Source organism: Variovorax sp. LjRoot84, assembly GCF_964254305.1.
Taxonomy (GTDB): Bacteria; Pseudomonadota; Gammaproteobacteria; order Burkholderiales; family Burkholderiaceae_C; genus Variovorax.
Window position 1 is genome coordinate 4,729,798 of sequence record NZ_CAXUTE020000001.1, and the last position, 110,509, is coordinate 4,840,306.

At 67.8% G+C, this 110,509-nt stretch carries 105 protein-coding genes (2 of these 105 running past the window's edge); 36 read left to right on the top strand and 69 right to left on the bottom strand.

Going from position 1 to position 110,509, the window contains the following annotated elements; translation table 11 throughout:
- The 14 genes from ACSQ9I_RS23545 to ACSQ9I_RS23610 form a co-directional block, all read right to left on the bottom strand.
- On the bottom strand, positions 1-43 hold the 5' end (the start) of the coding sequence (locus tag ACSQ9I_RS23545; protein ID WP_436314646.1) for a glutamate synthase subunit beta. It extends 1,436 nt beyond the left edge of the window; only the first 43 of its 1,479 coding nucleotides appear in the window; it begins with the start codon at positions 41-43; the stop codon falls past the left edge of the window.
- Positions 44-209: 166 nt separating this feature from the next.
- On the bottom strand, positions 210-4,952 hold the full coding sequence (locus ACSQ9I_RS23550; protein ID WP_436314647.1) for a glutamate synthase-related protein: 4,743 nt from the start codon (positions 4,950-4,952) through the stop codon (positions 210-212).
- Positions 4,953-5,137: 185 nt separating this feature from the next.
- Positions 5,138-5,830: a transposase gene (locus ACSQ9I_RS23555; RefSeq protein ID WP_436296450.1), complete on the bottom strand. Its 693-nt coding sequence runs from the start codon at positions 5,828-5,830 to the stop codon at positions 5,138-5,140.
- Positions 5,831-5,851: 21 nt separating this feature from the next.
- A complete protein-coding gene (locus tag ACSQ9I_RS23560) occupies positions 5,852-6,718 on the bottom strand; it encodes a class I SAM-dependent methyltransferase (protein ID WP_436293286.1) in 867 nt (288 codons plus the stop codon).
- Positions 6,715-7,290, bottom strand: a complete 576-nt coding sequence (locus ACSQ9I_RS23565; protein ID WP_436314648.1) for a DUF1415 domain-containing protein — start codon at positions 7,288-7,290, stop codon at positions 6,715-6,717. Before ACSQ9I_RS23565 ends, ACSQ9I_RS23560 begins: the two co-directional genes overlap by 4 nt.
- Positions 7,287-8,549 (bottom strand): MFS transporter, encoded by a 1,263-nt coding sequence (locus ACSQ9I_RS23570; protein ID WP_436314649.1) that lies wholly within the window; start codon positions 8,547-8,549, stop codon positions 7,287-7,289. The genes ACSQ9I_RS23565 and ACSQ9I_RS23570 overlap by 4 nt, the downstream gene beginning before the upstream one ends.
- Positions 8,546-9,679: a deoxyguanosinetriphosphate triphosphohydrolase gene (locus tag ACSQ9I_RS23575; protein WP_436314650.1), complete on the bottom strand. Its 1,134-nt coding sequence runs from the start codon at positions 9,677-9,679 to the stop codon at positions 8,546-8,548. Before ACSQ9I_RS23575 ends, ACSQ9I_RS23570 begins: the two co-directional genes overlap by 4 nt.
- A 16-nt stretch (positions 9,680-9,695) precedes the next feature.
- Complete coding sequence (gene aroB, locus ACSQ9I_RS23580; protein WP_436305196.1) at positions 9,696-10,796, bottom strand: 3-dehydroquinate synthase; 1,101 nt, start codon at positions 10,794-10,796, stop codon at positions 9,696-9,698.
- A gap of 36 nt (positions 10,797-10,832) precedes the next feature.
- On the bottom strand, positions 10,833-11,378 hold the full coding sequence (locus tag ACSQ9I_RS23585; RefSeq protein WP_436293281.1) for a shikimate kinase: 546 nt from the start codon (positions 11,376-11,378) through the stop codon (positions 10,833-10,835).
- Between the two features lie 24 nt (positions 11,379-11,402).
- The gene (gene pilQ, locus ACSQ9I_RS23590) at positions 11,403-13,553 is read right to left on the bottom strand and encodes a type IV pilus secretin family protein (RefSeq protein WP_093105589.1); all 2,151 of its coding nucleotides are present in this window, start codon (positions 13,551-13,553) and stop codon (positions 11,403-11,405) included.
- The gene (locus ACSQ9I_RS23595) at positions 13,550-14,089 is read right to left on the bottom strand and encodes a pilus assembly protein PilP (protein ID WP_436314651.1); all 540 of its coding nucleotides are present in this window, start codon (positions 14,087-14,089) and stop codon (positions 13,550-13,552) included. The genes pilQ and ACSQ9I_RS23595 overlap by 4 nt, the downstream gene beginning before the upstream one ends.
- Positions 14,086-14,760, bottom strand: a complete 675-nt coding sequence (locus tag ACSQ9I_RS23600; RefSeq protein WP_436314652.1) for a type 4a pilus biogenesis protein PilO — start codon at positions 14,758-14,760, stop codon at positions 14,086-14,088. Before ACSQ9I_RS23600 ends, ACSQ9I_RS23595 begins: the two co-directional genes overlap by 4 nt.
- An 8-nt stretch (positions 14,761-14,768) precedes the next feature.
- Positions 14,769-15,389 carry a PilN domain-containing protein gene (locus ACSQ9I_RS23605; RefSeq protein WP_093105581.1) on the bottom strand — a complete coding sequence of 207 codons (621 nt, stop codon included), beginning with the start codon at positions 15,387-15,389 and terminating at the stop codon, positions 14,769-14,771.
- A complete protein-coding gene (locus ACSQ9I_RS23610; RefSeq protein ID WP_093106143.1) occupies positions 15,386-16,465 on the bottom strand; it encodes a pilus assembly protein PilM in 1,080 nt (359 codons plus the stop codon). Before ACSQ9I_RS23610 ends, ACSQ9I_RS23605 begins: the two co-directional genes overlap by 4 nt.
- Before the next feature lie 240 nt (positions 16,466-16,705).
- On the opposite strand from ACSQ9I_RS23610, the gene ACSQ9I_RS23615 reads away from it, so the two are divergent.
- Entirely contained in the window at positions 16,706-19,114 is a 2,409-nt protein-coding gene (locus ACSQ9I_RS23615; RefSeq protein ID WP_436314653.1) for a penicillin-binding protein 1A, read from the top strand.
- A gap of 3 nt (positions 19,115-19,117) precedes the next feature.
- Here ACSQ9I_RS23615 and cyaY read toward each other — a convergent pair whose 3' ends face one another.
- The 3 genes from cyaY to ACSQ9I_RS23630 form a co-directional block, all read right to left on the bottom strand.
- Positions 19,118-19,450, bottom strand: coding sequence for an iron donor protein CyaY (gene cyaY, locus ACSQ9I_RS23620; protein ID WP_436314654.1), 333 nt, complete (start codon positions 19,448-19,450; stop codon positions 19,118-19,120).
- 175 nt (positions 19,451-19,625) lie between these two features.
- Positions 19,626-19,907 (bottom strand): BrnA antitoxin family protein, encoded by a 282-nt coding sequence (locus ACSQ9I_RS23625; protein WP_436293277.1) that lies wholly within the window; start codon positions 19,905-19,907, stop codon positions 19,626-19,628.
- A complete protein-coding gene (locus ACSQ9I_RS23630) occupies positions 19,900-20,211 on the bottom strand; it encodes a transcriptional regulator (protein WP_436314655.1) in 312 nt (103 codons plus the stop codon). The genes ACSQ9I_RS23625 and ACSQ9I_RS23630 overlap by 8 nt, the downstream gene beginning before the upstream one ends.
- A 130-nt stretch (positions 20,212-20,341) precedes the next feature.
- Here ACSQ9I_RS23630 and lptM point away from each other — a divergent pair, with 130 nt between their 5' ends.
- Positions 20,342-20,584 (top strand): LPS translocon maturation chaperone LptM, encoded by a 243-nt coding sequence (lptM, locus tag ACSQ9I_RS23635; protein WP_436314656.1) that lies wholly within the window; start codon positions 20,342-20,344, stop codon positions 20,582-20,584.
- Positions 20,581-21,861: a diaminopimelate decarboxylase gene (gene lysA, locus ACSQ9I_RS23640; RefSeq protein WP_436314657.1), complete on the top strand. Its 1,281-nt coding sequence runs from the start codon at positions 20,581-20,583 to the stop codon at positions 21,859-21,861. Before lptM ends, lysA begins: the two co-directional genes overlap by 4 nt.
- Here lysA and ACSQ9I_RS23645 read toward each other — a convergent pair.
- The 5 genes from ACSQ9I_RS23645 to ACSQ9I_RS23665 all read right to left on the bottom strand — a co-directional run bounded on the left by ACSQ9I_RS23645 (position 21,851) and on the right by ACSQ9I_RS23665 (position 27,922).
- Positions 21,851-22,489, bottom strand: coding sequence for a sulfite oxidase heme-binding subunit YedZ (locus tag ACSQ9I_RS23645; protein ID WP_093106138.1), 639 nt, complete (start codon positions 22,487-22,489; stop codon positions 21,851-21,853). The genes lysA and ACSQ9I_RS23645 overlap by 11 nt on opposite strands.
- A gap of 88 nt (positions 22,490-22,577) precedes the next feature.
- Positions 22,578-23,576, bottom strand: coding sequence for a protein-methionine-sulfoxide reductase catalytic subunit MsrP (msrP, locus tag ACSQ9I_RS23650; protein ID WP_436314658.1), 999 nt, complete (start codon positions 23,574-23,576; stop codon positions 22,578-22,580).
- 115 nt (positions 23,577-23,691) lie between these two features.
- Complete coding sequence (ccsB, locus tag ACSQ9I_RS23655) at positions 23,692-25,008, bottom strand: c-type cytochrome biogenesis protein CcsB (protein ID WP_436314659.1); 1,317 nt, start codon at positions 25,006-25,008, stop codon at positions 23,692-23,694.
- Positions 25,005-27,143: a cytochrome c biogenesis protein ResB gene (locus tag ACSQ9I_RS23660; RefSeq protein ID WP_436314660.1), complete on the bottom strand. Its 2,139-nt coding sequence runs from the start codon at positions 27,141-27,143 to the stop codon at positions 25,005-25,007. The genes ccsB and ACSQ9I_RS23660 overlap by 4 nt, the downstream gene beginning before the upstream one ends.
- Before the next feature lie 104 nt (positions 27,144-27,247).
- A complete protein-coding gene (locus ACSQ9I_RS23665) occupies positions 27,248-27,922 on the bottom strand; it encodes a c-type cytochrome (RefSeq protein ID WP_436293271.1) in 675 nt (224 codons plus the stop codon).
- 70 nt (positions 27,923-27,992) lie between these two features.
- Here ACSQ9I_RS23665 and yihA point away from each other — a divergent pair, with 70 nt between their 5' ends.
- Positions 27,993-28,733 carry a ribosome biogenesis GTP-binding protein YihA/YsxC gene (gene yihA / locus ACSQ9I_RS23670; protein WP_436314661.1) on the top strand — a complete coding sequence of 247 codons (741 nt, stop codon included), beginning with the start codon at positions 27,993-27,995 and terminating at the stop codon, positions 28,731-28,733.
- Entirely contained in the window at positions 28,730-29,641 is a 912-nt protein-coding gene (locus ACSQ9I_RS23675; RefSeq protein ID WP_093105559.1) for an alpha/beta fold hydrolase, read from the top strand. Before yihA ends, ACSQ9I_RS23675 begins: the two co-directional genes overlap by 4 nt.
- Before the next feature lie 161 nt (positions 29,642-29,802).
- On the opposite strand, the gene ACSQ9I_RS23680 is transcribed toward ACSQ9I_RS23675, so the two are convergent.
- Both ACSQ9I_RS23680 and ACSQ9I_RS23685 read right to left on the bottom strand, forming a co-directional pair.
- Positions 29,803-30,687, bottom strand: coding sequence for a lysophospholipid acyltransferase family protein (locus ACSQ9I_RS23680; RefSeq protein ID WP_436293270.1), 885 nt, complete (start codon positions 30,685-30,687; stop codon positions 29,803-29,805).
- Positions 30,684-31,574, bottom strand: a complete 891-nt coding sequence (locus tag ACSQ9I_RS23685) for a lysophospholipid acyltransferase family protein (protein ID WP_436314662.1) — start codon at positions 31,572-31,574, stop codon at positions 30,684-30,686. The genes ACSQ9I_RS23680 and ACSQ9I_RS23685 overlap by 4 nt, the downstream gene beginning before the upstream one ends.
- Before the next feature lie 184 nt (positions 31,575-31,758).
- Here ACSQ9I_RS23685 and metK point away from each other — a divergent pair, with 184 nt between their 5' ends.
- Positions 31,759-32,940, top strand: coding sequence for a methionine adenosyltransferase (gene metK / locus ACSQ9I_RS23690; RefSeq protein ID WP_093105552.1), 1,182 nt, complete (start codon positions 31,759-31,761; stop codon positions 32,938-32,940).
- A gap of 3 nt (positions 32,941-32,943) precedes the next feature.
- Here the strand turns inward: metK and ACSQ9I_RS23695 are convergent, their stop codons facing one another.
- The 5 genes from ACSQ9I_RS23695 to ACSQ9I_RS23715 form a co-directional block, all read right to left on the bottom strand.
- Positions 32,944-33,576, bottom strand: coding sequence for a phosphoribosyltransferase (locus ACSQ9I_RS23695; RefSeq protein WP_436314663.1), 633 nt, complete (start codon positions 33,574-33,576; stop codon positions 32,944-32,946).
- Positions 33,577-35,694: a TonB-dependent receptor family protein gene (locus ACSQ9I_RS23700; RefSeq protein ID WP_436314664.1), complete on the bottom strand. Its 2,118-nt coding sequence runs from the start codon at positions 35,692-35,694 to the stop codon at positions 33,577-33,579. It lies immediately after the preceding gene.
- Positions 35,695-35,768: 74 nt separating this feature from the next.
- Entirely contained in the window at positions 35,769-35,969 is a 201-nt protein-coding gene (locus tag ACSQ9I_RS23705) for a hypothetical protein (protein WP_436314665.1), read from the bottom strand.
- Positions 35,966-37,156: a PepSY-associated TM helix domain-containing protein gene (locus ACSQ9I_RS23710; protein WP_436314666.1), complete on the bottom strand. Its 1,191-nt coding sequence runs from the start codon at positions 37,154-37,156 to the stop codon at positions 35,966-35,968. Before ACSQ9I_RS23710 ends, ACSQ9I_RS23705 begins: the two co-directional genes overlap by 4 nt.
- A gap of 20 nt (positions 37,157-37,176) precedes the next feature.
- Positions 37,177-39,219 (bottom strand): TonB-dependent siderophore receptor, encoded by a 2,043-nt coding sequence (locus ACSQ9I_RS23715; RefSeq protein ID WP_436314667.1) that lies wholly within the window; start codon positions 39,217-39,219, stop codon positions 37,177-37,179.
- Between the two features lie 188 nt (positions 39,220-39,407).
- On the opposite strand from ACSQ9I_RS23715, the gene ACSQ9I_RS23720 reads away from it, so the two are divergent.
- Together ACSQ9I_RS23720 and ACSQ9I_RS23725 are read left to right on the top strand one after the other, a co-directional pair.
- Complete coding sequence (locus tag ACSQ9I_RS23720; RefSeq protein WP_436314668.1) at positions 39,408-40,991, top strand: phospholipase D family protein; 1,584 nt, start codon at positions 39,408-39,410, stop codon at positions 40,989-40,991.
- A 62-nt stretch (positions 40,992-41,053) separates the two neighbouring features.
- Positions 41,054-42,517, top strand: coding sequence for a methyl-accepting chemotaxis protein (locus ACSQ9I_RS23725; RefSeq protein WP_436314669.1), 1,464 nt, complete (start codon positions 41,054-41,056; stop codon positions 42,515-42,517).
- Here ACSQ9I_RS23725 and ACSQ9I_RS23730 read toward each other — a convergent pair.
- Entirely contained in the window at positions 42,477-42,986 is a 510-nt protein-coding gene (locus ACSQ9I_RS23730) for an Lrp/AsnC family transcriptional regulator (RefSeq protein ID WP_436314670.1), read from the bottom strand. The genes ACSQ9I_RS23725 and ACSQ9I_RS23730 overlap by 41 nt on opposite strands.
- 128 nt (positions 42,987-43,114) lie before the next feature.
- Between ACSQ9I_RS23730 and ACSQ9I_RS23735 the strand changes: the two genes are divergently transcribed.
- Positions 43,115-44,131 (top strand): 1-aminocyclopropane-1-carboxylate deaminase, encoded by a 1,017-nt coding sequence (locus ACSQ9I_RS23735; protein WP_093105533.1) that lies wholly within the window; start codon positions 43,115-43,117, stop codon positions 44,129-44,131.
- A gap of 4 nt (positions 44,132-44,135) precedes the next feature.
- Here the strand turns inward: ACSQ9I_RS23735 and ACSQ9I_RS23740 are convergent, their stop codons facing one another.
- On the bottom strand, positions 44,136-45,113 hold the full coding sequence (locus tag ACSQ9I_RS23740) for a Bug family tripartite tricarboxylate transporter substrate binding protein (RefSeq protein WP_436314671.1): 978 nt from the start codon (positions 45,111-45,113) through the stop codon (positions 44,136-44,138).
- Positions 45,114-45,128: 15 nt separating this feature from the next.
- A complete protein-coding gene (locus tag ACSQ9I_RS23745) occupies positions 45,129-45,734 on the bottom strand; it encodes a nuclear transport factor 2 family protein (RefSeq protein WP_436314672.1) in 606 nt (201 codons plus the stop codon).
- Between the two features lie 209 nt (positions 45,735-45,943).
- On the opposite strand from ACSQ9I_RS23745, the gene ACSQ9I_RS23750 reads away from it, so the two are divergent.
- Positions 45,944-46,267, top strand: a complete 324-nt coding sequence (locus tag ACSQ9I_RS23750) for a hypothetical protein (protein WP_436314673.1) — start codon at positions 45,944-45,946, stop codon at positions 46,265-46,267.
- 42 nt (positions 46,268-46,309) lie between these two features.
- Here the strand turns inward: ACSQ9I_RS23750 and ACSQ9I_RS23755 are convergent, their stop codons facing one another.
- Positions 46,310-47,263, bottom strand: a complete 954-nt coding sequence (locus tag ACSQ9I_RS23755; protein WP_436293262.1) for a LysR substrate-binding domain-containing protein — start codon at positions 47,261-47,263, stop codon at positions 46,310-46,312.
- A gap of 106 nt (positions 47,264-47,369) precedes the next feature.
- Here ACSQ9I_RS23755 and ACSQ9I_RS23760 point away from each other — a divergent pair, with 106 nt between their 5' ends.
- From ACSQ9I_RS23760 to ACSQ9I_RS23805, 10 genes are all read left to right on the top strand, one after another.
- Complete coding sequence (locus ACSQ9I_RS23760; RefSeq protein ID WP_436314674.1) at positions 47,370-48,353, top strand: Bug family tripartite tricarboxylate transporter substrate binding protein; 984 nt, start codon at positions 47,370-47,372, stop codon at positions 48,351-48,353.
- 23 nt (positions 48,354-48,376) lie between these two features.
- The gene (locus ACSQ9I_RS23765) at positions 48,377-49,927 is read left to right on the top strand and encodes a UxaA family hydrolase (RefSeq protein ID WP_436314675.1); all 1,551 of its coding nucleotides are present in this window, start codon (positions 48,377-48,379) and stop codon (positions 49,925-49,927) included.
- 39 nt (positions 49,928-49,966) lie between these two features.
- Positions 49,967-51,436, top strand: a complete 1,470-nt coding sequence (locus ACSQ9I_RS23770; RefSeq protein ID WP_436314676.1) for an NAD-dependent succinate-semialdehyde dehydrogenase — start codon at positions 49,967-49,969, stop codon at positions 51,434-51,436.
- 15 nt (positions 51,437-51,451) lie between these two features.
- Positions 51,452-52,252 carry a 4-hydroxy-2-oxoheptanedioate aldolase gene (hpaI, locus tag ACSQ9I_RS23775; RefSeq protein WP_436314677.1) on the top strand — a complete coding sequence of 267 codons (801 nt, stop codon included), beginning with the start codon at positions 51,452-51,454 and terminating at the stop codon, positions 52,250-52,252.
- Positions 52,253-52,275: 23 nt separating this feature from the next.
- Positions 52,276-53,340: a tartrate dehydrogenase gene (locus ACSQ9I_RS23780; protein WP_093105508.1), complete on the top strand. Its 1,065-nt coding sequence runs from the start codon at positions 52,276-52,278 to the stop codon at positions 53,338-53,340.
- A 177-nt stretch (positions 53,341-53,517) separates the two neighbouring features.
- Complete coding sequence (locus ACSQ9I_RS23785) at positions 53,518-54,216, top strand: HAD-IA family hydrolase (RefSeq protein ID WP_436293259.1); 699 nt, start codon at positions 53,518-53,520, stop codon at positions 54,214-54,216.
- Positions 54,213-55,439, top strand: a complete 1,227-nt coding sequence (locus ACSQ9I_RS23790; protein ID WP_436314678.1) for a M20 aminoacylase family protein — start codon at positions 54,213-54,215, stop codon at positions 55,437-55,439. Before ACSQ9I_RS23785 ends, ACSQ9I_RS23790 begins: the two co-directional genes overlap by 4 nt.
- A complete protein-coding gene (locus tag ACSQ9I_RS23795; RefSeq protein WP_436314679.1) occupies positions 55,436-55,789 on the top strand; it encodes a cupin domain-containing protein in 354 nt (117 codons plus the stop codon). Before ACSQ9I_RS23790 ends, ACSQ9I_RS23795 begins: the two co-directional genes overlap by 4 nt.
- Positions 55,790-56,119: 330 nt before the next feature.
- A complete protein-coding gene (locus ACSQ9I_RS23800; RefSeq protein ID WP_436315815.1) occupies positions 56,120-57,901 on the top strand; it encodes an IS1634 family transposase in 1,782 nt (593 codons plus the stop codon).
- Positions 57,902-58,254: 353 nt separating this feature from the next.
- Positions 58,255-59,598, top strand: coding sequence for an IS110 family transposase (locus ACSQ9I_RS23805; RefSeq protein ID WP_436312701.1), 1,344 nt, complete (start codon positions 58,255-58,257; stop codon positions 59,596-59,598).
- Positions 59,599-59,790: 192 nt separating this feature from the next.
- Here ACSQ9I_RS23805 and ACSQ9I_RS23810 read toward each other — a convergent pair whose 3' ends face one another.
- From ACSQ9I_RS23810 to ACSQ9I_RS23840, 7 genes are all read right to left on the bottom strand, one after another.
- On the bottom strand, positions 59,791-60,948 hold the full coding sequence (locus ACSQ9I_RS23810; protein ID WP_436314680.1) for an NAD(P)/FAD-dependent oxidoreductase: 1,158 nt from the start codon (positions 60,946-60,948) through the stop codon (positions 59,791-59,793).
- Entirely contained in the window at positions 60,945-62,351 is a 1,407-nt protein-coding gene (locus tag ACSQ9I_RS23815; RefSeq protein ID WP_436314681.1) for an FAD-dependent oxidoreductase, read from the bottom strand. Before ACSQ9I_RS23815 ends, ACSQ9I_RS23810 begins: the two co-directional genes overlap by 4 nt.
- Positions 62,348-62,728, bottom strand: coding sequence for a (2Fe-2S)-binding protein (locus ACSQ9I_RS23820; protein WP_436296462.1), 381 nt, complete (start codon positions 62,726-62,728; stop codon positions 62,348-62,350). The genes ACSQ9I_RS23815 and ACSQ9I_RS23820 overlap by 4 nt, the downstream gene beginning before the upstream one ends.
- Positions 62,729-62,748: 20 nt before the next feature.
- Positions 62,749-63,243: an Lrp/AsnC family transcriptional regulator gene (locus ACSQ9I_RS23825; RefSeq protein WP_436314682.1), complete on the bottom strand. Its 495-nt coding sequence runs from the start codon at positions 63,241-63,243 to the stop codon at positions 62,749-62,751.
- 76 nt (positions 63,244-63,319) lie between these two features.
- Positions 63,320-64,723, bottom strand: coding sequence for an aspartate aminotransferase family protein (locus tag ACSQ9I_RS23830; protein ID WP_436314683.1), 1,404 nt, complete (start codon positions 64,721-64,723; stop codon positions 63,320-63,322).
- Between the two features lie 268 nt (positions 64,724-64,991).
- On the bottom strand, positions 64,992-65,927 hold the full coding sequence (locus tag ACSQ9I_RS23835) for a 2-hydroxyacid dehydrogenase (protein WP_436314684.1): 936 nt from the start codon (positions 65,925-65,927) through the stop codon (positions 64,992-64,994).
- A gap of 5 nt (positions 65,928-65,932) precedes the next feature.
- Positions 65,933-66,811, bottom strand: a complete 879-nt coding sequence (locus tag ACSQ9I_RS23840) for a GNAT family N-acetyltransferase (protein WP_436314685.1) — start codon at positions 66,809-66,811, stop codon at positions 65,933-65,935.
- Positions 66,812-67,049: 238 nt separating this feature from the next.
- Here ACSQ9I_RS23840 and ACSQ9I_RS23845 point away from each other — a divergent pair, with 238 nt between their 5' ends.
- The 10 genes from ACSQ9I_RS23845 to ACSQ9I_RS23890 all read left to right on the top strand — a co-directional run bounded on the left by ACSQ9I_RS23845 (position 67,050) and on the right by ACSQ9I_RS23890 (position 79,581).
- Positions 67,050-68,531, top strand: coding sequence for an aldehyde dehydrogenase family protein (locus tag ACSQ9I_RS23845; protein ID WP_436314686.1), 1,482 nt, complete (start codon positions 67,050-67,052; stop codon positions 68,529-68,531).
- A 178-nt stretch (positions 68,532-68,709) separates the two neighbouring features.
- Positions 68,710-69,375: a haloacid dehalogenase type II gene (locus tag ACSQ9I_RS23850; RefSeq protein ID WP_436314687.1), complete on the top strand. Its 666-nt coding sequence runs from the start codon at positions 68,710-68,712 to the stop codon at positions 69,373-69,375.
- A 22-nt stretch (positions 69,376-69,397) separates the two neighbouring features.
- On the top strand, positions 69,398-70,690 hold the full coding sequence (locus ACSQ9I_RS23855) for an NAD(P)/FAD-dependent oxidoreductase (protein WP_436314688.1): 1,293 nt from the start codon (positions 69,398-69,400) through the stop codon (positions 70,688-70,690).
- A 39-nt stretch (positions 70,691-70,729) separates the two neighbouring features.
- Positions 70,730-72,355, top strand: a complete 1,626-nt coding sequence (locus ACSQ9I_RS23860) for an ABC transporter substrate-binding protein (RefSeq protein WP_436314689.1) — start codon at positions 70,730-70,732, stop codon at positions 72,353-72,355.
- A gap of 40 nt (positions 72,356-72,395) precedes the next feature.
- Positions 72,396-73,352 carry an ABC transporter permease gene (locus tag ACSQ9I_RS23865; protein ID WP_436295090.1) on the top strand — a complete coding sequence of 319 codons (957 nt, stop codon included), beginning with the start codon at positions 72,396-72,398 and terminating at the stop codon, positions 73,350-73,352.
- A gap of 52 nt (positions 73,353-73,404) precedes the next feature.
- Entirely contained in the window at positions 73,405-74,274 is an 870-nt protein-coding gene (locus ACSQ9I_RS23870; RefSeq protein WP_436306342.1) for an ABC transporter permease, read from the top strand.
- Positions 74,274-75,902, top strand: coding sequence for an ABC transporter ATP-binding protein (locus tag ACSQ9I_RS23875; RefSeq protein WP_436314690.1), 1,629 nt, complete (start codon positions 74,274-74,276; stop codon positions 75,900-75,902). The genes ACSQ9I_RS23870 and ACSQ9I_RS23875 overlap by 1 nt, the downstream gene beginning before the upstream one ends.
- An 11-nt stretch (positions 75,903-75,913) precedes the next feature.
- The gene (locus ACSQ9I_RS23880; protein WP_436314691.1) at positions 75,914-77,002 is read left to right on the top strand and encodes a tartrate dehydrogenase; all 1,089 of its coding nucleotides are present in this window, start codon (positions 75,914-75,916) and stop codon (positions 77,000-77,002) included.
- 19 nt (positions 77,003-77,021) lie between these two features.
- A complete protein-coding gene (locus ACSQ9I_RS23885; RefSeq protein WP_436314692.1) occupies positions 77,022-78,500 on the top strand; it encodes an NAD-dependent succinate-semialdehyde dehydrogenase in 1,479 nt (492 codons plus the stop codon).
- A 79-nt stretch (positions 78,501-78,579) separates the two neighbouring features.
- On the top strand, positions 78,580-79,581 hold the full coding sequence (locus ACSQ9I_RS23890) for a cysteine synthase A (RefSeq protein WP_436314693.1): 1,002 nt from the start codon (positions 78,580-78,582) through the stop codon (positions 79,579-79,581).
- Between the two features lie 8 nt (positions 79,582-79,589).
- Here the strand turns inward: ACSQ9I_RS23890 and ACSQ9I_RS23895 are convergent, their stop codons facing one another.
- The 8 genes from ACSQ9I_RS23895 to ACSQ9I_RS23930 form a co-directional block, all read right to left on the bottom strand.
- The gene (locus ACSQ9I_RS23895) at positions 79,590-80,585 is read right to left on the bottom strand and encodes a zinc-dependent alcohol dehydrogenase family protein (protein ID WP_436314694.1); all 996 of its coding nucleotides are present in this window, start codon (positions 80,583-80,585) and stop codon (positions 79,590-79,592) included.
- 13 nt (positions 80,586-80,598) lie between these two features.
- The gene (locus ACSQ9I_RS23900; RefSeq protein ID WP_436314695.1) at positions 80,599-81,177 is read right to left on the bottom strand and encodes an amino acid synthesis family protein; all 579 of its coding nucleotides are present in this window, start codon (positions 81,175-81,177) and stop codon (positions 80,599-80,601) included.
- Between the two features lie 7 nt (positions 81,178-81,184).
- Positions 81,185-82,153 carry a tripartite tricarboxylate transporter substrate binding protein gene (locus tag ACSQ9I_RS23905; RefSeq protein WP_436314696.1) on the bottom strand — a complete coding sequence of 323 codons (969 nt, stop codon included), beginning with the start codon at positions 82,151-82,153 and terminating at the stop codon, positions 81,185-81,187.
- Between the two features lie 68 nt (positions 82,154-82,221).
- On the bottom strand, positions 82,222-83,085 hold the full coding sequence (locus ACSQ9I_RS23910) for a fumarylacetoacetate hydrolase family protein (RefSeq protein ID WP_093111922.1): 864 nt from the start codon (positions 83,083-83,085) through the stop codon (positions 82,222-82,224).
- A 48-nt stretch (positions 83,086-83,133) separates the two neighbouring features.
- The gene (locus ACSQ9I_RS23915; RefSeq protein WP_436314697.1) at positions 83,134-83,685 is read right to left on the bottom strand and encodes a VOC family protein; all 552 of its coding nucleotides are present in this window, start codon (positions 83,683-83,685) and stop codon (positions 83,134-83,136) included.
- A gap of 1 nt (position 83,686) precedes the next feature.
- Complete coding sequence (locus ACSQ9I_RS23920) at positions 83,687-84,400, bottom strand: GntR family transcriptional regulator (protein ID WP_436314698.1); 714 nt, start codon at positions 84,398-84,400, stop codon at positions 83,687-83,689.
- 3 nt (positions 84,401-84,403) lie between these two features.
- On the bottom strand, positions 84,404-84,946 hold the full coding sequence (locus ACSQ9I_RS23925) for a cupin domain-containing protein (protein ID WP_093111928.1): 543 nt from the start codon (positions 84,944-84,946) through the stop codon (positions 84,404-84,406).
- 13 nt (positions 84,947-84,959) lie between these two features.
- Complete coding sequence (locus ACSQ9I_RS23930) at positions 84,960-86,069, bottom strand: alcohol dehydrogenase catalytic domain-containing protein (RefSeq protein WP_436314699.1); 1,110 nt, start codon at positions 86,067-86,069, stop codon at positions 84,960-84,962.
- A gap of 140 nt (positions 86,070-86,209) precedes the next feature.
- Here ACSQ9I_RS23930 and ACSQ9I_RS23935 point away from each other — a divergent pair, with 140 nt between their 5' ends.
- Both ACSQ9I_RS23935 and ACSQ9I_RS23940 read left to right on the top strand, forming a co-directional pair.
- Entirely contained in the window at positions 86,210-87,820 is a 1,611-nt protein-coding gene (locus ACSQ9I_RS23935) for a bifunctional 3-(3-hydroxy-phenyl)propionate/3-hydroxycinnamic acid hydroxylase (protein ID WP_436314700.1), read from the top strand.
- 2 nt (positions 87,821-87,822) lie between these two features.
- On the top strand, positions 87,823-88,239 hold the full coding sequence (locus ACSQ9I_RS23940; RefSeq protein WP_436314701.1) for a nuclear transport factor 2 family protein: 417 nt from the start codon (positions 87,823-87,825) through the stop codon (positions 88,237-88,239).
- Between the two features lie 15 nt (positions 88,240-88,254).
- Here ACSQ9I_RS23940 and ACSQ9I_RS23945 read toward each other — a convergent pair whose 3' ends face one another.
- The 18 genes from ACSQ9I_RS23945 to ACSQ9I_RS24030 form a co-directional block, all read right to left on the bottom strand.
- The gene (locus ACSQ9I_RS23945; protein WP_436315816.1) at positions 88,255-89,010 is read right to left on the bottom strand and encodes an SDR family oxidoreductase; all 756 of its coding nucleotides are present in this window, start codon (positions 89,008-89,010) and stop codon (positions 88,255-88,257) included.
- Positions 89,011-89,175: 165 nt separating this feature from the next.
- Complete coding sequence (locus ACSQ9I_RS23950; protein WP_436314702.1) at positions 89,176-90,150, bottom strand: Bug family tripartite tricarboxylate transporter substrate binding protein; 975 nt, start codon at positions 90,148-90,150, stop codon at positions 89,176-89,178.
- Between the two features lie 33 nt (positions 90,151-90,183).
- Positions 90,184-91,338, bottom strand: a complete 1,155-nt coding sequence (locus ACSQ9I_RS23955) for an acyl-CoA dehydrogenase family protein (RefSeq protein ID WP_436305255.1) — start codon at positions 91,336-91,338, stop codon at positions 90,184-90,186.
- 10 nt (positions 91,339-91,348) lie between these two features.
- Positions 91,349-92,527 carry a thiolase gene (locus ACSQ9I_RS23960; RefSeq protein WP_436314703.1) on the bottom strand — a complete coding sequence of 393 codons (1,179 nt, stop codon included), beginning with the start codon at positions 92,525-92,527 and terminating at the stop codon, positions 91,349-91,351.
- Entirely contained in the window at positions 92,524-92,928 is a 405-nt protein-coding gene (locus tag ACSQ9I_RS23965; RefSeq protein WP_436314704.1) for a Zn-ribbon domain-containing OB-fold protein, read from the bottom strand. The genes ACSQ9I_RS23960 and ACSQ9I_RS23965 overlap by 4 nt, the downstream gene beginning before the upstream one ends.
- 8 nt (positions 92,929-92,936) lie before the next feature.
- On the bottom strand, positions 92,937-93,842 hold the full coding sequence (locus tag ACSQ9I_RS23970; RefSeq protein WP_436315817.1) for an SDR family NAD(P)-dependent oxidoreductase: 906 nt from the start codon (positions 93,840-93,842) through the stop codon (positions 92,937-92,939).
- 14 nt (positions 93,843-93,856) lie between these two features.
- Entirely contained in the window at positions 93,857-94,657 is an 801-nt protein-coding gene (locus tag ACSQ9I_RS23975) for an enoyl-CoA hydratase/isomerase family protein (protein WP_436314706.1), read from the bottom strand.
- On the bottom strand, positions 94,654-96,327 hold the full coding sequence (locus tag ACSQ9I_RS23980; RefSeq protein WP_436314707.1) for a long-chain-fatty-acid--CoA ligase: 1,674 nt from the start codon (positions 96,325-96,327) through the stop codon (positions 94,654-94,656). Before ACSQ9I_RS23980 ends, ACSQ9I_RS23975 begins: the two co-directional genes overlap by 4 nt.
- On the bottom strand, positions 96,324-97,478 hold the full coding sequence (locus ACSQ9I_RS23985) for an acyl-CoA dehydrogenase family protein (protein WP_436315818.1): 1,155 nt from the start codon (positions 97,476-97,478) through the stop codon (positions 96,324-96,326). Before ACSQ9I_RS23985 ends, ACSQ9I_RS23980 begins: the two co-directional genes overlap by 4 nt.
- On the bottom strand, positions 97,478-98,305 hold the full coding sequence (locus ACSQ9I_RS23990; protein WP_093111950.1) for an SDR family NAD(P)-dependent oxidoreductase: 828 nt from the start codon (positions 98,303-98,305) through the stop codon (positions 97,478-97,480). The genes ACSQ9I_RS23985 and ACSQ9I_RS23990 overlap by 1 nt, the downstream gene beginning before the upstream one ends.
- Before the next feature lie 22 nt (positions 98,306-98,327).
- Positions 98,328-98,756, bottom strand: coding sequence for a MaoC family dehydratase (locus tag ACSQ9I_RS23995; protein ID WP_436314708.1), 429 nt, complete (start codon positions 98,754-98,756; stop codon positions 98,328-98,330).
- A 208-nt stretch (positions 98,757-98,964) separates the two neighbouring features.
- Entirely contained in the window at positions 98,965-99,408 is a 444-nt protein-coding gene (locus ACSQ9I_RS24000) for a MaoC family dehydratase N-terminal domain-containing protein (protein WP_436314709.1), read from the bottom strand.
- Positions 99,408-100,592: a lipid-transfer protein gene (locus ACSQ9I_RS24005; RefSeq protein ID WP_436296626.1), complete on the bottom strand. Its 1,185-nt coding sequence runs from the start codon at positions 100,590-100,592 to the stop codon at positions 99,408-99,410. The genes ACSQ9I_RS24000 and ACSQ9I_RS24005 overlap by 1 nt, the downstream gene beginning before the upstream one ends.
- A gap of 97 nt (positions 100,593-100,689) precedes the next feature.
- Complete coding sequence (locus tag ACSQ9I_RS24010; RefSeq protein WP_436296493.1) at positions 100,690-101,124, bottom strand: PaaI family thioesterase; 435 nt, start codon at positions 101,122-101,124, stop codon at positions 100,690-100,692.
- The gene (locus tag ACSQ9I_RS24015; RefSeq protein ID WP_436314710.1) at positions 101,121-101,936 is read right to left on the bottom strand and encodes an SDR family oxidoreductase; all 816 of its coding nucleotides are present in this window, start codon (positions 101,934-101,936) and stop codon (positions 101,121-101,123) included. The genes ACSQ9I_RS24010 and ACSQ9I_RS24015 overlap by 4 nt, the downstream gene beginning before the upstream one ends.
- A 5-nt stretch (positions 101,937-101,941) precedes the next feature.
- Positions 101,942-102,928, bottom strand: a complete 987-nt coding sequence (locus ACSQ9I_RS24020; RefSeq protein WP_436314711.1) for a tripartite tricarboxylate transporter substrate binding protein — start codon at positions 102,926-102,928, stop codon at positions 101,942-101,944.
- Positions 102,929-102,956: 28 nt separating this feature from the next.
- Positions 102,957-103,376, bottom strand: a complete 420-nt coding sequence (locus tag ACSQ9I_RS24025; RefSeq protein WP_436296496.1) for a PaaI family thioesterase — start codon at positions 103,374-103,376, stop codon at positions 102,957-102,959.
- Positions 103,373-104,875 (bottom strand): class I adenylate-forming enzyme family protein, encoded by a 1,503-nt coding sequence (locus ACSQ9I_RS24030; protein ID WP_436314712.1) that lies wholly within the window; start codon positions 104,873-104,875, stop codon positions 103,373-103,375. Before ACSQ9I_RS24030 ends, ACSQ9I_RS24025 begins: the two co-directional genes overlap by 4 nt.
- A gap of 216 nt (positions 104,876-105,091) precedes the next feature.
- Between ACSQ9I_RS24030 and ACSQ9I_RS24035 the strand changes: the two genes are divergently transcribed.
- Complete coding sequence (locus tag ACSQ9I_RS24035; RefSeq protein ID WP_436314713.1) at positions 105,092-105,511, top strand: DUF1801 domain-containing protein; 420 nt, start codon at positions 105,092-105,094, stop codon at positions 105,509-105,511.
- A gap of 18 nt (positions 105,512-105,529) precedes the next feature.
- On the opposite strand, the gene ACSQ9I_RS24040 is transcribed toward ACSQ9I_RS24035, so the two are convergent.
- The gene (locus ACSQ9I_RS24040; RefSeq protein WP_436314714.1) at positions 105,530-105,934 is read right to left on the bottom strand and encodes a RidA family protein; all 405 of its coding nucleotides are present in this window, start codon (positions 105,932-105,934) and stop codon (positions 105,530-105,532) included.
- A gap of 143 nt (positions 105,935-106,077) precedes the next feature.
- On the opposite strand from ACSQ9I_RS24040, the gene ACSQ9I_RS24045 reads away from it, so the two are divergent.
- From ACSQ9I_RS24045 to ACSQ9I_RS24055, 3 genes are all read left to right on the top strand, one after another.
- Positions 106,078-107,004 (top strand): LysR family transcriptional regulator, encoded by a 927-nt coding sequence (locus ACSQ9I_RS24045; RefSeq protein WP_436314715.1) that lies wholly within the window; start codon positions 106,078-106,080, stop codon positions 107,002-107,004.
- A gap of 145 nt (positions 107,005-107,149) precedes the next feature.
- On the top strand, positions 107,150-108,142 hold the full coding sequence (locus ACSQ9I_RS24050) for a hypothetical protein (protein ID WP_436314717.1): 993 nt from the start codon (positions 107,150-107,152) through the stop codon (positions 108,140-108,142).
- Positions 108,143-108,174: 32 nt separating this feature from the next.
- Entirely contained in the window at positions 108,175-108,777 is a 603-nt protein-coding gene (locus ACSQ9I_RS24055; protein ID WP_436314718.1) for a YbhB/YbcL family Raf kinase inhibitor-like protein, read from the top strand.
- Between the two features lie 25 nt (positions 108,778-108,802).
- Here the strand turns inward: ACSQ9I_RS24055 and ACSQ9I_RS24060 are convergent, their stop codons facing one another.
- Together ACSQ9I_RS24060 and ACSQ9I_RS24065 are read right to left on the bottom strand one after the other, a co-directional pair.
- A complete protein-coding gene (locus ACSQ9I_RS24060) occupies positions 108,803-109,816 on the bottom strand; it encodes an AraC family transcriptional regulator (RefSeq protein ID WP_436314719.1) in 1,014 nt (337 codons plus the stop codon).
- 47 nt (positions 109,817-109,863) lie between these two features.
- Positions 109,864-110,509: the 3' portion of a CaiB/BaiF CoA transferase family protein gene (locus tag ACSQ9I_RS24065; protein ID WP_436305271.1), read on the bottom strand. 536 nt of this gene lie beyond the right edge of the window; the window shows 646 of its 1,182 coding nt (coding positions 537-1,182); its start codon lies off the right edge, out of view; it ends in the stop codon at positions 109,864-109,866.

Consider the following 110,509-nt stretch of genomic DNA (forward strand, 5'->3'; position numbering starts at 1 on the left):
CCTCGATGCGCTCATGCTCCATGAAGCCGGTGATTTTTCCCATCGTGATTCCTTTGCTCACCCCCGTTGCTTGCTCACTTCGTGTAGCCTCCTGCCCCCTTCAGGGGGCAGCACCAGCGGCCCGGCAAAGCCGGATCCGCGGTGCTCCCCGAAGGGTTGAGATGGCACACCTAAAGAAGCTGCACGGCGTATGAAGAGTTGTTGCTTGATCAGGCCGTGACCGGCTTGTTGACGACCGCGTGCGGCTCCATGCCCACGTGGGCGTTGTTGCCGCTGCTCGTGAGCTCGACCTGGCGGTCGTGGATCTCGGCCAGCGCGCGCTTGTATTCGTTCGGGAAGACCTTGACGAACTTGGTGCGCGAGACCGCCCAGGTGTCGAGCAGTTCGCGTGCGCGCTTGCTGCCGGTCCAGCGATGGTGGTCTTCCAGGAGCTTCCTGAGCTGCGCCTCGTCGGTCTCGCCGTCGTGCCAGATCTTGCGGTGCACGCTCGCGATCTGCTCGGCGGAGGTCAGCACCTTGTCGAGCGAGACCATCGAGAGGTTGCAGCGCGACGCGAACTGGCCGTCCTCGTCATAGACGAAGGCGACACCGCCGCTCATGCCGGCCGCGAAGTTGCGCCCGGTCTTGCCGAGCACCGCGACCGTGCCGCCGGTCATGTATTCGCAGCCGTGATCGCCGGTGCCTTCGACCACCGCGGTGGCGCCCGACAGGCGCACCGCGAAGCGCTCGCCGGCCACGCCGCACAAGTAGGCCTCGCCGGTGGTCGCGCCGTAGAGCGCGGTGTTGCCGACGATGGTGTTGCGTATCGCTTCACCGCGGAAGTCGAGGCTGGGACGCACCACCACGCGGCCGCCCGAGAGGCCCTTGCCGGTGTAGTCGTTGGCATCGCCGATCAGGTAGAGCGTGATGCCGCGCGCCAGGAAGGCGCCGAAGGACTGGCCGCCCGTGCCTTCGAGCTGGATGCGGATCGAATCGTCAGGCAGGCCTTGCGGATGCACCTTGGTCAGCGCGCCCGAGAGCATGGCGCCGACCGATCGGTTGACGTTGCGCGCCACCTCGATGAACTGCACCTTCTCGCCCTTCTCGATCGCCGGGCGCGATTTCTCGATCAGCTTGTTGTCGAGGCTCTTCGCGAGGCCGTGGTCCTGCGCCTCGACGTGGTAGCGCGGCACGTCGGCCGGCACGTTCGGCTGCGCGAACAGGCGGCTGAAGTCCAGGCCGCGGGCCTTCCAGTGCTCGATGCCCTTCTTGGTGTCGAGCAGGTCGGCGCGGCCGATCAGCTCGTCGAAGTTGCGGATGCCCAGCTGCGCCATGATCTGGCGCACTTCCTCGGCAACGAAGAAGAAGTAGTTCACCACGTGCTCGGGCTTGCCGGTGAACTTCTTGCGCAGCACCGGGTCCTGCGTGGCCACGCCGACCGGACAGGTGTTGAGGTGGCACTTGCGCATCATGATGCAGCCCTCGACCACCAGCGGCGCGGTCGCGAAGCCGAACTCATCGGCGCCAAGCAGTGCGCCGATGGCGACGTCGCGGCCGGTCTTCATCTGGCCGTCGGCCTGCACGCGGATGCGCCCGCGCAGGCGGTTGAGCACCAGGGTCTGCTGGGTCTCGGCCAGGCCGATCTCCCACGGGCTGCCCGCGTGCTTGATCGACGACCACGGCGACGCGCCGGTGCCGCCGTCATGGCCCGCGATCACGACGTGGTCGCTCTTGCACTTGGCGACGCCGGCCGCGATCGTGCCGACGCCGACTTCGCTCACCAGCTTGACGCTCACGCTCGCGTGCGGCGCGACGTTCTTCAGGTCGTGGATCAGCTGCGCCAGATCCTCGATCGAATAGATGTCGTGGTGCGGGGGGGGAGAAATGAGGCCCACGCCCGGCACCGAGTAGCGCAGCGCGCCGATGTAGTTGGACACCTTGCCGCCCGGCAGCTGGCCGCCTTCGCCAGGCTTCGCGCCCTGCGCCATCTTGATCTGCAGCTGGTCGGCCGACGAGAGGTACTCGGCGGTGACGCCGAAGCGGCCCGAGGCGACCTGCTTGATCTTCGAACGCAGCGAGTCGCCGTCCTGCAGAGGCAGGTCGACCTCGACGTTGGCTTCGCCGATCACGCTCTTGAGCGTGTCGCCCACCTTGATCGGGATGCCCTTGAGCTCGTTGCGATAGCGCGCCGGGTCTTCGCCGCCCTCGCCGGTATTGCTCTTGCCGCCGATGCGGTTCATCGCGACGGCGAGCGTCGAATGCGCTTCGGTGCTGATCGAGCCCAGCGACATGGCGCCGGTCGCGAAGCGCTTGACGATCTCGCTCGCCGGCTCGACCTCGTCCACGGAAATCGCCTTGGCCGGATCGATCCTGAACTCGAACAGCCCGCGCAGCGTGAGATGGCGGCGGTTCTGGTCGTTGATGAGCTGCGCGTATTCCTTGTAGGTGTTGAAGTTGTTGGCGCGCGTGCTGTGCTGCAGCTTGGCGATCGCGTCGGGCGTCCACATGTGCTCCTCGCCGCGCGTGCGCCAGGCGTATTCGCCGCCGGCGTCGAGCATGTGGGCGAGCACCGGGTCGTCGCTGAAGGCCGCCTTGTGCATGCGGATGGCTTCCTGCGCGATCTCGAACACGCCGATGCCCTCGACGCGGCTGGCGGTGCCGGTGAAGTACTTGACGATCGTTTCGCTGTTGAGCCCGATGGCTTCGAAGAGCTGCGCGCCGCAGTAGCTCATGTAGGTGCTGACGCCCATCTTCGACATGATCTTGGACAGACCCTTGCCGATCGCCTTGACGTAGTTGTAGATCGCCTTCTCGGCGCTCAGGTCGCCGGACAGGTCTTCATGCATCGCGGCCAGGGTTTCCATCGCGAGGTACGGGTGCACGGCCTCGGCACCATAGCCCGCCAGCACGCCGAAGTGATGCACCTCGCGCGCCGAGCCGGTCTCGACCACCAGGCCGGCGGTGGTCCGCAGGCCTTCGCGCACCAGGTACTGGTGGATGGCCGACAGCGCCAGCAGCGCGGGGATCGCGATCTGGGTCGGGCTCACCGCGCGGTCGCTCACGATCAGGATGTTGTGGCCGCCCTTGATCGCATCGACCGCTTCGGCGCACAGCGAGGCCAGCTTGGCCTCGACGCCCTCCTCGCCCCAAGCGAGCGGATAGGTGATGTCGAGCGTGTAGCTCTTGAACTTGCCCTGCGTGTATTTGCCGATGTCGCGCAGCTTCGCCATGTCGCCGAAGTCGAGGATCGGCTGGCTCACCTCGAGCCGCATCGGCGGGTTGACCTGGTTGATGTCGAGCAGGTTCGGCTTCGGACCGATGAAGGACACCAGCGACATCACGATCGCCTCGCGGATCGGATCGATCGGCGGGTTCGTGACCTGCGCGAACAGCTGCTTGAAGTAGTTGTAGAGCGGCTTGTTCTTGTTGGACAGCACGGCCAGCGGGCTGTCGTTGCCCATGGAGCCGATGCCCTCCTCGCCGGCCGCAGCCATCGGGCTCATCAGGAACTTGATGTCTTCCTGCGTGTAGCCGAAGGCCTGCTGGCGATCGAGCAGCGCGACCTGGCTCACCGGCGCCTGCACGGCCTCGGCCTCGACGCTGTCGAGCTTGATGCGCAGGTTCTCGATCCACTGCTTGTAGGGCTTGCTGTTCGCGAGGGTGGCCTTGACCTCCTCGTCGTCGATCATGCGGCCTTGTTCCAGGTCGATCAAGAACATCTTGCCGGGCTGCAGGCGCCACTTGCGCACGATCTTCTGCTCGGGCACGGGGAGCACGCCGGATTCGGAGGCCATGATCACCAGGTCGTCGTCGGTCACGCAGTAACGCGAGGGCCGCAGGCCGTTGCGGTCGAGCGTGGCGCCGATCTGGCGGCCGTCGGTGAAGACGATCGAGGCCGGGCCGTCCCAGGGCTCCAGCATCGCGGCGTGGTACTCGTAGAAGGCGCGGCGGCGCGTGTCCATGGTCGCGTGCTGCTCCCAGGGCTCGGGAATCATCATCATCACGGCCTGGCTGATCGGGTAGCCGGCCATCGTGAGCAGTTCGAGGCAGTTGTCGAAAGTAGCGGTGTCGGACTGATCGGCGAAGCTGATCGGATAGAGCTTCTGCAGATCTGCACCCAGCACCGGCGAGGACATCACGCCTTCGCGCGCCTTCATCCAGTTGTAGTTGCCCTTGACCGTGTTGATCTCGCCGTTGTGCGCGACATAGCGGTACGGGTGGGCCAGCGGCCACTCGGGGAAGGTGTTGGTCGAGAAGCGCTGGTGCACCAGGCCCAGGGCCGAGATGCAGCGCTTGTCCTGCAGGTCGAGGTAGTAGGTGCCGACCTGATCGGCCAAGAGCAGACCCTTGTAGACCACCGTGCGGCTCGACATGCTCGGAACGTAGTACTCCTTGCTGTGCTTGAGCTTCAGGCGCTGGATGCTGGCACTGGCGGTCTTGCGGATCACGTAGAGCTTGCGCTCCAGCGCGTCCTGCACGATCACGTCGTTGCCGCGACCGATGAAGACCTGGCGCAGGAGCGGTTCCTTCTTGCGCACGGTCGGCGACATCGGCATCTCGCGATTCACCGGCACGTCGCGCCAGCCCAGGAGCACCTGGCCTTCGGCCTTGATGGCGCGTTCCATCTCCTGCTCGCAGGCCTCGCGGGAAGCATGCTCCTTGGGCAGGAAGATCATGCCGACGCCGTACTCGCCGGGCGGCGGCAGCGTGACGCCCTGCTTGGCCATCTCTTCGCGGTACAACAGATCGGGCAGCTGGATCAGGATGCCGGCGCCGTCGCCCATCAGCTTGTCAGCGCCCACTGCGCCGCGATGGTCCAGATTCTCGAGAATCTTCAAGCCCTGCAGCACGATGGCATGGCTCTTTTCGCCCTTGATGTGGGCCACGAAGCCGACACCGCAGGCGTCGTGCTCGTCGGCACCGGAGTAAAGGCCGTGTTGTTGGAGATGCTCGATCTCGGCAGCCGTTGTCATGGGCGTGCTCCTTCAATTTTTCGCAGGGAAAAGGAGCATATTGCGTTGCACAAATAATGCCAAACACTTTATTTGGGGTCAGATTCCAATTTCATTCCATACCCATAGGAACAACTTAATTAAGGGACACATCAAAATTGATAGCAAATGGACTGTATCCTGCGCGGGCACCGGCATTTTTTCGATCAGCTCTGGGCGGCCGGCGGGCGGCCAGGGCGGGCCTTGAGCACACGCCGCGGCGTGGCTTTTTGTAACGACTCCAGAAAGTCGCGATCCCCCACAGCCCAGCCATGCAGCGTGGCCTCGGTCAACTCCGCTTGATCGGTGGCCGGAACGCCCGCGCGCACCAAATCGGCATACGCGGCTTCGCGGGCGAACGGCGTGTTGCCCAGCGCCCAGTACAAAGGATGCGGCGTCAGCAGCTTGTCGTGTCGCAGCCCGGCATAGTGCGCATGGCTCGACCACGGGTAGTCGCGCGCCTCCGCGGCGATGCCGGCCCGCACCGGGTTCAGGTCGATGTAGGCCATGCAGGCCAGCAAGTAGCGATCGGTCTGGATCAGCGTCGACTTGTAGCGCCCTTCCCACAAGGTACCGCTGCGTCCATGCCGGTCGTTGAAGTAGCGCACGTAGCGCCGCCCGATCGCCTGCATCCACTGCGGCAGTCCGTCGGCGCTCGAAGGCGTGGCGAGCAGGTGGAAATGGTTGTCCATCAGCACATAGGCGTGCAAGGCGATGCCGAAGCGCGCGGCGTTCTCGCCCAGCAGGCCCAGCAGCATCTCGCGGTCGGCGCGGTCGATGAAGACGGCTTGGCGGTTGTTCCCGCGCTGGATCACGTGGTGCGGCTGGTCGGCCAGCGTGAGGCGGGGCAGGCGTGCCATGGCGCGGATTCAGCGCATCGATCAGGGCAGGCGAAAGCGCGTCGCCAGCAAGGACTCGAGCCCGAACTGCTCCAGCAGCTCGCGCAGCCGCGCCGCGGCGCTGGCTTTGCGCTGGCCGGTATGGCGCGCGATGATCAGCTCGTTCTTCATGCTGTGCTCCCAGCCCACCAGCTCGGTCACCGTGACCTGGTAGCCGTTCGCCTCCAGGTAGAGGCAGCGCAGCACGTTGGTGAGCTGGCTGCCGATTTCGCGCGTGTGCAGCGGGTGGCGCCAGAGCTCGGCCAGCGGTGTGCGCGACAGCGCCAGCGCCTTGGTCTGCCGCAGGCAGGCGGCAATCTCGGCCTGGCAGCAGGGAACCAGCACCATGAAACGCGCTTCTTTCGCGAGGCCGAAAGCGATCGCATCGTCGGTGGCGGTATCGCAGGCATGCAGCGCGGTCACGATGTCGATCCGCGCCGGCAGTTCGCTGGCGCCGGCAGATTCGGCCACGGTGAGATTGAGGAAGGACATGCGCTCGAAACCGAGCCGTGCAGCAAGCGCGCGCGACCGGTCGACCAGTTCGGCCCGGGTTTCGATGCCGTATACGTGCCCACCGCCGCGCTGGTTGAAGAACAGGTCGTAGATGATGAAACCGAGGTAGGACTTGCCCGCGCCATGGTCGGCCAGCGTGGCCTGGGCGCCCTCGTTCGGCAATTCGTGCAGCAGCTTCTCGATGAACTGGAACAGGTGATAGACCTGCTTGAGCTTGCGGCGCGAATCCTGGTTGAGCCGGCCCTCGCGCGTGAGGATGTGCAGTTCCTTGAGCAACTCGATCGATTGACCGGGCCGCAACTCGCTTTGCAGGTCGGCTTCGGCTTTCGACGCGCGGGCGACGGTCTTGCTGCTCATCGCGCCGCTCCGCCCGGACCGACGTCCAGCGCCGCCCATCCTTGCGCACCAAGCGCTTCGAGCGTCTGGATGTTGCGCCCGAAAATGGCCTCGGCATCCGGGAAGGCTTCGACGGCGCGGCTCACGCTGTCTTCGCGCAGCAGGTGCAGCGTGGGGTACGGCGCACGATTGGTCGCGTTGGTGATGTCCTCGGCCTCCGTGCCGGCGAACTGGTAGTGCGGATGGAAGCTCGCCAGTTGGAACTGGCCGTCGAAACCCGCGCGCATCAGCCGACGCTCAGCGCGCGCCGTGAAATCGTTGAAGTCCAGAAAGTCGGCCAAGGTGTTCGGTGCGATCAAGAGTGTGGTGTCGCGTTCGGAAGGGTCCCGGGCCGCGAGCTCGTGCGCTTCAAGAAGCAGCGCATCGATCAGGTCGGCCTCTTCGCCCGGCAGATAGACGGCATAGTGAATCTGTCCTCGCACATGCACCGCCTTCGCAAAGGGGCATAGGTTGAGACCGATGACCGCGCGCTCGAGCCAGCGTTGCGTGTCGGCCTGCGCCTGTGCTGCCGAAATTGTGGCACCTGTGTTCATGCCGTGCCCGTGCGGGGACTTGAAGGCGACACGCGGGATACGAGGGCCATCCCCGCCAGCGAGCAGGCCAAGGTCACGACCCAGGTCCATTGCCAGCCCCCGGCGCGGTGGGCGATCCAGGCGACGACCGGCGGCGCGATGAACTGCCCCAGCGACGAGGCCTGCTGCATCATCCCCACCGTCGTTGACACGGTGGAAGGCCCGGGCGCCAGCCGGACCGCGAGCATGAAGAGCGTGGCCGGCACCACCCCGCCGCCGAGCGAGAACATGCAGATCGCGAGATAGCGCAGCGCGGGCGGCAGGCTGGCGGCATCGGCGGCCTGGCCGATCTGCGCAAAGGCCGCGACGCCGCCGAGCGCCATCACGACGAAGCCCACGCGCAGCAGGCGCTCGGGCGCGATGCCGTGCTGCAGGAAGCGGCCGCCGGCGACGTTGCCGACGATGTTCATCGCCGCCGCGAGCGCCGTCAGCGCTGCGTTCCAGGCATCCGGCACGCCAGCGTCGGTGTAGATGGCGGGCAGGAAGCCGATCACCGCCATCCATTGCGCCGAGTACACCGCGAACGCCAGCGCGAGCGTCCAGGGTCCGCCTGCGCGCACGGTATCGAGCAGGCGTCCCGACCAGTTCTCCGGCGAGATGGCGGCAGGCGATGCCATGCGCTTGTTGTCCGCGGGCACGCCGAGCGCGACCCACGCCGCGGCGGCCGCCGACACCAGCGACAGCACCCACCACCAGCCCGGCCAGCCGGCCCACGCGATGAACGCGGGCCCGAGCAGAAGCGCCAAGGCGACGCCGAGCGGCATGTAGGCGCCCCAAAGACCCATCGCCGCCTTCTCCGTGCTCGGCTGCGACATGGAACGGATCAACCCGGGCCCCGGCATCACCACCAGGAGAAAGCCGACGCCTTCGAGTGCACGCAGCACCAGCAGCAGGTGAATGGCCTTCGCCCCGCCCTCGCCGGAGCTCCCGACCAGCCCGCCGAGCACGCTCGCGCCTGTGATCACGGCCAGGCCCGCGAGCATGCTGCGGCGCAGTCCGATCGTGTCCGCCGCCAGGCCGACCACGAGGCCGAGGGTCATGCCGGCGACCTGCACCAACGACAGCAGAAAGCCTGCTTCGACCAAGCCGATGCCCAGAGAGGCCTGCAAGGCCGGGACGGCCGGCGCCAGCTTGCCGAGATGCAAGGCGGCCGCGACGCCCGCCACGACCACGGCGAGCGCAGCGGCGGGTATGCGTGCATGCGCTTGGCTGCGGCTCATTCTTCGGTCCACCGCCGTCCAGTGAGGCGCTCGTGTTCCCGCATCGCGAAGCGATCGGTCATGCCGGCGATGTAGTCGGCCACCGCGCGATGCCGGTCCGCACGCTGCGCATAGGAGTCGGGCATCTCTTCGGCGCGGGCCAGATAGGCGGCGAACAGCTCGCGCACGACCTGCTGCGCCCGGTCGGTGGTCTGCGTGACGCGCGGATGCCGGTAGAGATTGCGAAAAAGGAACTGCTTGAGCTCGATGGATTGCGCGCGCATGGCCTCGCTGAAGAGCACCAGCGGCCCGGCCCTGCGCGCGGCGTCGGCATCGGCCGGCGCGGCCGCCTCGAGCGCGGCGCGGGTGGCATCGATCACGTCGTAGACCTGCGCGCTCAGCATCCGGCGGATCGCCTCGTAGAGCACGCGCCGCCCCTGCAGTTGCGGATACTCGGCCAGCGCTTCGCGGCGATAGCGGTCGAACAGGCCGACCTCGCTCACGCGCTCGATGCTGATCAGCCCCGACCTCACGCCGTCGTCGATGTCGTGGGCGTTGTAGGCGATCTCGTCCGCGAGGTTGCAGAGCTGCGCTTCGAGCGAAGGCTGCGTGCCGTCGCAGAAACGCCGCGCCACGCCGCCCGGCTCGCTCGCCTCGATGCGCTCCGCATTCGTTCGGGAGCAGTGCTTGAGGATGCCTTCACGGGTCTCGAAGCTCAGGTTGAGGCCGTCGTACTGCGGATAGCGGTGTTCGAGTTCGTCCACGACACGCAGGCTCTGCAGGTTGTGCTCGAAGCCCCCGTGCTCCGTCATGCAGGCATTGAGCGCGTCCTGGCCCGCATGGCCGAAAGGCGTGTGACCGAGGTCGTGCGCCAGCGCGACGGCTTCCACCAGGTCTTCGTTGAGCCGCAGCGCGCGGGCGATCGAACGGCCGAGCTGCGCGACCTCGAGCGAATGGGTCAGGCGGGTGCGAAACAGGTCGCCCTCGTGGTTCAGGAACACCTGGGTCTTGTAGACCAGGCGCCGGAACGCGGTCGAATGCACGATGCGGTCGCGGTCGCGCTGAAAGGCATCGCGCGTGGGCGCAGGCGGCTCGGGATGCCGCCGCCCGCGCGAGCGCGCCGGATCGCTGGCATGGCGCGCCAGGCTCATCGCGAAGCCTTCCGATTCAGGCCGCGCAGCATTGCGCCAGCACCTCGCGCACCATCGCCTCGGGTGCGCTGCGCATGACGGCCGAGCCGGGCTTGTCGATCACGACGAAGCGGATCTCGCCCGCCTCCGACTTCTTGTCGATACGCATCAGTTCGAGATAGCGCTCCGCGCCGAGCGCAGGCGCGACCACGGGCAGGCCCGCGCGCTCGATCAAGGCCGTGAGACGCTGCACGAAGGCAGCGTCGACGCCACCCAGCCGCTGCGACAGATGCGCGGCCAGGACCATGCCGCAGCCGACTGCCTCGCCATGCAGCCACTTGCCGTAGCCCAGGCCCGACTCGATCGCGTGCCCGAAGGTGTGGCCGAAATTGAGGATCGCCCGCAGGCCGGTTTCGCGCTCGTCCTGCCCCACCACCGCGGCCTTGATCTCGCAGCTGCGCTTGACGGCGTATGCCAGCGCACCCGGTTCTCTGGCCACCAGCGCGTCGATGTTCGACTCGATCCAGTCGAGGAAGCGCATGTCGTAGATGGGGCCGTACTTGATGACCTCGGCCAGGCCGGCGCTGAGTTCGCGCGGCGCCAGCGTACCGAGCGTGGCGAGGTCGCACAGCACCAGTTGCGGCTGATAGAAGGCGCCGATCATGTTCTTGCCGAGCGGGTGATTGATCGCGGTCTTGCCGCCCACCGACGAGTCGACCTGGGCCAGCAAGGTGGTCGGCACCTGCACGAAGGGCACGCCGCGCATGTAGCTCGCTGCGGCGAAGCCGGTCATGTCGCCCACCACCCCGCCGCCGAGCGCGAACAGCACCGTCTTGCGGTCGCAGCCGTGGCCGAGCAGGGCATCGAAGATCAGGTTCAGCGTCTGCCAGTCCTTGTGCGCTTCGCCGTCGGGCAGTTCGAGCACGTGCACGGCATGGAAGCGCCCGGCCAGCGTCCGGCGCAATGCAGCCGCATAGAGCGGCGCCACGGTGGTGTTGGTGACGATCAGGGCCGTGGCGGCTGCGGGTACCGCTGCAAAATTCTTCGGTTCGCCGAGCAGGTCGCTGCCGATCAGGATCGGATAGCTGCGTTCGCCGAGCTGGATCTCGACGGATTCGGGGGAGGCAGGCAATCGCATGGCCCCGAGTTTAGGCGCATGCCGCAAGGGCTTGCCTCAGTCCGGTGGGTGGCTCCGGGTTTCGGCGGAGACCGCGCCGGCAAGTTCTAGCTGCATCACGATGATGTTCACCAGCATCGCGACCGAGGGCCGGCCGGTCTCGACCACGTCGTGGGCCGTCTCGCGATAGAACGGGTCGCGCGCACTGTAAAGCTCATGCAGGCGACCCAGGGGATCGGCCACCTGCAGCAGGGGGCGCTTGACGTCGTGGCGCAGCCGCCGGAACAGATCCTCGGGCGAGGATCGCAGGTAGATCACGTGGAAGTGCGTGCGCAGCTGGATCCGGTTGGCCTCCCGCAGTACGGCGCCGCCGCCGGTCGCCACGACGCCATGGGCCGTCGCCGCGAGATCGGCGATCACGGCTTCTTCGACATTGCGGAAGCTTTCTTCGCCTTCGCGTTCGAAGTAGTCGCGGATGGAGCAGCCGATCCGGCGCTCGACCACCTCGTCGCTGTCGATGAAGGGAAGCTGCAGGCGCTGGCCAAGGCGCCGGCCCACTGCTGATTTTCCGGCGCCGGGCAAGCCGACGAGCGCGACCGCCACGCGGTGCTACGAACGCCCGCGCGTTCAGCGCGCGGCGTTGCGGTCGGTAATCATCTTCGGGGTGATAAAGACGAGCATTTCGGTCTTGTTGGCAACGCGATTGCGCGTACGGAACAGCGCCCCGACATAGGGCACTTCACCGAGCACCGGCACGCGCGATTCATCGTTGGTTTCGGTGAGCTCGAAGATACCACCGATGACCACCGTGCCGCCGTTTTCGACCAGCACCTCGGTTTGCACGTGCTTGGTGTTGATCGCGAAACCGGCCGTGGTGGCCTGGCCGACCGTGTCCTTGTTGACGTCGAGCGTCAGGATGATGTTGCCCTCGGGCGTGATCTGCGGCGTGACCTCGAGCTTGAGGTTGGCCTTGCGGAACGCGATCGAGGTGGCGCCGCTGGAGGTGGCGACCTGGTAGGGCAGTTCAGTGCCCTGCTCGATCAATGCCTTGGTCTGGTCTGCAGTCACCACGCGCGGGCTCGACACCACCTTGCCCTTGCCGTCGGCTTCGAGCGCGGAGATTTCCAGGTTCAGCATGCGCGAGAAGCTGGAGTTGAAGAGCGAGATCGCGAAAGTGCCCGGCGCATTGCCGTTGCCGGAAACGCCGGTCGACGGCAGGTTCACGAAGTTCGAATTGGTGAAAGTCGTCAACGCGCTGCCCGTCGTGGTTGCCGTTGCCGGCGTGACGACCGGCATGACGCCGACGTTGCCGAAAATCGGGCGGCCGCTGTTCGAGCCCACCGTGCCGCCGGCGACGCCGCCGCCGAGCCGCACGCCCAGGGATTTGCCGAAGGTGTCCGAAGCCTCGACGATGCGCGCTTCGATCAGCACCTGGCGAACCGGCACGTCGAGCTTCTGGATCAGCTCGGCGACCTGCTGGAGACGCGAAGGAATGTCCGAAACGAAGAGCTGGTTGGTGCGCGATTCGGCGATCACGCTGCCGCGCGGGCTCAGGATACGCGTCGTCGTCCCGGAACCACCGCCACCGCCGCTCGATGCGCCCGTGCCGGTCAGGCCCTGTGCGATCGCGATGGCCTTGGTGTAGTTCAGCTGGAACGATTGGGTCCGCAGAGGCTCCAGGTTCTGGATGGCGGCCTGGGCTTCGAATTCGAGCTTTTCCTTGGCGTTGATTTCGTCCTTGGGCGCGATCCACAGAACGCTGCCGTTCTTGCGCATGCCCAGGTTCTTCGCCTGCATGATGATGTCCAGTGCCTGGTCCCAGGGCACATCCTTCAGGCGCAGGGTCAGCGCGCCGGTCACCGAGTCCGAGGTCACGATGTTGAAATTCGTGAAGTCGGCGATCACCTGCAGCAGCGAGCGGATTTCGATGTTCTGGAAGTTCAGCGAGAGCTTCTCGCCGCTGTAGCCGGCGCCCTGCGTGAGCTTGGTCGGGTCGACCTTGCGTGGGCGCACCTCGACGACGAACTGGTTCTCGCTCTGGTAGGCGCTGTGCTCCCAGTCGCCCTTGGGCTCGATGGTCATGCGCACGCGGTCGCCCGACTGCTGCGTCGTCACCAACTGGACGGGCGTGCCGAAGTCCGAAACGTCCAGACGGCGGCGCAGGCCCTCGGGCAGGGTCGACTTGGTGAATTCGACCACCAGGTTCTTGCCTTGCTGGCGAATGTCGACGCCCACCTGGTTGTTGGCCAGGTCGACGATCACGCGGCCGGTGTTGTCCGAGCCCAGGCGGAAATCGACGTCGCGCAAGGGCAAGGTGTCCCGGTTGCGGTTCTCGGCAAATGCGGAAGGCGTGGAAGCAACCAATGCGGCGCCCGGAACGGGCTCCAGCGAAATCAACAAGGACTTGCCCTGGATCTCAGCCTTGTACGCGGTCGCCTGCTTCAGGTTCAGGACCAGGCGCGTGCGTTCACCGGCCTGCACCACGTTGACCGAGCGCAGATTGCCCTGGTTGACATCGATCGCCGAACGGCCGATGGCATTCGTCACACCCGGGAAATCGAGCGCGATGCGCGCCGGTGTCTGAATCGCGAAGCCGGTTGGCACGGCAGACAGCGGTTGCGTCAGGTCGACCCGAATGACTTCGGCGCCGGATTGCATCGAACTCGTCACCGATTCGATGGCGTTCTGCGCCTGCGCGACGGCGATCGTGCCGAATGCAAGCAGGCTCACGCCAACAGCGCGCAGCCACTGCGCGAACATTGATTTCTTGGAATTCATTTCGACCTCTCTTGCAACTGCAGCGTCGCCACGCGTTCGATCCATTCACCGGCGGCGTCCTGCACGATTTCACGCAAGCCGAGTTCGGTTTCACTGATACGGGTGATGCGCCCGTAGTTGAGTCCCAGATAGTTGCCGACGCGCACTTGGTACAGCAGCTTGTCGACCGTGACCAGGGCCACCGGCTCGCCCTTGCGGTTCATGCTGCCGACCATGGCCATCGAATCGAGCGGGAAAGCCTCGAGGGCCTCCTTGCGGCGAGCCAATTCGGGCGCGATGAGCCCCGACGTGCTCGGCTGGTTCGAGTCGCGCCGCAGAGCCTGCGTCAGCTTCTGCATGTTGAAGGGCTCGAAGGCACTGACCTCGGTGTAGGCCTGGGGCGTGAACTTCTTCGGCTCCGTGATGGGCGGAACGTTGGGCCGCACTTGCGCCCTCTGCTCCGCCATCCAGCGCTGAAGGTCCTCCTGCTCCGACCCCATGCAACCGCTGAGGCCGACGGCAGCAATGCCGAGCCACAGAAAACCGAGCGTTCTCATTTCTTCTTCGCCCCCACCGCGGCGCGTTTCTGCGCCGCCTGCTCTTCATCGTCCAGATAGCGGAAGGTCCGCGCCGTGGCATCCAAGGTCAGAGCGCCATCCTTTTGCGGCGTCACCGACAAGTTGTTCAAGGTCACGATGCGGGAAAGGTTGGCGACGTCCGCGGCGAAGGCGCCCATGTCGTGGTAGCGACCCGTCACACGCACGGCGATCGGCAGCTCGGCGTAATAGTCCTTCACCGAAACCTGCCCCGGACGGAACAATTCGAACTGGAGACTACGGCCCAGCCCGGCCTGGTTGATGTCGGAGAGCAATGCGTCCATTTCCGCTTTGCTCGGCAGCTGCTTTTCGAGCAGGGTCACATACTGCTGCACCTGCTCGCGCTGCTTCTTCAGCAAGTCGAGGTTGGCGGCCTGCGCAACCTTCTTCTGATAGTCCGCTTTGAGCGTGACTTCCTTCGCGCGCTCGGCTTCGAGTTCGTCGTTCGAATTGGTGAGCCACACGAACCACAGTGCCACCAGCACCAGGGCCGTGACGGCGACGCACAAGGCGTAGCGCGGCACCGGCGGCCAGACGGATGGGTCGTTCGGATTGAGACCCCGGAACTGATCCCCGAAGCGCTGCGCGGCGGCAGCGATGTCGATCTTTTGGGAAGCGCGCGTTGTTGCCATGATGACGCCTATCCCTTGACTGCAGCCGATGCCGCCGTGGCCGCACCGGCCGCGGCCTTCTGAGCATCCGTGGGCCGCTTGAGGCCGATGCGCATGGTGAAGTTCGCAACCCGGCGCTGGTCACGCGGACTCAGATTGATATTCGCGGACGTGATTTCGACCAGTTCCGGCTTGACCAGCCACGGGCTGTTGTTGCCAAGATTGCGCAGCAGTTCCGACACGCGTTCGTTGGACTGCGCCATGCCTTGAAGCGTGACCGTCTGGTTGTCCTGTTTCATGCTCGTCAGATAGACACCGTCCGGCAGCTGGCGAACGAGCTCGTTGAGCAGATGCACCGGCAGATTCCGATCGCCCTGCAGGTCTTCGACCGCCTGTTGCCGTGCACGCAAGGCCGCAATTTCGGCCTGCAAGGTCGAGATCTCCTTGATCTCCGCTTCGAGCTTGGTGATCTCGGACTGCAGAAAGCTGTTCTTCGCTTGCTGGCTGGAAATCTGGGCCTGGTACCAGAGGAATGCCGCACCTGCGATCAGGCAGCCGAGGACCGCCGAGGCGCCCAAAGTCGCATAGAAGGCCTCTCGCCTGCGCTTGCGCGAAGCCTCCCTGTGCGGGAGCAGATTGATCAGAATCACTGCAGAAACCTCCGCATCGCCAAGCCGCACGATGTCAGATAGGACGGGGCCTCACGGCGCACCTTCTTCTCCCGGATTCCACTGCCGATCTCCATCCCGTCGAAGGGATTGACGAGCGAACAGGCAAATGAAGTCTGCCGCGTCACGGCGCTGGTCAGCCCCGGGAGCGATGCCGAGCCGCCCGCCAGCAACACGTAGTCGACGCGGTTGTGCGGCGTGCTGGTAAAGAAGAACTGCAGCGCCCTGGCGATCTCCTGGGCGATGCTTGCCACGAAGGGCTTCAGCACACCCGAACCGTAGTCGTCGGGCAAATCGCCGCTGCGCTTCTTGGCTTCCGCCTCTTCCGCGGAAAAGCCGTACTGCCGAACGATCAGCTGGGTGAGCTGGGCGCCGCCAAAAGCCTGGTCGCGGTCGTAAAGCACTTCCTGGTTGCGCAAGACCTGCATGCTCGTGGTGAACGCTCCCACCTCGAACAGCGCGACCACGGCATCGCGGCCTTGGCCGGGGAGTTGCTCGATGAGCCGCGCCGTGGCCAAGCGCGAAGCATAGGACTCGACATCGAGAATCATGGCCTTCAGCCCTGCCGCCTCGGCCAGACCTTGGCGGTCCTGCACCTTTTCCTTGCGCGACGCGGCGATCAGAACCTCGACATCGCCTGCCGAATTGGCGCTCTGCCCGATGACGCAAAAGTCCAGGCTCACTTCGTCCAGCGAAAAGGGAATGTATTGATTGGCCTCGGACTCGACCTGGATCTCGAGCTCCTGCTCGCTCATGCCGCCCGGCAGAACGATCTTCTTGGTGATGACGGCCGAAGGCGGCAACGCCAAGGCGGCGTTTTTGGTGCGGGTGCCGCTCTTGCGGACAACGCGCCGCACCGCTTCGGCGACCTCGTCGAATTTCTCGACGTTGCCGTCGGTGATCCATCCCCGTTCCAGAGGCTCGATCGCACAACGCTCCAATACCAGCTTGCCGCTGGCATCGCGGCCGAGCTCGACCAGCTTCACACTGGACGAACTGACGTCCAACCCGAGCAGTGGCGCGGGCTGACGGCGAAACAACGATCCCAAAGCAGTCAAGTTCGATCCCATCCGTTTGTAACGATTGGAAATATTTGCGAGTGGTTGCATGCTAGCAGGAGGTGCACGGGCAACCAAGCGGCGAATCCTCACTCCAGCGACAAGCGTTGTCAAAAGGGGACGTAACAGTACGGTTCTGCAACTTTGGTCACAAATGCGAGTACTTGGGTTTTATGCGCGCCCCGAGAGCCGTCCGAAGGGGTCGCCTTTTTATAATGAGCGCTGACTTCTCCACCTTTCATGCCCGAAAAAACTCGCCCCAACGGGCCCGCCAGAACCCCTCCTCCCACGCGCCCGGCCTGGCTTTCATGGCTCATGCGCATCGTGCTGTGGGGCTTGGGTATCGCTGCGGCCGGGGCGGTATCCCTGGTCTGTGTGATTGCCGTCGCGCTGGCCGTCGCCTATCCGAACCTGCCGGATATCTCCGAGCTCGCCGACTATCGCCCCAAGCTGCCACTGCGGGTTTTTTCCTCGGAAGGCACTCTGATCGGCGAATTCGGCGAAGAGCGCCGCAACCTCACCCCGATCGCGACCATCCCGAAGGTGATGAAGGACGCCGTGCTGGCGGCGGAGGATGCGCGCTTCTACGACCACGGCGGGGTTGATTACAAGGGCCTGGTCCGCGCCGGCCTGGCCAATATGAATCGCGCCAAGAGCCAGGGCGCCTCCACCATCACCATGCAGGTGGCGCGCAATGTCTACCTGAGCTCGGAAAAAACGCTGACCCGCAAGATCTACGAGGTGCTGCTGACCTTCAAGCTCGAGCACCTGCTCTCCAAGGACCAGATCTTCGAGATCTATCTGAACCAGATCTATCTCGGCAACCGGGCCTACGGTTTCGCGGCGGCATCCGAAGCCTATTTCGGCAAGCCCCTCAAGGACATCACGATCGCCCAGGCGGCGATGCTGGCCGGGCTGCCGAAGGCGCCCGGCGCCAACAACCCGGTCAACAACCCTGCTCGTGCACGAGGGCGCCAGCTCTATGTGATCGACCGCATGCAGGAAGCCGGCTTCATCACGGCCGAACAGGCAGCAGAAGCCAAGAAGGAAGAGCTGCACCTGCGCGACGCCGCGGATCCGACGCGGCTGCATGCCGAATACGTGGCCGAAACCGTGCGCCAGCTGATGTACGCACAGTACGGCGACAGCACCTACACGCGCGGCCTCAAGGTCTACACCACGCTGGTGGCCGCCGACCAGGCCGCCGCGTATCGCGCTTTGCGCAAAGGCATCATGGACTACGAGCGCCGCCAGATCTATCGCGGCCCCGAGAAGTTCGTCGACCTGCCCGCCGACCCCAAGGAGCTCGACGAGGCAGTCGACGACGCCCTGGCCGATCATCCGGACAATGGCGATGTGATGTCAGCCGTGGTGCTCAGGGCCAGCGCCAAGGAAATCAACGCCGTGCGCGGCAACGGCGACACGCTGCAGATCGTCGGCGACGGCCTGCGGCCCGCGCAGTCCGGGCTCTCGGACAAGGCGCCGCCCAACATCAGGATCCGTCGCGGCGCGGTGATCCGTGTCGTGAAGACCCCGAAAAATACCTGGGAGATCACCCAGCTGCCCGAGGTCGAGGGTGCTTTCATCGCGCTCGACCCGCGCGACGGCGCGGTCAAGGCCATGGTCGGCGGCTTCGACTTCGACAAGAACAAGTTCAACCACGTCACGCAGGCCTGGCGCCAGCCGGGTTCGAGCTTCAAGCCCTTCATCTACTCGGCCGCGCTCGAGAAGGGCTTCACGCCCGGCACGGTCGTCAACGATGCGCCGCTCTTCTTCGACGCCGGCACCACCGGCGGACAACCGTGGGAGCCCAAGAACTACGACGGCACTTTCGAAGGACCGATGTCGCTGCGCCGCGCGCTCGCCCGATCCAAGAACATGGTGTCAATCCGCGTTCTGCAGTCGATCGGCACACGCTACGCGCAGGATTGGGTCAGCAACTTCGGCTTCGAACGCGAGAAGCACCCCGCCTACCTGCCGATGGCGCTGGGCGCCGGATCGGTCACGCCGATGCAGATGGCGACCGCCTACTCGGTGTTCGCCAATGGCGGCTACCGCGTCAATCCCTACCTCGTGACGCGCATCACCGATCACAAGGACAAGGTCCTGGTGGAGACGCAGCCTCCGCTGCTCAACGAAACCATGCGCGCAATCCCCCAGCGCAATGCCTTCATCATGGACAGCCTGCTGCAAGAGGTGGCGCGCAGCGGCACGGCCGCCAAGGCGCAAGCCACGCTGAAGCGCCCCGACCTCTACGGCAAGACCGGCACCACCAACGACTCGCTGGACGCATGGTTCGCCGGCTTCCAGCCCACGATGGCCGCGGTGGCGTGGATGGGTTACGACACGCCGCGCAAGCTCGGCGATCGCGAAACCGGCGGCGGCCTGAGCCTGCCGATCTGGATCAGCTACATGGAGACCGCCATCAAGGGCGTGCCGGTCACCGAGCTGACGGCCACGGCGCCGTCCGGCGTGGTCAACGTCGGCGGCGAGTGGTACTACGACGACTATGCACCGGGCCGAGGCGTCGCGAGTCTGGGTGTCGAGGGCGGGCCGACGCCGCCGGCCGAAGCGATCTCGGGCGTGCCCGTCAGTCCGGCACCGCCGCCGGAAGAGCGCAACCGCATCCTCGATCTCTTCCGCAACTGATCGTCAGCCGGCCACGAACTGCAAGGGCTGCCCGGCTTGCGCAGTCGCTTCGCGCGACAGGTTGCCGAAGAGCTCCTCCCCGGTCTTGGTGTCGACCCACGCACGGCCGTCGTGCCGATAGTGATAACCGCCGGACTTGGCCGCCAGCCAGATTTCACGCAACGGCGGCTGCAGGTTGACGATCAACTGGCTACGGTTGCGAAAGGTGATCGTGATCATGCCGCCCACGCGCTGGTTGTCGATATCGGCGTCGGTCGCGTCGTTGATGCGGTCGCAGCTGCGCTCGATAGCGGCCAGCGCCGCTTCCGCGCGGTCCATGTACTCGGGGTCGGTCATTACAGTTCTTGTACCTTCGCGCTCAGGCGCTTCATGAGGGGGTCTCGTAGCGGGCTTTCCGGCACCGCTTCCAAGCACGATATTGCCGTGAATCCGAATCCGTCGTGCAGCAGTGGGCTTGGCAATCGCAATTCGACGATGACCAAGCCATGCCACCGGGCCTGACGAGCGGGCGTTACAGCCGGCCCGCCTGGATGTCTGCTCGTAGTGCGTCGTTCGCTCGCGTCTGCCAGCCCGGGCCGGAGGCCTTGAGCGCCTCCAGCACGTCCGCATCGAAGCGGATGGTGGTGGACACCTTGACATCCGCTTTCACGCTGCCTGCCGGTCGGCCACGCTTGCGCGCAGCGATCTGTGCCGGCGTATGCACAGCGGCATGTTCGCCGCGCTTCATTTCGTCGATGGACTTGAGCAGATCTTGCTCGAACTGCATCACGTCGGGGTCTTTGATCTTAGGCATTGATCGCCTCCTTCAGTTTCACCAGAAAGGCCGGTGCAATGTTGTCGAGCTTGGCCTTCGTATAGACCAGCAACAACGCCAGATCACCCTGGTCGTTGCGGTTGAAATAGATCACGCGGGCGCCGCCGCGCTTCCCCATGCCGGGACGGGTCCAACGGACCTTGCGCAGACCGCCAGTGCCCTTGATGACGTCGCCGGACTCTGCGTTCGCAGCGATCCATCCCACGAAATCCAGCCGCTCTTCCTCAGACCAAACTTCGGCAGCGAGGCGCTGGAACGTAGGCGTTTCGATCACCGTGAACATTGAATTTATTGTAGTAACAAATAAAACCCGACGCAAGGATTATTTGTTACTACAACAAATATGCTCAACCGCCACTTGACCCGGTGCACTGGTTGGAACCCCGAAGGTCAGGAGGTCCGCCAAGCGACCAATGGTCGAAAAGTACAATTTCACCATGTTGAATGTTCATCAAATTCTAGTGAGCGCGATTGGCCTCGCAATCGTTGGGGTCGCGCTGACCGGCTGCGGCCAGAAGGGCCCGCTCTATCTTCCGACCGATCCGGCCGCAAAGAATCGCGCCACGCTGCCGGGTTTGCTGATTCCCGAATCGTCGCGCAACGAACCCGCCAATTCGCCCGCACAGGCGCCGGCAACGACCGAAGGAACGAAGTGAGCAGCGACCCGCGCCTTCCGGGACATCCCCACATCGCACGCAAGAACGGCACCTTGCACGTCGAAGGCGTGCCGCTTTCGACCCTGGCGCGCGAGCATGGCACGCCGCTGTTCGTCTATTCGAAGCAATGGATGCTCGATGCGCTCGGCGCCTACCAGCGCGGCTTCGAAGGCCGCGACGCGCTGGTCTGCTATGCCATCAAGGCCAACTCCTCGCTGGGCGTGCTGCGCGTCTTTGCCGAAGCGGGCTGCGGCTTCGACATCGTCTCCGGCGGCGAGCTCGCGCGCGTGCTCGCCGCGGGCGCCGACCCTGCCAAGGTGATCTTCTCCGGCGTCGGCAAGACGAAGAGCGAAATGCGCCAGGCGCTCGCGGCCGGCATCGGCTGCTTCAATGTGGAAAGCGAGGCCGAGATCGATGTGCTCAACGCCGTCGCGCTCGAAGAAGGCCGGCGCGCATCGATCAGCGTGCGCATCAATCCCAACGTCGACCCGAAGACGCATCCCTACATCTCGACCGGCCTCAAGGGCAACAAGTTCGGCGTGGCGCACGACCGCGCGGTCGCGATCTACCAGCACGCCGCGTCGTTGAAGGGGCTGCAGATCGTCGGCATCGACTGCCACATCGGTTCGCAGATCACCGACGCCTCGCCCTACCTCGAAGCGCTGGAGCGCGTGCTCGACCTGGTCGAGGCGATCGAGAAGGCCGGCATTGCGCTGCATCACCTCGACTTCGGAGGCGGGCTGGGCATCGACTACAACGGCGACACGCCGCCGGCGGCCGATGCGCTGTGGCAGCAGCTGCTCGCGCGCCTCGATGCGCGAGGCTTCGGACGGCGCCGGCTCATCGTCGAGCCCGGACGTTCGCTGGTCGGCAACGCCGGGGTTTGCGTGACGGAAGTGCTCTACACCAAGCCAGGCGAGGACAAGAACTTCTGCATCGTCGATGCGGCGATGAACGATCTGCCGCGGCCCGCGATGTACCAGGCTTTTCACCGAATCGTTCCGGTGGCTGAGCGCCAGGGCGAGACCGTCAGCTACGACGTCGTGGGCCCGGTCTGCGAGAGCGGCGACTGGATCGGCCGCGACCGCGCGCTCGCGGTGGAAGCAGGCGACCTGCTGGCCGTGCTTTCGGCCGGCGCCTACTCCATGGCCATGGCGAGCAACTACAACACGCGCGGGCGTGCCGCCGAAGTGCTGGTCAGCGGTGAGCGTGCCACCTTGATCCGCCGGCGCGAAAGCATCGAGGACCAGCTGCGCAGCGAACAGCTCAGCGACTGACCGGGCGCAGCGCAGGGCGCTGCACCCTCTTCTTGCCGCTCGCGAAGTTCCAGACGCGCCAGCCCAGCAGCAGCGCGATGATCGCGGCATAGACGAACACTTCCGCGAAATCGTTCTTGCCCGCGCGCATCCAGAAGAAGTGCAGCAGGCCCAGCCCGGCGATCACATAGACCAGCTTGTGCAGCGTCTGCCAGCGCTTCGCGCCCAGCGCCTTGATGGCCCGGTTGAACGAGGTCGCGGCCAGCGGCGTGAGCAGCACGAAGGCCGAGAAGCCCACCAGGATGAACGGGCGCTTCGCGATGTCCTTGGCGATCTCCGGAACGTCGAAGCCCATGTCGAACCAGCTGTAGCTCAGCAGATGGACCACGACATAGAAATAGGCGAACAAGCCCAGCATGCGGCGAAAGCGCGCCAGCGCATTGGTCTTGGTGATCACCCGCAGCGGCGTCACGGCGAGCACGATGCAGATGAAGCGCAGCGTCCAGTCGCCGGTCGAGCGGATCAGGTACTCGGCGGGATTGGCGCCCAGGCCATCGGTGAACGCACCGTAGACCAGCCATGCGAAGGGCAGCAATGAGAGCACGAACACCAGCGGCTTGGCCGCCGGGTGCATCAGAAGCTTGTTCACGAAGCCGCCGCCGGGCCGCCCCAAGGCGGCTTGCGCCCCCTTCGGGGGCAGCGAGGACACGTCAGTGCCGAGCATGGGAGCAGCCATTTCAATAGAACTTCTTGAGGTCCATGCCAGCATAGAGCTGGCCGACCTGGGGCTCGTAGCCGTTGAAGATCTGCGTCTTGTGGCGCTTGGCGAACAAGCCCCCGCCGTCGCCGATGCGCCGCTCGGTCGCCTGGCTCCAGCGCGGATGATCGACGTTCGGGTTCACGTTCGAATAGAAGCCGTATTCCTGCGCCGCGGCCTTGTTCCAGGCCGTGCCGGGCTCCTTCTCGACAAAGCGGATCTTGACGATCGACTTGCCGCTCTTGAAGCCGTATTTCCAGGGCACGACGATGCGAACCGGCGCGCCGTTCTGGTTGGGCAGCACTTCGCCGTACATGCCGAAAGTCAGCAGCGTGAGCGGGTGCATTGCTTCGTCCATGCGCAAGCCCTCGACGTAGGGCCAGTCGAGCACGCGCGAGCCGACGAAGGGCATGGTCTTGGGATCGGCCAGCGTGACGAATTCCACGTACCTGGCGTTGCCCTGCGGCTCGACCTTCTTGATGAGTTCGGCCAGCGAGTAACCGACCCACGGAATCACCATCGACCAGCCTTCGACGCAGCGCAAGCGGTAGATGCGTTCTTCCTGCGCGCTGAGCTTGATCAGGTCCTCGATGTCGTACTTGCCCGGCTTCTTGACCAGGCCTTCGACCTCGACGGTCCAGGGCCGGGTCTTCAGGGTGCCGGCGTTCTTGGCCGGATCTGCCTTGTCGGTGCCGAACTCGTAGTAGTTGTTGTAGCTCGTGGCGTCCTTGTAGTCGGTGAGCTTTTCCATGGTCTGCGCACCCGGCACCGCCGACTTCGCGCCCTTCAGCGCCGCCAGCTTGCCCGGCGCGGTGGCCTGCGCCAGGGCGTCGCGCGCGGCCCACGAGGCCAGGGCCGCTCCGGCGACGCCGCTCGCCAGCAGCTTGAGCATGTCGCGCCGCCCTTCGTAGACGCTGCGCGGCGTGATCTCGCTGGAATGCGGGTGAATGAAGCCCTTGTCGCGGGAGTGAATCAACATGGATCGCCTTTCGCCTGGATGGTTGTGCTTGAGGGAGTTCGTTCCCAATGCTGATTCGGTTACGCGCCAGGCGTTCATCCGGTTTCACTTCACCGCGAAAACCCGCCGGCCGCTCCTACAAGGTGCCGTAGCTGTGCAATCCGCTCAAGAACATGTTGACCCCCAGGAAGGCGAAGGTCGTCACCGCCAGCCCGCCCAGCGCCCACCAGGCTGCCACCGTGCCTCGCAGGCCCTTGACCAGCCGCATATGCAGCCAGGCCGCGTAGTTGAGCCAGACGATCAGCGCCCAGGTTTCCTTCGGGTCCCAGCTCCAGTAGCCGCCCCAGGCGTCGGCCGCCCACAGGGCGCCGAGCACGGTGGCGATGGTGAAGAAGGCAAAGCCGACCGTGATGGACTTGTACATCACGTCGTCCAACACCTCGTTGGCCGGCAGCCGCGCGGCGATGCGCTTGCGGCCCAGCAGGATGCCGGCGGCGATCAATGCCGAGATGGCCGCATAGGCGAACCAGTAGCTGCCGCCGGCTTCCTGCACGCGCTGGCGGAACGCCACGGGCACGAAGCACAGCGCCACGCCAAGCAGCCACATCGGCGTGAGCTTGTACCAGCGGGTCTCCTGCGCCTGCTCCTTGATGAGGTAGGCGAAGGCCACCATCGCCGCCAGCGCAAAGGTACCGTAGCCGATGAAATTGGCCGGCACATGCAGCTTCATCCACCAGCTCTGCAAAGCCGGCACCAGCGGCTGGATTTCGTGGGCTTCACGCACCAGCGTGTACCAGAGCAGGAAGCCGACCGCGGCGCTGACCACCAGCATCACGAAGGCACCCAAGGCCCGCGTGCCGTAGCGCGATTCGAAGTAGAGATAGAAGGTCGCCGTCAGCCAGCAGAACAGCACGAACACCTCGTAGAGATTGCTGACCGGGATATGGCCGATGTCCGGCCCGAGCTGGTGGCTTTCGTACCAGCGCACCATGGAGCCAATCAGCGCCATCGTGACGGCCGCCCATGCGAGGCGCGAGCCGATGAGGTCCATGGTGTCGGCCTGCTTGGCCGCAAAGAAGCCGATCCAGTAGAACAACGTGCTCATGAAGAAGAGCACGCTCATCCACAGGATGGCCGACTGGCTGGACAGGAAGTACTTGAGCCAGAACACCGTGTCGGCACGCGCCAGGTCGCCCTGGTAGGAGGCGATGCCCAGCAGCGCGGCTGCCGCCACCACGATCGCCAGCATGCGCAGCGGCCGCCAGAACCAGCCGAGCCAGATGGCGGCGGGCATCGCCGCCAGCAGGATGATCTTCTCGTAGATGTCCATCGCGCCGGCATAGCGCGAGAACGCGAACAGTCCGCCGGCCAGCACCAGCGCGGCAAACACCCAGTCGAAGGCGTTGCGGCGCGAAAGCCAGCCGTCGTTCAGTGTGAGGGTGGTGGTGCTCATGGGGCGGTGTCTTTCCTGCTGGCGAGCAGCTTGTCTTTGAGACGCTCGAATTCGCGATCGCTGTCGATGGTCTTGCGGTTGACCGAAAAAGCCATGGTGGCCGCCGTGCCACTGGCGCTCGCGTCCTTGGCGAGCCACACCCACAGCCTGCGCTCGCGCACGTACAGCATCGCAAAAATGCCCACGATCAGCAACAGGCAACCCAGATAGACCACGTTCTTGCCCGGCGCGCGAGCGACCTGGAACACGCTGGCCTGCACCTGCTTGAAGTCGGTCATCATCATCGCCACCGGCGCGGGGTAGAAATACGCGTCGCTGATGGCGAGCACCGCCTGGGTCAGGAAGGCTTGCGACTTCTCGTCGGCCGGCAAGGCCGCCAACCCCGCCTTCTCGCGGCTCAGATTAAGCACCTCGAACAGCACGTCGTTGAGGATGCGCACCAGCACCGCGCCGGCGCGCTCCCGGTCGGCCTCGGGCACGTTCGCCTCCATGAATTCGGCGATCGCCTGCCAGCCTCCGGCGCTCACCGCGTCGGCCTTGGCCCGCTCGGTGCCCGCGAACAGCGCCAGCGCGCGGCCGGCCGAGATGCGCAGCTGCTCGGCCAGCTCGGGCCGCTTGGAATCGGCCGCGCGCGCGATGTAGCGCTCGATGGCGCGCGTGCGCGTGTCGGCATCGGCCAACGCGGCGCGCATGCGCACGAAGCCGTCCATCGAGCCCTGGTCGTCGGCCGGTACGCGCAAATAGCGGAAGGGCTCCTCCGGCCGCTCGCGCATGCCGAGCAAAAAGACCGGCTGGCCGTCGCCGGTATCGACCGGCACCATGTAGTTCTGGTACTCGCGCGCCTGCCCCGCGGCGTCGCGCAGCTTGTAGCCGATGCTCGGGCCGATGTTGCGCAGCACCTTGGGCTTGTTGGTCTTGTTGGCCGCGCCCAGGCGCGATTCGATGCCGCTCGTCAGGTCGACCTTGCGCACGTCGGCGCCGCTGGTCATCGCACCGCCGGCGCTCTCGCCGAAGTTCTCGACGTTGATCACGCGCAGCGCCGTGTACTCGAGCGTCAGCCGGTCGGTGCCGTTGGTGATCTCCGAGCTGTTGCCGATGATGCCCTCCACTTCGAAAGGCTTGGCCGCAGCCGCCATCGGCACCGCCTTGAGCTTCACGCTGGAGCCGCCGTCGTCGAAACTCGACTGGTAGATCTCGATGCCCTTGTAGCTGGCCGGGTGGTTCACCTCGATGCGCGCCGGCACCTGCGCGCCGGTCTCGCGATCGTGCAGCACCACTTCGCTCGCGAACAGCTTGGGCATGCCGGTCGAGTAATAGTCGACGATGAATTTCTTGAGCTCGATCGAGAACGGAAGGTCCTGCAGCAGCACACCGTCGGCCTGGTTCAGGATCGCGACGCTGCCCTGCCCGCCTTCGGGCACCAGGATGTTGCCGCGGAAGGTCGGGTTGCTGGGCGACAGGCGGTGCCGTGGCGCAACGTCCGCGATCAGGCCGCCGCCGGTGTAGACGCTCTTGCCGTTGAACCAGGTCTGGGCGCGCACGATCAGGTCGCCGTCGAGCAGGCCGCCGAGGCATACCAGCACGATCGCACTGTGCGCCGCGATGTAGCCGAGCTTGTGGGCGCCGCCCGCGCGCGCGGCCACCATCCAGCCGTCGCCGTCGCGGTGCTGCAGCTTGACCTTCCAGCCGCCGCCCGCCAGCAGCTGGCCGATGCGGTTGGCCGCGGCGTCCGGGCTTTCGTCGAGAACCGTTTCGGCCCGCTGGCCGAAAGCCTTGAGGCTTTGCGCGCGGATGCCTTCCTTGAGAGTCCTCAGGTCCTTGAAGATGTGCGGCGTATTGCGCGCGATGCACAGCGAGGTGCTGATCACCAGGAAAGCCAGGATCAGCAGGAACCACCAGGCGCTGTAGATCGAATCGAGCCTGGCCGCGCGGAACACCTCGGCCCAGAAAGGCCCGAACTGGTTGACGTAGTTGTTGATCGGCTCGTGCTGCTTGAGCACGGTGCCGATGATCGATGCAATGCAGATGACCGTGAGCAGCGCGATCGCGAAGCGCATCGACGACATGAGCTCCACCGCCGCGCGGACCACGTGGGGGCCGCGCCGGACTCGAAGGCCGTGGGTGGAAACCGACATGAAGGGGAATCGTGGAAAGCAAAAAGGCGGGCCATCCTCGCTGGATCGGCCCGCCTTGTTTGGGGTTTGTTATCGGCGGTTAGTTCACGCTTGCGCGCCGGAAATCAACGCAGCCCGGCAATGTAGTCGGCCACGGCCTTGATCTCGCGGTCGTTGAGCTTGGCGGCCACACCGGTCATCTGCGCAGCATTCAGGCGCCCGCCGTCGCGGAACAGGGTGAGCTGCTGCACGATGTAGTCGGCATGCTGGCCACCCAGGCGCGGGTACTGGGCCGGGATGCCGGCACCGTTGGGGCTGTGGCAGCCGGCGCAGGCCGGGATCTGGCGATCGCCCAGGCCGCCGCGGTAGATCTTCTCGCCGAGCGACACCAGGTCCTTCTCCTTCGAGAAACCGGTCTTGACCTTCTTGGAACCGACGAACCAGGCGATGTTGCGCATGTCTTCGTCGGACAGCGCCGAAGCCAGCGGCTTCATGATGGCGCTCTTGCGCTTGCCGGACTTGAAGTCCTGCAACTGCTTGAGGATGTATTCGGGGTGCTGCTGCGCCAGCTTGGGATTGGCCGGGATGGCCGAGTTGCCGTCCGCGTTGTGGCACGAGGCGCAGCTTTGGCTGTTGGCCGGCGCGGCATTGAAGATGGTGTCGCCCTTGGCGGGATCGGGCTTGGGCGCCTTGGCAGGCGCCTCGGCAGCCGGCTTGGCCCCGGGCTCATCGGCCGCGAAGCTGGTACTGGCGGCGGCGCCCATGAGGGCTGCGAGCAGAAAATGAGCGAACAACTTCATAGCGGGGGCTTGGATTTATGGCGCAAAACCGCGCGATTCTACAATGGCGCCCCGTTCCGAAAGCTCACCGATGACCACCCCGCGGCGCCTGCCGGCCACTCCCCCTTCCCGCAAGGCCCCTGTCGTCGATGCCGCGGCCGCCGAACGCATCCGCATCGCACGCGGTTGGCTGCACACTGCGCACTTCCTCACGAGTGCGCCCCAGCTGGAACACCTGCCGGCCTTCGACCTGCCGGAGATTGCCTTCGTCGGGCGCTCGAACGCCGGCAAGTCGACCGCCATCAACACGCTCACCCAGCAGACGCGCCTGGCCTTCGCCTCCAAGACGCCAGGCCGCACCCAGCACATCAACCTGTTCGGCGTCGGCAAGCAGAAGGTCGACGACGCCGTGCTGGCCGACCTGCCCGGCTACGGCTACGCAGCCGTGCCGCGCGAGGCCAAGCTGCGCTGGCAGCGCGTCATGGGCAACTACCTGATGACGCGCGAGAACCTGCGCGGCGTGGTGCTGATGTGCGACCCGCGCCACGGCCTCACCGAGCTCGACGACATCCTGCTGGAAGTCATCCGCCCCCGGGTCGAGCAAGGCCTCAAGTTCCTGGTGCTCCTGACCAAGGCCGACAAGCTCACGCGCTCCGAAGGCGCCAAGGCGCTGTCGATTGCGCGACTGCAGGCCGGCGGCGGCGAGGTCAAACTGTTCTCGGCCTTGAAGCAACAGGGAGTCGACGAGGCGGCCGAACTGCTGTGGCGCTGGGCCCATCCGCAGAACGAGCAGCCCGCAGAACCGACAGAAGAAGGAGACAACGAGCCATGATCGAAACCTTTGCGCGCGCGCTGCCCAACGGCACCACGCTCAGCTGCCGCGCCGCGGGCGCACCCGGCCGCCCCCTGATGGTGTTCCTGCACGGCTTTCCCGAGGCCGCCTTCATCTGGGACGAGCTGCTCGAATACTTCGCGAGCCCCGAGCACGGCGGCTACCGCTGCGTGGCGCCGAACCTGCGCGGCTTCGAGAAATCGAGCTCGCCCACCGAGGTATCGGCCTACCGCGCGCACCTGCTGGTGCAGGACATCGAGCAGCTCGCCCAAAGCGAAAACGCGGACGGCCGCATCGAGGCCCTGGTGGCGCACGACTGGGGCGGCGCCTTCGGCTGGGGCTATGCCAACCAGCACCCGGACAAGCTCGGCCGCCTGGTCATCATCAATTCGCCGCATCCGGGCACCTTCACGCGCGAGCTGCTGAACAATCCCGCGCAGCAGGCCGCGAGCGCCTACATGAACTTCCTCGCGCGGCCCGATGCCGAAGCGCTGCTTTCTGCCGACGACTACAAGCGCATGTGGCTCTCCTTCACGCAGATGAAGGCCGGTGCCGACGGTTTCGGCTGGCTGACCGAAGAAGTCAAGAACAAGTACCGCGAGGTGTGGGACGCGGGCCTCACCGGCGCCTGCAACCTCTATCGCGTCACGCCGATGAAGCCGGCCTTGCCCGGCAAGCCGTCCGAGATTCCGACGCTGCCACGTGAGCGCCTCGTTGTGGAGGTGCCCACTTTCGTCTTCTGGGCACTCGATGACGCCGCGCTATTGCCGGGACTGCTCGAAGGACTCGAAGAGTACGTGCCGAAGCTCGAGATCAAGAAGGTGCCCGGCGCCACGCACTGGATCGTGCACGAGCAGCCGCAGTACGTCGCGAGCGAGATCGAGGCCTTCCTGCAGCGCAATCAATAGACTGCGGCCGCCGCCGGGCCGCCCCAAGGCGGGCCGCGCCCCGAGTCGCCGCCAGAGGCAGCACCCCTTCAGCCCGTCCAAGCCTGCGCAGGCAGGCTTGGAGCCGCGGGCTTCAGCCCCTCGGGGGGTGGCGAAGCACACGAAGTGGCAAGCCGGGGGGTTCAGTACACCGGCGCCGCACCATCCGGCCGCGTCTTGAAGCGGCGGTGCACCCAGTAGTACTGCGAGGGCATCGTGTCGATGTAGCCTTGCAGGCGCTCGTTCATCAAGGCGGTGTCGGCCACCACGTCCTCGCTCGGGAAGTCCTGCCAGGCCGGCAGCACCTCGATCTCGTAGCCGTCCCTGGTGAGCTTCGAGACCACCGGCACGACCTTGGCCCGGCCCAGGCGGGCGAAGCGCGACAGCGAGGGCACAGTGGAGGCCGGCACGCCGTAGAAGGGCACGAAGACCGTCTGGTCGCGGCCGAAGTCCATGTCGGGCAGCAGGTACAGCAAGCCGCCCTTGCGCAGCCCGGCCACGATCGGCTTGATGCCGTCGACCCGGTTCAGCGCGACCACGTTGCCGAAGCGTTTGCGCCCCTCGCGAATCCACTCGTCCACCATCGGATCGCGCTGCGTGGTGTAGATGGTGGTCGAGGGCCGGGCCGTGTGCATGGTCAACGCCGTGGCCGCCGCATCGAGGCCGTAGAAGTGCGGCGCGAACAGGATCATCGGCTCGCTCCCGTTGGCGATCTCGTCGATCTCCCGGGCCGATCCCTTCACCGTGAGCCGGGCGGCCACCGTTGCTTCCGGCGCATGCCAGAGCCAGCTGCGGTCGAGCCAGGACTGCGCCACATAGACGAAGGTTTCGCGTGCGATGCGGCGTCGCTCCTCGGGCGACTTGTCCGGGAAGCACAGCGCGAGGTTGGTATCGACCACGCGCCGGCGCCGCGCTGCGACGGTATGCAGCACCCGGCCCAGAAAAGCGCCGAAGCCCCGCGCCAGAGGCAGCGGCACATGGGCCAGCGTGCGCATGAAGCCGATGCCGAGCTGGGACGACAGGCTCATGGTGCCGCCTCCACTGCCGCCCCCGGTGCCGCCTCGCCGCGCGGCTGCTTGTAGCGCGCATAGTCCCAGACGTACTGGCCCGGCAGCCGGCGGATGAGCCGTTCGATGCCTTCGTTCATGGCGGTGGCGGCGGCTTCGGGCGTGGCCTTCGGATCGTTCAGCGCGGTGCCATCGAAGGCTTCGATGCGGATCGCATAGCCCGCGCCCCGCGGCAGCCGCTCGCAGACGGCAAGGAACACGCGCGAACCGGTCTGCTGCGCGAGACGCGGCAGCAAGGTCATCGTGTAGGCGGGCCGGCCGAAGAAAGGCGCCCACACGCCCTGCCCCAGCGGCGGCACCTGGTCCGGCAGGATGCCGGTGTAGCCGCCGGCGCGCAGCGTGCGCATCAACCCGCGCACCCCGCCAACGCTGGTCGGCAGCGTCTGCAGACCGCGCCGGTCGCGCGAACCGGCGATCAGTTCGGCCATCCATTTCTTGCGGGCCGGCCTGAACAAGGCCGTGATCGGCCCGTAGGCATCGACGAAGCGTTCGCCGACCGCCTGCCCCAGGGTCTCCCAGCTGCCGATGTGCGGCGAGACCAGGATCACGCCCTTGCGCGCGGCCAATGCGGCCTCCAATTCGGCGACGCCATCCCACCGGACGATGCGCGGCAGCACGCTCTCGCCCTGCGGCCGCGCCCACAGCCACGGCAACTCGGCCGCCATGGCGCCTGCCGCGGCAATGGCAGGCCGGTATTGCGCAGGGCTGAAGCCGGCGCTCTCGGCGTTTTCCTTGAAGCGCTTTCGGTAGGTCGGCGCCAGCCACCAGACCAGCCAGCCCAGCCAGCCGCCGACCGCATGCATCAAGGGCAGCGGCACACGGGCGAGCAATCGAAACAAAGCAATCATCGACACGGAGGGGGGGTGAAAACCAGGACGCGCGCGCAGGGTAACGCGGCTCGAATAGAATGCAAATTGTCGCTGAGTTATGGAACTACTTGCAGGGCGACGTTAAACATCACTGCTAAAGCGTTCGCCAAAGCTCCTGATGGGTTGGCAACGCGCCAATTCACTTGCATGGAGTTTTACCGAAATGGCGAACGACTTTCTCTTCACTTCCGAATCGGTTTCCGAAGGCCACCCCGACAAGGTGGCGGACCAGATTTCGGACGCAATTCTGGACGCGATCTTCGCGCAGGACCCGCGCAGCCGCGTGGCCGCCGAGACGCTGACCAACACCGGCCTCGTGGTGCTTGCCGGCGAGATCACGACCAATGCGCACGTCGACTACATCCAGGTGGCGCGCGACACCATCAAGCGCATCGGCTACGACAACACCGACTACGGCATCGACTACAAGGGTTGCGCCGTGATGGTCTGCTATGACAAGCAGTCCAACGACATCGCGCAGGGCGTGGACCATGCGAGCGACGACCACCTCAACACCGGTGCCGGCGACCAGGGCCTGATGTTCGGCTATGCCTGCGACGAAACGCCCGAGCTGATGCCCGCGCCGATCTACTACGCCCACCGCCTGGTGGAGCGCCAGGCCCAGTTGCGCAAGGACGGCCGCCTGCCCTTCCTGCGCCCGGACGCCAAGAGCCAGGTCACGATGCGCTACGTGGACGGCAAGCCGCACAGCATCGACACCGTCGTGCTCTCCACGCAGCACCACCCCGACCAGAGCGAAACGCCGACCAAGATGAAGGGCAGCTTCATCGAGGCCGTGATCGAGGAGATCATCAAGCCGGTGCTCCCCAAGGAGTGGTTGAAGGAAACCAAGTACCTGATCAACCCGACCGGCCGCTTCGTCATCGGCGGCCCGCAGGGCGACTGCGGCCTCACGGGCCGCAAGATCATCGTCGACACCTACGGCGGCGCCTGCCCGCACGGCGGCGGCGCGTTCTCGGGCAAGGACCCGAGCAAGGTGGACCGCTCGGCCGCCTACGCGGCGCGCTACGTGGCCAAGAACATCGTCGCCGCCGGCCTCGCGCGCCAGTGCCAGATCCAGGTCGCCTATGCGATCGGCGTGGCCAAGCCGATGAACGTGACGGTCTACACCGAAGGCACGGGCGTGATCTCCGACGAGAAGATCGCCGCGCTGGTGCAGGAGCACTTCGACCTGCGCCCCAAGGGCATCATCCAGATGCTCGACCTGCTGCGCCCGATCTACGGCAAGACCGCTGCCTACGGCCACTTCGGCCGCGAAGAGCCCGAGTTCACCTGGGAGAACACGAGCCAGGCAGCGGCGCTGCGCGCGGCCGCCGGACTCTGAGCGTCAGCGCCGCTGGCGCAGCAGTTCTCGAACCTCTTCGTCGCTGGTCTGCGCGAAGTCCGCATACCAGAGGCCGACCGCCCGGAAATGCTCGGGCGTGAACACGCTCAGCACCTCGTCGGCCACGGTGCTCAGCAACTGGACCGCCTCGCGCGAGGCCACCGGCACCGCCACGATGATGCGCTGCGGCGCTGCGGCACGGGCCGCCAGCACGGCTGCATGCATGGTGGCGCCGGTGGCGAGGCCGTCGTCGACCAGGATGACGACATGCCCCGCGAGTGCGAGCGGCGCGCGCTGGCCGCGGTAGAGCTGCTCGCGCCGTGCCAGCTCTTCCGTTTCGCGCGCGACCACAGCTTCCATGGCCCGCTCCGACACCGGCCAGAAGCCGGGCAGCTCCGACATCACGCGCACGCCGCCCGATGCGATGGCGCCCATCGCGAATTCTTCCTGGCCCGGAAAGCCGAGCTTGCGCACCACCAGCACATCGAGCGGCGCGTGCAGGAAATGCGCAACCTCCCAGGCCACCGGCACGCCGCCGCGCGGCAGCGCGAGCACGACGACATCGGGGCGCCCGCGCCACGCGTCCAGTGCCTTGGCGAGCTTGCGGCCCGCATCGCGTCGGTCCCTGAAATCCATTCAGAAACGATACGCCGCTCCCATGCCGATCGTCCAGTTGCGGCCCGGGGAGGGTTCGAAATAGCGCATGTTCGACTCGTTGACGATCACCGAGCCGATGTAGCGCCGGTCGAAGACGTTGTTCACGCGCGCGAAGGCGTTGAACTCCCAACGCTCCCAGCGCTTGAGGTAGCCCGCATAGAGCGCCACCACCGCGTAGCCGGGTGCTGCAGCGTCGTTGCGGTCGTTGGCCTGGATGCGCCCAAGTGCGCGCAGCTCGGTACCGGCGCGCCAGCCTTCGGGCGGCACCCAGCCGAAGGACGCGAAAAGCGCATGCGCCGCGATCCCAGGGATGCGGTTGCCCGCCGGCACCGTGCTGATCGCGCTGCAAGGCGTCGGCGAGCAGAAGCCGTCGCGGTAGCGCGCATCGAGCCAGGTGTAGGCGAGCTGCGTGCGCCAATGGTTCGCCGTCTCGTGCTGCCAGGAGAGCTCGAAGCCGTCGCGCTGGGTGCGGCCGGCGTTCTGAAAGGTGGCGCGGCCGCCGAAGTTGGTGTTGGTCACGATCTCATCGCGCGTCCGTGTCTGGAACAGCGCCGCTGTGAGCAGGCCGCCACCCAGGCGCGCCTTGGCGCCGACCTCGACGCTGGTGTTCACCGAAGGCTGCAGAGCGAAGTTGAGCCCGCCGATGCCGTCCGCGCGGTAGGAGAGCTCGTTGAGCGTCGGCGTCTCGAAGCCGCGGCCGACGGAGGCGTAGAGCGCCAGATCGGGCGTGGCCTCGTAGCGCAGCGAAGCCACCGGCAGGGTCTTGCGGTAGCGCGCGCTGCCGCTGTCGTCGCGGTTCGGGCCGACGATGTAGAGATCGTGCGAGGAGAAGCGCACGTTGCTGCGTCGCACGCCGGCTTCGAGCGTCCATCGATCGGCGACGCGCCAGCTGCCCTGCACGTAGGGATCGAGGTTGCGCACCTCGTTGCGCTCGTTGCGGCGCAAGCGGCCCAGCACGCCCAGGGCCAGTGGTGCACTGGACCGGCCGACGAAGTTCTCCCAGCCGCGGCGGCGCTCGCGCAGGCCGTCGTAGGCCAGGCCGGCGACCAGGTCGAAGGGCCTATCGGCCAGCTGCAGCCTGGCGCTCCAGCGCAGGTCCACGCCGCCGTAGTCGCGCGCCAGGTCGATCACGCCGCCGGCATGCAGCGGGTTCTGCTGCACGAAGGTCGGGATCGCCTGGAACTGGACGGTGCTGCGCTGGCCGCCGTAGACCATCAGGCGCAGCGTGTTCGCGGCATCGATGCGGCGCTCGTAGCTCAGGCCGAGCTGCTGCTGGTCCACGGTCTTGCGCGTATCGAACTGCGTGGCGACCGGATCGACGCCGCGCGGGTTCAGCGCGTACTGGCTGGCCGACAGCCCCAGGGGGTCCTGCGCATAAAGATGCACGCTGTTGAAGACCAGCGTGAGCTTGCTGCCGTCGTCGAGCCGGAAGCCCAGCTTGCCGTTCTGGATCTCGCGATCCGCCGCGCTGTGCTCGCGCCAGCCGTCGGTGTGGAAGCGGCTGGCGCTCAGCAGGTAGTCGATAGCGCCCGAGGAACCGCTGAGCTTGCTGCCGACGCGCGCAGTGCCGAAGCTGCCACCGGCCAGTGAGAAGCCGAGCAGCGGCGGCCCCTGCCCGTCCTCGGTGAAGACCTGCACCACGCCGCCGGAGGAATTGCCGTAGAGCGCCGAGAAAGGCCCGCGCAGGATCTCGACACGGTCGGCCGAGCCGATGTCGATGTTGGAGGTCTGGCCCTGGCCGTCGGGCAGCGTGGCCGGGATGCCGTCGACATAGAGCCGCACGCCGCGCACGCCGAAGGTGGAGCGCGCGCCGAAGCCGCGTATCGACAGCTGCAGATCCTGCGCGTAGTTCTGGCGGTTCTGGATCTGCAGCCCGGGCACGCTACCCAGGCCTTCGGACAGGTTCACCTGCAGGCGTGCGTCGCGCATCTCGCTGCCTTCCACGCGGTCGACCGAACCGGGCACATCGAAGGGCCGTGCCGCGCCGCGCGGCGTGGAGACCGTGATCTCGCGCAGCGTGGGTGCGGACTCGGCATCCTGCGCCGAGGCGGAAGACGCGGCAAGCAGCAGGCAGGCCGTGGCGACGGAGGATTTCATCGCGGCGATTCTGCGGCCAGCCGCCGCGCCGCCACGACGGGCAAGACCCTATGGCGCCGGATCGAGGCCGGGTTCTACGAACGCCGCGGCGGCCGGCGCCAGCCGTACCAGGCGCCCACCGCGCACGGAATGCCGAGCGCCACCCACGCCAGCGCATCGCCGGCACCGCCGTCGCTGAAGAGCGCGGACACCAGCCCGATGCAGGTGAGCACGCCCAGCACGATCGGCCAGCCCCACATGGGCCAGAAGCGAGGGCGCTGATGGTGCTTCGTCATGAGCCCGCCTTCGCCGTCGCCGTCGCCGTGGGCTGCGCCAGCGGAACGGCCGCCTGATGTGCCGCTTCGTCGGCACGCGCTGTGGCCGGCACGGCGTTGCCGCGCTTGAGCCACAGATAGAGCCCGCTGCCCAGCACGATGATGGTCGCGATGTCGAGCAGCGCCCAGAGGATCTGCATCGGCATGCCGCCGTAGTCGCCGAAGTGAAGCGGCTGCGAGACCAGGAGTCCTGTCAGGTACCAGGGCAGCTCGGGGCTGGCCGTGATCGCATTGGTCTTGGCGTCGACCAGCACCGGCTGCAGCAGGCGCGAAGTGAAGGGTTCGCTGCCGCGCAGGAACACGGTGTTGTGATGCGGGCTCGAGAAGGCCGTGCCCGGGAAGGCGATGAAGGAAACCTTGTTGCCCGGCGCACGCTCGAGCGCCACGTCCAGCGAGCGCTGCACCGAGCCGCGCTCGGCCTTCGGCACTTCGGGCTGCCCCTGGTAGGGCGCGAGCAGCGTGCTCAGCTGATCGTACTGCCAGTACTTGATGATCAGGTCGGCCCAGGTGTTGATCATGCCGGTGGCGCCGACCGTGAAGGCCCACACCAGCGTCACGATGCCCAGCAGGTTGTGCAGGTCCAGCCACTTGAGACGCGGCCGGCGCTCGCGCCGCACGGTGCCGAAGTCCAGCTTGCGCATGAAGGGTGAATAGAGCACCACGCCGGAGACGATCGCCACCAGCAGCAGCAAGCCCATGAAGCCGAGGAACAGCTTGCCGGGCAGGCCGGCGAACAGGTCGACGTGCAGCTTGAACATCACGTACATGAAGCCCTCGTCGAACTTGGGCTGCGCCAGCACCTTGGCCGTGCGCGCATCGACCGCAACCGACTTGAAGTCCTCGGTCGGCGCCGGCGTGGGCGTGAGCGTGACGAACCACAGGCCGTCGTCGTCCTCCGGCTGCGAGACGAACTGCACCACGCGCTCCGGATGCAGCGCATGCGCGACCTCGATCACACGGTCCAGGCTTGCGCGCGGCGTGCCGGCGGGCATCTTCGGCGCATCGACCTCGGTGCCCAGCAAGTGGCCGATCTCGTGATGGAAGATCAGCGGCAGCCCCGTGATGCACAAGAGCAGCATGAACACGGTGCAGACCAGGCTGCTCCACTTGTGCACCCAGGCCCAGGTCTTGATTCGTCGGCTGTTCATCGCGGTTTTTTCTCAGGGGTTCAGAAGCGGTAGGTGGCGCTGGCCACCACGTTGCGGCGCGTACCCCACCAGCAGTCGCCGCGCGCGAGGCAGGTGCTGAAGTACTCCTTGTCCGTCGCGTTGTTGATGTTCAGCGCATAGCGCCACTTCGCGGTCTCGTAGGCGAACACGAGGTCCAGCAGCGCGACGCTGGGGATGCGCGGGCCGTAGCCGCCGAAGGAGACATCGCGGAAGGCGCCCATGTAGCGCACGCCCGCGCCGGCCGAGAAGCCCGGCGTGCCAGCGATGGCGAAGCGGTACTTGGCCCAGAGCGCCGCCTGGTGGCGTGGCAGGCCTTCGAGCTGCGGGTCGAGGTCGGTGTAGTTGTAGTGCGCCGTGACATCCAGGTTCGGCGTGATCGAGCCCTTGGCCTCGAGCTCGACGCCGCGCGTCTTGGTCTGGCCGATCTGCGCGTAGACGTTGGGCAGCGGTTGGGCGATCTGGTTCTTCTCGCGCAGGTCGTAGACCGCGGCATTGAAGGCGAGGCTGCGGCCCGCGGGCTCGTACTTGACGCCGACTTCCCACTGCTCGCCGCGCAGCGGCTTGAACACCCGGCCGTCACGCGGCGACTGCGGCGTGAAGGACTCGGCATAGCTCACGTACGGCGACCAGCCCGACGGGAAGGCATACAGCACGCCGAAGCGCTTGCTGGTGGCGCTGTCCCTCGAATCCTCGCTGCCCTCGGCGCCGGCGACGACGCGGTCGTGCCGCAGGCCGGCGATGAAGTTCCAGTTTCCCAGCTTGATCTGGTCCTGCAGGTAGACGCCGGTGGCGCGCTGCGTGGTACGCGGCCGCGCCGTGCGTTCCGGTTCCAGCCGATTGCCGTAGACCGGGGCATAGGCGTCGATCTCGCTGGTGGAGATCCCGCCCCACACGTTCTCGCGATGGCGCTGGTAGTCGGCGCCGACCAGCAGCGTGTGCTTGAGCGCGCCAGTGTCGAAGTGGCTCTCGAGATGGTTGTCCAGCGTGTCGATGCGATTGCGCGTGAGCGAGCTGTCGAGCGAGCGCGACAGGCGCCTCTTGCCGACCGGATCGGCGCCCCAGCCGCCGGTGATGGTGAAGAAGTCGCCCCAGTGGTAGCTGTTGTCGTTCTCGTTTTGCGCGTGGCGGAAGTTCTGGCGGAAAGTGAAGTTCTCGTTGAACTGGTGCTCGAACAGCCAGCCGAAGGTCTTGCGCTCGCTGTCGTAGTAGTCGCCCGGCTCGCCGATGAAGCGGCTGGTCGGCAGGCGCCCGTTCGGGTTCGGGAGGATCGTGCCTTCCCACGGGAAGAATTGCGAGCTCGAGCCGCTCTTGTCCTTCTGGTAGAGGCCCTGCAGCGTGAGCGAGGTCGCCGCGCTCGGGCGCCAGGTCAGCGAGGGCGCGATCAGGCTGCGGTCGTCGGGCACGAAATCGACCTGCGTGTCGGCCTTGCGCTGCACCGCGATCAGCCGGTAGGACCACTGGCCGTCCTCGGTCAGCGGCCCGGTCAGGTCGGCCTGGATCTGCTTTCGGTTCCAGCTGCCGTACTGGATGCCCACTTCGCGCTGGGTTTCGAGCAAGGGTCGCTTGCTCACCATGTTGACGATGCCGGCCGCGGTGCCCGATCCGAACAGCATGCCCGAGGGCCCGCGCAGCACCTCGAGGCGCTCGAGCGTGTAGGGCTCGGTGCGCGTGGTGCTGGTGTAGTAGCCGTAGGCCTGGCGCAGGCCGTCGAGGTAGACGTCGGGATACGCGCCGCGAACGCGAAAAGAATCGGTGCGCGCGTCGAGGCCGTAGGCGTCGGAACGCACGCCGGCCGCGTAGCCCAGCGCATCCTGCAGGTTGGTCGCGCCCTGGTCCACGATCTGGTCGCGCGTGATCACTGTCACCGCCTGCGGCGTTTCGGAAAGCGGCGTGTCGGTCTTGGTCGCCGTGGCGGCGTTCTTCGCGCGATAGCCGATCACCGGGCTGGTGGCGGATTCGGTCTCGGCGCTGGCGTCGACCCGCACCTCCGGCAGAACGGCGCCGCTGCCCGCTTGGGCAAAAACCTGCGATTGCGCAGACACGGCCAGGCATCCGGCCAGGAGCGATGCAGCCTTGCGCCGCGCGGAAAAACTGGAGTTCAAACCCTCATCCCGAAATCTTGTTAAGAGTGATTCGCATTCTATTGGTGAATTAAATAAAAACTCAACAATCCCGTAGACAGGCCGCTCCTTCGAGGCAGGGGTCGCGCGGCTACCATCCGTCCCGCGCCATGCCAGACCTTTTCGCCCGTCTTCTTCCGCTGCTGCGGCGTGCCGCCATGGGCCTGGCATGTCTTGCGGCGGGCTGTGCCGGCCTGCCGCCGCGGGAGTCCCAGCCGCCCGAGCTGGCGATACCCGTCTCCGCGCAGACCGAGCTGGGCCGCATCGTCGCCCCCTTCAACACCCAGCCCGATGAGCTGTCGGCCGTGCGGCCCCTGCCGCAGGCCAGCTTCGCGCTGGACGCCAGGCTCGAACTGATCCGCCGCGCGCAGGCTTCGCTGGACGTGCAGTCCTACCAGCTCGGCAAGGACAAGACCGGCCTCCTGATCCTGCGCGAGCTGCGCGATGCCGCGCGGCGCGGCGTGCGGGTGCGCCTCTTGCTCGACGACTTCTATACGGGCGGGCTCGACCGCCTGCTGCTGGCGCTGGCCGCCGAGCCGAAGGCCGAGGTGCGCCTGTTCAACCCTTTCGTGAACGGGCGCGAGCACACGGCCACGCGCTGGCTGGATTTCTTCACCGACTTCAAGCGGCTCAACCACCGCATGCACAACAAGCTCTTCATCGCGGACGGCGCCATCGCGATCGCGGGCGGGCGCAACCTCGCAGACGAGTACTTCCTGCGCAGCGAAGGCGCGAACTTCATCGACTTCGAGCTGCTGATGGCCGGCCCGGTGGTGCCGCAGTCCGCGCGCATCTTCGACGACTACTGGAACAGCGACGTGGTCTACCCCTTGCAGCGCATGGTGCGCGCGGCCGACCCGACCGAACAACTGGTGGCCGAGTTCGACCTCGCCACCTCGGAGGCCCATGCGCCCTGGCCCGATGCGCCGCCGGAGAGCGACATCCTCAGCGAGCCGCGCCTCGCCGAGCAGCTCGCGCGCGGCGAGCTGCTCTGGATGCGCGCCGAGGCCCAAGCCCTGGCCGACAGCCCGAACAAGGCGCTCGGCACCCGGCCGCCCGGCATGGAGACGCTGGCGCGCCGCTGGTACGCCACGATGGCGACTGCCAAGTCGCAAGTGCTGGTGATCTCGCCCTACTTCATCCCCGGCGACGAGGGCATGGAGCGGATCCGCGCCGCCCGCGCGCGCGGCCTGCGCATCACCATCATCACCAACTCGCTGGCCGACAGCGACGAACCGCTGGTCAACGTCAACTACAACCGCTTTCGCGTCGCGCTGCTTCAGACCGGCGTGGAACTGCTCGAGGTGAGCACGCAGCAGTTGAAGCGCAACACGCAGATCCGCCGCCTGCTGCGCCAGGCCCGCGGCCGCCTGCATGCCAAGCTGGCCCTGATCGACCGCGAGTGGGTGCTGCTCGGCTCGATGAACCTCGATCCGCGCTCCGAGCGGCTCAACACCGAGTTCGGCGTGCGCGTGCACAGCTTCGAGCTCACGCAGGCGCTGCTCTATGCCTACCTGCTGGACGACGTGGAGGGCGTCTACCGCGTGGTCCTCAAGCCCGACGGCCAGAGCGTGCAATGGGTGGGGACCGGCGACGAGACCAACGAGGTGCTCGACGACGAGCCCGATTCGAGCATGCTGACGCGGCTGCAGTTGCTGCTGTTCTCGTGGTTTGTACCGACCGACCAGCTCTAAACAAAGCCCCTTCTCCTGCCGATATTCATCCGTACTCCCTTCACCAACTGCGGAGATCGAAGATGAATACATCGCTCGCCGGGGCCTCGGCCTCGCTGGACCTGGCCAGCCTGAGACGACAGGCCGACTCGTGGATGATGGGCGCGCTGACCCTGGGGTGCCTGATGGCCGCAGGCCTCGGTTTCGTCCAGGGGAGCTTCGGACCGGCGCTGGGCGCCGCTGGCCTGCTCATGGCGGTCGGCCTCGCGCTCCATGCGCTCGCGCGCGGCACCCTGTTGGCGCGCTGCACGTTCCCGGTGCTGCTGATGGCCACCGTGGCGCTGCAGATCCAGCTCGGCATGGGGCGCGTCGAATACCACTTCGGCGTCTTCGTCACGCTGGCCTTTCTCCTCCTTTACCGCGACTGGAAGCCGCTGGTCATCGGCGCCGGCGCGATCGCCGTGCACCACGTGGCCTTCGACCGCCTGCAGGCGCTGGGCTTTCCGGTCTACTGCACGACCGAGCCGGACTTCGCGATCGTGCTGCTGCACGCCGGCTACGTGGTGGTGCAGACCGGCTTCGAGATCCTGATCGGCGAGCGCATGCGCCGCGATGCGGTCCAGGGGCACGAGCTGCACCAGCTGGTCAGTCGGCTGGAACAGGGCGAACGCCTCGCGCTCGACGGCGTGAACATCGAAGCGCGTTCGCCGGCCGCGCGCCTGCTGCAATCGGCGCTGCAACGCATCGCCGGCGCGATCGGGCATGTGGACCAGGCGTCGAGCACCATCGGCACGGCCGCGCTCGAGATCGCAAGCGGGCAGCAGGATTTGTCGAAGCGCACCGAGTCCACCGCCTCCAGCCTGCAGCAGACCTCGGCCTCGATGCACCAGCTCACCGAGACCGTGCAGCAGAACGCCGATGCCGTGCGCCAAGCCCACGCGCTCGTGGGCTCCGCCGCGCAGGCCGCCACGCGCGGCGGCGCGGTGGTGGGCCAGGTGGTCGCCAACATGGACGAGATCACGGCCGCGTCGAAGAAGATCGGCGACATCATCGGCGTGATTGACGGCATCGCCTTCCAGACCAACATCCTCGCGCTCAATGCCGCGGTCGAGGCGGCGCGCGCGGGCGAACAGGGCCGCGGCTTCGCGGTGGTGGCGGCGGAGGTGCGCAACCTCGCGCAGCGCAGCGCGCAGGCCGCGCGCGAGATCAAGGGCCTGATCGGCGACTCGGTGCTGCGCGTGGCCTCGGGCGCTCAGCTGGTCGAGGATGCGGGACGCACGATGGCCGAGATCGTCGCCGCCGTGGAACGCGTGACGGGCCTGATGGCCGAGCTCAATGCCTCCACGGCCGAGCAAAGCGACAGCATCGGCCAGGTGACCCAGGCCATCTCCCAGCTCGACCAGATGACGCAGCAAAACGCCAGCCTGGTCGAGCAATCGGCCGCGGCCTCGCGGTCGCTGCGCGAGCAGGCGACGGGGCTGGCCGAAGTGGTGAAGGTGTTCATGCTCAGGCCAGCGGGATCTGCGTCGTCGACAGCACCTGCTTGATCACAATGAAGGACCGGATCTGCCGCACGCCCGGCAGGTAGAGCAGCTGCTCGGCGTGCAGCCGGTTGAAGCTCTCGCTGTCGGCGGTGCGCACCAGCATGAAGTAGTCGAACTCGCCGGTCACGACGTGGCACTCCATGCAGCCGGAGATCTTCACCGCGGCCTTCTCGAAGTCGCTGAAGGATTCGGGCGTCGAGCGGTCGAGCACCACGCCGATCATCACCAGCATGCCGGCGCCGAGCGCCTGCGGATTCAGGAGCGCGACCGTGGCGCCGATCATTCCCGAGCGCTTCAGACGCTCGACGCGGCGCAGGCAGGCCGGCGGGCTCAGATGGACCTTGGCGGCCAGCGCCACGTTGGAGATCGAGGCATCGCGCTGCAGTGCCCGAAGAATCGATTTGTCGGTGCGATCGAGCAGAGACGCCGCTTCCGGCGTGCTACGAACTTTTGTTGCTTGATTTTTGGCCATCGTGAAATGAAACGCTGACGAACTGATCAGCAGGATGCTCATGGTGCGTTGAAAGCCCAGTTTTCACAACCCTGTGAACCGCACTTCTTCCTACGATGGCCCCATCGCCGCACCCAAGGAGCATCGCCATGAACCTGAGCCGCTACCCCCGTTATCCGCTGACCTTCGGCCCCACGCCGATCCACCCGCTCAAGCGCCTGAGTGCACACCTGGGCGGCAAGGTCGATCTCTATGCCAAGCGCGAGGACTGCAACAGCGGCCTGGCCTTCGGCGGCAACAAGACGCGCAAGCTCGAGTACCTGATTCCCGAGGCGCTGGCCCAGGGCTGCGACACGCTGGTGTCCATCGGCGGCATCCAGTCGAACCAGACGCGCCAGGTCGCCGCCGTGGCCGCGCACCTGGGGCTCAAGTGCGTGCTGGTGCAGGAGAACTGGGTCAACTATTCGGATGCCGTCTACGACCGCGTGGGCAACATCGAGATGTCGCGCATCCTCGGTGCCGATGTGCGCCTGGACGCGGCCGGCTTCGACATCGGCATCCGCCCGAGCTGGGAGCAGGCCATGGACGATGTGCGCAAGGCCGGCGGCAAGCCCTTCCCGATTCCGGCCGGCTGCTCCGAGCATCCTTTCGGCGGGCTGGGCTTCGTCGGCTTCGCCGAAGAGGTGCGCGCACAGGAGGCCGAACTGGGCTTCAAGTTCGACTACATCGTGGTCTGCTCGGTCACCGGCAGCACGCAGGCCGGCATGGTGGTCGGCTTCGCGGCCGACGGCCGCGCAGACCGCGTCATCGGCATCGACGCATCGGCCAAGCCCGAGCAGACGCGGGCGCAGATCCTGCGCATCGCGCGCAGCACCGCCGAGCTCGTCGGGCTGGGCCGCGACATCGCCGAAGAGGACGTGATTCTCGACACGCGCTACGGCGGCCCCGAATACGGGCTTCCCAACGAAGGCACGCTGGAAGCCATCCGTCTCTGCGCGCGGCAGGAAGGCATGCTGACCGACCCGGTGTACGAGGGCAAGTCGATGCACGGAATGATCGACAGGGTGCGCCGTGGAGAGTTCGCACCGGGCTCGAAGGTGCTCTATGCCCACCTGGGCGGCGTGCCGGCGCTCAATGCCTACAGCTTCCTGTTCCGCAACGGCTGAGCGCTCACTCGGGCCGGATGTCGAGCTCGCGCACGGTCCGGCTCCAGCGCTCCACGTCCTTCTGCACCAGCGCACGCGTGTCGGCGACCGAAAGCGCGAGCGGCTTGCCGCCGGCCTTGCGGAAGGTCTCGGTCACTTCCGGCATCGCGATCACGCGTGCGAGTTCGGTTCGCAAGCGCTCCAGAATGGCGGGCGGCGTCTTCGCCGGCGCGAAGACGCCGAACCACGATTCCAGTTCCAGCGGCGCCGCGCCGGTCTGCGCGATGGTCGGGATGTCCGGCTGCGTCGGGATGCGCGCCGCACCGGAAACCGCGAGCGCGCGCACCGTGCCGGCATCGATCTGGGTGCGCGCGGTCGACGAGAGATCGAAGAACAGATCGACGCGGCCGCCGATCAGGTCCTGGTAGGCCGCCTGTGCGCCGCGGTAGGGCACGTGGGTCAGCTCCACGCCCGCCGCATGCCACAGCGCCGCGGCAATCACGTGCTGGCCCGAGCCATTGCCGGCCGATGCGTAGTTGAGCTTCTTCGGGTTGGCCTTGGCGTAGCCGATCACTTCCTTCAGCGTGGCTTGCGGCAGCTCCTTGCGCGCCATCAGCGTGTAGCTGTAGGCCACGGCCAGGCCCAGCGGCTCGAAGTCGCGCAGGCTGTCGTAGGGCAGGTTGCGATACATGCCCATGTTCAAGGCCAGGTTCGATACCGAGCCCAGCAGCAGCGTGTAGCCGTCGGCCGGCGCCTTGGCGACCAGGTCGGTGCCGACGACCGTGCCCGAGCCCGGCCGGTTCTCGACCACCACCGGCTGGCCCAGCTGCTTGCCGAGGCGGTCGGCCAGCGTGCGGGCGACGAAGTCGAAGCCGCCGCCTGCCGGCTGGGGCACGACGATGCGCAGCGGATGGTCGGGGTAGCCGCCCTGCGCGATGGCAGCGCATGCGGTGAAGGCCAGCGCGGCGCCGAGCGCCGCGCGGCGGGTGAGGCAATGGTCCATGGCGCGCTGCCGGGCTCAGCGCTCGAGCGCACCGCCGGCCAGCCACGCGGTGCCGCGGCGGTAGAGCGCCTCGACCGCCTCGCCCTTCAGCATCGGCATGTCGAGCTTGACCGTGTAGCCGATGCGGGACTGGATGTAGGCGAGATGGCGATAGCCCTCGGGAAACTTCGCCAGCGCTTCGGCATCGAGCTCGACGGTTGCGGCCGAGTCGACGGGATCGATGCGGTCCTTCTCGTAGATCGGCTGCCGATGCAGCAGCTTCCATTCGCCTTCGTGCCTGACGATGAAGTCGTAGAAGCGGCCGGTGCACACCACGTCGCAGAGCACGCCCTCGACCATGCCGCGCTGCGAGATGGTCATCTTGGTCTGCGCGATGGCGCGCTCGCCCGCCACCTCGACGGCCGAGCCGCCCAGGAAGTGCAGGATGCTCACGCCCTTGGCCCAACCCTCCTGCGTGACGCGGATGAAGTCGCGGAACGGGCCCTGGAACCAGGTGGCCATCATCACGCCCTCGGGATGCCACACGGTGGCGAAGCGCTCCCAGTCGCCGGCGTCGCGCCAGACCGCCCAGCGCTCGACCAGCCGGCGGATCAGGAGTTCCTGCTGCAGTGTCTCGTCCATGTCGTCTCCTTGGTGGCGCCGGAGTTTGCGCAAGGCGGCCGGCCGGCGCAAGGACGCGAGCGGAAATCAGTTTTCCTGGCCTGCACAGCCGTGGCGCGTGCAAGGCCGACGCCGGATAACGGAAGCCGCCTACAGCCAATTTCGCTGGCGCTGGCAGCATCCCCCGGCCAACTTTGGAGGTCTGCGTGCATCTGGATGAATGTTTTGCAATGATCGCCCGGCTGAGTCCCAACGCCGCGAAGCTCGCGGCGCGCATGCTGCGCAAGGATCCAGCGGCGCCGGCGGAATGGGCCTTCGCGCTCGAGGTCGGCCTGGCGGACCGCGCCCAAGACTCGGATCCATTGACGACGGACGATCTGCTGCTGATCGCCATGGACAAGGATCCGAAGCATTTCCCGGCCGGCCCCGCGGCCGAGTACAGCGCGCAGCAGGTGCAGGCCATGGAGTTCGTCCGGGCAGTGCGGCGCAAGGGCCCTTATCCCGTTTCGGCCGCCTCCGCCCTGGGGGGCGATCTGCTCGCCGCTCCTCGATGAAGTCGATGCAGGCGCTCGACGGGAAGAAGCGCTGACAGGCCGCTACAGGGCAGCTTCGGTCGACATGCGCTCGGCCGCGGCGGCCCGCAGGCATCGCATCAGTTGCTCGGTAGCCGGCGTCGGGTTGCGCCCGTGCATCGTGATCATGCCAACCGGCGGCAGCTCGATCGGGACCGGCAGCCTGAGCGCCTTGACGAGGCCCTCGCCTTCGAAATGCCGCGCCACGCCGAGCGCAAGAAAGCCGGCGGCGGATCGCTCCCGGATGCAGCTGAGCGTCACGAGAAAGGATGCCGTCTCGACGATGTCCACAGGCGGCACCAGGCGATGCTTGTAGAACATCTGCTCGAGCTTCATGCGCGACGACGCCCAGGGCGGAGGCACCACCCACGGCAGTTGAACAAGCTGGCGCCAGGTCGGCCTGGCGGCGGACGCCAGTTCATGGTCGGGCCGCACCACGACGCACATGGGCTCCGCGTACAAGGCTTCGGTTTTCAGGTCCGGCGCCGCATACCCCGGCTCGAGCCGCCCGACGAAGAGATCCAGCTCGCCGACGCGCAAGCGCGGCAGCAGGCGGGTGAGATCTCCCTCCTCGATCATGACGGTGGTCTGTGTCGAACGCTCCTTCAGCAACGCGACGGCACGCATCAGCAGGGAGGGCGTGGCGACCACCATGGCGCCGACGCTGGTCCGGCCTGCCGCGCCGCTCGCCACGGCAGCGATCTCGTCGCGCGTGCGGCCGTAGTCGGCCAGCACCGATCGCGCGAATCGCACCACGGCCGATCCGTAGGCGGTCGGTTCCGTCCCGCGTGTCGAACGCACGAAGAGTTCGAGGTCGAACATGCGTTCGATCTCCGCCAGCGTCTTCGATACCGCCGGCTGAGTGACCGACAGGAATTCGGCCGCACGGCCGAGATGGCGGAACTCGTCGAGCGACACCAGCAGCTGCAGATGCCGCAGCTTCAGGTTGGAACGAAGCACGCGATCGATGGCAGGCATCGTTCATAACCCAATAGGAAAGAAGAGAGTCGGTAACTTCATTGGATTGTAATGATGAGACCCTGAACAATCGGTGCTTCCCACGATGCAATCAGGAGACAAGACAATGCGATCCAATCGCCGCCAGTTCATGCTGGGCAGCCTCGGCGCCGCCATGCTTCCATTCGCCGCCACGCACGCTGTCGCGGCCGGCTACCCCGATCGTCCCGTCACCTTCATCTGCCCCTGGCCCGCCGGCGGCACTGCGGACGTGACCATGCGCGCGCTGTGCACCGCCGCGGCCAGGGAGCTCGGGCAGTCGGTCGTGGTGGACAACAAGGCCGGCGCCTCCGGGATGATCGGCCTGAAGGCGCTGGCGAGCGCCAAGCCCGACGGCTACACGATCGGCCAGATCCCGATCTCGGTGACGCGCTTTTCGCAGCTCGGCATGGTGCAGGTCGATCCCCTCAAGGACCTCAGCTACATCGCGCGCGTTTCGGGCCAGACCTTCGGCATCGCGGTGCGTGCCGAAGCGCCCTGGAAGACGCTCAAGGACCTGGTGGCCGACGCCAAGGCCAACCCCGACAAGATCACCTACGGCAGCGCCGGCCTGGGCGGCGCGACGCATGTCGGCATGGAGGAGTTCGCCATCGCCGCCGGCGTGAAGTTCAACGCCATTCCCTTCAAGGGCGGTGCGGAGGCGCTGCAGGCGCTGATGGGCGGCCACGTCGATGTGCTGGCCGATTCCAGCTCCTGGGCGCCGCATGTCAAGTCGGGCAAGCTGCGCCTCCTGGCCACGTGGGGCGAGCAGCGCACGACGGAGTTCAAGGACGCGCCCACTTTGAAAGAGGCCGGCTACAACGTCGTGGTGGATGCACCCAACGGCATCGGCGCGCCGAAGGGCCTGCCCGCGGACGTCGCCGCCCGGCTGCGCGCGGCCTTCAAGGTCGCCGCCGCGAGTCCGGAATTCGCCGCCGCCTGCGCCAGGATCGACGCGCCGCTCATGTACCTCGACGCGCCGGACTACGAGAAATACGTGAGCGCCAGCGTGGCCAAGGAAAAGTTGCTCATCGAGAGGCTCAAGCTCAAGGAGCTGATGAGCAAGAACTGAGGCGAACCCGCCAGGAGATCTGCATGACCGCTGTTGCCACCGCTGCCGTCGCCGCCCCTTCGCCGCTCATCCGGCTGCACGAGAACGACAACGTGCTGATCGCCCGCGCCCCCATCGCGCTGGGCCAGGCATTGCCGGAGCTGGGCCTGCGCGTGCGCGCGCAGGTGCCTGCCGGCCACAAGATCGCGGCGAGCCGGATCGCCGCCGGCGAGAAGGTCAGGAAGTACGACACCGTCATCGGCGCAGCCATGCGCGACATCGAGCCCGGCGAGCACGTGCACACGCACAACCTCGAGCTGGTCGACTTCGACCGCGACCCGGGCTTCTGCGAGGACGTGCGCCCCGTCGACTACGTCCCGGAGGCCGAGCGCGCCACGTTCATGGGCATCGTGCGCCCGGACGGCAGCGTCGCCACGCGCAACTTCGTCGGCCTGATCTCGTCGGTCAATTGCTCGGCCACCGTCATCAAGCAGATCGCCGCCCACTTCACGCCGGAGCGCCTGGCGCCGTACCCGAATGTCGACGGCGTGGTGGCCTTCGCGCAGACCAGCGGCTGCGGCATGTCGTCGCCGAGCGAGCACTTCGACGTGCTGCGCCGGACCATTGCCGGCTATGCGCGCCATCCGAACCTCGCCGGCGTGCTGATCGTCGGCCTCGGCTGCGAACGCAACCAGGTCGCCGACCTCGTGGCATCGCAGGGTCTCGTGCCCGGCCCACATGTGCGAACCTTCGTGATGCAGGACACCGGCGGCACCCGCGCCACCATCGCCGCGGGCATCGCGGCCATCCAGTCCATGCTGCCCGCCGCGAACGACGTGAAGCGCCAGCCGGTCAGCGCGGCGCACCTGAAGATCGGCCTGGAATGCGGCGGCTCGGACGGCTTCTCCGGCATCACTGCCAATCCGGCGCTGGGCGCGGCGATGGACATCCTGGTGCGCCACGGCGGCACCGCCATCCTCTCGGAGACCCCGGAAATCCATGGCGTGGAGTTCATGCTCACGCGCCGCGCCGTGAGCCCGGCAGTGGGGCAGAAACTGCTCGACCGCCTCGCCTGGTGGGAGGAGTACACACGCGGCCACAACGGGCAGTTCAATGGCGTCGTGGGCCCCGGCAACCAGGCCGGCGGGCTGGCCAACATCTTCGAGAAGTCCCTCGGGTCTGCGATGAAGGGCGGCACCACGCCGCTGCAGGCGGTGTACGAATATGCCGAGACTATCGACAAGTCCGGCTTCGTGTTCATGGACTCGCCCGGCTACGACCCGGTGGCCTCGACCGGCCAGATCGCCAGCGGCGCGAACCTGATCTGCTTCACGACCGGCCGCGGCTCGATGTTCGGCTCCAAGCCGTCGCCGACCATCAAGCTCGCGAGCAACACGGCCATGTTCACCCGTCTCGAGGACGACATGGACATCAATTGCGGCCTGATCCTGGACGGCGAACTCGACGTGCAGCAGATGGGCGAGCGCATCTTCCAGCACATCCTGCGCGCCGCTTCGGGTGAACCGACCAAGAGCGAGTTGCTGGGCCTGGGCGATCACGAGTTCGTGCCCTGGCACATGGGCATCGTGAGCTGAGCCTTCCTTCGTTAGCCGAACCCCCCGATTCCCGGAACCATGCCCCTGACGCTTTCCCAACCCGGCCTGCTGCGCAGCGCCAATTTCATTGCCGGCGAGTGGCGCGCCGCCACCGGCCGCACGCTCGACGTGACGGATCCCGCCACCGGAGGACGGATCGCCCAGGTACCGGACAGCGGCGCCGATGAGGCGCGCGCCGCCGTCGACGCCGCGCACAGCGCGTTCGCCGCCTGGCGCCAGGTTCCCGCCAAGCAGCGCTCGCAGATCATCAAGCGCTGGAACGACCTTGTGATGGCGAACCAGGACGACCTGGGGCGCCTGGTCTCGCGCGAGCAGGGCAAGCCGCTGGCGGAGGGAAAGGGCGAGATCGCCTACGCCGCCAGCTACATCGAGTGGTTCGCCGAAGAGGCCGTGCGCGCCAACGGCGACGTCATTCCCGCCCCGCTGCCGGGGCGCCGCATGTTCGCGCTCAGGGAGCCGGTGGGCGTGGTCGCTGCGATCACGCCGTGGAATTTTCCCGCCGCGATGATCGCGCGCAAGATCGCCCCGGCGCTGGCCGCCGGCTGCACCGTGGTCTGCAAGCCGGCCGAGGACACGCCGCTGACCTCGCTGGCGCTGGTTGCGCTGGCCGAACAGGCGGGCGTGCCGCCCGGTGTGCTCAACATCGTCACCGCCTCGCGCGAACGCACGCCCGAGGTGGTGGACGTCTGGCTGGACGACCCGCGCGTGCGCAAGATCACCTTCACCGGCTCCACGCCGGTGGGCAAGCACCTCGCCCGTCGTTCGGCCGACACGCTGAAGAAGCTGTCCCTGGAGCTGGGCGGCAACGCGCCCTTCATCGTGTTCGAGGATGCCGACCTCGATGCTGCGGTCGAAGGGCTGATGGCCGCCAAGTTCCGCAACGGCGGACAGACCTGCGTGTGCCCCAACCGCGTGTTCGTGCACAGCAGCGTGCACGACGCCTTCGCCGACAAGCTCGGCGCGCGCGTCGCGGCGCTCAAGGTCGGGCCCGCCACCGATGCCGCCTCGCAGATCGGCCCGATGATCAATGTCCGCGCGGTCGAGAAGATCGAGCGCCATGTCCGCGACGCTGTCGCCCGGGGCGCGCGCGTGCTCGCCGGCGGCGAGCGCCTGGCGGCGCTGGGACCCCACTACTACGCACCCACGGTGCTCGTCGACGTCGACGCGACGATGGCCTGTGCCTGCGAGGAAACCTTCGGGCCCGTGGCACCGATCACGCGCTTCGACACCGAGGCGGACGTGATCGCGCAGGCCAACGACACGCCGTTCGGATTGGCCGCGTACTTCTACTCGCAAGACCTGCGTCGCATCTGGCGCGTGGCCGATGCGCTGGAGTCGGGCATCGTCGGCATCAACGAAGGCGCATTGGCCGCCGAGGCCGCGCCCTTCGGCGGCGTGAAGGAGTCGGGCTATGGCCGCGAGGGCTCGGTCCACGGCCTGGACGACTACCTGCACACCAAGTACGTGTGCCAGGGCGGGCTGGACTGAATGGAAGCAACGGTCATGAATAATTCCTTCAAGCACGCACTGCTCGCCAAACAGCCGCAGATCGGTCTCTGGCTGTCGATGGCGCAGCCCTACAGCGCGGAAGTCTGCGCAACCGTTGGCTTCCAGTGGCTGCTGATCGACGGCGAGCATGCACCCAACGATGTGCGCAGCACCCTGGCGCAGCTGCAGGCGGTCGCGGCCTATCCCGGCCAGCCGGTCGTGCGCGCCGTCAGCGGCGACACCGCGCTGATCAAGCAGTTGCTCGACATCGGGGTGCAGAACCTGCTGGTGCCCATGGTCGACACGGCCGCACAGGCGCGCGCGCTGGTGGCGGCCACCCGCTATCCGCCGGAGGGCGTGCGCGGCGTCGGCGCTGCCGTGGCGCGGGCCTCGCGCTGGGGTGCCCGGCGCGACTACCTGGGCGCTGCCAACGACGAGGTCTGCCTGCTGCTGCAGGCCGAGACCGTCACCGCCCTCGACAACCTCGAAGAGATCTGCGCCGTCGACGGGGTGCACGGCGTGTTCATCGGCCCCGCCGACCTGGCGGCGTCGATGGGCCACCGCGGCGCACCGGGGCATCCCGAGGTCCAGGCCGCCATCGACCGCGCCATCCGCACCATCGTCGCGAGCGGCAAGGCGGCCGGCACGCTGACCGCGGACCTCGCGCTGGCACGCAAGTACCTCGAGCTCGGTGCCACCTTCGTGGCGGTCGGCATCGACGTCACGCTGCTCGCACAGGCCGCGCGTCGCCTGGCCGGCGAGTTTGGCCTCGGCACCGAGAGCGCCATGAGCGCCGCCGGCGCATCCGCGTACTGAACATCGACAAGAAGGCAGACACCATGAGCAAGACGCTTCGCATCGCCGCCATTCCGGGCGACGGTATCGGCAAGGAAGTGATGCCCGAGGGCCTGCGCGTCCTCGAGAAGGCCGCGCGCCGCTTCGGCATCGAACTGGCCGTGACGCACATCGACTGGGCCAGTTGCGACTACTACGTCAAGACCGGGCAGATGATGCCCGACGACTGGAAGTCCCGGCTCGAAGGCATGGACGCCGTCTACTTCGGCGCGGTCGGCTGGCCGGACACGGTGCCGGATCACATTTCGCTGTGGGGCTCGTTGCTGAAGTTCCGGCGCGAGTTCGACCAGTACGTGAACCTGCGGCCGGTGCGTCTGTTCGAAGGGGTGCCCGGGCCGCTGGCCGGCCGCAAGCCCGGCGACATCGACTTCTACATCGTGCGCGAGAACACCGAGGGCGAATACACCAATCTCGGTGGCGTGATGTTCGAGGGAACGGAGCGCGAAGTGGTCGTGCAGGAATCGGTGTTCAGCCGCTTCGGCGCCGACCGGGTGCTGAAGTACGCGTTCGACCTCGCGCAGTCCCGGCCGCGCAAGCAGCTCACGGTGGCGACCAAGAGCAACGGCATCGCGATCAGCATGCCGTGGTGGGACGGTCGCGCGGACGCGGTCGGCAGCGGCTATCCCGAAGTGAAGGTGGACAAGCAGCATATCGACATTCTGTCGGCGCGCTTCGTGCTGCAGCCGCAGCGCTTCGACGTGGTGGTGGCCAGCAACCTGTTCGGCGACATCCTGTCGGACCTGGGACCGGCCTGCACCGGCACGATCGGCCTGGCGCCGTCGGCCAATCTCAATCCGGACCGCAAGTTCCCTTCGTTGTTCGAGCCGGTTCACGGGTCTGCGCCCGACATCTACGGCAAGGGCATTGCCAACCCGGTGGCGATGATCTGGTCGGGCGCGCTGATGCTCGATTTCCTCGGACATCGCGAAGCGCACGATGCGATCGTGCGAGCCATCGAGCAAGTGCTGGCGGCGGGCCCGCGCACGGGCGACTTGGGCGGCAAGGCAACGACGATCGAGATGGGTGAGGCGATCAGCGCGCTGATCTGAAGGCCCTCGTCGCGGCCTGCGGGCGTCGGCGGGTCGCACGCGGCAGAAGAAGATGCCGGCAAGGCGCGGACAACGAAATCCTGTGCCGCAGCGCAGACCCAGTTCGGTTCGGCCATGCAGAAAGCGGCCCCTATGCTCATGGCAACCGGCATTGCCGTCATCACTGGAGCTTTCACCATGTCCCTGCAAGATTTCAAGGTGCTCACCTTCGACGTCGTCGGCACGCTGATCGATTTCGAGGGCGGCATGCTCGCCTACCTGCGCTCCGCCGTGCCCGAGGCCCGCGTGACGGACGAGGACTTCCTCGCCGCCTACCGCTATGCGCGCGCCGACGGCAAGGCCGGCTGGTACCCCGACGATCTGGAGCGCTGCTGGCACGCCATCGCGCCGAAACTCGGCCTGCCCGACACCGACGCGCTCGCGCAGGGCCTGCGCGATTCGGTGGCGCAGTGGCCGGCGTTCCCCGATTCGGTGGAAGCACTGAAGCGGCTCGGCAAACGCTTCAAGCTGGTGACCATGACCAACGCGCAGCAGTGGGCGCTGGCCCATTTCGACAAGACGCTGGGCTCTCCCTTCGACATGCTGCTGAGCTGCGACGACGCGTTGTGCGAGAAGCCCGATGCACGCTACTTCGCCTACGCCCGCGGTCGCTTCGAAGGCGCCTGGGGTTACAAGCAGGCGGACAACCTGCACGTGGCGCAAAGCCAGTACCACGACATCGGCATCTCCAAGCAGCTGGGCATCACCACCTGCTGGATCGAGCGCCGCCATGGGCAGAAGGGTTCCGGCGGCACGCTCGAGTCCAAGCACACCCAGCCCGACTACCACTTCCACACGCTGGCCGAGCTGGCCGATGCCGTCGAGGCCGGGCGTTGACGCTGCAGGCGATCGCCGCGCCGGTCGCCGACCTGCTGCCCGAACTGGTCGCGCTGCGGCGCGACCTGCATGCACATCCGGAACTCGCGTTCGAGGAAAGGCGCACGGCCGGCGTGGTGGCTGCGGCCTTGCGGCTCCTCGGCCTCGAAGTGCATGAACGGGTCGGCGGCACCGGCGTGGTCGGAACGCTGCGCTGCGGCAGCGGCGTGCGCAGCGTGGGCCTGCGCGCCGACATGGACGCGCTGCCGATGGTCGAGCTCGGGCGCGCCGCCCACGCCAGCCGCACGCCGGGCGTGCACCACGGCTGCGGGCACGACGGCCACACCAGCATGCTGATCGGCGCCGCGCGCCAGCTGGCGCGCTCGCGCCGCTTCGACGGCACGGTGCACTTCATCTTCCAGCCGGCCGAAGAGGGCAAGGGCGGTGCGCGCGCGATGATCGATGACGGCCTGTTCGAGCGCTTCCCCTGCGACAGCGTCTATGCGCTGCATAACTGGCCCGACCTGCCGCTGGGCCACGCGCAGACGCGGGCCGGCCCGATCATGGCCGCGGCCGACCGCTTCGACATCGTGCTGCGCGGCCGCGGCGGCCATGCGGCGCAGCCGCATCACACGCCCGACGCGATCCTTGCCGCGAGCCAGCTCGTCGCCCAGTTGCACACCATCGTCTCGCGCCGCATCGACCCCGGCGAATCGGCGGTGCTGTCGGTCACGCGCATCGAAGGCGGCCACAGCCACAACGTGCTGCCCGCGGAGGTGTCGATCACCGGCACCGTGCGCAGCTTCGACGCCGCATCGCAGGACCGCATCGAGGCCGCGCTGCGCGCCACCGTCGACGGTGTGGCGCTGGCCAGCGGCACCCAGGCCGAAGTCAACTACGTGCGCTACTACCCGGCCACGGTCAATACCAGCGACGAGGCCGCGCTCGCGCTCGCCGCGGCAAAGGCCATCGGCCTGCAAGCCGACATGGCGCCGCGCGCGGCCTTCACCTCGGAGGACTTCGCCTTCATGCTGAAGCGCCGGCCCGGCGCCTACCTGTGGCTGGGCCAGGGCCGCGCCGATCCGGGCCCGGAGGGCGATCGCGCGCTGCACCACCCCTGCTACGACTTCAACGACGATGCGCTGCCGCTGGGCGTGCGCTGGTTCTGCGAGATGGCCGAGCGCGCCCTTGCCCCGGCAGCCGAACCCGCATCCCCTCCTCCTCTTTCCTCTTCATCCTCATGAGCATCACCGTTCTGCACCAATCCGCCACCATCGGCGGCCTGCAAGACCAGGGCACGCCCGCGCGCCCGCTGAGCGAGCCGCCGTGCCGCCTGCGCGGCATCGACGTCGAGCTGGCAGGCGCCGGCGGCAACAACAGCGGCATCTGGGAATGCGAACCCGGCCGCTTCGAACGCCAGCTGCCCAATGCCGAGGTCATGCACATCCTCGCGGGTGCGTGCACCTTCACGCCGACCGGCGGCGAGCCGCTTCGGATCCGCGCGGGGGACACGCTGTTCTTTCCGCAGCACACCACCGGCGAATGGCATGTGCATGAGACCCTGCGCAAGGTGTTCGTCGTGATGGCGATGTAGGGCCCGCACAAGCCCGGAGTGCATAGGGTCTTGGCTCTGGACGCTTTGTGAGTGTTAGATGGTTGCGTGCGCCTTGAAGGCCCGATGCCCTCACCCCCGCCCTCTCCCGGAGGGAGAGGGAGTAAGACCTGTGCGTGAAGCGTTCTGCCTGGTTCCCTCTCCCTCCGGGAGAGGGTTAGCCCATCTTTCTCAACCCAACCCCGATTCCGACGATTTTTCGGGTGTCGAGCGACGCAAGTGGTTGATCCGTATAGGGGTGACGCGGCAAAACGCTTGTGGTGGAGACCTTGGTCCTTGGCGTGCAGGCGAGTGGTTCCTAAACTGCGGCGCATGTTCCTGCGCTGCAACCGACGCCTGAAGGACGGCAAGACGCACGAGTACTGGAGCGTGGTGGAGAACCGCCGACTGGCCGATGGGCGCGTGGTGCAAAGGCAGGTGCTCTACCTGGGCGAGATCAACGCGAGCCAGCGCGAAGCCTGGCGCAAGACCATCGAAGTGCACGACGAGGGAAGGAGACGCCAGGTGGCGCTGTTCCCGGCCGGCTCGATGCCCGCGGACGACGCGAATGCGATTGGCATCCGTCTGGACGAACTGCGCCTCGAACGCCCGCGCCAGTGGGGCGCGTGCTGGCTGTCATGCGTGCTGTGGCAGCAACTCGAACTCGATGCCTTCTGGAGCGCTCGACTGGCGCCCTCGCGTGAAGGCACCCCGTGGCTGCAGGTGCTGCAAACGCTGGTGGCCTACCGTCTCATCGACCCCGGCAGCGAATGGCGCCTGCACCGCCACTGGTTCGACGCCAGCGCGATGGCCGACCTGCTGCACGCCGACTTCGCGCTGGCCGAGAAGAACACGCTGTACCGCTGCCTGGACAAGCTCACGGCCCACAAGGACGAACTGTTCAAGTTTCTGTGCCAGCGCTGGGGCGAGCTGTTCGGCGCCAAGTTCGACGTGCTGCTGTACGACCTGACCAGCACCTACTTCGAGAGCGACGTGGAGCGCAGCGAGCACGACAAGCGCCAGTACGGCTACAGCCGCGACAAGCGAGGCGACTGCCGCCAGGTAGTGATCGCGCTGATCGTCACGCCCGAGGGCTTCCCGCTGAGCTACGAGGTGCTCTCGGGCAACACGGCCGACGCCACGACGCTTGGCGACTTCCTCGATCGCATCGAGCAGCGCTACGGACGCGCCAACCGGATCTGGGTGATGGACCGCGGCGTGCCCACCGAAGACAGCCTGGCGAAGATGCGCCGCATGGGAGCGTCCTATCTCGTGGGCACACCCAAGGGGCGGCTGACCAAGCTTGAGCAAGGCTTCCTCGCACAGCCGTGGCAGCGCGTGCGCGAAGGCGTCGCTGTCAAGCGCCTGGGCGCTGACGAAGACACCTACGTGCTCGCGCAAAGTGCGGCACGCATCGACAAGGAGCGTGCGATGCGCCGCCGCCGGCTCGGCCGCTACGTGCAGCGCCTGCAGGCCTTGCAGGGCCAGACGCTCACGCGCGATCAACTGCTCATGAAGCTGGGCGCAGCCAAGCACGACGCCGGGCGAAGCGCCCAGCTGATCAAGGTTCATCTGCCCGAGGCCAGCAGCAGCGCCAAGACAGCGTCCTTCGAGTTCGAGCTCGATCGCGCCCGGCTGCGCCAGGTGCGCCGCCGTGAAGGGCGCTATCTGCTGCGCACCAACCTCGCAGCCCACGATCCCGCGCAGCTGTGGACGTTCTACATCCAGCTCACCGAGGTCGAGCAGGCGTTCAAGGAACTCAAGCACGACCTGGCCGTACGCCCGATCTTCCACTCCAGCGAGAAGCGCATCGAGGCGCACATCTTCGTGGCCTTCCTCGCCTACTGCCTGCAGGTCACCTTGAAGGCCCAACTCAAGCGCCTGGCGCACGGCATCACGCCTGCGGAGGTCATCGCCAAGTTCAAGACCATGCAGATGGTGGACGTGCACGTGCCCACCACCGACGGCAGAGAGCTCGTGCTGTCGCGATACACCCAGCCCGAGGCCGATCACCGCATGCTGCTGGACCTGCTGCGGCTGAGCCTGCCCGATCAACCCCCGCCGAAGATCACCGCCAAACACGCCCGCATCACTGCCCAACCCATCCCGATGTAGTGGAGACCTTCGAGGTCGTGCTGAATCAAATCAAGCACTTAGCCGGCTTCACACCTGTCAGTTGAGAAAGATGGGTTAGCGAAGTAATCGGCCCGCTTGCGCCGCAAATCGCCCCGAAGAAACACGTGGCGTGTCGCGCCAGATCGTGGCACGGTGGAGCGTGGCGCCGGGGAAGACCGAAGCAGCAATGGTGCAAATTGCCCGCGGGTTAGCGTGGTCTTGGGCTGCGTCATCGACATTGGTGAATCGTCATGCGGGTTGTTGGCTCGCACGGCGATATCCCGTTTGAGAGAGTGATCAAGACGACGTACCCGATCCGGCGCCACGTTCCAACCTCAATCATGGAGGACCCCATGGCGCAACGCAACCGGATGATCTCCCGAGGCGGTCTCAGCCTCACCCACCCCAACGCGGCCGGCATCGACATCGGCTGTGCCTCGCACTTCTGTGCGGTGCCACCGGAGCGCGACGACGAGCCCGTGCGCGAATTCAAGAGCTTCACCGCCGATCTCGAGCGCCTGGGCGACTGGCTCGATGCCTGCGGCGTGGACATCGTGGCCATGGAGTCCACCGGCGTGTACTGGATACCGCTGTTTGAACTGCTGGAGCGGCGCGGCTTCACCGTGTTATTGGTCAACGCGCGTCACGTCAAGAACGTCTCGGGGCGCAAGAGCGATGTCATGGATTGCCAGTGGTTGCAACAACTCATGAGCTTCGGGCTGTTGCGCGGCGCGTTCCGCCCGGCCGATGAGGTCTGCGTACTGCGTGCGCTGACCCGCCAGCGCGCCACGATCCTGCGCACTCAGGCACGCCATGTGCAGCACATGCAAAAGGCGCTGACGCAGATGAACATTCAACTGGCCAACGCCATCTCCGATGTGGCCGGCGAGACCGGACAGAAGATCCTGCGCGCCATCGTGGCTGGCGAGCGCGACGGTCGCAAGCTCGCCGCACTGAAGAACTCCCGCATTCACGCCAGCGAGAGCGAGATCGCCGCCAGCTTGCAGGGCAGTTGGCGCGCAGAACATCTGTTCGCACTCAAGCAGGCGTTGGACGCCTTCGACTTCTGCGGCACCCAGCTCGGCCAATGCGACAGCGAGATCGAGGCCCAACTGCAGCGCCTGCACACCCACGATGGCGACCCCGCCAAGGGCAAGAAGCGTGGCCGCGCTCGCAATGCCCCGAGGTTCGATCTACGCAAGCAACTGTTCCAGATGTGCGGGGTGGACTTGACCCGCATCGATGGCATTGACGTCACCACTGCACTGGTCGTCATCTCCGAGATCGGTGCCGACCTGGCACGCTTCCCCAGCGACAAACACTTCGCCTCGTGGCTGGGCTTGTGTCCAGGAACGAAGATCACCGGAGGCAAGGTGATGAGCGGCAAGACCAAGCGCTGCGCCAACCGCGCCGCACAGGCCCTGCGTCTGGCAGCCGCCGCGCTGCGCTCCAGTCACTCGGCATTGGGTGCGTACTTCCGGCGTCTGTGCTCACGCATGGACAAAGGAAAAGCTGTCACTGCCGCTGCTCACAAACTCGCACGGCTGATCTACGCGATGCTCACCAAGGGCGAGGAATACACCGATGCAGGGCAAGACTACTTCGAGGCGCGCTACCGCGAGCGCGTGCTGCGAAACCTCACCGAACGCGCAAAGAAACTCGGCATGCAGATCGTGCCCGTCGCTCAATCCGCATGAATACACCGTTAAGAATCAATCACTTGCGCGGTGTTTCTTGAGAGGGTGGGGGGCGCCGAGCCTATCCACGGAGGCGGGCGGTGTGCCCTGGGCCGGCCGTTGAGGCACCGCCGAGCGCGCAGGGCAGCCGCGAAGGGGCCGGTGATGTCGGCCGGCACAGGGCACACCGCCCGCCTCCGCACCCCAACCGCTTCAGGCCGCCTGCTTCGCCAACTCGGAAGCGAACCGGCCGATCGAGAAGCTCTCGATCGGCGTCGACGTGCGCCCCGTGGCGATCAGCTCGGCCATCGTCTCGCCCACGCCCGGGCTGATCGCGAAACCCTCGCCATTGAAGCCGAAGGCGTAGTGCAGGCCCGGCACGCGGGCGCTGGGGCCGATCACCGGCTGCCAGTCGCCGGTGTAGCCCTCGATGCCGCTCCACACGCGGATCAGCTGCACGTGCTCGAAGGCCGGCACCAGGCGTCGCAGCTCGCGCAGCTGGCGCAGCACGTTGTCCGGTTTCACGTAGGCCCGGATCAGGTCGGCATGGGCCGGCCCCTTGAGCCCGCCGCCGAAGACGATGTTGCCGCGCGCGATCTGGCGGAAGTACAGGCCTTCGTGCTCGATGGGCGATGAGACGCCGATCGACGGGCCGATGGCATAGGGCAGCGGCTCCGTCACGCCCATCTGCGGGCCGCGCGCGTCCATCGGCACGGCTTCGCCGAACTGCTCGGCCATGCGGTTCGACCAGGCACCGCAGGCCACCAGCAGTTGCGGCGCGCGAAAGCGCCGGCCGTCTGCCGTGTGCGCGACGAAGCCGGTGCCGTCGCGCTCGACGTGCATCACCTCGGCATGCTCGACGATGTTCGCGCCGGCGCGCCGGGCCGCGCGCGCGAAGGCCGGGCCGGCCAGGCGCGGGTTGGCATGGCCATCGTTCGGCGAGAGCGAACCGCTCACCACCTCGGGCGCGAAGATGCCCCAGCGCCGGCGCAGCTGCCCGGCACTGAAGAGCTCCAGGTCGAGGCCCAGCGGCTTCACGTCCTTCGCATGCTGCTCCAGCACCGCGGCCTGCTTCTCGGTGTAGCAGACGCGCAGATGGCCGTAGGGAACGAACTCCAGGTCCTCGCCCAGCAGTTCCTTCACGCGGCCCCACACGGCACGCGCGCGGTTGGCCAGCGGCATCTGCGCCAGCGCGCGGCCCTGGCGCCGCACATTGCCGAAGTTGGTGCCGCTGGCCTGGCGGCCCACCAGCTCGCGCTCGAGCAGCGTGACCGACAGGCCGTGCTCGCGGCGCAGGAAGAAGGCGGCGGTGGTGCCCATCAGGCCGCCGCCCAGTATCAGCACGTCGGTGTCATGTGTTCCCGGGCTCATGCCTGCACCTCGCGCGTATTCATCATCAGGGGCTTGACCGGCGCCTGCGTGCGCAGCCGTCCGACTTGCTCGACAGGAATACCGCAGGCCTGCGCCACGATCTCGGCCGACGCATGGCCGCAGAAGCGGCCCTGGCAGCGGCCCATGCCGACGCGGCTGAAGGCCTTGGCGCGGTTGACTTCGCGGCTGTCCATCTCGTTGACGCAACGCCGCAGTTCGCCGGCCGTCACGGCTTCGCAGCGGCACACCACCGCATCGTCGGGCAGTGCCGCGGCCTGCGCGTGCGGCCAGGGAAAGGCGCGCGCCAGGCCTTCGCGGAAGCGGTCCATCTGCGCCAGCGTGCGGCGCAGCGCGGCGGACTCGGCGTCGTACAGCACGCGGCCCGGCGCGTGACCCAGGTCGGCGAGCGCCGCCAGCGCGGCCAGCCGGCCGGCGGCCTCGGCGCCGTCGGCGCCGAGGATGCGGGCGCCGTCGCCGGCGAGGTAGACGCCCGGCGTGCTGCTGCGTCCGTCGGCATCGATGCGCGGCAGCCACTGCCGGCTCAGCGGCTCGAAGTCGAACTCGCAGCGCGCGAGATCGGCCAGTTGCGTCTCGGCGCGCAGATGCCAGCCCAGACCGACCGCATCGCATTCGAAGCGCTGCTCGCGTCCTTGGGCATCTCGCACGGCAACGGCCTGCACACCGAGGCCATCGTCGCCGTCGATGCGAAGCGGCGTCACGCCCTGCAGCACCGGCACACCGGCGCGGCGCAGGCCGCGGATCAGCGCCAGGCCGCGCAGCGCAAGCCGTGGCCGCGCGAAGAGGCCGGCCACGGCGCCCCAGGGCTTGGCGGCCGGCGCAGTGTCGAGCACCGCCTCCACCTGCGCACCGGCCTGCACGTACTGCGACGCGACCAGGTACAGCAGCGGTCCGCTGCCGAGGAAGACGACGCGCGCGCCGATCGCGCAGGCCTGCGCCTTCAGTGCGATCTGCGAGGCGCCCAGGCTGTAGCAGCCGGCGCGCTGCCAGCCGGGCACGGGCATCAGGCGGTCGGTGGCGCCGGAACACACCAGCAGCGCATCGAAGGGCAGCGTCTGCGGCTCGCCCTCGCGCACCACGTGCAGGGCGCCTTCGCTCACATTCCAGGCCAGCGTGTCGCTGCGGTAGTCGATTTGTCCGCGCAGCGCATCGAAATCGCGATGCAACGCCTGCGCCTTCTCGGCTTCGGTGCCGTAGAGCTTGGCGTAGGGTCGCTTGAAGCCTTCGGGCTGGCGGCGGTAGATCTGGCCGCCGTCGCGCCGGCTCTCGTCGATCACGATGGGCCGCAGCCCGGCCTGCACCAGGGCCTGCGCCGCGCGCACGCCGGCGGGGCCGGCGCCGACCACGACGATGCGTGCGGGATGAGCGAGCGATGCAGGGCTCATGCTGCCGCCCCCGGGGCATGGCGCTGCAGGGATTGCAGCAGGTCCGGCGTCGCCGGCCAGTGCTGCGCGGGCGGCCGCGTGCACACCGACATGCCCGCCGTCACGGGGGTGGAGCAGGCGCGCAGGCGCTCGCCGGCCGGCGTCCACACCCAGCAGTCCTGGCAGGCGCCCATCAGGCAGAAGCCGGCCCGCGCCCCGTCGCCGAACTCGCTGTCGCGCACGCGCCGGCCGTGGGCGAGCAGCGCCACCAGCAGGGTGTCGCCGGCCAGCGCGGTGGCCGGCTGGCCGTCGATCTGCAACGTCAGCGTGGGTCTGTCGGTTTCGGCCAGCCGCACGAAGCGGGCGGACGGACGGGAGCGAGGCGGGGTGTCGGGCATGGACGAAACGGAAGCGCCGGTCAGCGCTGGTTGGGAAACAGCCGTTCGATCGGACAGTGCGTCTTGATGAAGGGCGACTTGATCACGATGTAGCTGAAGTACTTCGCAATGCCGATGTTGCGTTCGAGCAGTTCCTCGATCACTTCCTGGTAGTGGTTCACGCCCCGCGTCAGGAAGCGCAGCAGGTAGTCGTAGCCGCCGCTCACCAGGTGGCATTCGAGCACCTCGTCGACATCTCTGATCGCGGCCTCGAAGCGTGCGAAGTCCTCGCGATGGTGATCCTGCAGCGTGACCTCGGTGAACACGGTCAGCGTGTCGCCGAGCTTCTCGAGCCGCAGGTGCGCACCGTAGCCGGCGATGTAGCCTGCCTGCTCCAGCCGCTTGACGCGGATCAGGCAGGGGCTGGGCGAGAGGCCCACCGCGTCCGCCAGGTCCACGTTGGTCATGCGCCCGTTCTTTTGCAACTGCGCCAGGATGCGCAGGTCGAGTCGGTCGATCTTGAAGGCTTCTGACATGGCGGCGCCGAAAAACGAAGAGAGCCCGATTCTGCGTCTGTCTCGATGGGTTGCGGGGCGGCGCGCGGGCTTTCGCTCAGGCGGCCAATGCGGCGCGCACGTCGGGCGCGGCCAGCACCTCGTCCAGCGTCTTCTTCAAGCGCGTGAACATCTGGGCGAACTCGTCTTCGGTGAAGGTGAGTGCAGGCGCAAAACCGAGGATGTGGTCGCCGAAGGAGCGGAACACCAGGCCGTTGCGATAGCCGGCGGCGAAGATGCGGTCGGACAAGCCCAGTGCGGCATCGAAGCCGCGCTTGCTCGCCTTGTCGCTCACTAGCTCCAACGCACCCAGCAGACCGCGGTGGCGCGCATCGCCCACCAGCGGGTGCGCGCAGAGCGCGTCGAGCCCGGCCCCGAAATGGGCCGCGCCGCGCTGGCCGTTGGCGAGCACGCCGCCTTCCTCGTACAGGCGCAACACCTCCAGCGCGACCGCGGCGCTGACCGGGTGCGCGGAGTACGTGGCGCCGTGGCCGACCGACGCGCCCGCCGGCACGCCGTCGGCAATGCCCGCATAGACCTGCTCCGACATCATCGTCGCGCCCATCGGCGCGTAGCCGGCGGTCAGGCCCTTGGCCATGGTCATCAGGTCGGGCTCCACGCCCTCGGCCTCGCACGCGAACATGGGGCCGGTGCGGCCGAAGCCGGTGATGACCTCGTCGACGACGAAGAGAATGCCGAGCTCGCGCGTGGCCTCGCGCATCGCCTTCAGCCAGCCCTTGGGCGGCACGATGACGCCGCCCGAGCCCTGGATCGGCTCGCAGAAGAAGGCGGCTACGTTGTCCGCGCCCAGCTCGGCCACCTTGGCGCGCAATGCGGCAACCGATGCTGCGATCAGCGCCTGCGGGTCGGCGCCGTCCGCATGGCGATACGCGTAGGGCGACGGGATGTAGTGCTGCGTGGGCAGCGGAAGGTCGAAGCCGCGGTGGAAGGCCGGCAGTGCGGTCAGGCCGGCGCCGGTGGACGAGGAGCCGTGGTAGCCGCGCTCCAGCGCGATGAACTGCTTCTTCGACGGCTTGCCGATCGCGTTGTGGTACTGCACGATGAAGCGCACCGCGGCATCGATCGCCTCGGAGCCGCCGAGCGTCAGGTACACGCGGGTCAGCGATGCGGGCGTGATCTGCACCAGCTTCTCTGCCAGGCGAATGGCCGGCTCACTGCTGAAGTGGAAGTAGCCGGTCGCATAGGGAAGGCGGCGCATCTGCTCGGCCGCGGCCTGCACCACGCTCTCCTGTCCGTAGCCCACGTTCACGCACCAGAGGCCTGCGAAGGCGTCGAGCAGTTCGTGGCCGCTGGCATCGGTGAGCCATGCACCGCGGCCCGAGGCCAGCACGGTAGGGCCACGCTCTTCATGCATGCGCCAGGGCGAGACGGGATGGATGAGGTGCGCGCGGTCGATGGCGTCGAGCGCGGCGAGGTTGGGTAATGCGGTGGGATGCGTCATTTCGGTGTCGGATGGAGCGAGAGCGAAGAGGCTTTCGATGGCCATCAGCTTAGGCGGCGCACCGCATCGCGTGGTGCTGCTTTGGGGTCCTCGCGCAATGCAGGCTGCGGTTGTGCGAGTTGCTACAGCAGATCCTGCGGTGCGCACCGAGAACCGTTCGGGCTGAGCTTGTCGAAGCCGGTTCAACGCAAGCCCTTCGACAAGCTCAGGGCGAGCGGTGTGGGTGAATCTCAGGGCGAACGTGCATCTCGAACGGTGCGGGTGAATCTCAATACCCGCGAGCCCGATCGACCAGGCCGAGCAACGGTTCGCCTGCCTCGAAGCGCTGCAGGTTGTCGAGCACCACCTCTGCCGCACTCAGCGGCTGCGTCATGCTCGCGATGTGCGGCGTGAGCTGGATGTTCGGATGGCGCCAGAAAGCATGCTCCGGCGGCAGCGGCTCGGGCTCGGTCACGTCGAGCACGGCATCGCCGATCCGGCCGCTGGCCAGCGCGGCCAGCAGGTCGGCATCAACGAGTTGCGGCCCGCGGCCGACATGCACCAGGCCCGCGCCTTCGGGCAGCATCGAGAACAGGCGCGCGTCGAGAAAGCCGCGCGTCGAATCGGTGAGCGGCAGCAGACACACGAGGATCTCGGTGCGCGCAAGGAAGGCAGGCAGCTCGTCGGCGCCCGCATGGCATTGCACGCCGTCGACTGCATGCCGCGAGCGGCTCCATCCTGCGCAATCGAAGCCCAGGCCGACAAGCTGCGCCAGCACCGCCTGGCCGAGCGAGCCGAGCCCGAGCACGCCGACGCGCCGTTCGCCCGCGGGTCGCACCGGCAACGGGCGCCACTGGCCCTCCTGCTGCTGGCGCCGGTAGCGCGGCATGTCGCGATGCAGGCCGAGCGCCGCGTGCGTCACGTACTCGACCATGCCCTGCACGATGCCGGGCTCGACCATGCGCACCACCGGCAAGTCCGGCGGCAGCGCCGCGAAGTCGAACTGGTCGACGCCGGCGCCGGAAGAGAACAGCACCTCCAGGTTCGGGAAGCGCTCGGCCAGCTGCGGCGGCGGCTCCCAAGCCGCTAGGAAACGCACTTGCGCCGGGTCGCCGATGTCGGGCCAGATGCGGAAGTCGATCCCGGGCGCGCGGCGCCCGAACACCTCGGCCCACTGGCGGCCGCGCACCGGATCAGACTTGTAGAGAAAGGTGGTCGTGCCCATCGCCATCAACCGACGGCTTGGGTCACGATCGCGAACAGCGCCGGCCCGCCCGGCGGCGTGGCAAGCGGCGCACCGCGCACCATCGTCGTCGGCGCGTCCACGCGCAAGAGGCCGATGCTCTCGAGCCATTCGGCCAGGCCACTGGCGAAGTCGATGTCGATGCGCGTGAAGTGGCCGGCGTTCAGGCCGGCGAGATGCGCGATCAGCGCTTTCGCGCCTTCGGCATCGGGCGCCACCACCGGACCGATCGCGTGCCCGCGCCCGAAGCGGCGCAGCATCGCAAAGCCGCGCGGCTCGTTGTCATGGTCGAGCACCACGCAGGCGTCGGCCGCGGCCAGCAGATCGGCGATCAGCGCATCCCGCGGCATGCCGCGCGCCGCCGCGTCGAGCGCCTGCAGCGATGCCGCCTCGCTCTGGCCGGCGGGCCGCAGGCGCCAGCCCGTGGGCAGCGCGACCAGCGGCGCCGGCTGGGCCACGCCCTGGTGCTGCCGCAGCTCGCCAGTGCGCACAAAGCCCAGGCGCTCGTAAAGACCTCGCCCGTCGGCGGTCGCATGCAGCAGCACCGTGTGCGCGTCCAGGCCTTCGAGCAGCGCGCTCATGAGCCGGTGGCCGAGGCGGCGACCCTGGCAGGCCGGCGCCACGATCACGAGGCCGATGGTGGCGTGACGCTCGCCCCAGCGCCAGCGCAGCGCGGTGGCGACGAGCTCGCCGTCGCGCTCGGCGACGATGCCCTCGGCATGCGCGAACACCTGCGCCCAGTCCGCGGGGCGGTGCGGCCAGCGCAGCTCGGCCGTCAACGCGTGCGCGACCGGCAGGTCGGCAGCGGTCATGGGTCTCAGCACCACGCCGTCGAGAGCAGGTGCATTCGGTGTCTGGGCAGGCATCGGGAAGGTCTTTTTGCAGCGAAAAGGCAGGTCATCTTGGACGACATCCGCGCCTTTCGCCAGACCCAATTCGCGCTTCGCCGCAACTTGCAAGCTTCGCCTGTTGCGGCCCCGGGTTTCGCAATTCGATGCGGCAGCGCGCGCGCTTACGCACACAAATGCCGCGCCAACCTGCCTAGCATCGAGCGCCGTTTCGCGAGCTCGCGTTTCGGCAACAGATTTCCATCGAAAGTCCAACATGCAAGTCTTCGACCCGCGACAGATCCACGCGCCCTCGGGCCACTTCATCGGCGCACGCCTGGTCCCCGATGCCGGCCGCATGGTCGTGCAACGGCCCTCCGACGGTCAGCCGCATGCCGAGCTTCCGCTGGCCGATGAGGCCACCGTGGACGCTGCCGTGCGCGATGCCTGGAGCGCGTGGCGCGCGAGCGACTGGGCACGGCGCGCGCCGCGCGAACGCGCTCGCGTGCTGCGTCGCTGGGCCGACCTGATCGAAGCCGACGCCGCGCGCCTCGGGCCGCTGGAGGCCGTGTGCTCCACGCGCCCGGTGCGCGACGCCATCGCCTGGGACGTCCCGTTCACGGCCGAAGGCCTGCGCTTCTTCGCCGAGTACGCGGACAAGCTCGGTGGCGAGGTCGCGGCCACGCGCCACGATCATCTGGGGATGGTGGTGGCCGAACCCTATGGTGTGGTCGGCGCCATCACGCCGTGGAATTTCCCGCTGGTCATGGTGTCGTGGAAGGTCGGCGCCGCGCTGGCCGCCGGCAACGCGGTGGTGCTCAAGCCTTCGGAGCTGACGCCCTTCTCGGCCCTCAGGCTGGCCGAGCTGGCCGTCGAGGCCGGCGTGCCGCCCGGGCTCTTCAACGTTGTGCAGGGTGACGGCCGCACCACGGGCGACGCGCTCTCGCGCCATCCGCTCGTCTCGAAGATGACCTTCACCGGCTCCACCCGCACCGGTGCCGCCATCATGGCCGCCTGCGCCATGACGGGGCCCAAGCCGGTGACGCTGGAGCTGGGCGGCAAGAGCCCGCAGCTGGTGTTCGACGACGCGCCCGACGTGGACCGGCTGGCTGGCATGATCGCCGGCGCGATCGCCGGCAACGCGGGGCAGGTGTGCGTGGCCGGTTCGCGGCTGATCGTGCAGCGCGGCATCGCCGAGGCGCTGGTCGAGCGCATCGCGGCGCGCTTGGAAACGCTGCGCCCGGGCGCGACCTGGGACGACGCGGCCACGCTGCCGCCCATCGTCTCGGCGCTGCAGGCCGGGCGCATCCAGGACATCGTCGATCGCTCGCGCGAGGCCGGCGGCCGCATGCGCTGCGGCGGCGGCCTGTTCGACGGCGGCCCCGGCGGCGCCTACTTCCGGCCCACGCTGATCGAGGGCGTGGACGCGGCCAACCCGGCGGTGCGGGAAGAGATCTTCGGGCCGGTGCTCACGGTCCAGACCTTCGGCGACGAGGAGGAAGGCTTGGCGCTGGCCGCGCACGAACACTACGGCCTCGCGTCCGGCGTGCACACCGCCGACATCGGCCGGGCGCTGCGCGCGATGCGCGGCATCTCCGCCGGCACCGTCTGGATCAACCGCTACGGGCGCAGCGCCGACTTCGTCATCCCCACCGGCGGCTACCACCAGTCGGGCATCGGCAAGGACCTGGGTCGTCAGGCAGTCGAGGCGAACCTGCGCTTCAAAAGCGTGCTCATCGACTTCGCAGCAACGCACTGAGGTGCGCGGCTGCACACGCAAGGGGCAGACCGCACGGCATGCCGCCGCACCCCCTCCAAACCGCAGCTTTCGTGCGCCGGGCGCCCCCATTTCCCTACAACCTCGGCGCCGCTGCGTGCTGCAATCGCTTCGTCATGAGTTCGTCGCATTTACATCTCTCATCCAAGGAACAGAGACCATGAGCATCCGTCCCAAGTACATCACCTTCGACTGCTACGGCACCCTCACGCGCTTTCGCATGGGCGAACTTACGCGCGACATCTTTGCTGACCGCATTCCGGCCGAGCAGATGGAGCAGTTCATCGCCGACTTCAGCGCCTACCGCTTCGACGAAGTGCTCGGCGACTGGCAGCCCTACGAGGTGGTGCTGAAGAACGCGGTGCGCCGGCTTTGCAAGAAGTGGAAGATCCAGTACTTCGACCACGAAGCGCAGAAGTACTACGACGCGGTGCCGACCTGGACTCCGCACGAGGACGTGCCCGCCGGTCTGGCCAAGGTCGCCAAGGAGATCCCGCTGGTGATCCTCTCGAACGCCTCGGACAGCCAGATCCAGAAGAACGTCGCGATGCTGGGCGCGCCCTTCCATCGCGTCTACACCGCGCAGCAGGCCCAGGCCTACAAGCCGCGCCTGCAGGCCTTCGAGTACATGCTCGACTCGCTGGGCTGCAACCCCGAAGACGTGCTGCACGTGTCCTCCAGCCTGCGCTACGACCTGATGTCGGCGGACGACCTCGGCATCGTCAACAAGGTCTTCGTCAACCGCGGCCACGGCCCGGGCAATCCGGCCTACCGCTATGTCGAGATCAAGGACATCGGCGGCCTGCCGGGCGTGGTCGGCCTCTGAAATTCTGCAAGTGCACCACGCAATGAAGCTCGACTCCTACTGGACCGATTCGGCGCCCGCCTTCGCCCCGCGCTCGTGCGAGCTGCCGGCGCAGGTGGATGTCGCGATCGTCGGAGGCGGCTTCACCGGCCTGTCGGCGGCGCTGGCGCTGGCCAAGCGCGGCGCCACGGTGGCGGTGCTGGAGGCCGGCGAGCGCGTGGCGGCCGAAGCCTCGGGCCGCAACGGCGGGCATGTCAACAACGGGCTGGCGGTGGACTACGCCGATGTCGCCGCCAAGGTCGGCGTCGAGCGGGCCCGTGCCTGGTACCGCGCCTACGACGATGCGGTGGACACGGTGGCGCGGCTGGTGCGCGACGAAGACATCGATTGCGACTTCCTGCGAAACGGCAAGCTCAAGCTTGCGACGCGGCCGAACCAGATGGCCGCGCTCCAACGCAGCGCCGAGCGCCTGGTCGCCGACCGCGTCGACACCGATGTCGAGATCCTCGACGCGGCGCGCGTGCACGCCGAGGTGCAGAGCGAGCGCTTCCACGGCGGCCTGCTCTACAAGCGCAGCGGCCAGATGCACATGGGCCGCTTCGCTCACGGCCTGGCGGCAGCGGCCGAGCGCCACGGTGCGCAGATCCACACCGGCACCGCCGTGCGCCGCCTCGAACGGCTGGGTCCCGGCCATGCGCACCGGCTGCACACGGAGCGCGGCACCGTCAGCGCCCAGCAGGTGCTGCTGGCCACCGGTGCCACGCGCCACGGCGGCTACGGCAGCTTCGGCTGGCTGCGTCGCCGCATCGTGCCGATCGGCAGTTTCATCGTCGTCACCGAGCCGCTCGGCGCCGACCGCGCGCAGGCCCTGCTCTCGGCCCGGCGCACCTACGTGACGGTGGCCAACATCCACCACTACTTCCGGCTCACCGCCGACCACCGGCTGGTGTTCGGCGGGCGTGCGCGCTTCGCGGTCTCCAGCCCGCAGACGGATGCCGCGAGCGGCGAGATCCTGCGCGCGGGACTGGCCGAGACCTTTCCGCAGCTCGGCGCCGTGCGGCTCGACTACTGCTGGGGCGGCCTGGTCGACATGACGCAGGACCGCCTGCCCCACGCCGGCGAGCGCAACGGCCTCTACTACGCCATGGGCTACAGCGGCCATGGCACGCAGATGTCGGTCCACATGGGCGAGCGCATGGCCGCCGTGATGGGCGGCGACGCGCTTGCCAACCCCTGGGGCGACCGCGACTGGCCCGCGATCCCCGGCCACTTCGGCCCGCCGTGGTTCCTGCCGGCGGTGGGCCTGTACTACAGGCTCAAGGACCGGCTGGCCTGAGCGCCTTTTCTTCATCGACAACCAGAGGAGTACCCCACCATGAGCGACAGCAGCAGCAACAAGAGCTTCGACAACCTCGTCGGTCCCGGCGAAAGCCTTCGCGTGATGGAGTCGCTCAGGCGCGGCGCCACGCGGCGCGACATCCTCACGATGCTGATGGCCGGCGGCATGCAGGCCACACTGGCCGGCGGCATCGCCGGCGCGGCGATGTCCGCGCATGCGCAGACGCCCAGGAAGGGCGGGCGCATCCGCGTGGCCGGCGCGACCGCCGCCGCCACCGACACGCTCGACCCCGCCAAGCAGTCGAACCAGACCGACTACTCGCGCGGCAACATGATCTACAACGGCCTGACCTCGCTGGACGGCAGCCTGACGCCGCAGCCTGCGCTGGCCGAATCGTTCACCACCAAGGACGCGAAGACCTGGGTCTTCACGCTGCGCAAGGGCGTGAGCTTCCACGACGGCAAGGCGCTCTCGCCGGCCGATGTGGTGTTCTCGGTGATGCGCCACAAGGACCCGGCCACCGCATCCAAGGCCAAGGTGCTCGCCGACCAGATCGAGAGCGCCAAGGCCACCGGCCCGAACGAAGTGACCTTCGTGCTGAGCGCGCCCAACGCCGACCTGCCGGTGATCCTGGGCACCTTCCACTTCCACATCGTCAAGGAGGGCACCACCGACTTCAATGCCGGCATCGGCACCGGGCCCTACAAGCTCAAGGAGTTCAAGCCCGGCGTGCGTTCGCTGATGGTGCGCAACGACGCCTACTGGAAGCCCGGCAAGCCCTACCTCGACGAGATCGAGTTCGTGGGCATCGGCGACGAGAGCGCGCGTGTCAATGCGCTCTTGTCCGGCGGCATGGACCTGGTGGGCTCGGTCAATCCGCGCTCGGTGGAGCGCGTGAAGGGTACGCCCGGCTTCGGGATCTTCGTCACCCAGTCCGGCCAGTACTCCGACCTCGTGATGCGCAAGGACGTGGGGCCCGGCACCAACCCGGACTTCGTGCTCGGGATGAAGCACCTCTTCGACCGCGAGCAGATGAAGAAGACCATCGCGCTCGACTATGCGGTGGTCGCCAACGACCAGCCGATCGACCCGACCAACCGCTTCCACTTCGCCGGCCTGCCGCAGCGCCCCTTCGACCTCGACAAGGCGAAGTTCCACCTGCAGAAGTCGGGCGTCACCGGCAAGGTGCCGATGGTGGCATCGCCAGCCGCGCTCTACTCGGTGGAGATGGCCTTGTTGCTGCAGCAGACGGCGCAGCGCGCGGGGTTGGAGATCGACATCAAGCGCATGCCGGCCGACGGCTACTGGTCGAACCACTGGCTCAACAGCCATGTGGGCTTCGGCAACGTCAACCCGCGCCCGAGCGCCGACGTGCTGCTGACGCAGTTCTTCCAGTCGGGCGCGGCCTGGAACGAGTCGCGCTGGAAGAGCGAGAAGTTCGACCAGCTGCTCTTGGCTTCGCGCGCCGAGACCGACCTGGCCAAGCGCAAGCAGATGTACGCCGACATGCAGACCATGATCCACCAGGACGCCGGCATCGGCATCCCGCTGTTCCTCGCCAGCATCGACGGCCACACGTCCAAGCTCAAGGGCCTGTCGCCCATCCCTCTGGGCGGCCTGATGGGCTACAACTTCGCCGAGAACGTATGGCTGGAGGCATGACGCCTCCCCAGCCGTTCGCCTCGCCCCACGGAGCACCGAGATGAACCATGTAATCCTCAAGCTTCTTGCCCAGCGCATCGCGCTGGCGCTGCTGTCGTTGCTGGCGGTGTCGGTGATCGTCTTCTCGATCACCGCGGTGCTGCCCGGCGATGCCGCGCAGGAACAGCTCGGCCAGGACGCCACGCCCGAGGCGGTCGCCGCGCTGCGCGCGCAGATGGGCCTGGACGTGCCGGCGCCCCAACGCTACGCGAAGTGGCTTCTCGGTATGGTGACGGGCGACCCCGGCCGCTCGGCCACGACGCAGATGCCGGTGGCCGAGCTGGTCGCCAGCCGGCTGCCGAATTCGCTGCTGCTCGCGGCGGTGACGGCCCTGTTCTCGGTGCCCATCGCGCTCGCGCTCGGCATCGCCTCGGCAGTCTGGCGCGGCTCCTGGTTCGACCGCGCCGCCTCGACGACGGCGGTGGGCGTGGTGTCGGTGCCGGAGTTCCTGGTCGCAACCCTCGCGGTGCTGGTCTTCGCGGTCCAGCTGCGCTGGCTGCCGGCGCTCTCCTTCGTCAACGACATCGAGTCGCTGGGCCAGTTGCTGCGCGCCTTCGCGATGCCGGTGCTGGTGCTGTGCTGCGTGATCGTGGCGCAGATGATGCGCATGACGCGCGCCGCGGTCATCGACCAGCTCGAGGCGCCCTACATCGAGATGGTGCGGCTCAAGGGCGCCTCGCCGATGCGCATGGTGCTGGCGCATGCGCTGCCCAACGCGGTAGGGCCGATCGCCAACGCCGTGGCGCTGAGCCTGTCGTACCTGCTGGGCGGCGTGATCATCGTCGAGACCATCTTCAACTACCCGGGCATCGCCAAGCTGATGGTCGACGGCGTGTCGCAGCGCGACATGCCGCTGGTGCAGACCTGCGCCATGATCTTCTGCTGCGCCTACCTGATCCTGGTGACGACGGCCGACATCTGCGGCATCCTCGCCAACCCGCGGCTGCGGCACCGTTGAGGCCAGTTCCATGGAAACCTCCACCTCCACCTCCACCTCGGCCGTGAACGCCATGGCTTCCGTCGCGGCCCCGCCACCCGAGCGTCGAAGCAACCCGCTGCGCCGGCTCGGCGGCTTCGGCCCCTCCGGCCTGCTTGGCCTCGCGGTGCTGCTGTTCTGGCTGCTCGCAGCGCTGCTCGGCCCCTGGCTGCTCTCGCACAGCACGGCGGCCATGGGCACCTCGAACGTCTTCGCGCCGATCAGCGCGAAGCACTGGCTGGGCACCGACTACCTGGGCCGCGACATGCTGGCACTCATCATCGAGGGGGCGCGCTACACGATCGGCGTCGCGCTGTTTGCCACGCTGCTGGCCAGCGGCACCGGCACCACGCTGGCGCTGCTGGCCGCCGCCAGCGGCCGCTGGATCGACGCGGTGCTCAGCCGCGGCCTGGACACGCTGACCGCGATCCCGAGCAAGATGTTCGCGCTCATCATGGTGGCGGGCTTCGGCTCCTCGGTGCCGATGCTGGTGGTCACGGCGGGCATCATCTACGTGCCGGGCGCCTACCGCATGGCGCGCTCGCTGGCCGTCAACATCAATGCGCTCGACTACGTGACCGTGGCGCGCACGCGCGGCGAAGGCACGCTCTACATCATGCTGCGCGAGATCCTGCCCAACATCGTCGGGCCGATGCTGGCCGACCTGGGCCTGCGCTTCGTCTACGTCGTGCTGCTGCTGGCGAGCCTGAGCTTCCTCGGCCTGGGCATCCAGCCGCCGGCGGCCGACTGGGGTTCGCTGGTGCGCGAGAACATCGGCGCGCTGGCCATGGGCGGCGCCTCGGTGATCGTGCCGGCGCTGGCCATCGCGAGCCTGACCATCGCGGTCAACCTCGTCATCGACAACCTGCCGGGGCGCACCGCCCGCGAAAGAGGAGCACGCTGATGGGCGCACCACTCACCGTCCAGGGCTTGAGCATCTGCGCCGGCGCGACTACGCTGGTCGACAACCTGAGCTTCTCCGTGCAGCCCGGCGAGGTGCTGGCGCTGATCGGCGAGTCGGGCTCCGGCAAGACCACCACCGCGCTGGCGCTGATGGGCTATGCGCGCCACGGCTGCCGCATCTCGGCCGGCCGCGTGCAGATCGGCAACACCGACGTGCTGGCGCTCGATGCGCCGCAGCAGCGCGCGCTGCGCGGCCGCACCGTCTCCTACATCGCGCAGAGCGCGGCCGCCTCCTTCAATCCCTCGCGCACGATCATGGACCAGGTGGTCGAGCCGACCGTCATCCACGGCCTGTGCAAGCGGGCCGAGGCCGAGGCGAAGGCGGTGCAGCTCTTCCGCGAGCTGGCGCTGCCCGATCCGGAAACCATCGGCGCGCGCTACCCGCACCAGGTCTCCGGCGGCCAGTTGCAGCGGCTGATGGCCGCGATGGCGCTGATCGGCGACCCCGAGCTCGTGATCCTCGACGAGCCGACCACCGCGCTCGACGTGACGACTCAGATCGAGGTGCTGCGCGCCTTCCGCCGCGTGGTGCGCGAGCGCCGCGCCACTGCGGTGTACGTGAGCCACGATCTCGCCGTGGTGGCGCAGATGGCCGACCACATCCTGGTGCTGCGCGACGGAAAAATGCGTGAGCTGAACGCGACCGGGCAGATCCTCTCGGCACCGGTGGACGACTACACGAAGTGCCTGCTGGCCGCCGCCCGGCCGGCAACGCGCGAATCGGGCAAGGCAGCGAACGACGACCCCGAGCTGCTGCTCCATGTGCAGCAGCTCTCGGCCGGCTACGGCCCGGTGGATGCGCAGGGGCGTCCGGCCAAGCCGATCCTGCAGGACATCGATCTGAAGCTCCACCGCGGCCAGGCGATCGGCGTGATCGGCGAGTCGGGCTCGGGCAAGACCACGCTGGCGCGGGCCGTGGCCGGCCTCTTGAAGCCCAGCCACGGCAGCGTGCTGTTTCGCGGCCGCGAGCTCAAGCCGACGCTGCAGCAGCGCGAGCGGGACGAGCTGCGCCGCATCCAGATCGTGTTCCAGATGGCCGATACGGCGCTGAATCCCTCGCAGACCATCGAGCGCATCCTGGCGCGCCCGCTCGAGTTCTACAAGGGCCTGCGCGGCGAGCCGCTGAAACGCCGCATCCGCGAACTGCTCGATCTCGTGAAGCTGCCGCACTCGGTGGCCGCTCGCCTGCCGGGCGGCCTCTCGGGTGGGCAGAAGCAGCGCGTGAACCTCGCGCGCGCGCTCGCGGCCGATCCCGACCTCATCCTCTGCGATGAGGTGACCTCCGCGCTCGACACCGTGGTCGCCGCGGCGGTGCTGGACCTGATGGCGGAGCTCCGGCGCGAGCTCGGCGTCTCCTATCTCTTCATCAGCCACGACCTGCACACGGTGCGCGCGGTGTGCGACGAGATCGTCGTGATGCAGCACGGCCGCAAGCTCGCGCAGGTGGCGCGCTGCGACTACGAGCGCGGGCCGCACCACCCCTACTACGAACTACTCGCCCGTTCGGTGCCCGAGCTGCGCCAGGGCTGGCTCGACGACATGGACCGCAAGGCCGCGGCAGCATCATGAGGAAAACCGAAATGACACCCACCTTCCGCATCGCGCTGATCGCCGGCGACGGCATCGGCAAGGAGGTGATGCCCGAAGGCCTGCGCGTGGTGCAGGCCGCGGCGGAGCGCTTCGGCTTCGAGCTCGACTGCCGCACCATCGACTGGGCCAGCTGCGACTACCACGCCGCGCACGGCCAGATGATGCCGGACGACTGGAAGGAACAACTGAAGGGCGTGGACGCGCTGTACTTCGGCGCCGTCGGCTGGCCCGCCACCGTGCCCGACCACGTCTCGCTGTGGGGGTCGCTTCTGAAGTTCCGCCGCGAATTCGACCAGTACATCAACCTGCGCCCGGTGCGCCTGTTCGAAGGCGTGCCCTGCCCGCTAGCGGGCCGCAAGCCCGGCGACATCGACTACCTCGTGGTGCGCGAGAACACCGAGGGCGAATACACCTCGCTCGGCGGCGTGATGTACGAAGGCACCGAGCGCGAGATCGTGATCCAGGAATCGGTCTTCTCGCGCCACGGCACCGACCGCGTGCTGAAGTACGCCTACGAACTCGCCCAGGCGCGCAAGAGAAAGCACCTGACGGTGGCCACCAAGAGCAACGGCATCGCGATCAGCATGCCCTGGTGGGACGGCCGCGCCGACGCGATCGGCCGCGACTATCCCGAGGTGCAGGTCGACAAGCAGCACATCGACATCCTGTCCGCGCGCTTCGTGCTGCAGCCCACGCGCTTCGACGTGGTGGTGGCGAGCAACCTGTTCGGCGACATCCTCTCCGACCTCGGCCCCGCGACCACCGGCACCATCGGCCTGGCGCCTTCGGCCAACCTCAACCCGGACCGCAGGTTCCCGTCGCTGTTCGAGCCGGTGCACGGCTCGGCGCCCGACATCTACGGCCAGAACATCGCCAACCCGATCGCCATGATCTGGTCGGGGGCGCTGATGCTGGACTTCCTCACCCAAGGGCAGGGCGCCGGCCGCGCCGCCCACGATGCGATCCTCGCCGCCATCGAGGCGGTGCTGCGCGAGGGCCCGCGCACGCGCGACCTCGGCGGCACGGCATCGACCACCGAGATGGGCATCGCGATCGCCGAGCGCGTCGCCGCAGCCTGAACCCCCCATGACAAACACCATGACACTGACCCTCGAACGCCAGGACCTGATGCCCGGCACCCATCTCATCGGCGCCGAATGGCGCGAGGCGAGCGACGCACGCCGCCTCGACGTGACGGATCCCGCCACCGACGCCGTCTTCGCCAGCGTGCCCGACGGCACGGCCGCCGACGCGCGCGCCGCCGTCGATGCCGCGCATGCCGCCTTCCCCGCCTGGCGCGCCGTGCCGGCTAAGGAGCGCGCCCGCATCCTCAAGCGCTGGAACGATCTGGTGATGGCGCACCAGGAAGACCTGGGCCGCCTCATTTCGCGCGAGCAGGGCAAGCCGCTGGCCGAGGGCCGGGGCGAGGTGGCCTATGCCGCCAGCTACGTCGAGTGGTTTGCCGAGGAAGCCACGCGCGCCAATGGCGAGGTGATCCCCGCGCCGGTGCCGGGCCGCCGCATGCTCGCGCTGAAGGAGCCAGTCGGCGTGGTCGCCACCATCACGCCGTGGAACTTCCCGGCCGCCATGATCGCGCGCAAGATCGCGCCGGCGCTCGCGGCCGGCTGCACCGTGGTGTGCAAGCCGGCCGAGGACACGCCGCTCACCTCGCTCGCGCTCGTCAAGCTGGCCGAGGAGGCCGGCGTGCCGCCGGGTGTGCTCAACATCGTCACCGCCTCGCGCGAACGCACGCCCGAGGTGGTGGACGTGTGGCTGGACGATGCGCGCGTGCGCAAGATCAGCTTCACCGGCTCCACGCCGGTGGGCCAGCACCTGGCGCGCCGCTCGGCCGACACGCTGAAGAAGCTCTCGCTCGAGCTCGGCGGCAACGCGCCCTTCATCGTCTTCGACGATGCCGACCTCGACGCCGCCGTCGAAGGCCTGATGGCGGCCAAGTTCCGCAACGGCGGGCAGACCTGCGTCTCCCCGAACCGCGTGTTCGTGCAAGCCAAGGTGCATGACACCTTCGTCGACAAGCTCGCCGCGCGGGTCGGCGCGCTGAAGGTCGGCCCGGCCACCGAGCCCGATTCGCAGATCGGTCCGATGATCAACGCGCGTGCAGTCGAGAAGATCGAGCGCCATGTGCGCGATGCCGTCGAGAAGGGCGCACGCGTCGTCGTCGGCGGCAAGCGGCTGCGCTCGGCGCGCTGCGCCGGCCCCAACTACTACGCCCCCACCGTGCTGGTGAACGCCGACGCATCCATGGAATGCAGCTGCGAAGAGACCTTCGGACCGGTGGTGCCGGTCACGCGCTTCGAGAGCGAGGCCGAGGTGATCGCCGCCGCCAACGACACGCCCTTCGGCCTCGCGGCCTACTTCTACTCGACCGACGTGCGCCGCATCTGGCGCGTGGCCGAGGCGCTGGAATCAGGCATCGTCGGCATCAACGAAGGCGCCCTGGCGGCAGAGGCCGCGCCCTTCGGCGGCGTGAAGGAGTCTGGCTACGGCCGCGAGGGCTCGGTGCACGGGCTGGACGACTACATGCACATCAAGTACCTGTGCCAGGGGCAGCTCTAGCGAAAGACCTTTCTGCACGTAGTCCGATGCAGGCCGCGCGAACCGGAAAGGCCGGAAGCGCGGAATATCCTCGTTCATCATGGACGTGCGTGAAAGCTTCACCCAGGCGGTGGGCCATACACCGCTCATCAGGTTGCGCAAGGCCTCCGAGCTGACCGGCTGCGAGATCCTCGGCAAGGCCGAGTTCATGAATCCCGGCGGATCGGTGAAGGATCGCGCGGCGCTCTATATCGTGCTCGATGCCGAGGCGCGCGGCGACCTGCAGCCGGGCGGCGTGATCGTCGAGGGCACGGCCGGCAACACCGGCATCGGCCTCGCGCTGGTGGGCAACGCGCGCGGCTACCGCACCGTGATCGTGATCCCGCAGACACAGAGCCAGGAAAAGAAGGATGCGCTTCGCCTGTACGGCGCCGAGCTGCGCGAGGTGCCGGCGGTGCCCTACAGCGATCCGGGCAACTACGTGCACGTGGCCGAACGCCTCGCCGCCGAGCTCGCGCGCAGCGAGCCCCGTGGCGTGCTCTATGCGAACCAGTGGGACAACCTGTCCAACCGGGACGGCCACTTCCGCTCGACCGGCCCCGAGATCTGGCAGCAGACGGACGGCCGTATCGACGGCTTCATCTGCTCCATCGGCACCGGCGGCACGCTGGCCGGCGTGGGCCAGTACCTGAAGGAACGCAAGCCGGGTGTGGTGATCGCCGCCGCCGATCCGATGGGCGCGGCGATGTACCACTACATCAAGCACGGCGAATTGCGCAGCACCGGCAGCTCGATCACCGAAGGCATCGGCCAGAACCGCATCACGGGCAACCTGGAGGGCGCCTCGTTCGACGACGCCTTTCAGATCGAGGACCAGGAGGCGCTGCCCGTGCTGTTCGACCTGCTGCGCGAGGAAGGCCTGTGCCTGGGCGGTTCCAGCGGCATCAACGTGGCCGGCGCGATCCGCCTGGCGCGCGAGCTCGGACCGGGCCACACGATCGTGACGATCCTGGCCGACTCCGGTTCGCGCTACCAGTCGAAGCTGTACAACCCGGCCTTCCTGCGCGAGAAGAATCTTCCGGTTCCGGCCTGGCTTGCGTGAGCCGGGGCCTATCGCGGCGCGAGCACCAGCTTGCCCAGCGACTCGCCGGCATCGAGCATGCGATGCACTTGTTGCACCTCGCCCATCGGGAACACGCGAGTCGGCGGAGCCCGCACCGCCCCCTGGCTCATGAGCCCGATGGCCTTGTCCATCAGCGCGCGCCGCTGCTGCCGGTCGGCGTCGAAGGTGTGGATGGAGAAGGTCCTGACCGCCAGGCTCTTGCTCAACAGCGAGCGCAGTTCCATGAAGACGTCGCGCGCCGGCGGCCCGCCCGCGATGTTGTAGGAGATCGCGGTGCCCAGCGGCGCCAGCGAGCGGATGCAGGCGATCAGCAGCTCGCCGCCCACGTGGTCGAAAGCCAGGTCCACGCCACGCCCCTCGGTCAGCTCGAAGACGCGATCGGGCAGCCCTGCCGGATCGCCGCCGACGATGGCGCTCGCGCCGTGCGCCAGCGCATGCGCCCGCTTCTCGGGCGTGGAGGCGGTGCCGATCACGGTCATGCCGTGGTGCGCCGCCAGCTGGACCAGCATGGTGGCCACGCCGCCGGCCGCGCCCGGCACGAGGATGGAGCGCACCGGCAGGCCGCCGTTGCAGGCCAATAGCATCGCCTGCGCCAGTTGCACATTGCCGAGGCTGACCGCGTCCTGGAACGCGATGCTGTCCGGCAAGACAAAGGGCGCTTCCTCGGGCACGCAGATGAACTCCGCATAGCAGCCGCCGCGCTGCGGCAGCTCGCGCGAACTGACCAGCACGCGCTGGCCGAGCTGGAGCGTCGTCACGCCGGGCCCCAGCGCCTCCACGGTACCGGCCATCTCGTTGCCGGGAATGGCCGGCAGCGGCGGCATCCACTTGTAGGTGCCGTTGCGGATCAGCACGTCGGGTCCGCCGGCGCCGATCGCCTCGGCGCGCACCCGCACCTCGCCGGCCTTGCACACCGGCATCGGCAGCTCGACCAGCTCCAGCACCTCCGGACCGCCGGGGTTTCTGACTTGCACGGCGCGCATCAGGCTTTGCATGTCAGCGCTGCCCGTCGTGCACGGTGACGGCTTCCTTGCTCAGGCCGCCCAGCCGGGCATGCACGCGGCCACCCGTGCCCATCACCAGCGCGAACAGGATTTCGTTGGGCCGTGGCGCGTCCTGGATGCCGACCTCCATGCTGTTGTAGTGGCTGCGCACGTAGGCGGCGTGGATGTAGTGCAGCGGCACCATCAGGCGGTAGCCGGTGGCCGCCACGGCCTTGGCCGAGGGCACGATCGCCTTCGGCTCGCCCAGCACCGAGCGCATGGCCCAGCCGCCCGCTTCGTGCCACACGGCGCCATGCTCCAGTTCGCCGTTGACGCCCACGATGGCGGCCTTGCTGTAGACCTCCACCTTGTCGCGGCCCAGCACCTCGACCAGCTCCGTCGCCAGCGAAGTCCCCAGCGTGCGGAGCTCGGCCATAAAGGGCATCAGGTCGGGCTCATAGCGCCCGGCGTAGGGGTTGCGGATCACCGCGCAGGCCGCGGCCAGTTTCAGCGGCTCGTCGACCGGCGGGCCGCCCTCGTGATGGATGGTCTCGATGGTGAGACTGCGCTTGCGGATTTCGATCAGGGACATACGAACCTCACTGCTTGGGAATCTGTGCTTCGTTGACAACGGCGGTCCATTTCTTGAGTTCGGAACTCACCATCGCCGTCATTTCTTCCGGCGTGCTTGCGCGCGCCTCGCCGCCCATGTCTTCCAGGCGTGCGCGAACGCCCGGGACCTGCAGCGCCTTGAGGGTTTCGGCGCGCAGCCGCTCGACCACCGGGCGCGGCGTGCCGGCGGGCGCCATGAAGCCGGCCCACGAGCGCACGTCGTAGCCGGCGACGCCCTGCTCCGCCACTGTGGGCAGCTCCGGCATCGCGGCCCAGCGCTGCGCGCCGGTGGTCGCCAGCGCCTTCAGCTTGCCGGCTTTGATATTGGCCATCACGGCCGTCGGCGGCGCGACGATCAGCGGCACTTCACCGCCGAGCAGCGCGGTCACCGAGGCGGCGTCGCCGCGATAGGGCACGTGCAGCAGCTCGACCTTCGCGCTCTTGACCAGCAGCTCCCCCGCCAGGTGGTGCGTCGAGCCGATGCCGGCAGAGCCGTACGACAGGCTGCGCGCGTCGGCACGCGCGGCAGCGAGCAGCTCGGCCAGGCTGCGGTAGGGCGAATCGGCGCGCACCACCAGCAGGAAGGGAAAGTAGGTGATGGTGGAGATCATCTGGAAATCGGACACCGTCTGGTAGCCCAGCTTGCCGTACAGTGCCCCCGCCACCGCATGCCCACCGGTGGCCAGCAGCAGCGTGTAGCCATCGGGCTTGGCGCGCGCGACGGTGGCGGAGGCGATGGTGCCGCCGGCCCCTGTCTGCGCCTCCACGACGAAGGGCTGGCCCAGGCCCTTGCTCATCTCCGTGCTGACCACGCGGGCGATGGTGTCGGCATTGCCGCCGGCTGCGAAGCCCTGGACGATCTTGATCGGCCGATCCGGGAAGTCCTGCGAGTGAACCGTGAAAGGTGCCGCGCAGGCCAAGGCAAGGCCCGCGCCGACCAGCTGTCTGCGCCGCATGGGTGTGTCTCCGTCTTGTTGTGGGGTCGCTGCCGTGCTTGGCGGCAGCAGTGGTCGGACGCCGCGCGTCAGTCCTGGTCGACGATCGGATTGCGCAGCACGCCGATGCCCTCGATCTCGACCTCGCAGACGTCGCCGGCCTTCATGAAGCGCGGCGGCTTCTTGCTCCAGCCGACGCCGGCCGGGGTGCCGGTCGCGATCACGTCACCGGGCGTGAGGGTGAAGATCGTCGAGGCGTAGTTGATCAGCCTCGGGATGCTGAAGATCATGTGCCCCGTGTGGCTGGACTGCACCACCTCGCCGTTGAGCCGCGTCTCGAGCTTGAGCTGGCGGCCGGGCTCGATTTCGTCCGCGGTCACCATCCAGGGGCCGAAGCCGCCGGTGGATTCGAAGTTCTTGCCCGAGGCGATCTGCTTGGCGTGGAACTGCCATTCGCGAACGCTGCCGTCGTTGTAGCAGGCATAGCCGGCCACATGGTCGAAGGCGTCCGCTTCGGCGATGTCGCGCCCGCCCTTGCCGATGATGACCGCGAGTTCGCCTTCCCAATCGAGCGACTCCGACACCCGCGGCCGCACGATGGGCTCGTTGTGCGCGCACTGCGATCGCCACACGCGCAGGAAGATGGGCGGCTCTGCGGAGAGTTCGCGCTGCATGCCCGCGGCCAGCACCTCCTGGTGATGGTCCATGTAGTTGCGCACGGCGCAGATGATCTTCTCGGAGCGCGGGATCACCGGCAGGAAGCGGATGTCGGCCAGCTTCGCGGCCGGGGCCAGGCCCTCGACATGCTGCGAGGCCTGCGTGTATTCGCCCGAGGCGATGTAGTCGGCGAGGCTCGCATGCTGCGGCATCGCCCGGCCCAGGTCGACGACGCTGTCGCCGACGACGGCGCCCCAGGTTTCGCGGCCTTGCAGAACAAAGGACAAAAGCTTCATAGGAACTCCAAGAAGAAGAGAGGAAAAAAGAGAGGTGGAACGGCGCGCTCAGGCCGCGGCCGGCGCCTTCGCCTGGAACTGCGCCTGCCATTGCGCCAGCGGCATGAAGCTGGGGTCGCGCCGGCAGATCGCTTCGGTCTCGCTCATCAGCGTCTCGTCGTCCTTGGCGAGGTCCAGCGGATCGCCATGCGGCTGCGAGACGTAGAACGGCGTGTCGATGTAGATCTCGACCGTGTTGCCTTCGGGATCGAGCATGTACACCGACAGCGCATTGCCGTGGTTGAGGCCGCGGATCTGGGTCGCGCCCCGCGCTTCGGCACGCGCAGAGATGTCGCGCAGATGCTGGATGCTCGGCACCACGAAGGAGATCTGCATCACGGTGCTGAAGGTCGCTTGCGCGGGGCGGCCGGAGGCGAGCACCAGCTGGTGGTGCTGGTCGGGGCTGGCACTGGTGAAGACCAGCTCGTTCTTGAACGTCCTGCCTACGCCGCGATCCGTGATCGTGAGCTCGAAGGTCTCGGTATAGAAGGCCACCATCCGTTCCAGGTCGGTAACGAAGATGCCGAAATGCGAGGGCGTGGGCCGGCTGACCTTGAGCATCCTAGGCCTCGGCTTCCGCCGCCTTCAGGGCGGCCTGCACGTTGCGTTGCGTGCTGAGGATGTGTTCCTCCAGCATCGCGCAGGCGGTGTCGGCGTCGCGCCGCAAGGTCGCATCCATGATCTTGCGGTGCTCGTTCGACTTGCGGCGCGCCGTCTTGCGAAAGCGCGCGGAGAAGCGCCGGTAGCGCTCGGCCTGGTCGAACAGGCTGGCGCTCCAGCTGAGCTGGCGTTCCGAGGGGCAGGCGGCGACCAGCGCGAGATGGAAGCCGCGGTGCAACTCGCTCCATGCGTCGTCGAGCACCACCGGGCCGTCGCCGAGGCGCGACTCCACCTTCTCCAGGCGATGGAAGGCGGCCAGGATGCTGGCTTCCCACGCATCGTCGCCATGCGCGATCGCTTCGCGCAGCGCCGGCACGTCCAGCATCACGCGCATGCGGGTGATGTCTGCCAGGTCCTCGGCGGAGATCGCCGCGACGCGGAAGCCCCGGCGCTCGTCGGCGCGCACCAGGCCCTCCTGCGCGAGGCGGCTGAGCGCTTCGCGCAAGGGGCTGCTCGAGAAGCCGTAGACGGTCTGCAGCTCGTCGAGCTTGAGCTTGGCGCCGGCGGCGAAGGTTCCCGTAAGCACGTCCTGGCGCAAGCGCCCGAAGGCCTGTTCGACGAGGGTGGGGGTGTAGTCCATGGATTCGTTTTTATGCATGGCGGCGATGTTATGCATAGATCACTCCTTGCGCCGCGTGCCGATCAGCACGAAGAGCATGGTCGCCGGCCGGTCGCCGGGATTGCGCCACGCATGCCGGTTGCCGTGCTGCACGACCACGTCGTGCCGGCGCAGCGGCACCTGCACGCCGTCGTCGAGTTCCAGCGTGATCTCGCCTTCCAGCACCACGTCGTAGTCGATGCTGTCGGTGGTGTGCATGCCGGGATGCTCGGGCTCGAAGGTTTCGGCCAGGCCCGGCACGCGCGCCGCGAACTCGGCGCCAAAGGCCGCCGCATCGAAGTCCGCGCGCATCATGACCGCGTCGGGCGGAAAGGTGACGAACATCAGCCGCGTCCCGCCCTCCGCAGGAACGAAACCGACCTGCGGACTGCGATCGGCGGCAACGCCCCGGCCCACCGTGTCGCCCGCCTCGGTGGACCACAGCAGTGCCGCCGCAAAGCCTGGAACCGAATCGAACTCGAAGCTGCGCGGCGCCGCCGCGTCCGAGAACAGCTGGGACTTGCCGCCGGCGCCGGTGCCGGCCACTACGCGTCTGATCTTCATGGTGCGCCGCCGTTCAGGGGTTGATGACGAAGTTGCTGAAGCCGCCGTTGCGCGTCGCGATGCCCGAGATCGCCTCGTTGATGCGGTCCAGCGGATAGCAGACATGCTCGAACACCGAGAGGTCCAGCGTTCCGGCTTCGGCCATGTCGGCCATGTCCTGGCCTTCGCCGGCCGTGAACCAGGCCGAACCCTCGATGCTCTGCTGCTCGTCCATCATTGTGTGTAGGTCCATGCCCACCATGCCCGCGATGGCACCGATGTTGAAGGCGCGACCGCCCCGCTTGAGCGCGCGAATGCCCTGCTGCAGGGTCTCGTGTGGCGCGCCCGGGCCCAGCGCGTCGATGAAGGTGTCCACGCCCAGGCCGTCGGTGCGCGCCTTGGCCCACGCGTCGATGGCCTCGCCGTCGGCGTTCGAGAAGACCTCGATGCGGTCCGGCGCCAGCGCCTTCACGCGTTCGAGCAGTTCCTTGTTGCGGCCGGTGCCGAGGATGCGCGTGGCGCCCATCGCCAGGCCGAACAGCGCGCCGCCGATGCCCAGCGTGCCGCTGATGCCGTTGATCAGCACGCTGCGGCCGGGCCCCACCTTCGCCTTGCGCATCGCCGAGTACATGGTGCCCAGGTAGCCGAAGCGCGCGGCCTGGTTGAAGCTCACGTTGTCGGGCAGCTTCACCAGCGCGTACTGGGGCGCGATCATGTACTCGCACAGGCCGCCATAGGGATAGTTCTTGTAGAGCTTGAGCGAGTTCTGCGAGAAGCCGAAGTAGCCGCTGAAGGCGTAGTGCGTGCAGTTGATCAGGTCGCCGTTGCGGCAGGCGCGGCAGCCGCCGCAGTACAGGCTCGGGTTCACGTACACGCGATCGCCCGGCTTCCAGGTATGGACGTGGGAGCCGACGGCCGTCACCTCGCCGGCAGGATCCAGCCCGAACACGGCGGGCAGCGGCGGCAGCGGCAGCTCGGGGAACCAGGTGGTCCAGTTCGCCAGGATGTTGCCCAGGTTCGGCACGATGCCGCAGGCATGCACCCTCACCTGCACGTCGTTGGCGGCGGGCAGTGGAATGGGCAGTTGCTCGATCTCCATCGGTGCGCCGACCTTGTGAAGTCGGGCGGCTTTCATCATCGACATTGGCGTCTCCTTGTTGAATGCACAAATCTGGTTTTGTGCATTTTTCTGCGTCGCGATGACGAATGCCATCCGGGAGAACCCTCGGTGCATAATACCTATTTTTATGCACAATTTTGTCTTCCTGCATTTGGAGACAACGAGTGAATCAATCCTTCGGCGAGCCCGTCGATGTCGCCGTCATCGGCTTCGGCCCGGTCGGCGCATCGCTGGCCGCGCTGCTCGGCCGGCGTGGCCGGCGCGTGGCCGTCTTCGACAAGTCCGATCAGATCTATCCGCTGCCGCGCGCCTTCGCGCTGGACCACGAGGCGCTGCGCACCTTCCAGGAGATCGGCATCGCGGGCGCGCTGGCGCCCCACATGACGCCCTATCGCCCCACGATTTATCAGGGCGCGGATGGCAAGCCGATCCAGCATTTCGACATGGGCCCCTCGCCCTACCCCTTGGCCTGGGCGCCTTCGTACACCTTCAACCAGCCGGCGCTCGAAGCCTCCTTGCGCCGCGCCGTGGGCGAGATGCCGTCGGTGTCGGTCCACCTGGGCCATGAAGTCACGTCGGTGCAGGAAGAAGGCGGGTACGCGATGCTGTCCGCGCGGGCGCCGGACGGCACGCCGGCACAGCTGCGGGCGCGCTACGTGGTCGCCTGCGACGGCGGCACCAGCCCCATGCGCAAGCAGCTCGGCCTCGGCCTGAAGAGCCTGGAGTTCGACGAGCCCTGGATCGTGGTCGACATGCACGTCAACGAGGACATGCTCGATCGCCTGCCGGCCACCAACATCCAGTACTGCGACCCGGCTCGCCCCTGCACCTACGTGGTGGGGCCGGGCACGCACCGGCGCTGGGAATTCCTGCTGCTGCCGCACGAGGCGGGGCAGCGCGAGATGCCGCACGACGCGATCTGGACCCTGCTCTCGCCCTGGCTCGCGCCGCACGAGGCGCGCATCTGGCGGGCCGCGACCTACCGCTTCCACGCGGTCGTCCTCGAGCAGTGGCGGCAGGGACGCGTGCTGCTGGCCGGCGACGCGGCGCACCAGATGCCGCCCTTCCTGGCGCAGGGCATGTGCCAGGGCCTGCGCGACGCCGTCAACCTGGCGTGGAAGCTCGACTGGGTGCTGCAGGGCGATGCGCCTGACGCGCTGCTGGACAGCTACGGCACGGAGCGCGGCCCGCAGGTCGAGGAAACCACCCGGACGGTCAAGCGCCTGGGCCAGATCATCTGCGAGCGCGACGCCGAACGCGCCGCCCAGCGCGATCGCGGCCTGCGCGAGCAGCAAGGCGGCGAGGTCAGGATGCAGTTGCGCCAGAGCCTTCTGCCCGGCGTGCGCCACGGCCTGATCGACGGCGGACACGGCGCCGCAGGGACGCCTTTCCCTCAGGCGGTGGGGCGGATCGGCCCGCAGGGCGCCGCGCAGATGATGGACGATCTGCTGCCCCGCGGCTTCCTGCTGTTCCTGCGCGATGCGCCTTCCCACGAACAGTTCGACCGCCTGGCCGCCGGTCTCCGGGCCCTGCATGCGAAAGCGGTCTGCCTGTGCGATGCCGACGATGTCGAGGGCCTGGTTGGCCTCGCAGAGGCCGATGGCGTCATCGCGCGTTGGTTCGAAACGCAGGACTGCGGCGCGGCGCTCGTGCGCCCAGACCACATCGTCTACGGCGTCGCCGCCGATCTCGACGGCGCGCAGGCGCTGCTCGAGCACGCCCGCATCGCGCTAGCAATCGCTTCGACCGCCACCCACGCCTTGATGCTGGATTGACCATGACCCAGAACCCACTCACGCCCTCCGATACCGCGTCGCTGCTGCTGGATCTCGAAACCCAGCGCTGCGAGGCGATGAAGCGAGCCGACTTCGCACGGCTGCGCGAGATCCTTCATCCTGGACTCACGCACGTCCACGCCAAGGGCCAGACCGACGACTACGAAAGCTATTTCCGCGCCGGCGGCACGCACGTCGACTACCGGCAGATCGACCGGTCGGAGCTCAAGGTCCAGGTGCTGGGCAGCACCGCCCTGATGACGGGCCGCCAGCTGCTGGTCGCCGTGCGCAAGGATGGCAGCGGTACCGTGCGTATCGACTCGCGCGTGATGCAGGTCTGGGTCCAGGAGGACGGCCAGTGGCGGCAGCTGGCATTCCAGACCACGCCGCTCGAGATGAGCATCACACAAGAAACGTGATCGCCGTCGGCCGCCCTATCGCGCTTCCTTGGGCCGGCTGAGCCAGTCCGCGAAGGTGGTCTTGCCGAGGCGCGCGCTCTTGCCCGGGGTGAGCGATCGATCGTCCAGCGCCGTGCCGAAGTAGAGCGCGGCGGGATCGGTGACCACCTTGCGAGCGTCTCCGGTGGCGCTCAGGAACTGGCCGACGAATTTGTCCAGGCCCAACGGCGCAGGCCCGGCAATCTCGAGCATGCCGTTGATCGGCGCTTCGAGCGCAACCTCCGACAGCGCCTCTGCAACGTCCTCCGCCGCCATGGGCTGCACGAGCGCCGGCGAGAGCCGGACCGTCTCTCCTTCGGCGCTCGTGTGGGCGATGCTTCCGGCGAACTCGAAGAACTGCGTCGCACGCACGATGGTGTAGGGGACAGGCGACGCCTTGATCAGGATCTCTTGCGCCATCTTGGCGCGGAAGTAGCCACTTTCAAGCAGCCGTTCGGTGCCCACGACCGACAGCGCAACGTGGTGGCCGACGCCGGCCGCCCGTTCCGCAGCAAGGAGATTGCGGCCCGAGGTCTCGAAGAAGTTCAGGACCGCCGCGTCCTCGAACGAGGGCGAGTTCGCCACATCCACGACAACTTGCGCGCCTGCCAGGGCCTGGGCCAGGCCCTCTCCGGTCAGGGTATTGACGCCTTCCGAGGGCGAGGCGGCGACTGCCTCGTGGCCTCGCTCACGCAGCTTTTTCACCAGCTTTGTTCCGATGAGCCCGCTGCCGCCGATGACTGCGATTTTCATGATGAAGTCTTTTCCGTTCAGCTTGTCTGTCAACCCACTGGACGGTCGCCCCATGCGGCCGTCCATGTTTATAGGACGTCTCGCAGCGCGGGTTTGTGACACTCGCAGTCGTATGCGTTCTTCATGCGGGCCGATCGTAGGCGCCTCGGCGCCGCGCGCGCAGGCTTAGGGCGCGAGCCGGATATTGGCGTCCTTGATGATCTTGGCGTAGATGGCGGCATCCGTGCGCACGAGCTTCTGGAACTCTTCCGGCTTGCCACCGCCCACCTGCAGGCCCAGCGCCTCGATCTTGGCCGTGACCTCCGGCAGGCGCAGGATGCGGTCGATCTCGTCCGAGAGCTTGTGCACCACCGGCGCCGGCGTCGCGGCCGGCAGGAACACGCCAAACCAGCCGTAGGGGTCGAAGGAGTGGTAGCCCAGCTCGGCGAAGGTGGGCACGTCCGGCAGCCCGGGCATGCGCTGCGTGCCGGTCACCGCCAGCGGGCGCATGGATTTGAGGTGCGGCCGGGCGCTGGCGCTGTCGATGAAGGCCGAGGCCAGCTGGCCGCCGACCAGGTTGGTCGCCAGCGGTGCGGCGCCCTGGAAGGGCACGTGCACCAGGTCGATGCCGGCCTGCATGTTCAGGAGCGCACCCTGGATATGCGAGGAGGTGCCGGCGCCGTAGCTGCCGAAGTTGTACTTGCCCGGGCTGGCCTTCACCATCGCGATGAAGTCCTTCAGGTTCTTGGCGGGCGAGTCCAGCGGCACGGCCAGCATGCTCGGGCTGCGCGCGATCATGGTGACGGGCGCCAGGTCCTTCAGCGGATCGTAGGGGAGCTTCTCCATCAGCATCGGCTGCTGGATCAGCGCGGTGATGGCGATGAGCAGGGTGTGGCCGTCGGCCGGCGCCTTGGCGACAAAAGCGTTGCCGATGGTGCCGCCGGCGCCGGGCCGGTTCTCCACCAGCGTGGGCTGTCCCCAGGCTTCCTGCAGCTTCTGCCCGATGGTGCGCGCCAGCGTGTCGGTGGCGCCGCCGGCGGGGTACGGCACGATCAGCTTCAGCGGCTGGCTCGGATAGCCCGTTTGCGCCACGGCCGGCGCGGCCAGCAGCGCGGCCAGGCCGGCGGCAATGCAGAGTCTTCGCATCTTCGATGTCTTCATGGTCTTGTCTCCTCGGGTGGGGTGGGGAAAAACTCAACGCATCGCTTCGCGCACCAGGTTGCGGGCGATGACGATCTGCTGGATCTGCGTCGTGCCTTCGTACAGGCGGAACAGGCGCACATCGCGGTAGAAGCGCTCGATGCCGTAGTCGGCGATGTAGCCGGCGCCGCCGAAGATCTGCACCGCGCGGTCCGCGACGCGGCCGCACATCTCGGAGGCGAACAGCTTGCAGCAGGAGGCCTCGGTCGAGACGTTGCGGCCCTCGTCGCGCCGGCGCGCCGCATCGATCACCATGCAGCGCGCGGCGTAAATCTCGGCCTGGCTGTCGGCCAGCATCGCCTGCACCAGCTGGAACTCGGCAATGGGCTGGCCGAACTGCTTGCGCTCGATGGCGTAGTTCAGCGCGTCGCGCAGCATGCGCTCGGCCACGCCGACGCAGATCGCGGCGATGTGGATGCGGCCCTTCTCCAGCACCTTCATCGCGGTCTTGAAGCCCTGGCCTTCGCGGCCGCCGATCAGCTGCCCGGCAGGCACCTTGCAGTTCTCGAAGATGACGTCGGCCGTGTGGGCGCCGCGCTGGCCCATCTTGCGGTCCTTGCGGCCGATGCTGATGCCCGGTGTGTTCGCCTCCACGATGAAGGCCGAGACACCGCCCGCGCCCTTGTCTTGCGGATCGGTGCGCGCCATCAGCGTGAAGATGCCGGCATGCGGCGCGTTGGTGATGAAGCGCTTGGTGCCGTTGACGATGTAGTGGTCGCCCTCGCGGATGGCCGTGGTGCGCAGCGAGGCCGCGTCGGAGCCGGCATCGGGCTCGGTCAGCGCAAAGGAGGCGATCAGCTCGCCGGTCGCGAGCAGCGGCAGGTACTTCTTCTTCTGCGCCTCGGTGCCGTCCAACAGGATGCCCTGCGAGCCGATGCCCACCGTGGTGCCGAAGAGCGAACGGAAGCAGGGCGAAGTCTGGCCCATGGCCAGCATCACCATCACCTCCTCTTCCATCGTCACGCCGAGGCCGCCGAACTCCTCGGGCACGGTCAGGCCGAACAGGCCGAGCGCCTTCATCTCGCGCACGATGTCGTCGGGGATCTCGTCGGTCTCGGCCACCTGCGCTTCAGCCGGCACCAGCCGTTCGCGCACGAAGCGCTCGACGGCGTCGAGCAGGGCTTGCAGGGTTTGCGGGTCGCGAATCATGGTCGGTTCCTCAGAGCGCTTCGGCCGTGCCGAGAACGGCGGTGGCCTGGCTGGACAACATGCCGCCGTTGCCATGGGCGATGGCGGTGTGCGCGTTCTTCACCTGGCGCTCGCCGCATTCGCCGCGCAGCTGCCGCACGGCCTCGATCAACGCGAAGATGCCGTACATGCCGGGGTGCACGCAGGACAGGCCGCCGCCGTTGGTGTTGACCGGCAGCCGGCCGCCCGGCGCGATGGCGCCGTCGGCGACGAAGCTGCCGCCCTCGCCCTTGGGGCAGAAGCCCAGGTCTTCCAGGAACAGCAGCGTGTTGATGGTGAAGGCGTCGTAGAGCTGCACGACGTCGATGTTCTTGGGCGCGAGCCCCGCCATCGCGAAGGCCTCGCGGCCCGACTGGCTGGCCGCGGTGACGGTGAGATCCGCCATCGAGGAGATCTGCCGGTTCCACACCGCGGTCGCATTGCCCAGCACGTAGACCGGCTTCTTCGACAGGTCGCGCGCGCGCTCGGCGCTCACCAGCACGCAGGCGCCGCCGCCGTCGGTGACCAGGCAGCAGTCGCGCACGGTGAGCGGGTCCGACACCATGCGGGCGCCCAGCACCTCCTCGCGCGTGAGCGGCTCGCGCATGAAGGCCTCGGGGTTGAGCCGGGCCCACGCACGCGCCGCCACGGCCACGTCGGCGAGCTGCTCGCGCGTGGTGCCGAACTCGTGCATGTGGCGCGAGGCGGCCAGCGCATAGGCCGACACCGGCAGCATCGGCTCGTAGGGATGCTCGTAGGGCTGCGGGTCGAGGAAGCGGCGTGCCGCCACGATCTCGCGCCGGCCGAAGGCGGCGCTGCGCTGGGCGCTGCCATAGCAAATGAGCACCGCGCTGCACTGGCCGGAGCGGATCGCCTGCATCGCAGGCAGCAGGTGCGCGATGAAGCTGCTGCCGCCCAGCATGGTGCCGTCGATGTAGCGCGGGTTGAGGCCGAGGTATTCGACCACCGGCAGGGCCCACATCGCGGCCGACGCGCTCGCGGTGCACAGGCCGTCGATATCGCTCATTGCGAGACCCGCATCCGCCACGGCCGCGCGTGCCGAGCGCGCCAGCAGTTCCATGTCGGTGAAGCCGGGCGTCTCGCCGCAGCCGAAGGTGGCGACGCCGGCGATCGCGGCGCTGCCGCGCAGGGCTTTGAGTCCGGCGCTCATGCAGCGGCTCCTTCGATGGCATCGAACAGCACCAGCCCGCGGCCGTCCTTCACCTGCACCCGCGCCCTGACGCGCTGGCCGATGCGCACCGCTTCGGGTGCAAGGTTGTCCACGCGGCTCATGAGCCGCACGCCTTCGTCGAGATCGATCAGGCTGACGTTGAGGTCGCCTCCATCCGCGGGTTTGCGCCGCACGGTGGTGACGGCATGCACGGTGCCGAGGCCGCTGGGCATCTTCCATTCCAGCGCCGCGCTGCCGCAGTGCGGGCAGCTCGCGCGCGGGTAGTACACATGGCGGCTGCACTCGCTGCAGCGCTGCACGAGGAAGCGGCCGGCGTCCAGTTCGTCCTGGTGGAAGGCCTGCACGCTGCCGGCGCCTTCTTCGATGGTCGGTGTCGTCATGCGCGTCCTCAGATCGGGTCCCAGCTGAACACGTCGGCCGAACGCTCCAGCTCGTAGAAGCTCGCCTTCAGCGCCGGCAACGCCTGGCTGGCCACCGTCTGCGGGGTCCAGCCCTCGCTGCGGTGCACCGAGCGCACCGGCCGCGGCTGGCTCATGAGGAAGATCTCGTTGTTGCGAACGGCGAAGATCTGGCCGTTGACATCCTTGGCGGCGTCGCTGGCCAGGCAGACGGCCAGCGGCGCGATCTTGGCGGGCGTCATCTGCTTCAGGCGATCGACGCGCGCCTGCTCCTCGGGCGTCTCGGTCGGGATGGAGCCGATCATCCGGCTCCAGGCAAAGGGCGAGATGCAGTTGGAGCGCACATGGAACTTCTGCATGTCGAGCGCGATGGACTTCGACAGCGCGGCAATGCCGAGCTTCGCCGCGCTGTAGTTGGCCTGGCCGAAGTTGCCGACCAGCCCGGAGGTGGAGGTCATGTGCACGTAGCAGCCGCTCTCCTGCTCCTTGAAGTGCGTGGCCGCAGCCCGGCTCACATAGAAGCTGCCGTACAGGTGCACCTTGATGACCGCATCCCACTCTTCCGCGCTCATCTTGTGGAAGAAGCGGTCGCGCAGGATGCCGGCGTTGTTGACGACGACATCGATGCGGCCGAAGGCCTCCACCGCCGTGCCGACGATGCGTACCGCGGCGGCCGGCTCCGACACGCTGTCGGTGTTGGCCACCGCCTGGCCGCCGAAGGCCTTGATCTCGTTGACCACGGCCTGCGCCGGGCCCGCGTCCTGGCCCTCGCCGCCCACCGAGGCGCCGATGTCGTTGACCACCACCCGGGCGCCTTCGCGTGCCATGGCCAGCGCGATGTCGCGGCCGATGCCGCCGCCGGCACCGGTGACCACGACGACCTTGTTCTCCACCATCCTGTTCATGCGTTTCACTCCTTGTCCGTGCGCGCCGGCCACTGGAAGGCCGGCGGCTCCTTGTCGAAAAACCGCTGCAGGGCCTTACGATGCAGCGTGGTCTGGAAGCACAGCGCCTGGCCGTCGGCCTCGGCCTCGAAGGCGGCTTCCATGGCGCCCGCGTCGAGCGCGATGCGCTTGACCAGGCCCACGGCCAGCGGCGAGGCGCCGGCAAAGCTGTCCGCCAGGGCCAGCGCCCGCGGCAGCAGCGCGGCCTGCTCGTGCTGCTCCATGGCGATGCCGAGCGCCAGCGCCTCCCGCGCGTCCACCTCCCTGGCCGAGAGGAACAGCTCGCGGGCGCGCTGCGCGCCGACGATGCGCGGCAGCGTGTAGGTGGCGCCGCAGTCCGGGATGACCCCGACCCGCATGAAGACCATGCAGAAGCGGGCACGCGGCGTCACCAGCACGAAGTCCGCCGCCAGCGCCAGGCTGAAGCCGGCACCGTAGGCCGCACCGTCCACCGCGGCGATGACGGGGCGGTCCAGGGACAGCAGCTCGCGGAAGATCGCGTGCGCGCCGTGCATGCGGGCTCGCAAGCCGTCGCTTTCGAGCGCGCCGGCGGCGGCGATGCCGCGCAGGTCGCCGCCCGCGCAGAAGGCGCCGTTGGCGCCGGTGATCACCACGGCGCGGATGCCGCTGTCCGCCTTGACCCGCGCGATGGCGGCCGCCAGGCCCTCCTTCAGGTCGGGGGTGAGCGAGTTGCGGGTGGCGGCGTCGTCGAGGGTCATCACGGCCGTGGTGCCGCGGCGTTCGTAGCGAACGGGGTTGTCGCTCATTCGGATTCCTTCCTTGCCGCGGCGCGATGCTGCTCCTGCAGCTCGCGCCAGAGGATCTTGCCGGTGCCCGACTTGGGCAAGGCGTCCACGAATTCCACGAGACGGGGCGCCTTGTAGACCGCCATGCGGCCGCGTGCCCAATCGACGATGTCCTGCTCGGTCACCTCGCCGCGGAAGGCGGGCTTGAGCGAGACGATCGCCTTCACCGCCTCGCCCTGCCTGGCGTCGGGCACGCCGATGATGCAGGCCTCGTGAATCGCCGGGTGCTCGTACATCATGTTCTCCACCTCGGCCGGCCAGACCTTGTAGCCCGAGGTGTTGATCATCCGTTTGAGGCGGTCGCGCATGAAGAAGTAGCCTTCCTCGTCCATGTACGCCAGGTCGCCGGTACGGAAGAAGCGCTTGCCCTCCAGCTCGAAGAAGGCTTCGCGGTCGGCCTGCGGGTTGCGCCAGTAGCCGACGGTGTTCTGCGGCGCGTGGGTGACCAGCTCGCCCAGCTCGCCCTGCGGAAGTTCCTTCAGCGTCTCGGGGTCCACGATGCGGGTGTCCACCCCCTGCGCCGGGATGCCCAGGCACTGGCGCTTGCCGCGCGCGAGCGGGTTGGCCTGCAGGAAGGAGGCCGTCTCCGTCAGGCCGTAGCCCTCGTTGTAGGTGATGCCGTGGCGCTGCTGCATCATCGTCGCCACCGCTTCCGGCATCGCCGCAGCGCCGCCGGAGAGCAGGGTCAGGCTGGAGATGTCGCGCTGCGCCACCTCGGGATTCGAGAAGAAGTCCAGGATCATCGCCGGCGGGGCCGTCCACGCGCTGACGCGGTGGCGCTCGATCAGCCGGGCGGCCAGGGCCGGATTCCAGCGTGGGAGCATCACCGAGGTGCCGCCCAGGAAGATCGGCATGTTCATGCCGTTCTGCAGGCCGAGCATGTGGAACAGCGGTGCGACCGCGAGCACCACCGTCTCGCAATGCAGGCCCTTCCAGACGTGCGAGGCGGCCAGCGAGGCGATCACCGTTCGGTGGGTGTGCATGCAGCCCTTGGGATGGCCGGTGGTGCCCGAGGTGTAGGGAAGGATGGCGAGGTCCGTGGGGCGCACACCCGGGTCGGCGCCATCGCCGGCGGCGGGCACGCAAGCCCAGCCTTCGCAATCCGGGCGCGAGATCGGACGCAGCGGAGCAAGCACCCAATCCGGGATCTCGTCGGGGGTGTCCCCCACGGCCTCGACGTACGCGTGCACGACGATCCGGTCGAACAAGCCCGGCTCGAAGTGCTCCAGCAGCTCCTGCGCCACGAACGCGATGCGCGCGCCGCTGTTCTCGGCGTAGTAGCGGACCTCCCGGGCCTTGCTCATGGGATTCACGGGCACCACGACGCCGCCCGCGCGCAGGACCGCGTAGCAGGCGACCACGAACTGCGGGCAGTTCTGGCTGGCCACCAGCACGCGGTCGCCGCGCTGCAGCTTGAGCGTGTCGCGCAGCCAGGCTGCCATCGCAGCCACGCGCTGCTGGAGCTCGGCATAGCGGATGACGCTGCCGCAGTAGACGATCGCGGCCTTCTCCGGATACCGCCGCGCCGCGACCTCGAGGTACTCCGGCAGCGTCGCCTGCGGCACGACCAGCTCGCGCGCGACGCCCTTCGGCCAGAAGCGGAAGTGCGGACCTTCGCCCTGGGCCATCATTGCTTCTCCATGGCCCGGGCGATGATCTCCTTCATCACCTCGTTGGCGCCGCCATAGATGCGGCCGACGCGCACGTCGGCATAGAGCCGCGCGATCGGGTATTCGTTCATGAAGCCGTAGCCGCCGTGCAGCTGCAGGCATTCGTCGACGATGCGGCAGCAGGCGTCGGTGGTCCACCACTTGGCCATCGCTGCGGTCGGCACGTCCAACTCGTTGCGCATCAGGCGGGCGATGCAGTCGTCGACGAAGGCGCGCGCCACCTGCGCCTGCGTCTCGCACTCGGCCAGCGTGAAGCGGGTGTTCTGCATCTTCAGCAGTGGTTCGCCGAACACCTGGCGGTCGCGCACGTATTCCAGCGTCTCGCCGATCGCGCGCTGCATGCTCGCCACCGCACCGACGGCGATCAGCATGCGCTCGCGCGGCAGCTGCGCCATCAGCTGCGGGAAGCCGCGGCCCTCCTCGGCGCCAAGCAGATTCTCGGCGGGCACGCGCACGTCGTCGAAGAAGAGCTCGGTGGTGTCCAGCGTCTTCTGGCCCATCTTGTCCAAGAGCGGCCCGCGGCGAAAGCCCGCCGTGCCTTCGGTCTCCACCATCAGCAGCGAGATGCCCTTGGCGCCGCCCGCGGCATCCGTCTTCGCTGCGACGCAGACGAGGCCGGCATGCATGCCGTTGGTGATGAAGGTCTTGCTGCCGCTGATGCGCCAATGGTCGCCATCGCGCCGCGCCTGTGTCTTGATGCGCTGCAGGTCGGTGCCGGCGCCGGGCTCGGTCATCGCGATGGCGGCCACCAGTTCGCCGCTGGCCATGCGCGGCAGCCAGCGGCGCTTCTGTTCCTCGGTGCCGTAGGCCAGCAGGTAGTGGGCAACGATGCCGCTGTGCACGTTGTTGCTGAAGCTCTGCGCCATGGCGCGCATCTGCTCCTCGCAGATCACCGCCTCGTGCAGGAAGCTGCCGCCGCCGCCGCCGTATTCCTCGGGGATGCTGGCGCACAGCAGCCCTGCGGCACCGGCCTTGGTCCAAATGTCGCGGTCGGCGTGATGCTGCACGCGCCAGCGTGTTTCGTTGGGAACGCATTCACGCTCGAAGAAGCGGCGCGCGCTGTCGCGCAGCATCTCCAGCTCCTCTGTCATCCACGGCCGGGTGGGGTTCATCACGGCCGGCCGCCTCCGCAAACCAGCACCTGCCCGCTGAGGTAGTTGGACTCCGGGATACAGAACAGGTAGACCGCGCCGGCCGCTTCCTGCGGCGTGCCGCCGCGGCCCAGCGGGATCATGGCTTCCGCGTTCTTCAGGATCTGCGGGTTGACGCCCACCTTGATCTGCCGGCCCTCGATGTCGATGCTGGCGCCGGCGCTGGCATCCGCTTCGGTCAGGCGGGTCTTGATCAGGCCGAAGGCGACGCTGTTGACGTTGACCTTGTAGCGGCCCCATTCCTTGGCCATGGCCTTGGTCAGGCCGTTGATGCCGGCCTTGGCCGCCGCGTAGTTGGCCTGGCCGGCGTTGCCGTACACGCCGGAGGTGGAGGAAATGTTGACCACCTTGCGGAACACTTCGCGGCCTTCGTCGGCCTCGCGCTTGGCGGCATCGCGGATGAAGTTGGAGGCCGCGCGCAGGATGCGGAAGGGCGCGGTCAGGTGCACGGCGAGCATGGCCTCCCACTGCTCGTCGGTCATTTTCTGCACCACGTTGTCCCAGGTGTAGCCGGCGTTGTTGACGATGATGTCCAGGCCGCCGTAGCTGTCGACGGCGGTGCGCACGAAGCGGTCGGCAAAGCCGCTGTCCGTCACGCTGCCGGCGCATGCGGTGGCGCTGCCGCCCGCGGCCACGATGTCGGCGACGGTCTGCGCGGCCGGTTCGGCGTCGAGGTCGTTGATGACGACGCTGGCCCCTTCGCTCGCCAGCTTGAGCGCGATCTCGCGTCCGATGCCACGGCCGGAGCCGGAGACGATGGCGACTTTGCCTTCGAGTTTGCGGTTCATGTGTTGTCTCCTATGTCCTGTGTCAATTCCAAGCGATGAGCGCCTCGCCCGTCAGCTTCTGTATGCCTTCGTGGTTGGCGGTCGCAATGTGCAGCCGCACGCAGTGCCGGCCCTCGTGTTCGAACTTCTCGGCGATCCTGCCGGTGCAGCTAATGCGCTCGCCCACATGGGTGATGGCGGCGAAGCGCACATCGAGCGAACGGATCGCCGACTGCGGCACCCAGTTCGTCAACAGCCGTCCCAGCCAGGCGGCCGACAGCATGCCGTGCGCGAACACGTCGGGCATGCCGGCGGACTTAGCGAAGTCGGTGTCCACGTGGATCGGGTTGTGGTCGCCGGAAGCACCGCAGTACAGCGCGAGTGCAAGGCGGGTGATCGGCGGCAGTTCCAACGTTGGGAGCATGTCGCCCGGCTGCAGTGCGTCCCAGGCAGGGAGGGTGGTGGTTGTCATTGCTGAAGGCCTCTTGATTGAGTGCGGGGGGCGGGCCGGGTCGTTCAACCCATGAACACCCACCACGCTTGACGGATCAGGACGGCGGGGCGCGCTGCGGAGCGAAGTAAAGGAGGAGGAGGCCGCAGGCCGCCGGGGGACATGAGCGGAGCAGCGCGCCCCGCCGGCCTGATCCCGCCCCGGAAAACGAGCATCGATCAAAGCCACATCACCCATTGCGCACCACCGTCACGCAGCGCAGCTCGGCCACCAACTCGTCGCGCTGATTGCTGACCCGCGTCTTGCGCACCACGAACTCCAGCGCGCCGCCCTTCTTGTCGTAGATGTCGTCGATGCGCTGCTGGAACTTCAGCGTGTCGCCGGCATAGGCCATCGCGTGGTAGCTGAAGCCCTGCTCGCCATGCAGCAGGCTGCGGTAGTCCATGCCCAGCAGCTCGCGGATGGCGGCCGGGTTGGGTGACTCCATCTCGAGGCAGAAGAGAAAGGTGGGCGGCACCGGCAGGCCCGGATGCCCCACGTCGCGGGCGGCGGCCTCGTCGATGTAGACGGGATCGGTCTGGCCCGTGGCCTTGGCGAAGAAGCGCAGGCGGCCCTTCTCCACTTCCACCTCGAAGGGCGGCAACGCGTGGCCGATGTGGCGGCGATCGATCATCACTGTCTCTGATAGAGCGTGACGACGCAGGCGCCACCGAGGCCCAGGTTGTGCTGCAGCGCGAGGCGCGCGCCTTCCACCTGGCGCTGCTCGGCCCGGCCGCGCAGTTGCCACACCAGCTCCGCGCATTGCGCGAGGCCGGTGGCGCCGAGCGGATGGCCCTTGGACAGCAGCCCGCCGGACGGGTTGGTCACCACGCGACCGCCGTAGGTGTTGTCGCCCTCGACGATGAAGCGCTCGGCCGTGCCCTCGGGCGTGAGGCCCAGCGCCTCGTAGGTGATGAGTTCGTTGGCGGTGAAGCAGTCGTGCAGCTCCACCACGTCCAGCTCCTCGGGGCCGATGCCAGCGGCTTCGTACACCTGCTTCGCCGCGGCGGCCGTCATGTCGTAGCCCACCAGCTTGCGCATGTCCTGGCTCTCGAAGGTGGACGGCGTGTCGGTGGTCATGGCCTGCGCCGCGATCACGACGCGCATGTCCAGGCCGTGCTTCTTCGCGAACTCGGCCGAGCAGACGATCGCCGCGGCCGCGCCGCAGGTCGGCGGGCAGCACTGGAAACGGGTGAGCGGATCGAACACCAGGGGCGCGGCCATCACCTCGTCCAGCGTCAGCGTCTGGCGGAACACCGCCAGCGGATTGCGGGCCGCGTGCTGGCGCGCCTTCACCGAGATGCGGCCGAAGGTGTCGCGGCGGATGCCGTACTGCGCCATGTAGTCGCGGCCGGCGCCGCCGAAGAACTGCGCGGCGCGCGGCGCTTCCGGGGTGAAGCCCTGCTTCTGCGTCATGACCTCCGCGAAACGCGCCATCGGCGAGGGCCGGTCGTCGTAGGCGCCCTTGAGCGCGCCGGGCTGCATCTGCTCGAAGCCGAGCGCGATGGCGCATTCCACCACGCCGCTTTCGACCGCCTGGCGCGCGAGGAACAGCGCACTCGAACCGGTGGAGCAGTTGTTGTTGAGATTGAAGACCGGGATGCCTGTGAGGCCGACGCCATAGATGGCCGCCTGGCCCGCGGTGGAGTCGCCGTAGACGTAGCCGACGTAGGCCTGCTGCACGAGTGCGTAGTCGACGCCGGCATCGTCGAGCGCGAGCTTCGCGGCGCGCGCACCCATCACGGTGTAGGGGTCGCTGGCACCGGGCTTGGTGAAGGGGATCATGCCCACGCCGACCACGTGGACGGGGCGCTGCATACGTGTCATGGAAGCTCCTGAATGGATGGAGGGAAGTCTCGGCCGCCGCGCGTGCTTCAACAATCGCGGATCGGCCCAAAACGATTGGCCGAAACGCTCATGCCGGGTCGCGGTAACGGAAGGTGCCCATGGCGCGTGCCGCCACCTCGCCGCTGGCGTCGGTGACAGTGGCTTCGCAGAAGCACACCGAGCGGCCGCCGCCGGTGGCGCGCCCTTCGGCCTGCAGCCGCCCGCTGGTCGGCCGCATGAAGGCAATGTGCATGTCGACGGTAACGACCTCGCGCGCGTAAGCCATGCGCGAGAGCGCGGCATGCGCCATCGCGCTGTCGAGCAGGGTCATCAGCACGCCGCCGTGGCCGCTCGCGTGGTTGTTCAGCAATTCGGGGCGCAGTTCCACCGACACCACGGCTTCGCCGCCCTCGGCGCGCTCGACCCGCAGGCCCAGGTGCTCGGAAAAGGGGACGTAGCGCTGCGGGCCGCTGCGCGGCCTGTCGCCCTCCTCCCGCTGCGCGCTTGCCAGGTGCAGACTCATGCCGTCTCCCGCTTCGATGCCGCAGCCGCCGCAGTGAAGTCGCGCGGGCCGGTCAACGCGAGGCCGCCATCGACCGGAATGACCGCGCCCGTGATGTACGAGCCCCAGTCGCTGGCCAGCAGCATGGCCATGCGGCTGATGTCCTCGATGCGGCCCAGGCGCTTAAGCGGCACGCGCTGCGCCATGGCGGCCATCGTCTCGTCGGTGGGCGCGAGGCGCTTCAGGCCCTCGGTGTCGGCGATCGGTCCGGGCACGATGGAGTTGATGCGGATGCCCTGCGCACCCCACTCCAGCGCCAGCACCTGCGTCAGCATGTCCACGCCCGCCTTGGCCGCGCACACGTGGGCCTGGAAAGGCGTGGGAATGAAGGCCTGCCCGGCGGAGATCTGGATCACGCAGGCGCCGGGTTGGCGCAGATGCGCGTGCGCCAGCCGGGCGACATTGAAGCTGCCCAGCAGGTCGATGTCGACCACCGTCTTGAAGGCGTTGGGCGACATGTCGAGCGCGCTGGCGAGGAAGTTGCCCGCGGCGCCCGAGACCAGCACGTCGATCGGGCCGAAACGCTCCGCCGCCTGCGCGAAGGCGCGTTCCAGCGCCTCGGGCTGGCGCACGTCCGCCGGGATGCCGAGTGCCTCGGTGCCGAGGGCTTCGAGCTGCTGCGCAGCCGTCGCCACCTTGTCGGCCGAGCGGCTGAGCACTGTGATGCGGGCGCCGGCGCGCGCGAAGGCCTGCGCGATGCCAAAGTTGATGCCGCTGGAGCCGCCGGCGGCGAACACGTGGCGGCCCTTGAAGTCGAAGGCGGAAAAATCCATGGTGTTCATTCCGGCTTGAAGCCGAGCTCGGTCAGCATCTTCGTGTCGCGCTCGAACTGCGCCTTCGCATAAGCGGCGTAGGCATCGCCATCGATCCATTTCGGCTGCATGTCGAACTGCTCCAGCTGACTCTGGTAGACCGGATCGGCAGCGGCCTTGCGGAAGGCAGCGGCCAGGCGGGCAGCGATCTTCGGGTCCAGGTTCTTCGGCGCGGCGAGTCCGACCGGCGAATCGATGACGAGGTCGTAACCGAACTCCTTCACCGTCGGCACGCCGGGATAGCGCGGGAGGCGCTCGGCGGTGAAGGTGGCCAAGAGCCGCACCTTGCCGCCCTGCACCTGCGCGCCGAAGCCGGGGTCGCCGTAGACGTCGAGGTGGCGGCCGACCACGGCGGTGAAGGCTTCGCCGCCGCCCTTGAAGGGAACCATGTTGAAGGTGGTGCCGTTCATGCGCGCGAGCCGCTCGCCGTAGATGCGGTTGATGCTGGTGGCGCCCACGGTGCCCCAGCTGATCGCGCCGGGGCGCTTCTTCGCATCGGCAAGCAGCTCGTCCAGCGTCTTCCACGGCGCGTCGTGGGCGACGACGATGCCGGTGACCATGCCGAACAGGCCGGCGAGGTACGTGAAATCGCGCAGCGGATGCCAATTGATCTTGTGCAAGAGCGGCGCGCGGATCACGGAGTTGTGGATCACGGCCAGCGTGTAGCCGTCGGATTCGTTCATCGTCGCCACCGAGCCCGGGCCGTTGATGCCGCCTGCGCCCGGCCGGTGCATCAGCACGATCGGCTGCCCGAGCTCGCGCGAAGCCGCCTCCGCCAGCGGGCGGAAGATCGGATCGAAGGAGCCGCCGGGCGGGAAAGGCATCACCAGCGTGATCGGCTTGGCGGGAAACGGGTCGGCGGCGAACGCGGGACCGGCCGCGGCTGCGGCGCCGAGCGCGAACAAGGCGCCGAGAGCCGAGCGCCTGTGCAGGGAGCGGGTGAGCATGTTCATGGTGTCTCCTTTGTGTGGGATTGGCGGTTCAGGAAGCCTGCGGCAGCGGCAGGTAGCGGAACGTTCCCTGGGCCTGCGCGACGATGCGCCCGCCGGCATCGGTGATCGAGGCGCGGCACCAGGCCACGCCGGCGTCGTGCTGCACGACCTCGCCGTCGGCCGTGAGCCGGCCGCGGCCCGGTTCGAGAAAACTGGTGTTGAGGTTGAGCGTGACCGCCGTGCGGGCGAAGTCGAACAGCGACACGGCGGCGCTGGCCATGACCACGTCGAGCAGCGTGACCAGCACCCCGCCATGCACCGCGCCGACGACGTTGCCGAGCTCCGGCCGCTCGTCGATGACGACGCGCGCACGTCCCGCTTCGGCGAACTCGCGCCGCGCGTCCAGCAGCCGCATGAAGGGCACGCGGCCGAACAGGTTGCGGCGGTCCCCGCCCACGACCGGCTTCATCCGCGCAACTGCTCGCGCAGCACGTTCTTCAGCACCTTGCCGGCGGCCGACAGCGGCAGCTCGCGCAGGAAGCTGATGCCGCGCGGGCACTTGTAGCCGGCCAGGCGCTCGCGGCACCAGGCGCGGAGTTCGTCGGCGCTGACGCCGGCATCGCCGGCCATCACCACCGCCGCATGCACCGCCTCGCCCCAGCGCGGGTCCGGCAGGCCGATGACCGCCGCGTGCAGGACCTGCGGATGGCTGCGCAGCGCGGCCTCCACCTCGGCGCAGTACACGTTCTCGCCGCCGGTGATGATCATGTCCTTCAGGCGATCGACGATGAAGAGATGGCCGTCGGGCAGCATGCGGCCCGCATCGCCGGTGTGCAGCCAGCCGTCGCGCAAGGCGTTGGCCGTCGCCTCGGGATTGCGCCAATAGCCCTGCATGATCATCGGCCCGCGCGCCAGCACCTCGCCCACTTCGCCACGCGGCAGCTCGCGGCCGCTCTCGTCCGCAACGATGATCTCGGCGCCGAGACCGGCGCGGCCGACGGAGTTCAGGCGGCCGAGCGCGCGCGCCTCGGGCCGGTGGTTCGCCGGCAGGTTGATGCACACGGCGCCCGCGGTTTCGGTGAGGCCATAGGCCTGGAAGAACTCGGCGTGCGGCCAGGCGGCCAGGGCGCGATCCAGCAGGTCGGGCGGCATCGGCGCGGCACCGAAGGCGATGCGATTCAGGCTGCGCACGCGCTCGGGCGCGAACGAGGGATCCTCGAGCAGCGCCTGCAGCATGGTCGGCACGACGATGATGTCGCCGATGCGGTGCTCCGCGATCGCCTCGATCACCGAAGCGGGACGGAACTGCGCCATCGTCACGCAGTGGCCGCCGGCGATCAGCTGGCCCACCAGGCGGCCGAGCCCGGCGACGTGGAACAGCGGTGCCACCAGCAGCGACACCGAGTCCGGCGCATTGTTCAACTCGGCGGCTCTCGCGATCGATGCGGTCCAGAAGTTCGCATGACTCAGCATCACGCCCTTGGACCGGCCGGTGGTCCCGCCGGTGTATAGGATGGCGGCGAGCGCGTCGCCGCCGGTGCGCGTGTCGGCCAGCGGATCCAGCCTGGCGCCCTCTTCTTCCAGTGCGCCCAGTGGCACCAGCGCAGGCCCGCCCTGGGGCGCGTGCGCCAGCAGCGTTTCGTCGACGAGCAGCAGCGAGGTTTCGCTGTCCTGCAGCGCGTGCGCCAGTTCGGGTGTGCTCCAGCGGATGTTCAGCGGGCAGGCGACGGCGCCCAGCCACCAGCAGGCGAGGATGGCGCGCACCAGCCGGTCGCTGTTGGGCGCGAGCAGCGCCACGCGGTCGCCGCGCCCGATGCCGCGCTTCGTCAGCGCGGCCGCATGCAGGGCCACGCCCTTCACCAGTTGCGCATGCGTGTGGCGGCGAGTACCAGCCTCGCCCAGGTGGGTGAGCGTGGTCTTGTCCGGGTCGCGCTGCAGCGCGCGATGCAGGCCTTGGGTGAGGTACACGATGGAGCCGCTTGCTTGATGAACGATGCGGCAAAGCTTAGGACGGGCCGCGGCCCGGACCCATGGCGAGAAGCGCCAAAGGGCTTGGCGAAACCGCTCAGCTGGAGGGAGTCACAGTTATTGAGCGAGCTGCGCACGTTCGCAAGACCGCGCGCACCCAGACTTGTGGCAGCATCCGGCCCAGGAGCGGTCCACGATTGGAACCAGGATGAAGGCATGAATAAGTCGGGCGCGAGCCAAGGCCAGTCGGCATCGGAGCTCGTCTCGAAAAGAATCGCCGAACTCGGGGACTGGCGCGGGGAAACCCTCGGCAGAATGCGCAAGCTCATCAAGGAAGCAGACCCGGACGTCGTCGAGGAGTGGAAGTGGATGGGCACTCCGATTTGGTCGCACGACGGCATCATCTGCACTGGCGAGTCCTACAAGAATGTCGTGAAGCTCACCTTCGCCAAGGGCGCGTCTCTGATGGATCCGGCCCGTCTCTTCAACTCGAGTCTCGACGGAAACGTACGCCGCGCGATCGACATCCACGAAGGAGAAGAAGTTGACGAGTCCGCCTTCAAGGCGCTCGTTGGCCAAGCGGTCGCCCTCAACAGTTCTGGCAAGTCGAAACCTTCGAAGAAGGCGAAGTCCTAGGGGATTCCGCCGGTCAGATCAGCCATCACTGGTCTCTGGAAGCTTCGCGATCACCTTGATCTCGAACTGGAAGCCATAGAGCCACGTCACGCCGACGCCAGTCAGCGTCGGGTGCGGCGCGTTGCCCCAATACTCCGGCACCACCTTCCAGATCGTTTCGAACGTCGATTCGGGATCGACGATGAAGACGGTTACGTCGATCACGTCGTCGAACGTGCAGCCTGCAGCCACCAGGATCGCGTTCAGATTGTCGAACGCGAGCCGGACCTGCGCCTCCAGGTCGGGCTCGGGCGAGCCGTCCTGGCGGCTGCCGACTTGCCCCGAAACGAACAGGAAGCCATTGGACCGGACCGCCGGCGAATAGCGATTCTTTTCGTAGAGCGCCTGGCGCCCGGGCGGAAAAACGACGTCACGCTTGGCCATGGATTGCCTTCTTGAATGGGTCGAAGCCGACCCGGTGATCACGATGAAGGGACTTTAGGGACCCATGCCTCCCGAATAAACGAGCAAGGCCAACAATCACTATTTGCAGAATCCAAACAATCTTCGAAGCATCTGGAGCAGAGATGGACCGTTTTGATGCGATGCACGCATTCGCTCGCGTGGTGGAAACACGCAGCTTCACCAAGGCGGCCGAGACACTTCATATGAACAAGACCAGCGTGACGCAACTGGTGCAGCAGCTGGAAGCGCGGTTGCGCGTCAAGCTGCTCAACCGCACCACGCGCAAGGTCAACGTCACGGCCGACGGCGCGGCTTACTACGAGCGCGTGGTGCGCCTGCTGGCCGATATGGACGATGCCGAGACCAGCCTGTCCAGCGCCTCGGCGTCGCCCAGGGGCCGGCTGCGGGTGGATGTGCCCAGCCCGCTGGCTCGCATGATTCTGGTGCCGGCGTTGCCGGCATTCCACGCGCACTACCCCGACATCCAGCTCGACATGGGCGTGAGCGATCGCATGGTGGACCTGATCGGCGAGAACGTGGACTGCGTCGTGCGCGGCGGCGAACTCACCGACCAGTCGCTGATGGCACGCCGCGTGGGCGACCTGCAGCTCGGGGTTTACGCGGCGCCGAGCTACCTGGAACGCGCCGGCACGCCCTCGCATCCGCGGGAGCTGGAGGACACGCATCACCGCATCGTGGGCTTCCTGTGGTCACGCAGCGGCAAGCCCTTTCCGTACGCCATGCACCGCGACGGCGAGAGCATCGAAGTGCAAGGCCGCTACGTGTTCGCGGTCGACGACGGCAATGCCTACCTCGCGGCCGGCTTGGCCGGCCTGGGAGTCCTTTGGCTACCGGACTACATGTCCAAGGCGCACCTGGCGCGCGGCGAGCTGGTGCCCCTGTTCGAGGGCTGGCGCTTCGATCCGATGCCGATGTACGTGGCGTTTCCGCCGAACCGGCATGTCAGCACCAAACTGCGCGTGTTCATCGATTGGGTCGCTGAGCTGATGGCACAACATGCGCCTGTCACCGTCCGACGTGATTCGTGACTTGAGCGTTGAACGCGTAGTTCGGCGACCCGGTCCAACTCGCGCACTCGCGCCCGATCCAGCGTCGCGTCGCCAAGGCGCGGCGAACCTTGCCAGCGACGGCTTTGGTCGGCATCATCGCGAGCGCTGAAGAAGGAGCCCGCTGATGAAACCGTGGATTCGCTACGCCGCCGCTCTCGCCACCTTCGTGACCGCGGCCGCCGCCGCGCAGGCAGCGGGCCTCGTGGGCAACACGCTGCCACCGGGCCTTCCTTCGATCGAAGACACCTCGCTCGCCCGGCCGCTCATTGGCTTCGGCGCCGCCGGGCCGGTGACGCGAACGCCGGTCATCTTCATTCACGGCAACAACGACACGCCGTTCCCCACCGCCTGCAACCCCTACGGGCGCGTTCAGGCGATGGCGCAATACTTCGCCGACAACGGCTATTCCACCAGCGAACTCTGGGGCGTGGGCTACCAGGGCGACCAGTGCGACCTGGCCGCGGACCAGACACGCCGTTCGAGCATCGCCCACACCAATGCGGCCAACGTGCCCGACCTGCGCCGCTTCGTGCGCGCGGTGATGGACTTCACGGGCGCCAAGCGGGTGGACATCGTCGGGCACAGCCTGGGCGTGACGCTCGCGCGTGAATGGATGCGGCAGGACGAGGTGCAACACATGGTGCGCCGCTTCGTCGCGATCGACGGGCCCAACCACGGCATCCTCAACTGCTCGCCCGACCCCGCCAACTACTGGCAGGCCCCGGCGGCGGGCGGCTTCACGCCTGCGAGCGACGTGTGCCAGGAACTGGGCTCGCCCGACTCGCCCTTCCTGCGCCTGCTCAATGGCCGCAACGGGCGCAACGAGAACGACGGGCCCACGCGGGTGCTGGTGATCCGCAACGGCGATGCCAGCTTCATCTACTTCTCGGTGCAGGACGGCTCGGTTGCGCCGGTGCCCGCCGTGGATTCGTTCGGCAGGCCGACGGACTTCTCCAGGAGCGCCAGCCTGCGCGGCGCGCGCGAGATCGTGCTCACGGGCCAGGGCGCCTACGATCCCATCTTGCGCACCGGGCACCTCGGCATCCTGAACTCGCCGCAGACCTGGCAGGCCGCGTTCGAGTTCCTGGACGACCGCTTCAGGGGCAAGGACGACTGAGACGAGCTCATACTTCAAGGCTCCTCGGCTGCATGAAGCTGCTTTGCTCGAGAAAAGGAAAAATGATGATGCATTCGACGTTGCGTTCGACCTCTCTTGCCGCCGTGTTGGCAACGTGCGTATCGCTCGCGCACGGTGCCGGCTTTGTGTTGACCAGTCCGAGCATCAAGGCCGGCAGCATGCTCACCGAGGCCCAGGTCTTCAACGGCTTCGGCTGCACGGGCAAGAACGTGTCGCCCCCGCTGAAGTGGAGCGGCGCGCCCAAGGACACCAAGAGCTTCGCGGTGACGGTGTACGACCCGGATGCACCCACCGGGTCGGGTTGGTGGCATTGGGTGGTCTACAACATCCCGGCAACGGCTGTCGAGTTGCCGGAAGGCGCCGGGTTGCCCGACGGTAAACAACTGCCTGCCGGAAGCGTGCAGGGACGTACCGACTTCGGGGCACCGGGATTCGGCGGTGCGTGTCCGCCGAAGGGCGACAAGCCACACCGCTATGTCTTTACGGTCTACGCGCTGAAGACTGACAAGCTCGACATTCCACCCGACGGTACCGCAGCGCTGGTGGGCTACATGATCAACGCCAACAAGCTTGCCGCGGCCACTTTCACAGCGAAGTACGGGCGCGCGAAATAGGCGTTGGCAACTGTGCTTGCCTCCATCAGCGTTCCGGCCCGTGCACCAGGCGGTACTCGCCCGGGGCCACGCCGGTCCACTGCTTGAAGGCGCGATGGAAGGTGCTGGCTTCCGAGAAGCCCACGCGGTTGGCGATGTCCAGGAGCGGCAGCGGCGTGTGCAGCAGGTATTCGATGGCGGCATCGCGGCGCAGCTCGTCCTTGATCTGCTGGAAGCCGCGGCCCTCCTCGCGCAGCCGGCGGCGCAGCGTCTGCGGCGTCACCGCGAGCGCCTCGCCCACCTCCTCCAGCGACGGCAGCTCGTTGCCCAGCTGCTTGCGCAGCAGCCGGCGAATGCGTTCGGTGAGGCTGCTGGTGTCGCGGTACTTCACGATCAGGTTGGCGGGCGAGCCGGCGAGGAATTCGCGCAGGCTCTGCGGCGACTGCACGACCGGCAGCGCCAGCCAGCGCGCATCGAACCACAGGCCGACGTGGGGCTGGCCATAGCGGATCGGCACCTGGTAGACGCGTGAGGTGTCGGTGCTCGTCTGCTCCGCCGTGTAGTCCACTTCCAGCAGCGGGATGCGGCGCGCCACCAGCCAGGAGAAGGCGTTGAAGGCGAGCAGCATGAAGGCCTTGACCGCATAGTCCAGCCGCGCGTCGGAGGCGCGCCGCAGCACGAACTGAACGTGTGCGCTGCCCTCGCGGACCGTGAGGCGCGGCACGAAGTCATGCAGGAGCAGGTGATACATGGCGAAGCCGTCGCGCAACGCATCGCCGAGCGTGGCGCAGCGCACCAGTTGGCGCATGCACTGGCCGAAGCTTCCGGGCGGCAGCGGGTGGCTCAGCAGGCCCCAGATCTCGTCGCGCAGTTCGCGCCGCAAGGCGCGGATCAGCAGCGCGTACTGGCGCTGCGAGATGCGCGCCAGCGGCGACTCCAGCAGCGAGGGGGCGATGCCCGCCCGTGCCAGCAGGGATGCCGCATCGAGCCCGCGATGGCGCGCGCCCATCAGGATGCTGTGCACCTGCTGGATGGCAACGGTGTGGTGGGTGAGCGTCATCGATGGCGGCCGCCGCGGCTCGGCCGACGATTGTAGGCAGGCGCCATTCAGTCAACGGCGCCTGCCGCCCGCAGCGCAGCCACGGCCGAGGCGTCCAGTCCTGCCTCGCGCAGGATCTCCTCGGTGTGCTCCCCGGCGTGCGGGGCCGGCCGCGGAGCGGACGGCTCGAAGCCGGTCATCTTGACGGGACAGCCGAGCTGCGGCGCTGCCGCATCGCCGCCCGCAACGCGCATGCCGCGCGCGCGGAAGTGCGGATGGGCGAGGGCCTCGTCGATGCGCAGCACCGGCGTCACGCAGCCGGCGCCGTCGTGGAACAGGCTGCGCCAGTGCGCGAGCGGCCGCGCACCGAAGATGGCGGCCAGCTCGGCGCGCAGGCCTTCCTCGGTCGCGGGGTCGCCGCTGCGGTGCAGCGGCGCGAGATCGGGGCGCTCCAGCGTGCGGCAGAGCTCCTCCCAGAACTTCGGTTCCAGTGCGCCGACCGCGAGCTGCCGGTCGTCGGCGGTGCGATAGAAGCCGTAGCAGGCGAGCGCACCCGTCAGCGCGCTGTGGCCAGTCTGCGGCACCTGGCCGTGCTGGTGCAGGCCGGCCAGCGGCAGCACCGCGTGGGCGAGCACGCCATCGGCCATGGCGATGTCCACATGCCGTCCGCGGCCGCTGCGTGCGGCATCGAACAGCGCGGCAAGAATCCCTGCC

What these genes read in the sequence shown, in the direction of transcription:
- ACSQ9I_RS23915 (WP_436314697.1), bottom strand. Translation starts at nt 83,685, where the DNA reads ATGCTCAAGGTCAGCCGGCCCACGCCCTCGCATTTCGGCATCTTCGTT.
- ACSQ9I_RS24060 (WP_436314719.1), bottom strand. Translation starts at nt 109,816, where the DNA reads ATGACGCTCACCCACCACACCGTTGCCATCCAGCAGGTGCACAGCATC.
- ccsB (WP_436314659.1), bottom strand. Translation starts at nt 25,008, where the DNA reads ATGAGCACCACCACCCTCACACTGAACGACGGCTGGCTTTCGCGCCGC.
- ACSQ9I_RS23995 (WP_436314708.1), bottom strand. Translation starts at nt 98,756, where the DNA reads ATGACAACCACCACCCTCCCTGCCTGGGACGCACTGCAGCCGGGCGAC.
- ACSQ9I_RS24000 (WP_436314709.1), bottom strand. Translation starts at nt 99,408, where the DNA reads ATGATCGATCGCCGCCACATCGGCCACGCGTTGCCGCCCTTCGAGGTG.
- ACSQ9I_RS23825 (WP_436314682.1), bottom strand. Translation starts at nt 63,243, where the DNA reads ATGTCAGAAGCCTTCAAGATCGACCGACTCGACCTGCGCATCCTGGCG.
- hpaI (WP_436314677.1), top strand. Translation starts at nt 51,452, where the DNA reads ATGAATAATTCCTTCAAGCACGCACTGCTCGCCAAACAGCCGCAGATC.
- msrP (WP_436314658.1), bottom strand. Translation starts at nt 23,576, where the DNA reads ATGTTGATTCACTCCCGCGACAAGGGCTTCATTCACCCGCATTCCAGC.
- ACSQ9I_RS23750 (WP_436314673.1), top strand. Translation starts at nt 45,944, where the DNA reads ATGATCGCCCGGCTGAGTCCCAACGCCGCGAAGCTCGCGGCGCGCATG.
- ACSQ9I_RS24025 (WP_436296496.1), bottom strand. Translation starts at nt 103,376, where the DNA reads ATGAAGCCGGTCGTGGGCGGGGACCGCCGCAACCTGTTCGGCCGCGTG.
- ACSQ9I_RS23870 (WP_436306342.1), top strand. Translation starts at nt 73,405, where the DNA reads ATGGCTTCCGTCGCGGCCCCGCCACCCGAGCGTCGAAGCAACCCGCTG.
- ACSQ9I_RS23735 (WP_093105533.1), top strand. Translation starts at nt 43,115, where the DNA reads ATGAACCTGAGCCGCTACCCCCGTTATCCGCTGACCTTCGGCCCCACG.
- ACSQ9I_RS23905 (WP_436314696.1), bottom strand. Translation starts at nt 82,153, where the DNA reads ATGCGGCGCAGACAGCTGGTCGGCGCGGGCCTTGCCTTGGCCTGCGCG.
- ACSQ9I_RS23810 (WP_436314680.1), bottom strand. Translation starts at nt 60,948, where the DNA reads ATGAGCCCGGGAACACATGACACCGACGTGCTGATACTGGGCGGCGGC.
- ACSQ9I_RS23865 (WP_436295090.1), top strand. Translation starts at nt 72,396, where the DNA reads ATGAACCATGTAATCCTCAAGCTTCTTGCCCAGCGCATCGCGCTGGCG.
- ACSQ9I_RS23565 (WP_436314648.1), bottom strand. Translation starts at nt 7,290, where the DNA reads ATGAACACAGGTGCCACAATTTCGGCAGCACAGGCGCAGGCCGACACG.
- ACSQ9I_RS23845 (WP_436314686.1), top strand. Translation starts at nt 67,050, where the DNA reads ATGCAAGTCTTCGACCCGCGACAGATCCACGCGCCCTCGGGCCACTTC.
- ACSQ9I_RS23765 (WP_436314675.1), top strand. Translation starts at nt 48,377, where the DNA reads ATGACCGCTGTTGCCACCGCTGCCGTCGCCGCCCCTTCGCCGCTCATC.
- ACSQ9I_RS23595 (WP_436314651.1), bottom strand. Translation starts at nt 14,089, where the DNA reads ATGAGAACGCTCGGTTTTCTGTGGCTCGGCATTGCTGCCGTCGGCCTC.
- ACSQ9I_RS23920 (WP_436314698.1), bottom strand. Translation starts at nt 84,400, where the DNA reads ATGCATAACATCGCCGCCATGCATAAAAACGAATCCATGGACTACACC.
- ACSQ9I_RS23760 (WP_436314674.1), top strand. Translation starts at nt 47,370, where the DNA reads ATGCGATCCAATCGCCGCCAGTTCATGCTGGGCAGCCTCGGCGCCGCC.
- ACSQ9I_RS23950 (WP_436314702.1), bottom strand. Translation starts at nt 90,150, where the DNA reads ATGAAGACATCGAAGATGCGAAGACTCTGCATTGCCGCCGGCCTGGCC.
- ACSQ9I_RS23680 (WP_436293270.1), bottom strand. Translation starts at nt 30,687, where the DNA reads ATGAGCCTGTCGTCCCAGCTCGGCATCGGCTTCATGCGCACGCTGGCC.
- ACSQ9I_RS23710 (WP_436314666.1), bottom strand. Translation starts at nt 37,156, where the DNA reads ATGAACAGCCGACGAATCAAGACCTGGGCCTGGGTGCACAAGTGGAGC.
- ACSQ9I_RS23615 (WP_436314653.1), top strand. Translation starts at nt 16,706, where the DNA reads ATGCCCGAAAAAACTCGCCCCAACGGGCCCGCCAGAACCCCTCCTCCC.
- ACSQ9I_RS23665 (WP_436293271.1), bottom strand. Translation starts at nt 27,922, where the DNA reads ATGAAGTTGTTCGCTCATTTTCTGCTCGCAGCCCTCATGGGCGCCGCC.
- ACSQ9I_RS23860 (WP_436314689.1), top strand. Translation starts at nt 70,730, where the DNA reads ATGAGCGACAGCAGCAGCAACAAGAGCTTCGACAACCTCGTCGGTCCC.
- ACSQ9I_RS23705 (WP_436314665.1), bottom strand. Translation starts at nt 35,969, where the DNA reads ATGACGAAGCACCATCAGCGCCCTCGCTTCTGGCCCATGTGGGGCTGG.
- ACSQ9I_RS23940 (WP_436314701.1), top strand. Translation starts at nt 87,823, where the DNA reads ATGACCCAGAACCCACTCACGCCCTCCGATACCGCGTCGCTGCTGCTG.
- ACSQ9I_RS24050 (WP_436314717.1), top strand. Translation starts at nt 107,150, where the DNA reads ATGAAACCGTGGATTCGCTACGCCGCCGCTCTCGCCACCTTCGTGACC.
- ACSQ9I_RS24055 (WP_436314718.1), top strand. Translation starts at nt 108,175, where the DNA reads ATGAAGCTGCTTTGCTCGAGAAAAGGAAAAATGATGATGCATTCGACG.
- yihA (WP_436314661.1), top strand. Translation starts at nt 27,993, where the DNA reads ATGACCACCCCGCGGCGCCTGCCGGCCACTCCCCCTTCCCGCAAGGCC.
- ACSQ9I_RS23745 (WP_436314672.1), bottom strand. Translation starts at nt 45,734, where the DNA reads ATGGACGAGACACTGCAGCAGGAACTCCTGATCCGCCGGCTGGTCGAG.
- ACSQ9I_RS23895 (WP_436314694.1), bottom strand. Translation starts at nt 80,585, where the DNA reads ATGCGCGCCGTGCAAGTCAGAAACCCCGGCGGTCCGGAGGTGCTGGAG.
- ACSQ9I_RS23975 (WP_436314706.1), bottom strand. Translation starts at nt 94,657, where the DNA reads ATGAGCGACAACCCCGTTCGCTACGAACGCCGCGGCACCACGGCCGTG.
- ACSQ9I_RS23945 (WP_436315816.1), bottom strand. Translation starts at nt 89,010, where the DNA reads ATGAAAATCGCAGTCATCGGCGGCAGCGGGCTCATCGGAACAAAGCTG.
- ACSQ9I_RS23925 (WP_093111928.1), bottom strand. Translation starts at nt 84,946, where the DNA reads ATGAAGATCAGACGCGTAGTGGCCGGCACCGGCGCCGGCGGCAAGTCC.
- ACSQ9I_RS23770 (WP_436314676.1), top strand. Translation starts at nt 49,967, where the DNA reads ATGCCCCTGACGCTTTCCCAACCCGGCCTGCTGCGCAGCGCCAATTTC.
- ACSQ9I_RS23815 (WP_436314681.1), bottom strand. Translation starts at nt 62,351, where the DNA reads ATGAGCCCTGCATCGCTCGCTCATCCCGCACGCATCGTCGTGGTCGGC.
- ACSQ9I_RS23830 (WP_436314683.1), bottom strand. Translation starts at nt 64,723, where the DNA reads ATGACGCATCCCACCGCATTACCCAACCTCGCCGCGCTCGACGCCATC.
- ACSQ9I_RS23730 (WP_436314670.1), bottom strand. Translation starts at nt 42,986, where the DNA reads ATGGCCAAAAATCAAGCAACAAAAGTTCGTAGCACGCCGGAAGCGGCG.
- ACSQ9I_RS23875 (WP_436314690.1), top strand. Translation starts at nt 74,274, where the DNA reads ATGGGCGCACCACTCACCGTCCAGGGCTTGAGCATCTGCGCCGGCGCG.
- ACSQ9I_RS23720 (WP_436314668.1), top strand. Translation starts at nt 39,408, where the DNA reads ATGCCAGACCTTTTCGCCCGTCTTCTTCCGCTGCTGCGGCGTGCCGCC.
- ACSQ9I_RS23555 (WP_436296450.1), bottom strand. Translation starts at nt 5,830, where the DNA reads ATGGCACGCCTGCCCCGCCTCACGCTGGCCGACCAGCCGCACCACGTG.
- ACSQ9I_RS23985 (WP_436315818.1), bottom strand. Translation starts at nt 97,478, where the DNA reads ATGAACCCCACCCGGCCGTGGATGACAGAGGAGCTGGAGATGCTGCGC.
- ACSQ9I_RS23990 (WP_093111950.1), bottom strand. Translation starts at nt 98,305, where the DNA reads ATGAACCGCAAACTCGAAGGCAAAGTCGCCATCGTCTCCGGCTCCGGC.
- ACSQ9I_RS23740 (WP_436314671.1), bottom strand. Translation starts at nt 45,113, where the DNA reads ATGGACCATTGCCTCACCCGCCGCGCGGCGCTCGGCGCCGCGCTGGCC.
- ACSQ9I_RS23785 (WP_436293259.1), top strand. Translation starts at nt 53,518, where the DNA reads ATGTCCCTGCAAGATTTCAAGGTGCTCACCTTCGACGTCGTCGGCACG.
- ACSQ9I_RS23960 (WP_436314703.1), bottom strand. Translation starts at nt 92,527, where the DNA reads ATGAGCGCCGGACTCAAAGCCCTGCGCGGCAGCGCCGCGATCGCCGGC.
- ACSQ9I_RS23835 (WP_436314684.1), bottom strand. Translation starts at nt 65,927, where the DNA reads ATGGGCACGACCACCTTTCTCTACAAGTCTGATCCGGTGCGCGGCCGC.
- ACSQ9I_RS23910 (WP_093111922.1), bottom strand. Translation starts at nt 83,085, where the DNA reads ATGAAGCTTTTGTCCTTTGTTCTGCAAGGCCGCGAAACCTGGGGCGCC.
- ACSQ9I_RS24010 (WP_436296493.1), bottom strand. Translation starts at nt 101,124, where the DNA reads ATGAGTCTGCACCTGGCAAGCGCGCAGCGGGAGGAGGGCGACAGGCCG.
- ACSQ9I_RS23850 (WP_436314687.1), top strand. Translation starts at nt 68,710, where the DNA reads ATGAGCATCCGTCCCAAGTACATCACCTTCGACTGCTACGGCACCCTC.
- ACSQ9I_RS23575 (WP_436314650.1), bottom strand. Translation starts at nt 9,679, where the DNA reads ATGAGCCTGGCGCGCCATGCCAGCGATCCGGCGCGCTCGCGCGGGCGG.
- metK (WP_093105552.1), top strand. Translation starts at nt 31,759, where the DNA reads ATGGCGAACGACTTTCTCTTCACTTCCGAATCGGTTTCCGAAGGCCAC.
- ACSQ9I_RS23700 (WP_436314664.1), bottom strand. Translation starts at nt 35,694, where the DNA reads ATGAAATCCTCCGTCGCCACGGCCTGCCTGCTGCTTGCCGCGTCTTCC.
- ACSQ9I_RS23820 (WP_436296462.1), bottom strand. Translation starts at nt 62,728, where the DNA reads ATGCCCGACACCCCGCCTCGCTCCCGTCCGTCCGCCCGCTTCGTGCGG.
- ACSQ9I_RS23600 (WP_436314652.1), bottom strand. Translation starts at nt 14,760, where the DNA reads ATGGCAACAACGCGCGCTTCCCAAAAGATCGACATCGCTGCCGCCGCG.
- ACSQ9I_RS23725 (WP_436314669.1), top strand. Translation starts at nt 41,054, where the DNA reads ATGAATACATCGCTCGCCGGGGCCTCGGCCTCGCTGGACCTGGCCAGC.
- ACSQ9I_RS23980 (WP_436314707.1), bottom strand. Translation starts at nt 96,327, where the DNA reads ATGATGGCCCAGGGCGAAGGTCCGCACTTCCGCTTCTGGCCGAAGGGC.
- cyaY (WP_436314654.1), bottom strand. Translation starts at nt 19,450, where the DNA reads ATGACCGACCCCGAGTACATGGACCGCGCGGAAGCGGCGCTGGCCGCT.
- ACSQ9I_RS23675 (WP_093105559.1), top strand. Translation starts at nt 28,730, where the DNA reads ATGATCGAAACCTTTGCGCGCGCGCTGCCCAACGGCACCACGCTCAGC.
- ACSQ9I_RS23855 (WP_436314688.1), top strand. Translation starts at nt 69,398, where the DNA reads ATGAAGCTCGACTCCTACTGGACCGATTCGGCGCCCGCCTTCGCCCCG.
- lptM (WP_436314656.1), top strand. Translation starts at nt 20,342, where the DNA reads ATGGTCGAAAAGTACAATTTCACCATGTTGAATGTTCATCAAATTCTA.
- ACSQ9I_RS23885 (WP_436314692.1), top strand. Translation starts at nt 77,022, where the DNA reads ATGACACTGACCCTCGAACGCCAGGACCTGATGCCCGGCACCCATCTC.
- ACSQ9I_RS23890 (WP_436314693.1), top strand. Translation starts at nt 78,580, where the DNA reads ATGGACGTGCGTGAAAGCTTCACCCAGGCGGTGGGCCATACACCGCTC.
- ACSQ9I_RS23955 (WP_436305255.1), bottom strand. Translation starts at nt 91,338, where the DNA reads ATGATTCGCGACCCGCAAACCCTGCAAGCCCTGCTCGACGCCGTCGAG.
- ACSQ9I_RS24045 (WP_436314715.1), top strand. Translation starts at nt 106,078, where the DNA reads ATGGACCGTTTTGATGCGATGCACGCATTCGCTCGCGTGGTGGAAACA.
- ACSQ9I_RS23695 (WP_436314663.1), bottom strand. Translation starts at nt 33,576, where the DNA reads ATGGATTTCAGGGACCGACGCGATGCGGGCCGCAAGCTCGCCAAGGCA.
- ACSQ9I_RS23930 (WP_436314699.1), bottom strand. Translation starts at nt 86,069, where the DNA reads ATGTCGATGATGAAAGCCGCCCGACTTCACAAGGTCGGCGCACCGATG.
- ACSQ9I_RS24040 (WP_436314714.1), bottom strand. Translation starts at nt 105,934, where the DNA reads ATGGCCAAGCGTGACGTCGTTTTTCCGCCCGGGCGCCAGGCGCTCTAC.
- ACSQ9I_RS23840 (WP_436314685.1), bottom strand. Translation starts at nt 66,811, where the DNA reads ATGCCTGCCCAGACACCGAATGCACCTGCTCTCGACGGCGTGGTGCTG.
- ACSQ9I_RS23880 (WP_436314691.1), top strand. Translation starts at nt 75,914, where the DNA reads ATGACACCCACCTTCCGCATCGCGCTGATCGCCGGCGACGGCATCGGC.
- ACSQ9I_RS23630 (WP_436314655.1), bottom strand. Translation starts at nt 20,211, where the DNA reads ATGTTCACGGTGATCGAAACGCCTACGTTCCAGCGCCTCGCTGCCGAA.
- ACSQ9I_RS24005 (WP_436296626.1), bottom strand. Translation starts at nt 100,592, where the DNA reads ATGCAGCGCCCCGTCCACGTGGTCGGCGTGGGCATGATCCCCTTCACC.
- ACSQ9I_RS23900 (WP_436314695.1), bottom strand. Translation starts at nt 81,177, where the DNA reads ATGTCCCTGATCGAAATCCGCAAGCGCAGTCTCACCATCGAGACCATC.
- ACSQ9I_RS23755 (WP_436293262.1), bottom strand. Translation starts at nt 47,263, where the DNA reads ATGCCTGCCATCGATCGCGTGCTTCGTTCCAACCTGAAGCTGCGGCAT.
- ACSQ9I_RS23550 (WP_436314647.1), bottom strand. Translation starts at nt 4,952, where the DNA reads ATGACAACGGCTGCCGAGATCGAGCATCTCCAACAACACGGCCTTTAC.
- ACSQ9I_RS24015 (WP_436314710.1), bottom strand. Translation starts at nt 101,936, where the DNA reads ATGGATTTTTCCGCCTTCGACTTCAAGGGCCGCCACGTGTTCGCCGCC.
- ACSQ9I_RS23805 (WP_436312701.1), top strand. Translation starts at nt 58,255, where the DNA reads ATGGCGCAACGCAACCGGATGATCTCCCGAGGCGGTCTCAGCCTCACC.
- ACSQ9I_RS23800 (WP_436315815.1), top strand. Translation starts at nt 56,120, where the DNA reads ATGTTCCTGCGCTGCAACCGACGCCTGAAGGACGGCAAGACGCACGAG.
- ACSQ9I_RS23780 (WP_093105508.1), top strand. Translation starts at nt 52,276, where the DNA reads ATGAGCAAGACGCTTCGCATCGCCGCCATTCCGGGCGACGGTATCGGC.
- ACSQ9I_RS23560 (WP_436293286.1), bottom strand. Translation starts at nt 6,718, where the DNA reads ATGAGCAGCAAGACCGTCGCCCGCGCGTCGAAAGCCGAAGCCGACCTG.
- ACSQ9I_RS23965 (WP_436314704.1), bottom strand. Translation starts at nt 92,928, where the DNA reads ATGACGACACCGACCATCGAAGAAGGCGCCGGCAGCGTGCAGGCCTTC.
- ACSQ9I_RS23970 (WP_436315817.1), bottom strand. Translation starts at nt 93,842, where the DNA reads ATGGTGGAGAACAAGGTCGTCGTGGTCACCGGTGCCGGCGGCGGCATC.
- pilQ (WP_093105589.1), bottom strand. Translation starts at nt 13,553, where the DNA reads ATGAATTCCAAGAAATCAATGTTCGCGCAGTGGCTGCGCGCTGTTGGC.
- ACSQ9I_RS23685 (WP_436314662.1), bottom strand. Translation starts at nt 31,574, where the DNA reads ATGATTGCTTTGTTTCGATTGCTCGCCCGTGTGCCGCTGCCCTTGATG.
- ACSQ9I_RS23625 (WP_436293277.1), bottom strand. Translation starts at nt 19,907, where the DNA reads ATGCCTAAGATCAAAGACCCCGACGTGATGCAGTTCGAGCAAGATCTG.
- ACSQ9I_RS24035 (WP_436314713.1), top strand. Translation starts at nt 105,092, where the DNA reads ATGAATAAGTCGGGCGCGAGCCAAGGCCAGTCGGCATCGGAGCTCGTC.
- ACSQ9I_RS24020 (WP_436314711.1), bottom strand. Translation starts at nt 102,928, where the DNA reads ATGAACATGCTCACCCGCTCCCTGCACAGGCGCTCGGCTCTCGGCGCC.
- ACSQ9I_RS23660 (WP_436314660.1), bottom strand. Translation starts at nt 27,143, where the DNA reads ATGTCGGTTTCCACCCACGGCCTTCGAGTCCGGCGCGGCCCCCACGTG.
- aroB (WP_436305196.1), bottom strand. Translation starts at nt 10,796, where the DNA reads ATGCGATTGCCTGCCTCCCCCGAATCCGTCGAGATCCAGCTCGGCGAA.
- ACSQ9I_RS23570 (WP_436314649.1), bottom strand. Translation starts at nt 8,549, where the DNA reads ATGAGCCGCAGCCAAGCGCATGCACGCATACCCGCCGCTGCGCTCGCC.
- ACSQ9I_RS23795 (WP_436314679.1), top strand. Translation starts at nt 55,436, where the DNA reads ATGAGCATCACCGTTCTGCACCAATCCGCCACCATCGGCGGCCTGCAA.